Source organism: Serratia aquatilis (assembly GCF_044865145.1).
GTDB classification, from domain to species: domain Bacteria; phylum Pseudomonadota; class Gammaproteobacteria; order Enterobacterales; family Enterobacteriaceae; genus Chania; species Chania aquatilis.
Genome location: NZ_CP173186.1, coordinates 2190552 through 2300861, shown reverse-complemented (window position 1 = coordinate 2300861; position 110310 = coordinate 2190552). Strand labels below are relative to the sequence as shown.

Genomic DNA, 110310 nt, shown 5'->3' with positions numbered 1-110310 from the left:
GCCGGGAAAACCACCAAAATCCAGTTCGCTGTTTTCCCCAAACCGCTTTTTACAGTCAGTCAGCAACCCTGAGCACTGATCTTTGCTCGGATCGTCCACTTGCTTACCTTTCTTATCAAACCAGCCATTTTGCCCTGCATAGCCACATCCATCGCCAGTTTTGTACAGGCCACGCATGCACCATGTGCAGAGCGAGGTGATCTGGCGGGTTGGAATACGTAACCCTTGCAGATCCATCGGACTGGATAACGTAAACTCGATAGCCTCGTTGTCCTCGGCGCTTTTGCTATCGACATAGAAAACCTGTTTGAACTCCTGCTGTGGATCTGCCTTGGGATTTCCACCAGCAAAATTGCGCGCATCAAGGTAATGAACAAAGGTGTCGTGAATGGTGACTTTCGCTTGGAGCATGTCGTCAAATCGCAAACACAGCGCAGTGATCACGCCATCGAGGTTTGCAACGGATAATTTTGGCGTGGCGCTGGCACCGTCGCTGGATGACGCCAGCCCACTTATCTCGTAGGGATAAGCGCCGTATTCTTTCCCTTGCCACCATATGCTTCTGGGCTTGAGTTTGGACTCATCGCCACCCGATGTAACAATCTCAGTTGGCGTATGAGGAATAGTTTCATTGTGAAAGCGCAGAACATCGGCACCAAATTTAGTGCCATCAACTTCGATCAATCGGATTGTGTCACCGGGTTCAAGTTTTTGAACGTCGTTCGTGATTGCCATTCTGACTCCTTAGGGCACAAATGCCTGCTCAAAGATGGCTGATATGGCCACGACAGTGCCGCCAACCGGCATCGCTCGGATAGAATCAGCGACAACCCGATATAGTCCCTTCTCGCCATATGGCGGCGTCCAGATGAATGATTTCGTGGTGTGACGACGGACGAACGCCAGTATCGGGAGGATTTCAGCTCTCTGGCCGGAGAACGACAGCGGCCAGCTCTGGGTTTCAATATTGAGTCCGTTGCCTGAAACCTGCTTGTAGCCGTCGCCGAACTGCGCGGAACGCACGCGCTGCGCATAGCTACCCTCTGGCTGCCCCTGAGTGCGCCAGGTGAAAGTTTCTATTGCCATGTTTTCTCCAGACGTAAAAAAACCGGCGCGGTGGCCGGTTGGTGTTTTGGAATAAATGCCGCCTATTGGCGAACGAAAGCTATGCAACTTGATCATGTGTAGCCCTTAGGCTACATTATCCATATGAAAGAAATCATCCGAAGTGAGACATTCTCTAATTGGCTGACAGCATTGAAAGATGCCCGAGCGCGGGCGCGTATATTAATGCGTATTGACCGTATGAAGGAAGGTAACTTTGGTGATTCAGAGCCAATTGGTGACGGACTAAGCGAGGCCAGAATACACTACGGACCCGGTTATCGAGTCTACTTCATGCATCAAGGAAACCAGATTGTAGTATTGCTGTGTGGTGGTGATAAAACTACTCAGTCCAAAGACATCAAGCAGGCTAAGCGCATCGCTCAGGCCTGGAAAGAGGCGAGCAAATGACAGAGCAATTCTCACAATGGGATCCTGCCGAATACCTTAAAACTGAGGAAGATATGGCAGAGTATCTCAACGCATGTATCGACGAGGCTGGTGATGATCCAGCGTTTATCGCAAAAGCGCTTGGTAACATTGCCAAGGCTCGCGGGATGACTCAGGTTGCAAAAGATGCTGGGGTATCACGCGAAAGCCTTTACCGCGCCTTATCAGGTAATGGCAACCCTGAGTTCGGTACAATTCTTAAAGTGGTGAGAGCGCTTGGCTTACGCCTTCATTCCACCACAGCGTGAGTCACTATTGCGCGATACTGTATGATACTAACTACTTGACCCCAATCATGCTCATTGCTCAAACGAGCCGCCAAATCTTGGTGGCTTACATCTTTTTATGGACTTACAATTACCCTTTATCCTCCATTTCCTTCAACGCTGCGGCCTCCTTCAAGAGATCTTCGCAGTCATTTTTCACTACATTCATTTTACAACCAAGGCTTAAATTTCCTGTTGTGAACGCTGCATTAATCGCTATCTTGACTACTTTCTCACACCTTTCCCTTGCATTATTTTCAATAGGTACGTCCACACATGCGGCTCGCGGAGCTTCTTTGAATGGGAATGGCTCTGCATTAGATGCGCTTATTGGGGTAATAATTAAAAAAAAACTGCAGCAGGTGTTATAAGTCTCTTCATTATGCGACTCCATTAGTATTGCTTAAATCACTGGCGCAATGCTTACATTTAATCGCCTCTTTTCTTACAGACTCTGCACAAAATGGGCATTTCTTGTATTCGCCAGACTCACCATGAAGAACGGCGCGCTTTTCTGAAGTTGCCGTGGAGAATGCAACTATAATACCAATAACTGGTGACAGAAAAGCAGCCAATCCCGCCATCATTCCATTTCCATGCGTGATATTTGATGTTAGTACCACAAGCCCGAATGCTACCGCGCAGATAATAATTAAGTATAAAAAACCAATACCAACGCCATTACGCTTACCAGCAACAATGCTCGCCAAAATTGCGGTTACACCAAACAACAAAAACCCAAAAATTGGTTCCATTCCCTTACTCCGCAAGAAACAAGTGGCAATATCCTATCACCACTTGCCTTGCAATAAATAAGCGAAAAGTGGCTTACTTTCCTCGCCCTATCTTGTAATCAATAAAATTATTGATACTCCCTGATTGCCCCATCGCCTTTTCCAGCCGCTCTGAAACTATCCCAATAACTTCATTCCTGATCGCCTTGCTTACCAACTCACTATTTCCGGTGTTTTGCGGTTGTTGTTGACCGCCACCCTGTGTAACGATTGTCATACCGCTCATATCAACGGTAACGCCACCTCCCCGAAGCCCATACATCGGAGCGGCACCAGTAATCGTACTTCCAACTAATCCTCCATTGGCGTAGCCTTGTGCGCTATGCATCAGGGCATACAGGTTTCCAACACCTAGCTGCCGCGTAGCCTCCTTTGTGAAAACAAACTCATCCTTATGTACGATCCCCGCAGGTTCATACTTTCCACCCGGACCGGTATAACCTCCGCCGTCAAACTTTAGACCACTGTATGCCCCGCCACTAAATGCATTATTTGCCGTTCCACTGCTGGCGCCAGCACTAGCGCCTGCACTAATCCAACCCATCGCCGTTTGTACCATATAGGCCACCAGCAACTTATTGATGACATCAACGATCATCTTGAGGATTGAGGTCGTAAAATTACGGAAGGAAGCGGTACCCGTGGTTGTGAGGCTGGTAAGCATATCTGACATGCCAGAAAGCGTTGTGCTAGCGATATTCGACATCGAGGAATACACGTTGGTAGCAGAATCCAGGTATTCCGACCATCCTTTCTCAGCACCTAAAAGCCATTCACCTCGCAAACGATCTTCTTCTGCATAGAAATCCTTCAACGCCTTGAGTTGGTCTTGATAACCCTTGTCGTTTAAGTCTCCACCTTGGTTTTGCCAGCCTTGGCGTAACTGAGCTTCCTCTAACCTGCGTTGTGCTTCTCTGCTACTCAATCCGGCACTTTCGCGAATTGCATCCCGTTTCTCGCGCATTTGGATAGCGTATTTAGTCGACGCATCTTGCAGTTTGTTTAGGCGTTCCTGTTGTACAACCTGATCGCCAATAACAGCCAAGCGCTCTTTACTGGCGAGTACAGCATCCTTGCTGGCCAGTAGCGATTTTTCCTGCGCTGATAGTTGGCGGGTAGCTGCGGACTGCTCCAGTACCGTAAACTGCGCTTGGGCATTTTGCAGATCTCTACGCTGTTGGCTGATTTTATCGTTCAGCCCGGTATGTTGGCGCAGGACCTCAAGTTGAGCCTGAAGCGCTAGGAGATCGGCCTGGGCAGCGTCTTCCGCCTTATCACCTGCAGGAGTTTGGTATTTGGCCCCTTTTGCTTTTTTAGGATCTTTATAGTGTTCGTCAATGCGAGCATTCAACTTATTCGCTCGTTCTTGGGTGATATATCCTTTTTGTAATTGCTCATTGACCTCTTTATGAAGCTTCAAACGCTTCTCAGCATTTGTCTCCATGGTTTTTTCAAGAGCACCTATCTTCTCAAGGCCTTCTATTCTCGCCTCGGCCGCTTGCTGCAGTGCACCAGATAGATCAGCCTGCAAATCCCCTGTAATACTTTTCAGTACGTCGCCCAACGCCCCCTCTTTCGCGTATTGATTGGGGATTGATGAATTCAGAACAGCACGAGCCTTTGCTAATCTTGCGACTGGGTCATCACGCCCAATACCGAGCATTTTATCCCAGGCCCATGATGCAGCATGCCCAAGTCCATACCATGCTGATTCTAATAACCCAAGATTATCCTTAATCTCTTTAGCTCTGGCGTTAGTGACCTCCGCGAGTGCTTTTTCTGCAATCTCCTGCGCTTTCAATGTATTGCCAGCCTCGACCTGGGCGGCGATTTGATCGTAAACGCTCGACGTTAAGAAATGATATTGATTATTTAGAGCCACAACAGCTTTGAGCGGATCCCCCTGAAGAGATTTGAACTGTTGTACTGTTTTATCAATAGATTGACCGGTTGCACGCTCCATATTGATTGCAGCGGTTGAAATCAACGTTAATTGTGCGGCAGTGTACTCACCGGATGAATTAAGCGCAGCAAGCACTTGGGCTGATTTACTGACGATGCCGTTTGTCGCCTCAGCGGTACGCCCAGCCATAATCGCCATTCGGTCAGCAGTTAAGCCGGCATAGTTCCCGGTCATAATGATAGATCTGGTGAACTCTCGGCCTTCCGCTGCCCCTTTTTCATAAGCAACCGCAAGTCCCACAATAGATGCGGTGATACCACCAACAACCCCAGCGATTCCCAATCCGCGCAGAGTCATCATTTGTTCAAGTAACCCAGAGCGATTCGCTAACGTAATCCCGGAACTACGCAGCGCCCCAAGATTACCTCGAGCCAGTTCACCGAGCATTACGCCCAATTCACGGCGGGCCGCAGCCGATTGAAGACTGAAGGCATGGGTTTCGTTTTTCGCTGCGGCTATTTTCCTGATGTAAACGTCAGCGGAGGAACTGACGCCAAGCTGCGCAGCTCGATAACGGAGTAACTCTTCGCGGGAAAGACGCTGTGTTGCAACCTGGTCTTTAAGTTTTTGGATAAAAATACTTTTAGCTGCAGCAGACACCTCCTCAGCCTTTGTCAGTTCGCGCATTTTTTCTGATGCGTGACTGACCAGCGTCAGATAATCGTTCTGAGTGATATTGCCTGCAGCTCGCGCGGTTCTTATTTGTGCCTGAATAGCGTTAAGCTCTTGGGTACCTGTACCCAACTTTTTTACCCGATCAATCTGGCGGAAATATGACTCTGTAAGCTGATCCTGCACGCGGTTCGATGCTGAAACCGTCGTCTGCGTCTCGCGCAGTCTGCGGTTGTACTCTTCTACCCGCTTATGCGTCTCCGCGACTTCCTGAGCAATCTCTTTTGATACTTTTGCAGTTTCCTTTCCAGATGCGTTAAAACCATCTGCTGCACCCGCTGCGCCAGTGGCTCTTTGCTGGAACTTATCCAGCTCATTACTTCCTCGCTGCAGTTCATTGGTATCAACACGCAGGGAAATAGATGCAATGTCTGTCATGCCTTGCTCCATGCAAAAGCCGGAAGGTTCCGGCTGACAGTTATTTTTTGTGGATAAGGGAAAGCGCGGCGGCTTCCATTACCCTGATATCACTTAACGCGGTTGCCTCGCCCTCGACACCGTAAAGCTTCATTACCCAAGGTAAACAGTTGTAATCCAACCCGGTAACGCCACTCATGCCAGTTCGCCACTGTGTGGCCATAGCGCGGAAAACTTCAAACACCGGCCACACATCTGGCCAAACCTCTACCGGGTCTGGTTCAACATCCTCAGGGGTTAGCCCAAATGCGGCCAGTTCCTCTGGCTCGGGTTCAGGCGTATAGAATGCCGAGGCAACCGCTGTCAGTTTTTTTCGCGCAGTGCCATCAGTTCACGGGTATAGGCCATCGCGATCGCATCAAACGCGCGCGGATAGTTCTCCAGCAGAACCAAGACGTTCTCTTTGGTGAATTTGTCCGGCAGCGCCCAGGCCTTAGCAATTTCAAGCACGAAATCCACCAGCGGTGCATTACTGCGTTCGCCACCTTCGGCCTGTTTTTCCGTTGCCTCACGCAGGGTATTTTCCAGCACTTCAAGTTCGGTGCGAGTTTTATGCTTAAACGTAAACGTCAATACACCATCCTCAGCACCGGCACGTGGGATCGCCACATCAACTTTAAAAGTCGGGTTCGGGATCAAAGTAAATTTCGCAGTCATAGAGATACCTGTTATTGAAGTCAGCTCGAGCAACATCACCGAGCTTATTTATCTTTGTAAAACGTCATGGTCCGAGATTGCACGGCAAGTGAAACTTGCACCGTTTCAACCGCATTTACGGCAGTGGTCGGCTGTGGGTCGAAGGACAAAATGGCCGACCAATAGCGCGTTTCCTGGGCTTTCGGAACGTACATGTAAAATGGCAACGTGTTCCCGGACCGATCCCCGGACAGCAGAACGCTATAAACAGGTAGCGTGGATTCATGCGCAAAGGTAAACGTCTGTGTTTTGGCTGCGCGGAATGTCGCAAGATTTCGTTGACGATCATCCTCCAAGAACTGGATTTGCACGTATTGCTGATCACCACCAGAGGCGGCTACCTCAGTAATTTGCGGGATCTGCGTCCATTCAGTGATTTTTATCAGTGATCCAGTACCACTGCCCGTTGGAAAATAATGGGTATCTGAGGTATCGAGTGCCCCGATGGTGACCGAGGTTGTCGTGGCAGTAGTAACCTTGGCAACCAGGTTGTCCAACAGACTCCAACCGGATTTGATTAAAACAATATCGTTAGCTGATAACGTTCCCCCGCTTACAGTGAATACAGCCCCTTTGGCGTTGCTGACAGCGGTAGTCGTCAACGCGGCGGCCATTTTGGAGCCAACAAATACTGTGGCGCCATTGGGTAATGCAAAGCCCATAGGGATCTCCAATTTTGGACGTAAAAAAACCGCCGCAGCGGTCAGTTTGTGGTGATGTCAGCGCGGTAACTCATGCTGACGGGTATCACGTAGCGGGTATCTGATGGGATACCCCGGTAAACAGTGGGAGGCGTGTGGATATAACAGGTTAGGTTTCCTTCGGTCAGTGCCAGCCCAACGGGAAACAGTGCAGCGATTTGATCGGCTAATTCCCTGGCTGGGTCAGTGCCATTACCGGCAGGTGCAACAACATTAACTTGCCAAACACCTGGTAAAACATGCAGTGATTCGGCCAGATCGATTGTCGTTGTCGTCGCAGGCATAGCATAGGCTTGCAGATACATACCTTCCGGGGGATCCATTGCGAGGTTTTCCCAGGCGACAGGGATATTGTGCGAATCTGCCCATTCCCCCAAACGGGCCTCAAGCAGTGCGGCTATGTGGGTATGACTCAAGGTTCAATCTCCGATAAAGCGGCGTTAAAATGCCGTTGGAAATCCGCAGCAGTAATACGCACCATGCCGCCCGGCGCTTGTTTAGAATGTCCAAACTCCAGCCGGTATGCATAGGGAACGTTATTCACGAAGTAAATGGCCTGCATCCCAACGCGGAACTGCTCAATAACGATATTTCCGGCGGCTATGGTTGCATTACCGGATTTATCGATCCGCCCCGATTCACCCTCTGCAGGTGAATCGAAGGACACTTGCCAGTTACCTTTAAACCGCCCTCCGGTATAGCCTGGCGGGGCTTTGATATCCATGCTGTCGGAAACCCGAGCACGTTTTTTCAGCCTACCGGTAGGAGTGAGGTTGTCAGGATCCTGCCGTTGTGCCTCGTTGTGGTCAAAAACAGCCTGGTTATAGGCAACTGCTGTGCTATTTACCGCCCAGAGTTCTGGATTACCGACGGGGGACATATGTACTAATTGAGCCAGAATGCGGATGCTGGCCCCGCGCACGACTTTTGCTTGGTTAGCCTTGGCTTTGCTGACAAACGCGGTTATCGCCTGGACAAAAGCATCATTTTCAGGCGGCATATCACGCCCTCAATTGTGCTCGGTAGCAGATCAGGATAGGGCCGGGTTTGACGGGGTGAGGATGCACAACGCGGTATTTTTTGCCGTCTACCTCGATCCGGTCATCAATGCGGATTTCGGTTTCACAGGTGGCCACCAGCAACACATCACCGCTTTGGATCAGTGAACCGTCAATTTCACCCGGTTTGAATTCGGCTCTTACGCCGATAACAATGCCGCGCTCCTCAGGCTCACGAACCTCTTTACCGGCAACCCGGCTTACAGTGCCGCCACGGGTAAACGGGTATTCCGCACCGTTAGCCTTCAACGTGCGGGTTGTCCTTTCCTGTGTGGCTTGATAGTCAATAGCCATTTGCTCGTCCTCAGGTTCTCGTTGCTATAGCATTAATGGCGAAACCACCGCTTACAACCAGTCCATTCAGCAAAGCCATTACTGCTGGGTATGTCTGTTTGAATGCCTCCCCGTCTGCTATAGCAAATACAGTGGTTACCGCCCCTTCGACACGTTCTGATTTAATCGGGGCTGATCTGCTGGCCTCCTGTAAATCGCCTTTCTGAGCCTCAATCGCAAGCATGCATTGCGCTGTAATAAGCTGCGGAGGGATAACATCGTTTGGATAGCTGAAACCGTCGAAATAGATCCCAGAGCGAGGCCAGGCTAGCGGTTGTCCGGCTTTGGCTCGTCGCCCTTTCCAAGTGATACCACTCAAAAAATCCATCGCTTTGATCAGTAAAGCCTCAGCGTTGTCTGGATGGCTAATGCCTCGTTTCGTCACGAAAGTTTCAAGATCTTTCACCGATGCATAACTGTTGAATTCTGGCGATGTTGGATTGGTGACTAACATTCCCCCTCCAAAAGAAAAGGGGCAAAAGCCCCACTTGATTATTTGGTCTTGGCGTCAGGTGCCGAAGATGAAAGTTTAATCATCACACCGGCTGTCACTTTGTTGCTGGTTGCGTGTTTTTTCCAGTTTGCAGGCGTTCCAATTTTGGTTAAATCAGGGTTTGCACCGCCTTTAGATTCAACCCAGCTATATCCCAGCATATCAATGTTTACGGTGCCCTCGGCACGATACCCAATCGCCAAGTTTTCCTCGTCATTGACCTCAAAGGAGCGGAAACCGGGCGCTTGTGATTCAGTTATGGCAATCGCATTTGGCAGCAATCCCAGGATCACATCAATCGGCGCAGTGTCGGTTACCAATACAGGCTTACCTAATGTGCCGGGTAAACCGCCGTACACCACCACCCCCGCTTCTTCATAAATTTTGTTGGTAATAGCTTCATCTACAATGTCGAAGTAGCTGGCAGAGTGCATCACAAACAGACTAATGCGACCAAACTTATCACCGTATTTGCGCATGCCCTTGGTCAGCGTCTTTTTACCATCTGTAGCAATGCTGGCTGTGACAACCATATCGGTATTGGCACCAATGGCTGCAGTCAATGCCTGGATGGCGTATTTGATGAAACCTTCCAAGGTAGCGTCAGCAACATCGGCACCGACCACCTCCGAGAACTCTGAAACATCACGACCACGACGCTTGAATGCTTCCTCAGTAGTCTGATAGGGCCCATACTTCCACGGTGCTTTAACGCCAACGGATTCTCCGGCACCGATCTTCTTACTGGAGACTTTCTCTGTGGAATTCACATCGCGATGTTCGATGCTGCCTGCCAATTGATAAAAAGCGCGCTTTCTGAAATCACCTTCAATCAGTTCGTTATCAAGTACGATCGCACCGTTAGACGATGCGTTGAATATCTCTAAATTGTCCTGGCGACGTTCCAGGTAGGCGGTTTGAGCCAGATCGTTGTAGATGATCAGGTCGTTATTAACTGTAGAGCCCATAGTTAAGGATCCTTATTCTTTTGGAAGTCTGAGATATGCCTGTTGGCCATGCGCACGGATGTATTCCGCTTTCTGTTTGGCCGACATTTGCGAGCGTTTAGGTAAACCGCCACTTGGGGGTTTATGTCCACCAGCCCCGGAACCTTCAGCTCCAGGCCAGAGGTGTGGTGCGGTATCTTTGAGAGATTCGGCCCACTCAACGGGAGAAAGCGGCGTTTTTCCGTCTTTTCCCATAATCGGGTTGCCGTCTTTGTCGATTGCAACGGCTTCGCCGTCATCGTTAAGTGTAAAAACACCTTTGGCACGTAAAATGATGTCGTCCGTTGCTCCCACCAGAGCGCCTGTCTCAAGCGCTGCGGAGCGGATGGCATCACCTAACACGCGTTCAGTGAACTTCTTCGCCAACATTTCCGCTTTTTCAGCGCGTTCGACAGCGGCTTTGATTTGCTTGTCCGCATCGCTACGCATACGTTCAGTGCGCTTGTTCAGTACCTCATCAATTTTCCCATTCGCGATCAGCTTTGCTTCCTCATCATCGGAAAAACGTTTCAGAATGCCACGCACCGCATCAGGATCGATGCCATCGTATCGCTTCAAGTTTTCGGACTGCTCTTTGAGCTTTCCGAGCAACTCACTGTTTTTGGTTTTTAGCCCCGATACGGACTCACTGATTCGAGCATCGATAATGGCCTGAATTTCCGGGGTGATAGTGACCTCGCCACCACCGCCGCCCTCACCTCCTTCGCCAACCGGTGAGTAATATTTACGTGCCACATTGCGAAATAGCATACTTTTCCCCTTGGGATTGATTGCTGGGCCTGACCCAGAAAAAAACCCGCTCAATGGCGGGTTCGTTGAAAATGTTCGTTTTAAAGCCTGGCATGGCTAAATGCCTGCTCATCGATTTCTCTTAGCTGTTCGAGCGACAGGTATTCCCCTTTATCAGTAAAAAACTCTGAGGGGTGCATGCCTCCGTCACGAATCAAGCGTGCACGTATTTCCCCTACAACCTGCACTTGCCGGCGATAGGGCTGTCGCAAGAGCCAATCCCGGTAATTCGTATTCGCGGGTACTTGCCCATCCATACTGGCACGTGTGCCTTCTGGCATTTCATCAGCATCAATGCCCAAATCGCGCCACGATTTCACCACCAGCGTTTCGGTAGAACGACAGCAAAAATGAATGCGACCGGGCCCCGCACCGTATGGCACCTTGTGCTCAATCGGTTTGTTATCCAGCGAATACTTCAGACGGTCGCGAACGATACAGGCGGGTGTTGTGTGATTATCCAACGTACTTAACCACTGCTTGCACTCAACAATATCTGCGTTGGCCAGGGCGAACTCAGTCCGGGCAACGGCGGCCATATGACCTATCGCCGTCTTTATCACACTGGTTGTGTTTGCCCGGCCAAATTGCAAAACACCATCCTGATAATTTCGGGCTTTAGTGCCTCGTACTCGCCGGTAGATTTGATCTGCTGTTTCCCCCTGTAGATACCCTTGGCTAACTGCATTACTGATCCGCTGCATACGGTCAGTTTCAAGCTTCCCCGCCCATTCACTCAGCAGCCGCCCCTGAAAGGGTCGAGCCATGGCAGCGGCATAAACTTGCTGTGGCGTTACCGCCATGAGCGGCCAACGTTGTTTGACGAGTTCAGGTAGCAAAGTGTCAAAAAGACTCAACTGATACCCAACTTCGTGGCCCGTAAAGTCGCCGAGTTCCTCACCCAAGGACTGATAGAGGCGTTGAAAAATCTGTTGGTTGATACTGCGCACACCGCCAAGCAGCGATTCCAGACGACGGAAACTGAAACTGGTGGGATCCAGGTCTTCCAGAGCGACCATCAACCGGGCTGATAATTCGGCGTCAGCCTGGTTTAACACTGTCACCATTCTTTTAGCTGTACCAGTCGAGTACCTGCTCACAAAAATCGCGTGTGCTACTGCCTCGTCGCTAAGCCGCTCGTTCATCGTTTTCATTCGAATCACCTAAGAAGTTTGGCCCTTGCGTGTTCAAAATGTCCAAGATAGCGGCTGGATCGGCAGCAGGATCAATGATGTCCATTTTTTGCAACGAGCGGATCATGTCGAGTGTCGGTACTGCGCCACTCTGCCACGCAGCGACAATCGCATTGATAACGTTCGCATCAGCACCTTTCGGCAGGAATTCTTTGGTGATTGCATAATTGATAGCATCAAGCTCTTTGATGCCCAGGTAACGAGCACACCACATGACAGCAACGGTATAGGCTTCAGAAACGTTGCTGCAGCAGATACCGAGGATAGATGTTCCCGACGCCTGTTCACCGCTGGCTTGTGTCGCCGTTTTGACGGCACCATTTTGCTCAATGAGACGTGCACCGAGTGCAATCATGTAGGCTTTTTTATCGTCCATCGCCTCTTTGGCGATCATATTGGGTTGCCCTTGAGCCATCCCCATCGCGCCCTTGGGCGGTAACAGCATCGGGTTGCGCGAGCCAAATTTGACGCCCTTTTCCTCCAACCAATCGCGCCACTCTTCGCTTAATCCACTTATCCAGGGCTGGATCTGCCCGCAGAAGTGAACACTGTCTTCATAATCTGCACTGTTGCGATAATGCCCCAGATTAATTGAGATCAACGCTTCGAGCGGTGCCCGGTCTATATCAGGGTTGTTATCTTGGGCACCAATGAAAATAAACGGTATTTCGTCCCAATGTTCCGCGCCAAATGGTTTCGGGTAATAAGGTTCCCCTGCTACATATTTCTGCGCTTTACCTTCGCCCGTTGGTCGCCATACCCTTACCATGAACCTGTGATCCTCCATCCTGAGTTCACGATATTGGATCACATCTTTGAAGCCATAACCGTCTTCTTCCTCAACACACTCACGCAAGACCACTAAAATTAATTTATTGCGTCCATTGATACGCTTCGTTCTCCAGTTGATTATATTTTCAGCCAGATACCGTAATATGATCGCCTGATTGCCCTCCTTGGCGTAATCAACATAAAGCCCGTCGCGCCCAACCTCGAGAACAGATTCGAGGCTTTGCTGTGATTGCTGATAAATACTGGTCCCGGCACCATCAGCATTGGTTTTTAGATACTCCATCTTGTTATTTTCAGGCAGTTCAAGAGTCGGATCCCTGCGGAAAGCCATCCCTTGCAAGCCTTGCTTGGTATTCGCTGCAATTGCATAGAAAACCGCACGTGCGAGATAGCTTTCGTTGCGCTGATTATTTGCCTCTGAAGTGTCTGATGGGTTCAACCTGGGCAGATGTAAATGGCCTGCAGCTTTTACAGCATCAGGCCCACTGCACACATCACGGTTTTTTCCCCACGTGGACAAAGCCGCGTCGAACTCCGGCCGAGTAAAGGTAATGTCGTTATTTTTACTCATCAGAATGTAGGTTCCATTTTGATACTGAAAGCATCTTTAATTTTCAGAGCGAAGAGATAATAAATCGGATAACCACCAGCATCATTACCGTGGTCAAAACCACCTTTTTTATCCGGTTCCCCGTTGTCTGCATAAATTTGTCGTTCCAGGCATTGGGTAAATTTCGGGCATTTCTTCGTGTTAACCTTCATTCGCCGTTCGCCGTATGTGTTGCAGAGCATGGCATTCATTGAATTAACACGGTCTTTCACCGCAGGGTTCGAGTCCTTGGATTTAACCGTAAATCCAGCCGCTTTTAACAGTGATATATCTGATTCGCTGGCATTGCTCGATCCTCGATTTTTCCCTGAGGCATCGGGATAAATGAAAATTTTATGCCCGAGGAAATGTTTCTTTATTTCCTCAATCATTGCTCTTGTATCGAATTTATTCATTAGCTCATCCACAGCATGCGGTAATCCTTCCCGCAACACGTAGACAACTGCAGCCATTTTCCCGACGTTGAAGTCCATCCCGATATGTAACTCATCACCCGGTTGTATGGTGTCATCAGTGTGGTTTTCTCGTCGGTCAAAACAGTAATAAACAACGCCCTGGTAATTTTCAAACGAGGCCAGATATTCCTGGCGAAACGTTCGGGGATCCATTGTGCGCCGCGCTGTCTCGATCTCTTCTGGCGGCACATTGCCACCGTCAACAGACGTATACAGCCAACTGCGGTGATCAGGTTCTCTACCCTCTTGCCCAGCAAGATAGGTGTCGTAGCAGTGGTTAAATCCCTTCGGTGTGCCAATGCGTAATACGTGACCACCCACGTATTGCACACCGTCAACCGTGTATTTGCAGGTCGATAGCATCGGGCGAATGACTTCTTCCCATGCTTCATATGGACAGTCGGCCCATTCATCTATTAGAACGAAAAACAGGCCCGAGCCGCGCAAGTCATCATAGTTATTCAGGCCGACACAACGAATTATGTGACCACTGTTCAGGTTGATCGATAATTCCGTTTCATTGGGCTTACTGTCCCGCCAGTGTCGAGGAATGGCCTGTTTCAACCGCCGCCAAAACACACGCTTGGCTTGCTTCAGCGTTGGCGCGCAATACCAGATCTCATCCTCAATGCTGACGTTCCAACGGTCTGCCAATCGAGCAGCACGACGTATCTCAGCCTTACCCAAATAGGTTTTACCGAAACGACGGCCACATACAGCATCACGAAAACGGGCTTTGGGTTGCCAGCCCCAGACATAAATATTTGCCTGCTTTGGTGTTAACTGTACGGGACCATCAAAGGATTGGATCGTCCGGCGTAGGTTCATCAGGAGTTAATGCCTGTAGTTGATAGTCTTCCTCCAATCCTTTGTTGTTGTCTGCTGGATCTTTTGCTGCCTGGGCAGTCAACAACTGGATCAGCATTTGCCGTGCGGCTTTTTTATCTTCGGTCAGGATTTCAATGCCGAACTTGTTCTCTTTCACCCCCAAGAAATAGTGGGATTCAGGACCATGCAGATCACGCGTATCGGCAAAGAATGCTTCCCCTACCCCTTCACCATGGCAGCGGGGGCAATCCGGGTTGGGATCCGCATTATCAACAAATCCCAAGCCACCATATTCAGGTTCCGCTTTCCCATCCTTCATGTTTTTTTCTGCAGCGATGTCGAATTCCCGAATATCTCGCCACTGATAAAGATGGTTCTCACCCCAGCAATGACGGCAATTAAGCCGACGATATTGAGAAAGCACATTTGGATCTGCGCGGGTTATTGCCACCAGTTGATCGACAATCTCATCCATGTCGGCGGTGTAGCGCTGTCGAAGACGTTTTTGCATTTCCCGGATAGCTTTTGAAACCTGTATATTTCTGTATATCTGCGATGCACCAAAATAAGCGTTTTTACCCTCACACTGGTATCCGGCGCGGCGATAGGCTTCGACCCTGCTATTCGTTCTTATATACCAGTAAACAAAAAGCGCCTGCTGGTCAGAAAGCCCGAACTGAGCGGGTTCGAAGCCTAAACCTGTCTCCACCAGTGTCAGTTTTTCCGCCTCGCCGACTGATTTGCTCGCTTGGCTAACTGGTCTGGTTTCCACCTTCCGGGTTTCCACTTTTTTGTTTCCACCTTTGGAGGATTTGGAAACTTTTTCGGTGGCAACTTTTGCCGGCTTTTTCCAACCTTTGGCCTTTGCCTTCTGATTGATGGCGGTATGACTGATGCCGTATTTTTCCGCTAACTTCCGGGCTGACAATCCATCAGTTTCATACTCACGCCTGATAGCCTCCCAGTCCGGTTTTTTCATCAGTCGTTACCCTGTTGTTTCTCCCGCCTCAGCAATTCGCTGTAAGCCTGTATGTCCCCGGTTCTGGCACGCTTGTATAACGCACCTCTTAATTCAGCCTCACCTTTTGCCCGCCCCTTTCTGATCGCCTCTCTAAATCGGGAGATTTGGTTTCGGTCCTTTTTCAATTGGTCTAACGAGATATTCATCACATCGGCAATTTGCTGTTCAGTTAAGCGGCGTGCGGCAAGCGCTTCGACTTTTTCATAGGTTTCCTTTTCCATAGTCATACCCTCTTTGGATAGGGTTTATGACGAGGAGTCAGGATCCTTTTCATCTGCTTATCAAGCGGCATCAGGTATTTGTGTTTTCCTGATGTTTTGAATTCCTGTGCAGACGGATCCAGATGTTGCCTTACCGATTCAATGCTTTGTTTCACCCCTTTGGCTGCAACACTTCGAGGGTGAACCTTTTTCCCATTGATGATGAATGCCCCCAGCGTTCCTGCACCCACCAGCCCTTCATAAATCCAATTCGTCGCCTGGTAGATACCGCCGTGGTGGTTCTGATCTTTGTCCGCGTAGGAAACGATCAAACGCAGGCCTGGGCAAACCGTTGTAAGGAATTTAATCGCTTTTGCTAAAATCTGACTTACCGGGGATATGTGGGCTCTTAATGCTACCCGTGTCAGCTCACAGACTTGATCTTGCTGCAGGTTATAAGGCTGGCCGATGTGATTATTGGCTCCGCGACTAAATATCACCACGCCAATAAACTGGCCATCTTCCCAGGCTCCGACCTTTACCAACTTTCCAACCGGTACCGCTTTTGCGTAGTGCCAATTCAGACAGGCATAGGCCGCTGCTTTGTGTGTTGCCCAATCGACGGTGAGAGTGGTCATAGAACACCCCCGCAGTGTGGACATAACTTTGCTTCCAGTTGGTCAAGCTTGCCTTGGTCGCCTTCGTCACCCGGTGCGAAATCGATATTCAGCATTTGGTCGATTTCTTCGACACTGAATCCCGTTAACGATAAGTCGAATTTTTCTGACAGCAGATCATCCAGTTCCATTGTAAGCAGGTCTAAATCCCATCCGGCATGAAGCGGTAATTTGTTGTCCGCCAAGCGGTAGGCTTTTTTCTCTGCCTCCGTCAGACCGGACAAGGTGATGGTGGGAACCGGATCAAAACCGATTTTTTCCGCCGCCAGAATACGGCCATGCCCGGCGATCACCTCTCCGGCTTCATCGAGCAAGATCGGGTTAGTCCACCCAAACTTTTTAATGCTCGATACGATTTTTTCTATCTGCTCCTCTGAGTGTGTCCTAGCATTTTTCGCGTAAATCACCAACGATTTGAGTGATCTATAAACGATTGAAAGGTTTTTTTGATATTTTCCTGTGGTCATTTCTGAGGATCCAATAATATGGCACTGCTCTCGAGAGCAAGTGGGCCTTGGTTCGTACTCATCATGACGATCTGTGGGTATGAATGGCTGCCGATAGTTACCGCTACCGGCTGTCGCCCACCTTCCAAATAGAATTTTCTGCTGGCCTCTTCAATACTGACCCCGAGAAATTTTTAACCACCACATTCAAAAACAGATCGTTTGTGCTGAATTCCTGCATGGCCAACTCAAAAAGGCAGAAGAAAATAAAAAAGCTACTGACAACCAGTGCCCTAGGTGGGCGATGGGGATTACCGGTGGCTTTGCCTGCGCATTACGCAGCAGCCTCGTAAAGCTGCTCTGTGATACTTGATTGAGTGCTCGAAAAAGAAGATATTGATGATAGTATCTTTCAAGGATAGTTGTGTGAACAAGTACGGAATTATTTCTGTTACGACTTTCATTATAGATTTTATCTTGTCCTAGAACAGACGACATTAAAAAATCTAATATAATTTTAATGCCCCACATAAAATTAAAGGATAGAAATGAAAATAGTTGACACGGAAAAATGGGCGCCTGTAGTTGGAAGATTCGTTCTGGGCTTTGGAAGCCTAGAGCATCAAACTTATATTTTGCTAAAGAGACTTGTTGAACCAGTCACTCTAAAATACACATCAAACCTACCATTCAAGACAAGGGTTAAGTTTTTACGTGAAATAATTCTAAGCGACCAAACTAACAACAAATACTCACAACGGTATATAAAATGCATAGACTCTATCATTGAACTTATTGACATGAGAAACCTTATTGCTCACAACCCCTTATTCCTTGTTTATTATGAAGACCCTGAAGACAGTATTTATGATGAAGCTATTGGTAGTTATAAAAAAATAAACGAATTGATACTCTATGAAGATCTAGTTAAAGCTGTTGAAAAAATAGAAAATATTGAAAATGAATTCATTAAAATCTCAGCGGAAATCACCTTAGATAAAATGAATTATGTCATTAATTACGACGAAAACAAAGCATTATTAGACCCCGAAAACCTTAAATCAACTAATTGATGGCACTTGATAATTTAAATTATGCACTCGAATAATGCATTGACATTTAGCATGGAAAATAAAAAACTCCTGAAAAAATGTCAATATCATTATTTATGAAAGTTTTTTTCCAATCCATTTTTCCAGATATTCAGCGTATTAACCTGCCCTGCACAAATCATAAGTGCGGCCTTTAGCTGCAAGGTGTAGCTAACGGCATCCCCCCATGTCGTTCCCTGCAGCACGGGACGCTTACAGGGAGTAAATACTGTTTCAGGGGGTAGCAGGATTAACGGTTTCGGTACTCGCGGCAGGGGGGAGTGGCTGCAGGAGCTCAACAACAGCGCCAGGCATATCGCGCTTGGCGCAATCATCATTTTTAATCGCTTCACGGAATTTCCTTTCGTTGGCAGTGGCCCGCTGGCGCAGTTGCTGTTCTTGTTGCAGTTGGGCAGCCATCAGCGAGCGGTTCTGCGCATCCTGAATTTGCATGGTGCCAATCAACGCAGATTGTTGCTCCAGTGATTTACTCTGTTCTCTTATTAACTGCTGCGACGTTTCCAGCCGACCAGTCAGCACAGAGCTATACCAGCCGAGGCAGATGGCAACCAACAAAGCACCAATCAGACCGTATTTCATACCAGCACCTTTTTAGCCTGATCAAAGCGCGCCTTGCGGTCATCAAGCCCGTTGGTGCCACCGTTGATCAGCAGTGTCACACGCTCAATATCGGCAGCATATTTGCCGCAGTTTCGTGATTGCCAGAACCAGCCAGCGGAGCGCATGGCGTGAATATCTTGCTCCAGTAGTTCAGGCTGTCCGACTAAATCCAGTTTCAGACCAGTGCTACATGCCCGATAGTTATCCAATCCGGTAAGTTGCATCGGGCCACGACCACGATATTTCCAGCCGTCGCCGGGAGCCTTATTACCCATGCGACTGCCGTATACCAAGTTAGCTATCGCCATCTGGCGATTGAGTGGTACCGATGTTTCGCCTCGTTGCCGTCCTAACATGGAAATCTGATCGGGCGATAGTCGATGGGCGAACACTTTTTTTAATGACTGCTGACTGTAATTAAATGACTCAACAGACACTGTAAACCCGGCTGACTCATGCCCTACCTGGGCAATAAACATTGCCTGCGCTGTCGAGGTGGAAATATCAAACTCACAGAACGTGGCTTCTAGATGCGGATACCAGCGCGTAGCTAACTCAGCGCTGATATTAGCCGCCCTTTGAAATTGGTCTTTTGTCATTTTGCTGCCCCTGTTTTCCTATCAGCAATGTCTTTAATGCGCTTGCCAAAATATTTAGTTCCAAGGAACCCAATCACGACGCTGGAGAGATAGGCCCAATCAGCATTCAGTCCTATCAGCGTCAATCCATCCTTAACGAACCATCCAAAAATTGAGCACATAAAGGCATCGAGCAGAGATTTCAAATTACCCTCGCCCTCATACCTACCGCGCAACCACGCCATTACACCGGCCAACGTTGCGGCGATGCCCTGTTCTTTTACAGATAGCAGCCACGCGAAAATGATTGCCCAGACGTCTGGGTTCTTTGCAGGCATTTGCATATATCCTTAACCCGTTGGGCGCTAGAAATGAAAAAGCCACGCAATAGCGCAGCTACAATTGATAATCGTACTTTGAACGCAATTTGCATTGACGCAATACGATGCGAACCTTATTATCTAATTATCCGAAGCGGATTTGCTCTTTAGCAAATGAGGAAATGATGGATAACATCCGTCAAACGGAGAACATCGACAACTTACTAGGCGGGAAACCCCGGATATTAAAAAATGGCCACACAAATTATTCGTAATGATAAAGGCGAACCGCAGTACGCTGTGGTGCCTTACGATGAATACGAGAGGCTCATTAAGGCAAAAGATGAGTGGGAGGATGTGCCCTACACACCGTCAAAATATGATGATGTGACAGTGCCCAATGCCGTCATCAATATTATGGTAAATCAGGATGTTTCTATCTTGGCTGCCTGGCGAATTTATCGCGACCTGTCTCAGTATGATGTCGCAGAAAAACTAGGCACAACACAGTCAACCGTTTCTCAGTGGGAGGCATCTGAGCGCCCCCAAAAACGCACACGCGAAAAACTGGCAACACTATATAACTGTACTGCTGAACAGCTTATCCCTTAATTATTCAATCAGCCCCGGTATCACGCCGGGGTTTTCTGTTAGTACCCCAAATGCCCTCCTTTCATGCCTACCATACAACTACGCAGAAATATTCCCCTGGCGACCAGGCTTCTAAAAATACCCTTAGCGCTTAGTATTGGGATCAAAAAGGCCCACCGAAGTGAGCCCATAATAAAAAGCCCCAGGCTATGCCGAGGCGAGTTATTTTGACTTGATACGACTTGTTTTCTAGCGAAACTTTCTGGTTTTCATCAACATTTCTAACAGAAATTTCCCTGATTGCGAATCCATTTTATAAACACGGAACGCGCTTCTTCGGAAGATTCCTCGATACATTTTTGCCATACGAGGAAAAAGTATAAAAGGAATTACACCAGCCCCAAACGCCGCTAGCCCATATATCCAGTTCGCTAGGGTAAGAATGAGCAGCACAAAGCAATAGTGAATTAAAATAGCGAAGCCACCGCATTTACCTGCCCATTTAGGTATAAGTCCCCGCGAATAGGTTTTGTCATAACCGAACTCTTCCGCGATACTCTGAGCTGTAACACCCATACCCAAAAACCAGAAAGCAGGTATGTAAGTGATGACTAATGAAGATACTACGATGATATCAAACTCACTCATTACCAGTTCCATTCCGCTAGAAAAACCCAGTTTAAATAATACGTTAATAACTTCCAGTGTGGAACTGGCTCTCTTCACGATTTGATTACTTAGTGATCTTCGATTCCATTACCTGTCACAAACTGCATCTGTAGCTGCTTAACCTTTTCCTTGCCTGCCATGCCATCCATCACGCAGAGTTTCAGGGTTGCTTCAGCCAGGGCATCCGCTTGTTCTTCGATGTCTTATCTTTATCAATATTCCATCCTTGACGTTTATTTTTTTCTTTTAGGCACCCGACTGTGAAAAGACCACCAAATGGTGGTCTTACATGATTGCTGATGTTATCTTTTAAGAATCGTTATTGGCACAACGTTCATCTCGCTTGGCTCTAACTCCTCTCTTGTTAGGTGAGTTATAGTCAAAAAATCATTTTCAGGGATCCCAATCATTTCAATGAGATCATACTTTTTAATAACGTTATGCTCATCAAGTAGCTTAGCAAGCTTATTAATCAGCTTTGGTTCTTCTCTGGGAATCACATCGTCTAAGGGTTCACGCTTTCGGTATGGTGCAAGTTGCCTAAAAACATACTCTTTCTGATTGTCGCTCATCAACCTAAGACTAGACGCCCTATGAGTTATGGCAGCAATCGACGCGATCCAGCGCTCTTTCATTTTTATTAAAGATGGTAAGCTCGGTGAAAAGTATTCATTGCTGAAACTATTTGCAGGCATTAAGAAGCATGCAGCAAAGTAATCTGCTTGCCTTTCGACCTTGTTAAATAGCTCTTTGTCTTCAAGATAATCATCGTCAACCGCCTTGTGCATAACCAAATGCCCTAACTCATGGGCAATACTAAATCGCATGCGAACCGCAGTCTTAGATTTATCAATAACTACAATCGGAGTGCTTTCCGACCAGAATGAAAAAGCATCAACTTTTTCGCCAGAGTGGATGTTTGCTACAACAATCCCGTTATTCTCAAGTAGCTGAGTTAAACTACGAATTGGGCCGTCACCTAACCCCCAAAATCTTCTAACCTGTGTAGCTAATTCCTCAATGTCAGCCTTTGTAAGAAACTCGAAATCAGGTATTTCAAAATCTGGCAGATTGGTTTCGGGCAAGGTTGCATACCTCGTCATCTCATTCAAAATGAGAGATACCCATCTCCCCTTGGTTCGTCCCATGAGGCGTTCTTTTTTAGATGTTGTGCTTCGACTTCTAAAGTGAACAGCACCATCAATAGTTGGCGACGAATTCATTGATAAGAAGAAACGTTCAGGGAAGCCCAAGACACGAGAAATTTGAGATAAAGTATCAAAAGAAGGACTCTTAAGGCCCTTTTCAAACGCTGAAATTGCCTGTCGAGAAACGTCAAGTAACCTGGCAAGATCAGCCATAGTCAATCCTTTTGCCTCTCTTGCTTCAGTTAGGCGTTCGGGATTTATTGATTTTTCACGGTTAAGCGTTGAAATTGGGCTCATGTTCATTTTTGTTTTCTTAGTAGCTCTTCGACCTTAAGGACGATTTTAGTATCAAGCTCATCCTCTACTTTTTCCTCCTCGACATCGAACGGAGATACAATATCTAGGGATTCAGTAAAGAGAACAGACTTCATATCAGTTGATGGTACAGTCAGATTAATAGCATCTACATTGGCACCTATACCGTCATGCATCAGGTAAACATGGCCTCCCATGATCAGAACCTCTGATCCCTGATCATAATCGTCGAATAAATCACCCATCCTACCTTTCACATACATCGCGCGGTAAACCGCATGCCGAGGTAAAGGTCCATTACTCGAATGATGCGCTGTTAAAGACCAGTTTTTTGATGTGACTGTCAAGTGATTACAGTTTTTAGCGTAGTTAGATGCTGCTTTATAACTCAACCCTGACTGCCTCGCTGCTTTTTCAAGCAACGCCTCACACCAAAACCATCTTAAGTATGGTTGAGCCTCACGGGCAAAGCTCCCAAATTCTTTACTTCCATTAACAGACTGCACATAAGCCTTAACTATTGAGCTTGAGAAGGCTTTTCTCGCTGCGTCAGAGAAGGCGTCTTGTAGGGCTAGTTGATATTTTTTCATTGCTCATCTCAGTTGACTAATTAACGTCAACCATATTTACGTAAACACTGAATTTTGTCAACCAAGGCATTCTAGGCCTGCACTCTAAAACACAAAACCCGCACAATGGCGGGTTTCTTTCGACTTTGTCGCTGCGGGCAAAACTTCGCGAAGCTTATACGAATTTATCCGATTTTCGCGCAAAGTCAACGGTAAATCGGCCAATGTTTGAATTGAACGCGTCACTCATCGGCAGGTAAAGCATAAATTCTGCCGTCTTAAGCCAAACATCGATGCGGGTTTCACACGTTCGCAAGCACCAATCAGGACGCTTGTCATGCAGGTCAGCGGCCATAGCCTTTTTACTTTTACCTTTGCCAAGGTATCGCTCATGAATAATGGATTTTAGCCCTGGGTGTGCCAGTAACACCGAACCTATCACCCCGTCGATTATTGCTGCTTCTTTATCGCTGCAGAACGCCAAGCCACTTTTTTGCCGACCTTCGAGAATATCGAGCAAATACGCGTGCAACTCCCCTTTTTCACAGCCTGCATTTTTGAGCTGGCGCAGTGCCTGGGTGATCGCCGTCTTTGTCACCTTGCGACTGGATAACAGCCGGTTGAACATGCTACCCGCCTTGCCGAACTTCTCTATCCCTGACCAACGCCCCCACATTTTGAGCTTACCTTGGATCCACACGCGCTCAAGCGCACGCAGCTGCAATTCTTTACCGTCACCACGGCCTTTGTAATCAGGGTAAATCATAACTTTCCTTCACTTCTCAAAATTGCTTGCGTGCGGAATACACCCTCGGCGTGGTAAAGACGCAGGGTTTCACGGTCATATTCGGTTTTTAATCGGCCATCGATGGCATCATGGCAACAGCTACATGCCCATGCAGCTTGCGAATCATCAGGTTTAATTCCAGTACCACATGTACCGGCCATGCGGTAATGTGCAGAAACAGTGGTTTCAGGATTGAAGTTGCATACACCAGGTAAACGGATCTGGCAGTCACGGCCTTTGGCTTCTTTGCGTAAATTAGCCATGGGGAACCTCCACATGCTTCCATGACCGGCCTTCAATTACAGCAGCGATACAACCATAGGAAACATTGAATTTTTCCATCCAATACTTATGGGGCTTATTTGATGCTCTGATTGCAATAACCTGCGCAGCGTTTAACTTGTGCCACGTGTTATTTTCTCCGCCCTGCCATGTGCCATGCTTTTTCTTGTCGGCAAGGTTGTTTTTTCTGGTATCCCAGCGCAGATTTTTAAGCCGGGGATCGCACCTATCACCATTTTCATGACAACACTCCATCCCTTCTGGAGCGTCACCCTTAAAACTGGATAAAACCAGTCTATGCAGCAATACTTGTCTGGCTTTATTATCTTTGCTGAGACTTACGACTAAATAACCACTGCTCTTATGGAAGGTTTGCTTAATAATTTTTCCACCATAAGTACGACCGGAGCCCTTCCTACCTTTTCTGGCGATTGACCGAACGCGACCCATATTTGAAACTTCATAACTTCCTTCCCAGCCGCGCGCCTGGGTCCAGATTTCATCTGTCATAGGGAATACTCCAACAACTGCAGAGCCACATTCTCGGCTTCCTGCCGGGAGCGGAAACTATGGGATAGAATGAAATGCCACAGGACGTTGAACACAGCCTTATAAAGCCCCTGGAACGTGTCCTCATCCATTTTCGAGAACGAGATTGATTTTGGTACCCGCTGGCGTAATCCATTGGGCAGGATCACTTCGTCGTAATAGCCAGCCTCGACCGTGGCCCAAGCGCGATAGGGTTCAAATGATTTGAGTACAGCAATTTCTTTAGCCCGTAACTTGCCTACCTTGAATAGATAGTCATCTGCTACAGCGCTAATGACTGCCCCATGCTGACCGGACATCTCAATGAGGTAATCGACAAAGCCGTCAATAAGCTGGCGTTCTGGTAGCGTCAGTGTGCCGCCTGTCGGCGTCCAGTAGTCGAAACCGAATTGCAGGAGCTTAAAGAATCGTTTGTGAAACCGGTAATTGCGGACTCGCCTGAATTCGGCTTGTATCCACTCGCCGAGTTTCACACGTTGCAAGAATTCGCTGGCCTCGATTGTTGCCGGGGTCAGTATTGTTGGTGCGGATTTTACTAATTGTAGTAACTGCGCCATTGGTTGCTCTCCAGTAGCGCAGCAGGTGCTCAGTTGTTCAGGCTGAGGTGGATATTATACATCACTTTCTTTTGACGATGTAACCAGCATCCCGAAGCATAGATACCATCGTATCCATGTTGACTACCACTTGGTCGGGGCGCAATGTCATTACCGCTTTAACCTTACCTTCCTCAGTATAAGTAACTGCCCTACCGCTAAACGGTAATTTGACCGGGAATTCGTATAAATGACGACCTTCCATATTCATTGCGCACCTCTGTTGTTTAATTTAACAACAACGGTAGAACACACATTATAACAATAAATTACAATAATTATTCCATCGTACATAATGATCATCCGAGTTCATTTCCATCAATGAATTACTTTTAAATTCACGGACCAAAATATACGTTTTCGTCTTAGCCCATTAAGTGATTAATATCACATTAATTTACCACGTCCTATTATCAGCCATTAGTGTAAAAAGACCTGCACTTTTAGGTGCAACTGGCCAATAATAGGACACTTAAATTAAACGTTATGACATCTGTAAAAAAATCCAGCATAGAAATATTGATAGCAAATGAAATTAAACTGAAACTATTAAAGCATAAACGCAGCAAAAAATGGCTTGCTAATTCTTTAGGCATGGATTATGGAAAGGTAAAGCGCGTACTCAGCGAGACAAGCAACCAACAATTGTCATTGAGTGTAGCAGACAATATGCTTTTTTTACTCGGTAGTAATTTACGTGAAGTAATGTCAAGCCAAGTTATCAAGCTATTACGGAAAGATATAGAGAGTGATATAGATAAGTACGACACTATTCGTGATTAATATATTTCTTGATTTAATTAGCCCCGCTAAACGGGGCTATCATTACTTAATCTGAAAGTCCGCTAAGAGCGAAGAACTGAAGTTAAACTTACGTTCCATCGTCACTTCGGTGTTATCTAGAGTGGCCAGTCCCACATCAATAGACATTTCCTGTCTTCACAACGAGACCAACTCAAATGCTCCCTGACTGATGTCTATATTTTTATTTACGCTTGGGCCAAGTCAGTTACCAGATCCTGTGCTAGTAAGGTAAGGTGCAGAGCCAGCAACGCTTTTCCGCCAGGAGTGAGTTGTCCATGCAACACAGCTACCTCCCCTTCAGCTATATCCATTCGTCCAGCCATACACTCTTCATTTAATTGTCGGATCAACATCTGAACCGGTGTGTTTTCTGCTATCTGTTCAAATTCCTCCAAGGCGGAAACCAGCGCACTTTCATCTTCCACACGCACAGACTGCTCCAGATGAGGGCGACTCACTGTTCCAAGATTGAAATGACGTAATCCGTCAAGCTCGCTGATAAGCGCCAATGCAGGTTGCGCAGCCTGAGTCAGCGTATCGTGAAGTCGATGCAAATTTAACTCATCAAGCCAGTCATCAACGGCATACGGTGATGCAAAAAAATTAAATACCGTTCTGACGGTAAGACGAGATACCACCACTCCTGCAATCCTAGGAATAATCCATATACGGCGATTCTCGCCAATTGCAGTCTTAACATGTGTGCCATGTTCGCTAAGCCAGTTGTACCAGTCCTCAAGATACTCAAGATCAACGATCGTCAGAATCTCTGCTGTTGGCCATGGTAAAAGTTCTTCCCAGTCCGGGCGGGCATGGAGTTCAGCCTCAATCCCTCGATTTTTCAGTCTGCTCTCTATTTCCAGCAGCTTACCAGACGCTAACTTATTGAACTGACGAAGTACCACTCTGACAGCGTTGCTCAATGCCCCTCCACGCACAGCCGCTTTAGCTTCCGCGAGCCATAGCCGTGTCGGATTTTTTCCCTGAGAGCCCGCTTCTGCTGACAGAAGACGCAGTGATGTGATCAGCTCTTTTAATCGCGTGAAGGATTTTTCCGGATACCCTCCAACGAGCTCCCAAGGGTAATCCTTTCCTTTCTCTATGTCTTTCAACAGATCTTTCAGCCAAGCAATATATGCGCCATATCCTTCAGGCAAAGATATAAATCGCCTGATCATATCTGCGGAGCAAGCAAATAATATGTTTTGAACAGGAGTGGCATGCAGTTCTGTATTTTTACCAATAAACTCCCCTCCTTTTGGTGGGGTAAGCTCGCGGGAAGCCTCATGCACGGCTCCAAGTTGTTCCAGAACCTTAGATGAAGGAGCCTTGCACCGTAAGGTTCCATCCAGAATCTTTTCAACTAGCGGGACGAGTTTATCTAACAGTTTGATCGCTCTCTGTAAGTAATCCGTATAACTTTCTGTTCCTACTAGCCCGGCGGTGGTCGCTATCCACCGTTTATTCCATTCTGGTAATGCTGATGGCGGCAGGTTTTCTCTTGGAATTCGCTTAGACGCAAGGGGATAATCCGGAGTACCTGAAAGAAAACTACCCGGAGCAACAGCATCTACGGCAACTATAGCGGCAGTTGGATCCAATCCAAGCAAAAGTGTGCAAAGCTTTACAACATCTGCATGAACGTCTGTCTGGACCGAATGTGCGACATGGAAGATAGAGCAACGAAGTTGCCGACCTTCTAGCGTAGTTTCAACACTAACTGGTCCAGCCCAAGGGATCTCAAGTGGAATACGAGAAATTAAATGATTTGGGGAATTACTATTTGTCCATGTCATAGGAATATTTGGATCGATAAGTCGGGCAACACCAAAAAGATCGGCAATAGCCATAAGGTCCAGCTCATCAAAACAAGGTCTTAAATCAGCCATAACCTGTCGAATATTTTCCGGAATATCTATACCCAACATTGCTCCCAAGAGTCCCCGAAGATTTGGTACCGTAGACGCAGAAATTATCCGCTTAACTGCAGTTGCTGAAAGTTGGCTGAATAAAGCCAATCGGGGATCAGCAGTGGAGTGAGTTTGTAGTAGCCTAATTGAATTTTTTATACGTTCAGGAAAAATATCAGAGGAAAGATCTGTATCTGCTACGGCAAACATGACAACGCCAGTAACTTGAGTTGGTTCCAGCCCCAGAGCTCGCGCTTCTGGAATCCAGCCTCGCAGCGTCATCTCGATATGTGCTTGTCCTAGCCCTGAAAGAGCAGCAACTAACGTAGCTGGTTCGCACTCACGTTCGATTCGGGTCGCAATCGCCTTAATCAAAGCGTCTTTAGCTTCTGGATAATGAATGATGACATAAGCCGCTAGGGTATCCAGATTCGTATGGTGAACGATAAGCGCTGTTTCTGTGATGGTGTGCAAAAGTGTTGGAGGGGGATATTTATGGCAGAGGCTTAGAATAGTCGCAGAACGTAGCTGATGTAGCCCTCCCAAGTGCCCATTCCGGGGTTCGGATATTAGATGTTCATCAATGAGTCGCCGTAGTGCTCTGGAAAGATTACTCTGAGAGATGCCTAAAACTTCAGATAACCGGCCAATATCAACCATAGCCCCCACAGCCCCAGCCAGTGCAGTGATGCGAAGAATAGCCAGTTCGGCATCCCTTGCTTCCCGAAGGCGACAATCTATCTGTTCTCCAAGAACAAGTTCAAGCCGTTCACCACGAGTAAGGATATGCGTATACTCAAGCAAAAGCTTATTGCTTTGCGCCCAAGGCTCTCTCCAGCCAGCCCATGTGGTTTGCCCCTGATGAGAAAGCTGCTGCCAAATCCGTTCGGCAACAGCTTCCTCAACGGTTGGGCGGATCTCTCCGGCAAGAGACCGGGTAGTCAGCATAAAAACGTCTTCTTCTCTGATTGAACCGAGTAGAAGAATGCCGCTTCCTGCCCTTGCCTCACGCAGCAGGCTATCCCAAAGGCCCGCTTTTCCTTTACCGACATCATCAAAAATAAAACCAACGGGCGCTGTAGATGATGCTCTCAATGAGCGAGCGAGACGGATAAGTAAGTGCGCGTCAAAGCTGTCACCACGCGTAATTTCAAACCAACGTACAGTATGTCGGTTGACGCGGGCTGTTTCCCACATGAGTGCTGATTTCCCGGTGCCCGACTGTCCAACGATCAGAGCGGCTCTTTGGGCTGTCAGCATAGCTAAAACCGCACTACGCGCTTCAGGTCTTTCCACAACAAGGCCAGCGGCAAGATGGGCTGGTCGGGTATCAACCCCTTGATAAAATGCGGGCTCGTTTAAAGCAGTCAGAAAATCAATGGCATCGCAGTAACCCTCACGAAGGGCAATTTCCATACCTGCAACATCAAGGACAGGCTCCATTCGACGAATAATCATTTCAACATCAGAGACAGCCAGCCCTGTGTATCGTCCGTCCTTAACCATCCCATTCGCGTCAGCCAACCCACCAATGTGGTTTAACAATTCGCCATAGTAAACTTGCGATGACATTGGCGCGCAAGAGAGTGTATAGCTGATAGTTTCAATTGCTTTTTCCGCAGGTCCAGCAGTAATCCAGATGCGAGTGTGGTGCGAAAGTAATTTCCAGCGCGGGTCTTCCCACAGAGCTTCAACTAAACCGGCATGCTCGGTAAGGACATAATCTGTTTTTGGCCCCTGTATCACAGGGCATTCAAGGATCAGAATCAGATCTTTGTCAGGATCTGGAGATGCTTCATACCGGCTCCAGAGCGCTCTTACAAAACCAACAACTTCACCAATAGGAAACAACCCCATGTGGTCACGACGAGACTTAACTTGCACAAGTGCAGAACAAGTGGTGCCCTGTAATTCGTAATCATCTCGCCCCTCAGGAATAACAAGACCATAGGGAAGCTCCCGACCCCAACATCGGAGTGCCAACCATACACCAACCGCATCCTGATACCGAAACCCACGTCCCGCATGTGACCCAGCACCTGATTGATTTCTTTTCTTATATTCCATGGTGTTTCGTCTTCTTGATTCAGACATTCCTATCAGGAGGTATGCCGCTAGGGGCTTTTCAATAAGAAATTCATTTTACTCGTAAAATTTCACTTCAGCTTGATTTACCTCCCAAAAATTAACACTGTGTGATATCTGTAATTCCGCTTTGGCACTTAGCTGACTGCCAGATCTGATTGGCCCCAACATATCAATGGGGCCTCGTAAGCGAACTGTTTAGGCTGCTTGCTCCTCTCTTACAACGCACATTTCCGGCAAATTAGCGCGAACTAGCGCCTCTGCGAACGGTGGTGGCACCGCATTACCACACCGTGCCACCTGTGCCGCTTTTGAGTATTTTTTCCCGCGATAATCTTGGTCGATGATGTACCAATCAGGGAAACCTTGTGCGCGGTACAATTCACGTGGCTCAAGCATGCGCATGCAGATGTCCACGATGATGTATTCACCGACTCGGATATAACTGGGGCGTTTTGCGGGGAACAGATGAATAACATCCGGTTCGTCGCTGAATTTCTCCAGCAACCGAGCACACCACCATGCCCCATAACGTTGTTCCTCTGAAAGCGGTTCCTGACCACACTGGGTCTCTGTTAGCGCCATCCTGTCTTTTGTGGTAACCGCGTGCACCGGTTCTGCCACGTCAACAGCCGTTGCTGTGCCGTAGTATTTGGTGAGGAATGCTTGGACGTGGCCGTTATGCTGCCCACCGGCCATAATCGTCGGTACGGGTTCGGTAATCAGTCTGCCGTCTTTGCAAGTTCCACGCAGATGGACAAGATGTGAAGTGCAGAGCCCGTGGTGGTCAACCTTGGTAACTGTGTGCAAGGGTTCATCCAAGCCCAGGCCTGCGCCGGTATAGTTGCCGCCGTAGTGTTTTACCAGATTTGCAGCTACGACAGCGTGCTTAATACCTCCGGCTACAACGGTGCCTAGTGGCTTATCAAGATCGAGCACTCTCGGGTTTTGCCCTTTCCTCTCGCCATACCCCATCTGGATCAGAGTGGCTGACGCCAACGCCGTATGTGACGTAGTAGGCAAAGTTATCATCGGCGAATCAGCTGCACGTGGTTTACCGGAGTATTTCGGACCACCAGCACCAACTAACACCGCGCTCACAGCATTAACTCGCGAAACGCTGGTGATCGTCTGGTACGGCTTTGTCACTGACTTGGCACGCATCTGCCCTTCATTGCCACCGGTACCGACAAGAACAGCCGCAGCTATTTGGGTCTTGCCACCACCGCCAGGCATCACAGTGCCAACGGGTGCATCTACCGACTGGCTGGTGCTGTTTCCGAACTGCCTCACCACCACCGGGGCTGCAATCCCGAATCCATGGGTTTGGGTGATCGTTTGAAGTGGCAGCCTGCCAGATTGCCCCCGGAAACAGTCATACTTGGTTTTGTTCGAGGTGTGGTTGCTTTTCACGACATACGGTTCGATCAAAAGGTGTTCTGCTTTGCTGGTGATCGTTGTCAACGGCTGCTCTACTGCGTACTGCCGCCCATCACCACCAAAACCCGTTTGCCCAATCTGTACGATGTAGGGATCCGGGTTGTTGATAACGAACCGCTGCAAACCTTTGACGATGCGCCGTAGCGTGTTATCGGCCAGATCTTTTTTCCGGCCAAAAATACTCTTGGTTGGGATTGACCAGTCGATGATCTCGGCCGCCGTTCGCCATGGTTTCAGCCTGCCGCTTTTAACTTCCTGAGATTTCGGATCCCCATGTGTCGGTTCGGGCCAGACAATAGGGGAACCATCGCACCGCGCCAACATGAAGAAACGTTTTCGGATAGTGGGCGCACCATAGTCGCAGGCACGCAGTTCTCGATATTCGACAACATAGCCCAGACCTGCGATCAATTTGCGGTGGTCCTCACTGCCCTTCTCGATGCCCAATACCTCGCAGCACTCCACCAGCGCAGGGTGATCTGCAGCAATACCGGTAGTCAGCATGGCAACAAAACCAGCAAAGGTTTCCCCGATGCGTTTCGGGCAGGGGTAATCATTGCCATGCGCATCAGTAATGAGCGGCCCCCACGTTTTAAATTCCTCCACGTTCTCCATCGCCGTCATCCGTGGTCTAACCTTCAGAATCCAGCCAATTTTTACCCAGGCAAGCCCACGAATTTCTTTTTTAACCGGTGCGCCGCCTTTCGCCTTGGAAAAATGCCTGCAATCAGGGCTAAACCACGCCAGCCCAACGGGTTTGCCAGCCGTGGCGACAACCGGATCGATATCGAACACAGATTCACAGTAATGCAGCGTGTCCGGGTGATTGGTTTCGTGCATGGCGATCGCATGTGGGTCGTGATTGATAGCAATATCAACGCTGCGGCCGGTGGCCATTTCGATCCCTGTTGAGGCACCGCCGCCGCCAGCAAAGTTATCAACAATAATTTCTCTCATGCGTATTGCCCCAAGGTGGCAGCCAACACAGTGGCAACGGAAATGATCGAGGGCATCTGCATCTTTTCGAGCCACATACGATTGATGTGATGACGCAGGCGTTTTTGGTGGCTTTCCGGTAAATTTTCCGCACCGTCTATCTGCGAGATCACCAGCTCAACCTCTTGAGGCCATACCGCATTTTCAACCGGGATCAGCAGCATGGTTTCCAGTTCAATGATCCGCTTGATGGCGTTTTTCAAAATCATGTCTTCCATAGTAGCGCCACAAGCGCCATTACAAAATTCTGCCATAGGTTATCCCTCCCGCGTCGCAGTCAAAATCACTACCGATATGCTGGTGCCGGCAAACTCATTGCTGATGGGTTCTGACCAGTCCACTTGCCAGCCGGGCAAAATATCCTTGTCCTTGTTTCCTGATGGCATGATTGCTACCAACCGCCCTCCGGGTTTGAGGCATTCGGCTGCGGCTTGAACATGCGCGACGGCACGACCTTCGGAAAATGGCGGATTCATCACTATGCGGTCAAACTTGGCGTTTTGGCTCTCAGCCCATTTGATAAAATCGGCCTGCACCACCGAAAAACCCTTGGCCTCAAGCACTCTGCAGTGAACGGGGGAAATTTCGACGCATGTAGTTCGGTCTTGCGGCATAAACTCGGCAAGGCCACCCATTCCAGCGCTAGGCTCCAGACAAACGTCATTCAGGCCAATATCCGCAAGCTCAATACAGCGCTCGGCCAGCGATGCCGGTGTGGGATAGAACTGGTGGGATTTTTGGTCAGGGATACAGCCAGAGGCGATGATTTCATCCAAGACGCTGGCAGGTTCGTAATCGAACTCCCAGAGCGATATATTTTTGCGCGGCCCGGCCATGACCTTCACGCCGCCGATGGTTTCAAGCACTTTCTCAGCCTGCTCTCGGACTGCTTTGTCATAGTCGCCATAATCGAATGCGCGGTTAAACGGGTTGGTCGTCAATGGCTCAAGTGGTTCCTCCCAGCGTTCTCGTCTCCACGGCGTATAGCGCTCCGTTTTCATCCTTGCCAATTCCCCGAGCACTGCAAACGGCAAGGGTTTACCCATCATCACGAAATCTTTGAGCTTACGCTTCGGCTTCTGCCGGAACTGCGGCGGGATGGCCATTGGATAGAGCTGTGCCAGAATACAATTTAGACGCCACGCCATTTCCGGGTGAACTTCCAGATGTGCGGTCCCTTTCAAGTAACCACGAACACGTAAGGCACCGCCATCTAACGCTAGCCATTCACCAGGGCGACGGCGTGCGGCCAGTAAAGCGCTGTCTGTTGCGTTCCAACGTGGCTCGTCACGCCCCATAAACTTGGCGATGACAATCCGCAAGTCCTGAATGTACCCCGCCATGCGGTATTCCGTGCTACCCCAGTCGTTGTAGACTCTCGCGAGGATCATCCGTTTGCCGAAGCCCTCCGGGCGGTTTGTCACATGTTCGCCAGATAGCGCCCGAAAAATCCCGTCAACACGTTCTGAAAAGAACTGCTGGCGTGCATTGAGCAGTGCCGTAATCGTTGGCCGCACGGCCTCTTCCTCGAAGTCAGGCAAAGGTTCGACTTCCCACTCCTTCTTTTGCCCCCCTTGACGTGCGTCGTACTGGCTGATGCCTTTGGCTTTCACGCCCTGAGGATTTTGAATCTGCTCGCGCCATTCTTCTCGGCGGTTATTGGGCATATATTCGTAAACATCAGTGAGATTAAGGGCCTTCTGCCAAAAATCAGCATTCAGGCTGGCTATTGCCCCATTGAGTTCGAAGATTTCATCGACACTACGAATATAACGATCATGGTTGCCGCGGTTCCCATTAAGAAAATGGTATACAGATACACCATGCGTTTTAATCAACTCGGCCATCATTTCAATGTCGCTACGCAGCTGCTTGTACTGACCAAGTAGGCCGTCAATCAGGTCTGTCGATGCAGGGGCAAAGAAGTCTTCCTGTAAAACAAGCTCGCTCATGACCGTGCCCCCTTTTTAGCTTTTGCCAATGCTTCATCGAACATTTTGTGTAACTGACAAAATCGCTTTTCAATGGGATGGGAATGCTTCACAGCTTTCTCGGTTCTTGTTTCATTAGAACCTTGCCGATAATTTGCATCGCCCAACTCAATAAAACGGTCTGCGACACAGTTCAACCGATAACGGGCCTGATTACCCTGCCCGGTTTTCTCAATATCGACATTCGGTGACTTAACCATTGCTCGTAGCCGAGTACAGACCTGTGACCGGGTCATATCGCTTTTCGGGTAGGTTCTTTTAATCAATTTGGCTATTTGCTCTGTCGTGAGATTTTTTCCTTGAATAAGTTTTACGAACTGTTTGGTTGTTATTCTGCTCATTGGTTTATGCTCCGGTTACTTGGTCAATCTGCTGTGAGTTACATTTTTTCGATAGCTCCCCCACGTGAAACTCACCCAAATTCCACTATCCATTGTTAATCTATCCATAACCCTGGCGCCCAAAACGTTGGTTAATTCCTCCGCATTCAAGTTGGTAAGAACCCCCACTGGTTTCAGTGAGGACAATCTACGGTCAATTATTTGATTCAAAATCACCCACTCAGCGCGCGTTTCTCGCTGAACGCCGACTTCGTCAATCACCAGCAAGTCGACCTTGCATAGGTCATCAAGCAACGAAGACTCAGACTCGCCACCGTCATAGCAGCGGCGTACGCGCAGCATCAGGTCAGGAACGGTAACCACCAGCACGGTATGCCCCAGTTTCAATAAGTGGTTACCGATAGCCGCCGCCAGATGGTTTTTACCGGTTCCACAACCACCACTGAATACAAAACTGCCGAACCCCATCCCGAAATTTTGTGCGTAACTCTTCGCTCTGCTCAGGGCCTGTCGCTGCCCATCGTTCACTACCCGGTAGTTGGCAAACGAGCAGTTACGATGCAGACCACAAATCCCTGAGCGCCCCAATATTCGCTCAGCGCGGGTGCGCTGATTCTCTTTTACCAACTCAGCGCTTCGCTTTTCCCCTTCCGAACGATTCCACGCAAGCAATTCATCGGCGGTCCGAAACTTGGGCTCAATGCCTGGAGGCATAATGCGCTGCAGCCTGCTGAGCAGTGTCTCTGGTGTTTTCATGGTTCACCTCATGGTTAGTTAAATTCCGGCGGTTTATCGCCGTAGTTGCCCGAAGGCTCAAAAGCCCCCTGCCGTTGGCGCTTGGGTCTGGCTCCTGGCGGAGATCCGTTGTGCTGGCTTGCCAGATGCCGGGAAAATTTTTGCTCCCACTGCACTTGGTGAAACGCCTTGCCCTCGGCTTCCCAGTACGTCGTAAAACTCGCCAACTCCTGCGGGGTGTATCCAGGATCTGGGCCATCAAGAATATTTCCCCATACGGCAGCACGTCGTTTGAAATCCGGTGATGGCTGCCAGGTGGTAGCCATCATGAATTTAACGGTGGGATCATCCGTCCAAAAATCGTCATTGAGTTCTTGGGGGGAGGATTCACCTGGTGATGGCCCGTTTTCGCACGCGCCCGCGATATGTGGGGTTTGATCTTTTAAGATCTGTTTACTGTTTACTGCTATCTGGAAAGGTCTTGCCAAAACCTTAGGCTTATCCTTTGGCAAAGGCGTAGCCAAAGCGAAAGCCTTATCGAATGCCAAGCCTAAAGCCTTGGAAGCGTTATGTGTTGCGGCTTTCAAGGCTTCGAACGCCTGATATTTGAGGTCGCAATCAGGCAATAATTCGAATGCTCGTACCCATGATTTAATGACATTCACCGACGTTGGCGGGTTATGTTTTATTGCATTTGGGATCCAAAAAACTCTGGCTTGAGTGTCGACTTGGACCATGCCTAAGGATATGGCTTCGCCTAAGGCAAGGTCGAAGGCATCCAATTCCCATCCTAATTCCTCGGCCATTGCCGCTCGGCCAGCTTTAAAAAGCCCAGGAATAATGTTGGTGAACGGGCTTGTAAGCAGGTAAATAAACAAAGCCTGACCACTGGGTTGTAGCGGGGATAGCGCTCTAAATTTTTGGTCATCCCACATCGTGATTTTTACCTTACGGTAAGGTTCATTACTTGCCTTGCTCTTAGCCAAAGCCTTTGGCATATCTTTTGGCATAACTTTTTCCTGACAATGAGTGCTCTACTGCGAGATACAGAGCACCGTTTCTTTCAAATTCGTTCACACTAAATGTTCAAACTCGTCTGTGTGTTCGCCTGCCAGGAACGTGAGGACGGTCCGGTTTGTCCTTAACCCGCTTCATCGTTTTTGCATGCGTTTTTGCCCATGTAATACTCGATGTAAGCGTTGCATTCGGTGAATCAACATAGTGTTGTGCCCCTTTCAGTGCGGCAGATTTAGCCACTGCTTCGCTGTATCCTTCGCGTTCTAAATACGTGCAAATCTGCGATTCGATTTGTTCCCTGGAAAATTTAGCCATTGGGTATGCTCCGGTTTTATGCGACGAGTGATTGCGCAATGGGCAATAGTGCTTGAATGCTATCTACGGCCCTGGTGAGTTTTTGAGTCACTTCTGAGCAGCCCAGTAACAGCGCGGTCACTGCTGTCGTAACGTCCTGCAGCGCTTTCGAAGTGAGATAATTAACGGATTTCGGATCTGTCAGCCGTGCACGCCGTTCTGCCGGCATCGCGATCAATATCGCTGGCAACAGCCGCTGTATTTTTTCCCGTGCAGCTTTGGTGTCTGCGTCAACCCAGCGGAAAATACGCTGCTTGTTGTTGTGTACCGCGTTGCTGGTATCTGGCCGCCCGAGAAGCGGTCCACCACCTTGCAGTTGGTAAACCTGCGCTATTTCTGCAGCGACGATTTCCTGATTGGTTTCTGCGGCCCAGCCTCGCAGTTCAATACACACATCCTCGTGAGTGATTTTCATAAATCAGTCCTTAATCATCATCGGTGCTAACTTGCTCTTTTTTTGGAAGGGCATCTGTTGGGTTTGGATAAAGATCGGGGCGTAACTCATGTGGAGTAACAGCAAAATTCAGTAATCGAGATGTTTCTAGCACTAGTTCCGCAGGTACTTTGCCTTTAAACCATCCATTAATGGTTTGCGAACGCTTCCCAATTCTGCGCCCAAGTTCAGCTTGACTGCATACTGCCGAGATCTTTTTTCGTACTTTTAATTTCATGACATCTCCTTTGTTGAAACTTGGTGATAACAACAAATTTTATTTACAGTGTCAAATATTTTCTACTAATACGAGCTGTAGAAAAATTCTGTATAATCAAGTGCAGTAAGGCTTGAGGGGTCAAAATGAACTTTGGTGAACGTTTGCAACGAGCGTTGCAAGAATCAGGTATGTCACAAGCAGAACTGGGCAGACGCGTGGGCACAACTTCGCAATCTGTTAATGGGTGGTGTATCAGCGGGATTATCCCGAGGAAAGAGGTGCTTGAGCGTTTACCAGAGGTATTTGACAGACCACTTTACTGGTTTTTTATGACCGACCAAGAAGAGCGCGCCATTGCTGCCGGGCATCTTACGAATCCTGACCTTAGCGAACGACAAAAACAAATGCTGACAATCTTCGAACAGTTACCTACACCAGAGCAGGACAATATGATTTCTGTTTTTGGAGAGCGGTTGAAGGAGTTAGATGAATTCGTTAAGCAATATATGAGCAGAAGAGTAAAAGACATCGATTAGAGTCGGCTCATAATAGTCACATACTTCCTGAAGCATCCGCCATCAGCCGCCCACTCCGAGGCGGCTTTTTTACATCCTGAGGTTACGCGACACTTCTTTGTGTTGATTTAAATTACACATATTGATGTAAATTAAATTGACTAATGTAATTTTAATTTATACATTAAAGCCATCAAGCAGCCGCCAAGGCAGAAACCCCACGAAGCAATACCCCGAGTTACTCCGTGTTCTGCCGAAGCTAAGTAGCCAGCCCGAGGCGTATGAACATGACGGCATTGTAGAAGTGAAATCAGCAGCAGGTGTAGACGTTCTGACAGCCGGAAAGACGGCGAGCATAACCAATAACCAACCGAAGGATTGCGTGATGAAACCAACCTCATTGAAATCCGGTATGCGTGTACTGATTAAACCGGCCAATGGTGGCAGCGTGACGAATCACGGCGTGTTTATCCGCCGCGTTCCGCGTCAGCCAGGCCGTCCTGCTCACAGCATTATCCGTGTTGATGAATTTGCAGGTCTGGATGGTCCGCAGGATCTGGGTGATACACCCTATTCCGATTACGACGTTTCTCGGCGTGTTTCTTTGCTTGAGGGGAAAACCAAATGACCAGCATCGTTCCATTTTGCGGTAAGGCCATGACCTTTCGTCACAAACGCACCGGAACACCGTGGGTTGTATCGTTTGATTACGTTCGCAGCGTTTATCGGTTTGAACCAATAGGCAATCTACGGGCAATCAAAGCCCCATTTGAATCACCGTCTATTCCACCGGAATTTGAACTGGCAGGAACCCACTGACCTATGCCCAGCCAGCGGTGGCATATAACACTGGCAGTAGGTGATTGGCCATTTACTCCTTTAAAGCCGATGCACTTACGGACCGCCGGGAAAGTCCGGTAATAAAATGCAGCACCAGGGAACGGTCGCTGATACCCACTCGTAGAAGTGAGTAATGCGACGCCAGAAACGTAACCGGCACCTTAATAAACATCCAATGGCTATTAATTTTAGCTATGGAATTCTATTACCCAAATCATGGAGCATGACCAATGAAAAAAGTTATTTTCTTTGAATTAAAAGAACTGCACAAGAATATTGCTGCAATGTCTATTAATGGCGAAGTCGCTGGATTTGTTGTTATTCAAAAGAAAGAGGATGAAAATTTATTCACTATTTCACACCGTGGAAAATCATTAGGTCCGCAGCATTGCCCTTCTTGTGCCTTTGAATCCATAGCTCGCCACTACGAACGTATTCCCGCTGATGTAGAAATTGATTTGATTGGGAGGCAACGGGTTATTAATAGGGTTGAAATTAAAGTGGCCCGCGTGCACTAAAACACAGCCCCGTCAGCACTGGCGGGGCCTTTAACGTTATCAAGCTGCGCCTTGCGTTTCCTCCATCAACAGTGGCGGGCGTCAAGACTCAGGGCGCAGCTTAATAACACAGTGTTTTACCCCGCTGGCCCGGCGTAATGGGCATAACACAATAGTTAGCTGAGGATGATATGGAATCACAGTTATTTTCACCATCGGCCGCAATCGAAGCGCAAAAGAATTATTGCGCTGAGAATCGCCTGCCTTTATTTGCACCTCATGACGGCATTTGTAATCGCTGCACAAATAATATTTATCGGCAAAAAGTTTCACCTGGGCATCAAACGGGTATTTCAGTTGAGGAAGCCAGCACTACGCATGTTCTCGACTGCCCGCATTGTCGCCTCAGTTACTGCAATTAGAAGTAAAAGGCCCGCACAAGGCGGGCCAGTACCGGTTTAACGTCCCGGCGACGGGTTACCGGGGAACCACCCCCAGCAACCGGAGCATAACCAATGACCAACCTAAGCAAGCCACTGATTGGTTGGCATTGTACCTAAATTCAGGAGACCTACACAATGCAAAATACTGCCGCATACCTCTTACGGGCAAAGCAAAAGTCAGGAAAGCCACATCTCTATGTTCATTTTATCGTGGAAGATGGCGACGATGCTGAAACAACCCTCAGCTACCTATTCATGAAGGCAAAGTATGTAAAAAACGACTATTTTGCTGCTGTTCGCATCAACTTCCACGTTGTCGACGGCCTACCACCCGATGGCGAATTCAGTGAAACATTCTGGTTATCTTGGGCCTTGGATGGGGATAGCGGTAAAACCTGTTTACCGCGTGACACGCTCGACCCCTCATTAGCATTCCCCAAACTCTACCCTTACATGCTCAAAACCGACGCAGATAAGCCTTCGAAAACTCCAGAACCACCAGCTAAGGACGAGGCTAAATACTTAGCAACTGACATCAATAAACACACCATGATTGCCGCTGCATGGCTCTATGGCAGTGATTGCCTGAAGCTGAATGATGAACAACTAAATGCAGCCACCAAGCTTCTTATGGATGACGCCCAGCGGTATCCCCAGAACGTCATCATGGCACTCTCGAGCCTCAGGGAGTTTGATCCCCTTTATCCAGAAGTACCCATATCAGTGATTGCAGGCATGAAGGCTATTTGGCCACCATTCGGCAAAGCACCGGAACTGGGCAAACTCAGTCAGTTCGCTACCGAATACCTCCATACAAAATTAGACGATCGCCAATCTGTCATTTCCAAGTGGCAGACAGGCAGCAGTGCAGCTGTTAGCCAAAAGAAAGAAGAATTACCGCGCACGTCGTCTGGCGCTATTGCCGGGACAGGCAAGAAACCCGTTAACGGGACGCCGATGGCATCATTTGGTGAATTAGAATCGGTTATTTACCTCGCTCACTACCCATCAGACTTTGATATTGCAAATCCGCCAAGCGCTATCGTGAATGCCATTAAAGAGATGAAAGCGCGGAAAGAAAAAGCGCCCATCGCGTGGTATGAGCCACTGAAAGAAACTCCCGGCGTTCTGAATTTCTCCCGCGAAGCCGTAGGCGTACTGATCCGCAACGCACCAGAAAATATTCATCTAACCCCTGGGGCATTACGCACTTATATCAATAAAAACCTGATTGAGATCGATGGGAAAACAGGAAAGGAGCCTCCCCATGTTCAAACCGAATCGCTGCAACAAAGCGAGGCAATCTTACTGGCTGATGAGCAATCTTCGAATGAAGCGTTGGCAGATACGGCAACAGGCGCTGGCAGTGCGTCGTTGGCTGGCGAACCGATAAATCAAAACGCCTCATTTGAGAGCGAAAAAGAAGAAGTAGGCGCTGCAGAAGATCTCGAACCAGCAACCCGCTACGCGTGGCTTAGGCGTGAAATCATGACCGCTCTTGACGGAAAAACCTCAGTGATGAGCGCGGTTGATGTTGAAGAGCTTATCGTAAAAACAGGCGATCTTAATCACGCCTACCTCGCCAGATTGTTAGCCAAAGAAATCGAGCCTTGTGATCCGTTCAAACAACTGGCAGCTGATGAAGTTCATCACCTCGCATGTGACGTGTTGGAAGATTGGGCAGACGACAAAGAAGAGCGCTGCAAATTCATCAATGAGCGCGTTGAGTATTACCTGAGTGAAAAACTGCAGGAGAACAGCACAGCACCTGATGAGGGACCGGGCCTCAAGAAAGTCGGCAAAGGCCTCTATGATGTATCCACCCTTTTCGCTGAATCTCCGCTTGCTGGCGTGGTCGTTAACAGCGCTGCCGCAGCTAACGATGTTCGTGAATTCCTTGAAACTCCAGCAACGGAACCTGTCCAGAACGACGAGCCGACGATGGCGGCAGACACACAGCCAGGTGAACCAGAAATCACGGACGAACCACCCTATTTCGAGCCTGGGCGTTATACCAACATTCAGAACGATGTTTACCACGCAGCGAATGGCATCAGCAGCACCATGCTGAAAGATGCCAGAGTTTCATTGATGTATTTTAATGCTCGCCACGTTGCAAAAACCATCAAGAAAGTGCACTCCAAAGTTCTCGATCTTGGCAACTTAGTTCACACCATGGCGCTGGAGCCAGAAAAGCTGGAACAAGAATTCAGCATCGAGCCAATTATCCCTAAAGGGGCATTTACCACAACCGCATCAATGCGTGAATTTATCGACAAGCACAACGCAAGTCTGCCGAAAATGACGGACTCAGACAGACTGCGCTCGATCCTTGAAGCGCATAACGCCACGCTGCCAACACCTTACTCACTGGGTGGCAACGCTGATGAAATCGGGCAGTTTTATACCTTATTGCCCGTTGAGTTTCAGCGGATTGGGGAGGGCCAAAAAGCAACCGCGACAGCGATGAAGGCCTGCATCAAGGAATATAACGCCACGCTGCCGACACAGCTTAAAACAAGCGGCAGCCGTGAAGCCTTGCTCGAGCAATTGGCAATCATCGATCCTGAGTTCGTAAAACTTGAACTGGCTATTCCGTCACCACTACCAGTCAGCGGATCAAAAGAAGATATGGCTTCTCGTATTAAGACTGTTTTGCCTGATGCTGTTTTTGCCGACGAATTGATCGAGCAGTGGCGCAGCACTGAAGACAACCGTGTACTGGTTACTCAGCAGCAAATGCAAGAGGCCAAAGCCATTCAACATGCATTATTCAACCATCCATCATCTGGACCAATGCTACAACACCCACAGCGCACCGTTGAGGCCAGCTATTTCGGCTATGACGAAGACACTGGTATGGAGATCCGTGTGCGTCCTGATCTTGAAATCGATATTGATGGTGTACGCATTGGGTTTGATCTCAAAACTATCAGCATGTGGAACGTTAAACAGAGTGCTGTGAGAGCCAGACTACACAGAGAGATCATCGACCGCGATTACCACCTCAGTGCTGCCATGTACTCCGACGTTGCAGCGTTTGATCAGTTCTTCTGGATTTTCGTTAACAAGGATGAGGGCTACAACTGGGTCGCCATCGTTGAAGCCTCGCCAGATCTGCTGGAACTCGGTCGCCTGGAATACAAAAAAGCGCTGCGCGACATCAAGCAGGCTTACGACACCGATATATGGCCAGCACCGATTACTGAAGAAATCGTGGACGACCTGAATGATTTTGATCAGCGCCGCCTCGAAGCGTTGCGCGTGGCATAAGGGGAAACAGGATCATGAGCAACATTACGTTAGCAGAAGAAAAAGTAAACTCTGTCACCGACTCAAACATCGCCCTGTTCAACCCGCAATACCTCACGGCGATAAGTAACTTTGGTCAGATGATGGCAAGCGGTATCTCGACAGTCCCACTGCACCTACAAGGTAATCCGGCTGATTGTATGGCCATTGCAATGCAGGCCGCCCAGTGGCAGATGAACCCTTTCGCAGTGGCGCAAAAAACCTACACGGTCAATGGCGTTCTCGGCTACGAGGCCCAGCTCGTCAATGCAGTGATTTCTACTCGTGGCCCGTTAGTCGACCGCATCAACTATGACTGGTTTGGGCCGTGGGAAAGAGTGATCGGCAAATTCGACATTAAGAAGAACGACAAAGGCAAAGAATATCGCGTCCCAGGTTGGCGGTTGGCTGATGAGGAAGGAATTGGCGTAAAAGTTTGGGCAACGTTAAGAGGGGAGTCCGTACCCCGCGAGTTAACCCTGCTGCTTGCACAGGCCAGAACCCGCAATTCCACCCTGTGGGCAGATGATCCGCGCCAGCAATTGGCCTATCTGGCCGTTAAACGTTGGGCACGGCTGTACTGCCCGGAAGTTATCCTCGGCGTATATACGATAGATGAACTCGAGCAACGTAATGAAAAGGAAATCAATCCCGAAACAACCGCTACACGGGTCAGTGTCAGTCAGTTGGCAGATACGCCACCAGCTACTCCACAGCAAAGCAGCACGCCTCCTGTAGATAGTGGTGGAATTGCGGCTGAAATCCGGGCAGCCATCGAACAGGCCAAAGATACCGAGAAGACCACGGCGATCCGGGCGCAAGTTGAAGATTTAAAACAGAAGCTGGGAATTACCGATTACACCGAACTTAAAAACAAGGTGGTGAAACGTCACCGGCAGATCCTTGCGGCTTCCACTATCAGCACTCAGTTAGATGATTGCCGTTCCTATGAGGATTTTACTGCAATCGAAGCCCTGGTTCGTCGCTCTGAGCGTGATTTAAGCGCCGATGACCTTGAGCGATTCCAGATTGCCCTGGATGACATGCGCCAAGAGTTTAAGGAGTGAATATGCTGATCGGCTTCATCCTACTGGTCAGCGCTTGCGGTCACAATTACTGCGATGCGCTTCCGGTTTCAGATCGGATTTACCCTACGAAAGCTGAATGCGAAAAGATGATTGACGCACTCCAGCGCCGCCGCCCCACAGCCGTATTGTTTTGTGGCGACATTTACAGACCTGAAAACTGATTTTTGAATATCAAAACGCAACTTAGGCCACGGTTAAGATCGTGGCCGGTTGTGCAAAGGAGCATAACCAAATGGCTAAATTTCTGACATTAGAAGAATGGTGCAATGAAACGTATTCGGTAGAAACACGACCTTCGATTCAGACGCTCCAGCGGTGGGCCAGGAACGGCAACATCTACCCTGCCCCTGAGAAACACGGTAGGCGATACCGAGTTAAACCCGATGCGATCTATATCAATCCTAACGATCTAGCTCTCGGCAAGAAAATCAAAGATGCGCAGAGCGATGAACCCGCACGGAGCGCTTTCCTGAAGAAGGTAATCAATGACACGGCGGCCCACAAAGTATGATCCAAACTTACCCAAAAACCTGACGTACAGGAAAGAACGGAATTCATACTTTTGGCGTAACCCTACTACCGGGAAAGAAATTCCACTTGGGAAAATAGCTCGCAGGGATGCGATTTCCCAAGCGATAGAAGCAAATCACTATATCGAACAAAACTACTCACCGGTGCTGTTGTTGGAGAAGTTAAAAGGAAGCCACGAATACACGATGGAAACCTGGCTTGAACGCTACGACACCATTTTCAAACGTCGTAATTTGGCGGAGAACACCTACAAGGTTCGTAAGGGGCAAATCGCTATCATCAAGGAGAAAATGGGGAAAATGATACTTTCTAAAGTCACCACCCGCCATGTTGCCGACTTTCTTGAGTTCTGGGTTGCCCAAGACAAGAAAACCATGGCAGCAACAATGCGATCGGTGCTGTCCGATGTATTTCGTGAAGCGATCGTTGAGGGGCATTTAGAACATAATCCCGTTACGCCCACGCGATCCGCAAAACCCGTCGTTAAACGGGAACGCTTGGAACTGGAGCAATACATAGCCATTCGTGAAGCTGCTGCCGCTTTTCCGGCTTGGTTTGGCTTGGCGATGGATTTAGCTTTAGTAACAGGTCAACGGCGAGAAGACGTTGCGCTTATCCGTTTTGATCATGTCGTAGATGGACGTTTACGGATAAGCCAGGGGAAAACCGGAGCCATGTTATCCCTTCCCCTTAACCTGGAGCTAAAAGCTGTAAACTTGAAACTAGGAACGGTCATAGATCGATGCAGGCTTGCCAGCACAACGAATTTTATGATCAGCGCAGGATTCAGGAAAAATCGCCCAGATGGATCACTCAATCCTGACAGTTTGACAAAGAAATTTGTTGCCGCGAGAAAAGCCTCAGGAATGACGTTTGAAGAAAGTCCACCAACGTTTCATGAGATCCGGAGTCTTGCCGGACGACTCTATGAGAAGGAGAAAGGGAAGGAATTCGCTATGAAATTGTTAGGTCATAAATCGGAGAAAATGACCAACAAGTATCTAGACTCAAGGGGGAAAGAATACGTAATGCTATAAAAGACCGAATATCAGTTTTCGGACAAATTTCGGACATTTTCGGACATGCGATAATTTTACCTTTAAAATCAATAACATAAAAAAAGACCGAATACGAATCCTATATTCGGTCTAGGGAAATGGCTCTTGGGATAGAGCCGTGCGCTAAAAGTTGGCATTTTTGCAGGGCTTGCTCAGCCATGCACTTTAAGAGTAGCGTAATATGCTAGTTTTGCCAGCCAACGGGCACGGCGACTGATAGTTTCGCAAAAAAATTAATTGCCTATCACACCTCACAAACCATTAACAATAACCCAACTTATTAACAAACAATCGCTTAGTCTGAACATAGCTTTGTAGCCCTTTCAACAAAGGGTTGCACACTCATTTTTTGGCCAGGGTTATTCGCATCATCAAGCAGAATCACCTTCAGGGGTTGAGCACGCTGTTGGCCAGCTTTAACCTGCTCCTCCGCTACTTTATTGAGCGGATATTGCATTAGTGTGCTGTTGTTAAGCACAAACAATGCCTCTCCCTTACGGCATTGCAGTGTGACTTCCTCTCTAGTGAAAGCCCACTGCTTGCCATACTCAAGCTTGGTGACGTTAACCAGCCTATCTGCCGCCAATGCGCCAGTTGCCGTTACCATCAGCGCAATACCAAGAATTACCGATCTCATGTTTTGGCCTTACAGTTTGGATTTATATCGATTTTCCCGCACTCAAGGGAAACCAGCAAGGTGCAATGTCAAACAGGCGCAAAAGTCGCAAATAAACTGACCAGCAAAAGAACCGCTCCCCCTAACACCAACTCAATCCAACAAGCGGCAACTAACCCGCACTGGGCAAATTTTGGTTTTGCACGCATAGCCGGGACGATGAAGTAACGATTTATAACCGCTACCAGAGCCATCAATGCAACCAGAGAAATTTTGATAAGTAGTAGCCGTTGATAAACAGAATCAATATCCAATGGCCAGTGCCCTAAAATAATCAGGTTATTGGTGATCCCGGTTATAATTACTAACGCGACAGCAACATGCCCCCACCACGAGAAACGGATCAATGTTGTGACCGCATCATCCCGCCATTGAGGTTGCGTAAGATAACGCAAACAAACCAGCAATGGCAGCAAGCTGCCAAACCAGTAACCTGCCGACAGCAAATGCAGCGAATGGTTGAAACGGTGCAAAATGCCCATAATGCCTTCGTGTATCGCAGCATGACCAATAAATGCCATATTGATCAACAGCAGTGCTGAGCATAGTGCAAGCAAATTTATTCGCTTTGCAGCAGGAATAAAAAGGGCAAACAGTGTTAGAAAACAAAAACCAAGGTGCCAGCGCCAGGCTTCCCCAAAAGTGGTGCCCAATACTGCCCACCAGATACTCCACCGCCAGGTATCATTCCACCCATCCCCCATCTGACCAGCCTGAATGGCCAACATCAGCAAGGCTGATAACGCGGAGAACCAAACGGACAATAACAACATCCGAGAGGAGTCTCTAGTCAGTAAAGGGAAAAGGCGCTGAGGTGACAATAGGGCAGAGAATACGCTAACGCCAAACACTAGCATCACAGCCGCAAAATGCACAAAGCGACACAAAACAAACAAGCTAGCCAGCGTCATCGGTCAGTTTACGGTAAAACTGTATTGACCTTTGGTTTTATGCCCATCAACCGAAACCACATGCCAACTGACATTGTACTTCCCCGCAGTCAGCTCGGTTTCAATCGGAATGTTGATCTGCGTATTGTTTTTTGGGTCCAAAGTCAGTTTGCCAGTTCTAATCACTTCACTATTTGGGCCCGTTACTTTCACACCGCTAAAGTTGGCTTCAATGCCTTCAGAGAAATTCAGCGTCAGCACTTTAGGCGCAATACTGACCGTAGTATCTGCCGCTGGGGTTTGTATTTTCAGATGAGCATGGGCCAGAACCTGTTGAGAGGACAACCCAACAAACAGCACAAAAATAGTCGAAAGCAGGCGATATGATGAATGAATTTTAGCGATCACAAATGTGTCCTTTTTTATTAATCTGAAGAAACAAGGGACAGGACCATTAATCGGAGCGATGTTTCCGTAGCCTTCCCCGCAACAATGACTACATCACGGTAACTGAGATAGGAGTTTGCTAACCCACTGTTTTAACTTGCTAAGCTACCAGTAACGTAGCGGATCATAACGGCAGTAAATTGACAAGTCGAGCAGTACATCCACCTCCGTAACCAGAAACCACCTTGTGCACATTGCAGCCCACGCCAGAAAAAATGCCGTAATACGTCTGCATAAACCGCGCACCTTGCGGCTACGCGGTTTATGCAGATCTTTCGTCAAAGCTAGCTATTGCTGCTTTCAGCAACAGAACCCATTTTATTCAGGTCTTTATCAATGAAGAACAGCGCTTCGCCGCTGTTGCCTACCAACGCCATCTTGTCGAGCACCGATTTGAACAGTTTCTCTTCTTCGTGCTGTTCGGCAACGTACCATTGTAGGAAATTAAAGGTAGAATAGTCATGAGATGTTATTGCAACATGTGCTAACTCATTAATCTTGCAGGTGATCATTTGTTCATGTTCATAGGTTTTCTGGAAAACCTCCGCAAGAGACGCAAACGCTACCGGCGGCGCATCAATGGTGCCAAGCTGCGGTAATGCGCCAGTATCACTGAGATAGTCAAAAAGACGCTGCATATGTTGCATCTCTTCTTGAGAATGATCCTTAAGGAACTTGGCTGCCCCTTCGAAAGCTTGATCTCTGCACCAGGCGCTCATTTGCAAATACATATTTGCAGAATATAGCTCCAGATTAAGTTGCTCATTCAACTTATTTATCATTTCTTGATTCAACATAATAATTCCTTTTTTCAGGCCAGAACTTAGCTTTTTCATTATACATTGATTAAGCAAAATAAAAACCCCTGAGTGAATGCTGTTAATTTAAATTTGTTTAATTATGTGAATCAGAAAATTATTTATATATCCCACCATAAAAAACCAAAAAAATTAATTATTGCTTTTCAATTGGTTATTGATATTCCGCGTGCGGGCTACACGCTACGTGAAAAGTATAGAAGGATCGGTAACTGAGCCTGGTGAGTAACACTCAACTCATCCATGAATTGAAATTTGATGGCTATATAAATGAGAGCATATTTTGAAATAATAAATATATTATATAGTAATCACAAGTCGAATTACATTATATTCCATGACTGAACTCCCTTTGCCACTGGCAAGATGGAGCTATATCACTTTTCTAAACTTGCCAAACCTGATGAGGTAGATTACCTTTCCCGCTTATTTGGTAATTGTGAAAGAAGGAAAATGCAATGGGCTACAATCTGGCAGAACTCGGCAAAGATGAGATGGATAAGGTGAACGTTGATCTGGCTGCATCGGGTGTAGCGTTCAAGGAGCGCTACAATATGCCGGTGATCCCTGAAATGGTCGAGCGTGAGCAACCTGCGCACTTGCGAGACTACTTCCGTGAGCGTGTCGCCCACTATCGTGCCGAATCGCACAAGTTCTCCCGTCTCCCCTATGAACCTAAAGTGAAATAATAAACCTGCCGTTATGGCAGGCTTTGGATTATTTGCACGCAAAGCGGTCAGTAGCCAGCATCAAGTGATGCAGGATCCCAGGTTCATCTGTTGAGTGCCCTGCCCCTTCAACAATATACAATTCAGCTTCCGGCCAGGCTTTGGCCAGATCCCACGCATTCTGCACCTGGCAAGCCATATCGTAGCGGCCATGAACAATCACGGCGGGAATGTGGCGTATCCGCGGAACATTTCTCAGCAACTGATCGTCACTCTCCAAAAAACCCAGATGAGTAAAGTAGTGGTTTTCAATTCGAGCGAAGGCTAACGCGAAGTCATCCTCACCAAAGGAAGCAGAAGAACCATTTGGTAAAAGCGTTACCGTTTCCCCTTCCCATAGACTCCATAGTTTAGCAGCTTCGAGTTGCACGTTCAGATCAGGTGACGTAAGGCGCCGACGGTAAGCTGCTATAACGTCCTGCCGCTCCTCCGCCGAAAGAATCGATATCACTTTTTCCCATTTATCGGGGAAAAAACGTGATGCCCCATCCTGATAGTACCAACTGAGTTCCTGCTTGCGCAGTGTGAAAATACCCCGCAGCACCATCTCACTAACATACTGGGGATGCGTCTGCGCATAAGCCAAAGCCAGCGTAGATCCCCATGAACCACCAAAGACCAACCACTTATCAACACCAGCCAGCTTACGCAATCTTTCGATGTCTTCTACCAAATGCCACGTAGTATTGTTTTCCAGGCTGGCATGAGGCTTAGAGCGACCACAGCCACGTTGATCAAACAGCAGCACTTTATAGCGTTTGGGGTCAAAAAGTTGGCGGTGATAAGGTGCGATACCACCGCCAGGTCCACCATGAATAAACACCGCAGGTTTACCGCTCGGGTTACCACTCAATTCCCAGTAGATCCGATGACCATCCCCTGTATCCAGCCATCCACTGTCATATGCTGCAAGGGGTGGGTACAAACCTCTTAATTGCTCCATGGCGCTTCCATCTCAGTGAGTGATTCATTCATCAAAGCTGAAGCGGCCCATCAGGTCAACGGTAAAACGATAAAACCTGCACATATGCCAAGATGTTAGCACGCGTTTGCTTAAAATGACGTCGACTTGCTTTTTCGCAAATGGGGTTCCCGCATTTCTTGCGCCGTTTTGGCCTCAATACTCAACTCAGCAGTGGGGCGTAATAACAGACGCGCCAGTCCTATTGGCTCACCAGTTTCAAGGCAGTAGCCGTAGTCACCATTTTCAAGACGGGCCAATGCGGCCGTTACCTTCGGCAACAAGCGACTTTCTCGGTCCAATTGGCGGAACAGCAATCGCAGATCTTCCTCCCGTGCAGCCTTGTCGGCTTCATCACCGCTTATATCGCCGCTATTGATGTCACGTTTCAGTAGCTCGACGTGCTGCCAGAGTTTTTGTTGTTCTTCAAACAAGCGCTGACGAAAAAATGCCCGCTGCTCATCATTCATATAATCAGATTCAGGCATCGCCAGCAGTTGCTGCTCACTTAACAACGTTAATACTGTCATGGGACTCTCCGACATAAAAATTTGTTATACAGTAACATTTATCCCTGTTAAAATGTTAATAATAAACAATCATTGAATTAACAATGCATTAGCACCAATGCCGTTATTGAAGCTTGCATATAGTTGGCTCAGAGGGGTTAATAGACAGGCAATCGACCCAATCATAGATAACTGAGAGGCCATCATGAGTAAGGGAATGGATAGCAAGAAAAATGCGAAGAAGAAGCCGTTGAAAACACCAGCAGAGAAACGCGCAAACAAACGCGCCAAAAAAGGGCAAACGTCTGGTGAGTAGACAGACTTCTAACCTTAGTTGAACCCGCCGAGGCGGGTTTTTTGTTGCCCGCAAAGGCCTATTGGCTTCACCAAAGTGCCTATCTTGACTGCTTGCGCCTGTTAATAGCATGCGAGAGTTACTAGCGGTATATTAACGGCTGTGATCAAAGTAAAGCCGTTGGCAGAGAGCACCATGATATTACGTGTTATAGATACGGAAACCTGCGGATTAGAAGGCGGAGTGGTAGAAGTGGCCTCTGTTGATGTGATCGACGGGCAAATAACCAACCCTATGAGCGACTTGATAAGCCCAGATAGGCCGATCGGCCTGGATGCCATGGCGATACACCATATAACTGAACAAATGGTCGAAGGTAAGCCACGCATCGCTGTGGCCATTGGCCGTTATCAAGGCAGTGAATACTATGTGGCACACAATGCTGCTTTTGACCGCGGTGTACTACCTGAAATGATGGGTGCCTGGATTTGCACCGTTAAGTTGGCACGCACGCTTTACCCGGAAATCAAATATGGCAATCAATACCTGCGCTATGCACTGAATCTGGATGTACAACTGCCTGCGGATACTACGCTTTACCCACACCGTGCACTGTATGATTGTTATGTTACTGCGGCATTGTTGCAGCGCATTATGCATGATTCCGGCTGGACGCCTGAACAGATGGTACAGATAACCGAACAGCCAGTGTTGCTAAAAACATTTAAGTTCGGTAAATACCGTGGGCAAAAAATTGAGCGTATAGCGCAGGAAGATCCGGGCTATTTACGTTGGATGCTGAAATCCATCGACGACCTTAGCCCGGATATGAAACACACGCTAACGTATTATCTGATTGGCTAATGGCACGGGCAGTGGCCTACCCGCGCTCTTAACTACTCGGCCAAGGAAAGAATAAACGCGTACTCCAGCGCAATATCCTCATAGGCTTTGAAACGACCGGACTTGCCGCCGTGTCCCGCATCCATGTCGGTATGCAAAAGCAGTTTATGATCGTCCGTTTTCAGCTCACGCAGTTTCGCCACCCATTTGGCAGGTTCCCAGTATTGAACCTGCGAATCATGTAGCCCGGTAGTCACCAGCATATGTGGATAGTCCTGAGCCTTAACCTGATCATAGGGGCTGTACTGTTTGATATAGTCGTAGTAAACCTTGTCGTTCGGATTACCCCATTCATCGTACTCACCGGTTGTCAGCGGAATAGACTCATCTAGCATGGTGGTCAACACATCAACAAAAGGTACCTGAGCCACAATCCCCTTAAACAATTGTGGTGCCTGATTGATCACCGCCCCCATCAGTAAACCACCTGCACTTCCCCCCATAGCAAATACACGCTGCGCATCACCATAGCCCTGTTCAACCAGTGTTTGGGTCACGTCAATAAAATCATTGAAGGTATTCTGTTTTTTTAATAACTTGCCGTCTTCATACCAAAGCTGGCCCAACTCAGCGCCACCACGGATATGCGCCAATGCGAAGACAACGCCACGATCCAAAAGGCTAAGACGGCTGGCACTGAATGCCGGATCCATACTGCTGCCATAAGAACCATAGGCGTAAACCATCAACGGATTCACCCCTCGAACAAAACTATCGGTTCGATAAACCAATGACACCGGTATCTCTTCACCGTCGCGCGCTTTCACCCAAACACGCTCGCTACGATAGTCTTCCGCCGTGAAATTTTTCACTTCTTGCTGCTTGAGTTGCTCACGCTCACCGCTATCCAGGTTTAATTCATATAGCGTTGTTGGCGTTGTCATCGACGAATAACCGTAACGTAGTAGCGCAGTTTCCGGATCGGGATTATAAGCCAGCCATGTCACATAAGTAGGATCGTCAAAGGCGATACTTTTTTCTTCACCGCTATGCCAATGAATTTGACGTAGCCGTGTCAGTCCAGCAATACGTTCTTCCACCACCAGCCAGTCGCGAAAAAGGCTAAACCCTTCAAGCATGACGTCGGTCCGCGGCGCGATCAGTTCTTTCCATTGCGTCTCATCAGCTAGTTGGCATTGATACAAGCCAAAGTTCTTGCCGTTTTTGTTCGAGCGAATATAGAAATACTGGTGGTAGTGATCGATGGCGTATTCGTGATCTTTACGACGCGGGACAAACATCTGGGGCAAACTATCGGCTCGGTTTGCATCTAATAGAAGAATTTCCGATGTCGTCGTGCTGCTAAGGTGGATCAGGATAAATTGCTCAGATGTGGTCTTTTCAAGGCTGACATAGAAGGTATCATCCTGCTCTTCATAAATGAGCACGTCCTGTTTCGGATCGCTCCCAATGACGTGCCGGTAGACCTGATAGGGAAGCAGTGTCTTGGCATGCTTACGGACATAATAAACGGTAGCTGAGTCATTCGCCCATTCAAAATTGCCAGAAGTATTTTCCAGCACTTCTCCCGCCCAGCTATCATTCACGAGGTCTTTGAAGCGGATTTCGTATTGACGACGCGACAGAAAATCTTCTGCGACAGCGAGAAGTTGGTTATCCGGGCTAACCTCCAGGCCACCAAGCGTATAAAACTCATGCCCTTCGGCGCGCGAATTGCCATCAAGCAAGGTTTCCCATTGCTCACTGGAGGCTTCAGGTTGACGTACATACGCCGCATATTCGTTGCCAGGTTCATAGCGGGTCTGATATCGAAAACCTCGCTTGACGTAAGGCACTGAGTGCTCTTGCTGCGGAATGCGCGCTACCATTTCCTGATACAGGGCTTCACGCAGCGGTTGTTGCTCGCTTAACTGTGCCTCTGTGTAGGCATTCTCGGCCTGAAGATAGTGCAATATTTCGGGATCTGCGCGCTCGTCATCACGCAACCAGTAATAGTCATCCACACGGGTATCACCGTGAATGGTGATCGGATAAGGTCGTTTTTCAGCCTTGGGAGGTGTCATCATTGCTAAATCATCCGCATACATTGATTAAGGCAAGAGTGACACGAACCCCGTTAGGTTAACAAGCTACCTAGCTATAGCAATTGATGTTTTTTCTCATTAACGCCACTTTCAATTCCTTGTCTTACATCCATCGGGATTTTCAACGACAGCGCCAGAGCATCGAGATAGCTACGTTCCATAAAATGGTCAATATCAATGACCAGGCAACTCAGGTAATACACCTCTAGCGCCTCATCTTCATTCTTCACGCTTTGTGCAATCAGTTCAGGGTTCAGCGGCTGTTCTATGGCTTGCTGTACCCACGTTTGAGCCTCGCTCCCCAACTGCAATTGTTCAAGACTATGGTCAATTGCGCGTTTTTCATCAGCATCTATATGACCATCGCTCTTTGCTGCAAACACTAATGCTTGCACCAGACGTTTGGCACGCAAATCAACTGGCGAGCTCTGCTCAACAAATTGCGGTTCTTGCTGCTCTTCTCTGACACGTTGCTTGTACTTATTCCACAGTACGGCGCCTATCGCTGCACTGCCGCCAATGATCAGTGCATTCTTGCCATATTTGCCTACAATCTTGCGAGAGGATTTATTTGCCAACAAAACACCGACCAAGCCTCCTAACGCAGTGGGCGCCAACAACTTCGCTATACCTTCAGTACCGCCCATCGAACCGGCTTTATCACCGAGCACGGATTGGATCTGTTGCAACCAGTTACTTTTCATTGCCACCTCTTAAACAGTTGAGATTGGGGCCAACAAGCTTATGCGGCCAGATTAACGGACGTGATTCAGATTATGAGATTATTTGTAAATCAGTGTATGAAAGATGAAAATTATTGTCGCTGAGATCAAAGGCCGGGCCCCACGGCATCGACCTTGGCAACATTGCGGTGAAACAATTATGAATGCAGGGGCATTTCTGGATTTCAAGTCATGTTCGACAATAAGGCATTAGCGTTTGCTGAAATCAATAACAAACAATTCTTTCAACCCAGGGTAAATTTCTTCTATGACCTGCTTCAACTCGTTGAGGGTCATGTTTTCTTGCCGCGCATGTTCTTCAGTTAACGCATCAAGATGTACCGGCATTACCGACTTGACCTCGATATAACAGAAAAACACACCGTCTTCGTTACGGCTGACGCGTAATACTTCACCCGGCTCGAAATGAGATTCACTGGCGTCACGGATAGTGATGGTTTTACGCCCAGCCAGAATATCTTGCTCAAAGCGGCTGAAAAAAGTGATTTCACGGGACATTACCTCTCCTTATATAACAATCTGCTATACCCTTCATACTTCAAGTTGCATGGGTGTTGGCATCATCCGTTCGCACCAGTCACATAGTGAGCTATGCTCCTGGCGACTCTCAGACTTGCCGCCTACATGCAACTCGAATTATTTTGGGTATATACCCAAGTGACTTCAAGTTGCTGGAGCAAAAATTGCCTGCAACTTGAAACCCATTGAGTATGCAACGGCTCAGGCTGCCTGCTCTCCAGACTCAGCGTCTTCTTCCGGGGTGGGAGCCGTTTTATCAGTTTTGCTTTTAACCGGCTTTTTTACCGTTTCTTGTGGAGCGGCACCGCGCAAGATCTGAGATAGCACGTCTTTATGTTCGGCCAGGAAAAGGCTTAGCCCTTCACGCTGTTCTTCTTCCAACGTAACAGGTGCTTGCTGCAACCACTCGCCCAGGCTATCAGCCAGGTCAAGCATTTTGTCGTAGGCATCGGCTTCTTTCTTATTTGCGAAAGTCATTTTTTCCTCACCGTTTCTGACCACTACATATTTAACTTCAACAGTCATGAACGTTTCCTCAAAGGTGATAATACTGTAGTTTTATACAGTATAAAGTACTTCCAAGCCGAGCTGCAAGCAATCCATAACTTATTATTTCAATAACCTTACCTTGCAGCTCTTACCTTTTATCTTTCCCTGCTGAAGCTGTTGCAATGCCTTGCGCGCACTGGCTTTGCGGATGGCCACATAAGCGTGTACCGGGAACATGTCGATCTTCCCCACTTCTGCCGCAGTCAGCCCAGCATCTCCGGTCAATGCACCAAGAATATCGCCTGGGCGAATTTTTGCCTTCCGGCCACCGTCAATGCACAGCGTGACCATTTCCGCTTCAAGGGGGGTGTTTGGTGCACCGCTCAATTCAGACACCGGTACCCACTTCGCGGTCATCTGCAAATAGTCCTCAAGGGCATGAACACGTACCATTTCCTGTGGCGTACACAGGCTGATGGCCAGCCCATTCAAACCAGCACGCCCCGTGCGACCAATGCGGTGAACATGCACTTCCGGATCAAACGACAGTTCGTAGTTGACCACTAACGCCAACTCTTTGATGTCAAGCCCACGAGCAGCAACATCGGTCGCCACCAGTACACGGCAACTCCGATTGGCAAAACGCACCAATACCTGGTCCCTATCACGCTGTTCCAGATCGCCGTGAAGCGCCAACACGCTGATGTCACGACTTTCGAGCGCTTCAAACACGCTCTGACAGTCACGCTTGGTGTTACAAAATACCACGCAGGAGGAAGGCTGATAGTGACGCAGTGCCGCAACCAGAAGTGCAGGACGTTGATCGCGCGTGGTTTCATAGAAACGCTGCTCGATATTGGTTTGATCATCCCCCTCCTCGACTTCTACATTCAGCGGTTCACGCTGCACCCGGGCACTGATGCGTTCGATCCCAGCCGGATAAGTGGCAGAAAACAGCAAAGTCTGGCGCGTGGGTGGCGTATAGCTGATCACGTCATCGATGTCGTCCGCGAAGCCCATATCCAGCATGCGGTCGGCCTCATCAAGCACCAGCACATTCAGTTCATCCAGTACCAGGGTTTTCTTGCGCAAATGCTCCTGCACGCGGCCTGGCGTCCCCACAACGATATGGGGAGCATGCACCAGGGAGTCGAGCTGTGGCCCAACCGGCTGGCCACCACAAAGGGTCAATATCTTGATGTTCTGCGTAAAGCGGGCAAGGCGGCGCAACTCTTTGCTTACCTGGTCGGCCAGTTCACGCGTCGGGCACAGGATCAGCGCCTGTGTGGCCACTTGGGTAACATTGATTTTATCCAGCAGGCCAATGCCAAACGCCGCTGTCTTACCGCTGCCGGTTTTCGCTTTGGCACGCACGTCTTGCCCTTTCAGTATGGCGGGCAGCGCGGCGGCCTGTACCGGCGTCATTTCGGCGTACCCCAGTTCGTTGAGGTTGGCCAACTGTTCGGCTGGCAGTGGCAGGGAAGAAAAGGAAACTGTGCTCACGGCAATGACTCTTATATGGCAAGTGGAAAGGTGGCGCGGCCATTGGGCAGGCGCCGGATCTGGCGCCGATGATAACAGATTTCTGTTCACACCTCGATTTAAGTACTGCCAGCTGCACACGCAATCGTTTTCGCATATACTGCGCACTCGTTGTCAGACCGAATTAACTCTTTCAGAATCAGGTACGAAACTATGTTAACGATTGGAACCGCCCTGCGCCCTTCCGCCACGCGTGTCATGCTGCTCGGTTCAGGTGAACTGGGTAAAGAAGTTGCTATCGAATGCCAGCGTTTAGGATTGGAAGTAATTGCCGTGGATCGTTATGCCGACGCCCCTGCCATGCATGTTGCACACCGCTGCCATGTTATCAATATGCTGGATGGCGATGCCCTGAAGGCCCTGATCGAACAGGAACGTCCCGACTACATCGTGCCAGAAATTGAAGCCATCGCAACCAACATGCTGGTTGAGCTGGAAAAGCAAGGTCACCGTGTCGTGCCATGCGCCGAGGCTACGCGTCTTACTATGAATCGTGAAGGTATTCGTCGTCTGGCTGCCGAAACCCTGGGGCTGCCTACTTCAAGCTATCGTTTTGCCGATAACGAAGAGAACTTCCGACAAGCTGCGGCAGAAATTGGTTATCCGTGTATCGTCAAACCTGTCATGAGTTCGTCAGGCAAGGGGCAAAGCCTGATCCGTGAAGAACATCAGTTGAGTTCCTCTTGGCATTACGCGCAGCAGGGTGGTCGCGCCGGGGGGGGGCGAGTGATTGTTGAAGGATTGGTGAAATTTGATTTCGAGATCACTCTGCTGACGATCAAAGCCGTTGATGGCATCCATTTCTGCGCCCCCATCGGCCATCGTCAGGAAGACGGTGACTACCGCGAATCCTGGCAGCCGCAACAGATGTCTGAATTAGCGCTTGGCCGCGCACAGGAAATCGCAGAAAAAGTCGTCAATGCCTTAGGCGGGTTGGGTTTGTTCGGTGTAGAGCTGTTTGTCTGCGGCGATGAGGTGATTTTCAGTGAAGTTTCTCCACGCCCGCACGATACCGGGATGGTCACGCTGATTTCACAGGATTTGTCGGAGTTCGCACTGCATGTTCGCGCTTTCCTCGGGTTACCAATCAACGCTATCCGCCAATTTGGGCCTTCCGCTTCTGCGGTGATCCTGCCAGAACTCACCAGCAATAACGTGCGTTTCAGCGCACTAGACGCCGCTCTGCAAGGTTACAATCAGGTACGCTTATTCGGCAAACCAGACATCAGTGGCAAACGCCGCCTAGGCGTTGCACTGGCTACCGCAACAGATGTAGAACAAGCGGTCACGTTAGCAAAGCAGGCCGCCGCTGCCGTCAAAGTGCAGGGATAACATTCTCGAGGGACGGCATGCCGTCCCTCGACAACATCAATAATTTTCGTCGTCTTCCGAATCTTCGTCCAGGTACTCTGTTGGTTCTTCCTGATCTTCCTGTTCATCCTCTTCATCATCGAACAAGGCAGTCACTTGATCGCCTTGATGTTTCTCACGAATTTCCTGCGCGACGAGCGCGATGGCTTCACCACTGCTCATCCCCTGTTCCATAAGATGATGAATACGTTCAGCAGCTTCCTGCTGTTCTTCGTGGCTCAGTGACGGCATACCTGCAAGCATGTGTTTCTCCCCAGTAAAGGTGGACGCGGATTATACGCTCTAAACCCGTGGACCCCAACGTCTGTTGTCTTACCACCTGCAACTCGTCAATATTTTCGTGCCGTATTGAACTTGCTTCTTTCTCTGCGGGCTGCGTCTGCGCACGTAATATGGCAGAATAGCCGCCCAACATCGCTGTTTCAGTCAGGTTTTTTGATAATCATGAGTGCCTCCACGCCAAATATTAAATCTTTACCTTATACTCGTACTGCTGTGTTGGAGCTGTTTGCCCCGTTGGCGCAAAGCCCTTGGGCTATGTTGCTGCATTCAGGATTTGCCGAGCATTCCCATAGCCGCTTCGATATCCTAGTGGCAGAACCACGCATCACGCTGACAACTTGCTGTTCCGATACCGAAATTCAGCGCAATGATCTCCGGCATTGTTCACAGGATGATCCTTTCCTATTGTTGCAACAACAACTCGATGCCATGAACTTATCCCCATTATCGAATAGCGATCTGCCTTTCCAGGGTGGAGCGCTCGGGCTATTCGGTTATGACTTGGGCAGACGAGTAGAAAAACTCCCGCAACGCGCTCAGGCAGATATCAAGCTGCCGGATATGGCCGTGGGGATTTACGATTGGGCATTGATCGCCGATCATCAGCGAGAAACGCTGACACTGCTCAGTTATGACGATGTTGAACAGCGTTGGCAGTGGCTTAACCAGCAACAAGCCCAGCAGGTTAAAGCCTTTAGCTTGACCGGCAACTGGCAGGCGAACATGACGCGCCAGCAATATGGTGAGAAATTCCGCCGTATCCAGGAATATCTTCTCAGCGGCGACTGCTATCAGATCAATTTGGCCCAACGCTTTTCCGCCCCATATCAAGGGAACGAGTGGCAGGCATTCCTTCAACTCAGTGCCAGCAACCGCGCACCGTTCTCGGCTTTCCTGCGCTTTGCACAAAACTGTGTGCTGAGCGTATCGCCGGAACGGTTCCTGTGGTTGGAAAACCAGCAGATCCAAACCCGGCCGATAAAAGGCACTCTGCCGCGCCTTGCCGATGCCAACCTGGATGCTGAGCAGGCAGAGAAACTTGCCAACTCGGCGAAAGATCGGGCCGAGAACCTAATGATCGTTGATTTGTTGCGTAATGATATAGGCCGAGTCGCGCAACCTGGCAGCGTGCGTGTTCCCGACCTGTTTAAGGTCGAACCATTTCCGGCAGTGCATCACCTGGTAAGTACCATTACGGCGACGCTTCCCAGTGCTACACCCGCTACTGAACTTTTGCGCGCCTGCTTCCCAGGGGGTTCAATCACAGGGGCACCCAAAGTACGTGCCATGGAGATTATTGAGGAGCTTGAACCGCAACGACGCAACGCCTATTGCGGCAGCATTGGCTATATCAGTTTCTGCGGTACCATGGATACCAATATCACCATACGAACCCTAACCACCGAAGATGGACACATTTTCTGTTCAGCTGGCGGCGGGATCGTAGCCGACAGTCAGGAACAGGCCGAATATCAGGAAACATTTGATAAGTTGGGCCGTATCTTGCCGCAATTGGGGGAGTTTACCGTTTCGTGAGCCATCAGTCTTACCCACCTTCGCTGGCTGATTTTATCAGCCGTTTTCAGTTACAGTTGCCACAGGCTGCGCAGCTCTCTTATAACGTCCGCCCGGCGGCGGTACTGATCCCGATTATCTGCAGGCCGGAACCTACCTTGCTGCTTACTCGTCGGGCCGATTCATTGCGTAAGCATGCAGGGCAGGTCGCCTTCCCTGGAGGAAAAACCGATCATGACGACCTTTCGCCAATCGCGACGGCCCTACGGGAAGCGCAGGAGGAGGTAGCCATTCCTGCGCATGCGGTAAAAATACTCGGTCAACTGGCACCACTAGACAGTAATACCGGTTTCAAGGTCACGCCTGTCGTGGGTTTGATCCCGGCAGATATCGAATTTCACGCCAATGAAGATGAAGTTGCTGAAGTATTTGAAATGCCGCTGTATGAAGCGCTTTCGCTCTCACGTTATTACCCATTGGATATACACCGCAGTGGTCACACGCATCGACTTTATCTTTCCTGGTATCAGAGCCAGTTTGTTTGGGGGCTTACCGCAGCAATTATCCGGCGGCTCGCACAACAGGTGAGTATTTAATTGTGACATTCATCACATTACTCCCCGGAGCAATGGCCTATTTATGTGTTAAGCGATCGTTATCACTTAACAGAAATGCTTTTTCACCTACCTTTCTTGCAATCAGTCTTTTAAAAAACTGAAATCTCTCTCTTCAACATTACTAAATACCTGTAAAATACCTTGACCCGGAATAAACCGCTAACGCTATAGGGTTAAATCCAGCGCTGCTTACCGGTATGGTGACAGATTGCCACCATAGGAACTGGGTCGATTTAAAGCACCTTGGATTGCCTCTTTTTGGCACTATCCAGAGCATAAGTTGTACCACGAATTTTTTCATGCGAAAAAAGCCACAGGGCTCTTTTACGCCATTGCAGTACCCTGCGCATCTTCAACGCGCAGTCATAACAATATGTCTCTTTTAAGGAGTTTAGCGTGATTAGCATTTTCGACATGTTTAAGATCGGCATCGGCCCATCGAGTTCTCATACGGTAGGACCAATGAAAGCCGGTAAACAGTTTGTCGACGATCTGGTACATGAAGGCCTACTGTCTTCTGTCACGCGTGTTGCCGTTGACGTATATGGCTCACTTTCATTGACCGGTAAAGGCCACCACACTGACATTGCCATCATTCTCGGCTTGGCTGGCAACATGCCGGATACTGTCGATATCGACGGTATTCCTGCGTTCATTCGCGATGTTGAGCAACGCCAGCGCCTAATGCTGGCCAGTGGGCGACATGAAGTCGACTTCCCTCGCGACGGCGGCATGGTTTTCCGTAGCGACAATCTGCCACTGCACGAAAACGGCATGCAAATCCACGCTTTTGCCGGGGATAAGCAAATTTACACTAAGACCTATTACTCAATAGGTGGCGGATTTATCGTTGATGAGGAACACTTCGGCAAAGCAGATAGTAGTGAGGTCATTGTCCCCTATCCCTTCCATTCTGCGAGCGAGATGTTGGCAAACTGCCGTACTACCGGTCTTTCCTTGTCCGGGATGGTGATGCAAAACGAACTGGCACTGCACAGCAAGCAGGAAATCGAAACTTATTTCAGTGACATTTGGCAAACCATGCGTGCCTGTATCGATCGTGGCCTGAATACCGAAGGCGTCCTGCCGGGGCCACTGCGAGTACCGCGCCGCGCTTCGGCATTGCGTCGCCTGTTGGTCTCCTCTGATAAATTGTCTAATGACCCAATGAATGTGATCGACTGGGTCAATATGTTCGCACTCGCAGTAAATGAAGAAAACGCCGCGGGTGGCCGCGTGGTTACCGCACCAACAAACGGTGCCTGCGGGATCGTTCCTGCTGTATTGGCGTATTACGATCACTTTATCGAATCCGTCAGCCCAGACATTTACATTCGCTACTTTATGGCATGCGGTGCTATCGGGGCATTATATAAGATGAATGCCTCTATCTCTGGCGCTGAAGTTGGCTGCCAGGGCGAAGTGGGCGTTGCTTGCTCGATGGCCGCAGCGGGTCTGGCAGAACTGTTAGGCGGTAGTCCTGAGCAGGTTTGCATAGCCGCTGAGATCGGTATGGAACATAATCTGGGCCTGACCTGCGACCCGGTAGCTGGCCAGGTGCAAGTTCCCTGTATCGAACGCAATGCAATCGCATCCGTGAAAGCGATCAATTCAGCGCGTATGGCATTGCGACGTACCAGTGAACCACGTGTGTCTTTGGATAAAGTGATCGAAACCATGTACGAAACCGGCAAAGATATGAACGCTAAATACCGTGAAACATCACGCGGTGGTCTGGCGATTAAAGTCCAATGTGACTGATCAGCGTATAACCCTGACGAAGCCCGGCCTTCCTGGCAGGGCTCAGACTGCTGACAAACCCCGTTATTAGGGAGAGCGTGCCGATGGGGTCGTAACGGCGTAAGCCGTCGGAGCGCCCCTCGGTGCGCTAGGCCCGGGTATCTCGGGTCAGAAGGCGACTTTGTCATCAACCTCAGCCCTGCCTTCCTGGCAGGGCTTTCTTTTTGTGATCCAGCGTTTGCAGAATGGCCTTATAGGTGTCTGTTTTTTGTTCAGTCAGTCAACGATTTTCTTCCTGAAATAGGCCGATTGAAATAGTTTATTGAATTACGGTAATTTTCTGAATGGATAGTCTAGAATTAGACTGCAATCGTATAGCAGGATTTTATACTCTAAATAATTCGAGTTGCAGGAAGGCGGCAACGCAACGAACCCCCAGGAGCTTGCTCAAGTAAGTAACTGGGGTAAGTGAGGAAAGCCAACGCACATGCAACTTGAAGTATGACGAGTATAGCCTGAAACTCGATTTTGGCTATTTGGCTGAACAAGGACTTATTTGATGGTGATGACCCAACTTGCCGCTTCGAATTATCGTTTTTACCGTTGGCTTATTGCCGGTGCAGTTGGGATAGCTATTTTATTGACTTCACTGTATACCCGTTATTATCAGGAGGTCAGCAAAACTGAGCAGAACCAGCGAGTCTTGGCGGCTCGCATCACTAACAAGCTTAATGAGCTACTTTTACCTGCGGAGCAACAAACCGCTGACACTTTGCCGCTGGTCGGGCAACCTTGCGAATCCGTAATGCCCACGCTGCGTTATCGTGCCGCACAAAATCAGGCTTTGCGCGCTATTCTGCTGGTGAAAAATGGGACAATCTATTGTTCCAGTCTGTTTGGCCAGCGTAATTTTGTTTTTTCCAACTTTTTCCCGACGCTGGTCAATGACAAAGTACAAATGGAGCTTCATCCTTCACTGGTAGTAGCAAAAGGGACTCCTACACTGGTGCTGTGGACTCCGTTGGACAAGCAAGAGAGCAGCAGTGGCGTACTGAATGTTTTCAATATCGGGCTGTTAGCCAACTTCCTGCTTGAACCTCAGGAACCTTTCGCCCACAGGGTAGTTTTAAACATCGGTGAACGCAGCCTGGAATACGGCCAAAAGGAAATTACCCCCACCTCTGCTCAATCGGAAAACCTGCAATACACCGCCCAGTCGGCCAAGTATCCCTTTTCTATATCGCTTTATGGCCCGAATGCCACTGATTTGGCACTTGCAGCTTTACCACACCATATTCCCCTGGCCCTGATGCTGAGCCTACTGGCGGCTTATGTGGTGTATCTGAGTACAGCCAACCGGATGAGCATGACTTACTCTATCAGCCACGCCATCGCCCATCACGAGTTTCGCGTTTACTGCCAGCCGATTATTAATAGTGAGAATGGCCGCTGTGCGGGTGTCGAGACTTTACTGCGGTGGAAGAACAAGCGCCAAGGCTGGATTTCCCCCGACGTGTTTATTCCCTTAGCTGAGCAGCATGATCTCATCATTCCGTTGACGCGTTATCTGATGACGACAGTAGTAGAAAACCTTAACTTGTTCCCGCAACGCCCTTCGTTTTATATCAGCATTAACGTTGCTGCAGAGCATTTCAACACCGTCAGCATTATTGATGATATTCGCCACATCTGGTTGCCAGCAGAACCAATGGCGTCATTGATGTTAGAACTGACTGAGCGTACTGCGTTATCGGAAGTTCAGCATGAACAGCTTAAAACGCTGAAAGAGATGGGCATCATGCTGGCGATTGATGACTTTGGTACCGGGCACAGTTCGCTGAGTTACTTGAAAAAGCTCAGCCCTGACGTATTGAAAATAGACCATGGCTTTACCGCGGCAATTGGTACCGACGCAATCAACGCTACCGTGACCGATACCATTATCACGCTGGCACAGCGCCTGAAACTCAAGCTGGTTGCAGAAGGGGTTGAAACAGAAGAACAGGCAGAGTATCTGCGTTTACGCAAGGTCAATGCGCTGCAAGGTTACTACTTCGCCAAACCGATGCCTATTGATGTGTTTCCATCTTGGCTACAACAATATGAGAGCCGCCTACGGGCTACCGGTCAGCAAACCAAACCGGAAGCGGGAAGGCCGAAGGCGAATCCTTCGGCCTAAGCTAGTTACTCGTCCTGATCGTAGGGCGATATCACTTTGCTGATGCTGACCAACTCGATGCGATAATCAGAGACGGCAAGGATCTCAAAGCGTAGTGAGTTAAGCTCGATCACATCCCCCACCGTTGGCATGTGGCCTGAATGAGAGAGCAGGAAACCCGCAAGGGAAGCGTAATCCTCTGTCGGGCTGACCAGATCGTCACAGTTCAACGCCTGTTCCAACGAGTGCAGATCTGCGCCGCCTTGGACCAGCCAGCGGCCATCTTCTGCGACAATATCGGGCGTTTCATCCTCATCAGGGAATTCTCCTGCGATAGCCTCCAATACATCTAGCGGTGTTACCAACCCCTGTACTACACCAAACTCGTTGGTCACCACCACCAAACGGCCCTTAGCTCGGCGTAATACCGCCAGCAGTTTGATCACATCCATGGTTTCCGGCACCACCAGTGGCGGAGTCAGGGCGGCAAACTCAGCAATGTTCACTCCCCGATCCAACGCGACCAAGAGATCCTTGGCGCGCACTACACCAATGATTTCATCCAGCTCATCGCGGCACACCGGGAACAGGCTGTGAGGCGTATCCAGCAGTTGCTCGCGCACTTCGTCACGGGAGCGTTCGCAGTCAACCCAGGAAATCTCTGTTCGCGGAGTCATTACGCTACGCAACGTTCGGGAAGCCAGTGTCAGCACACCACTGATCATATAGCGTTCCTCTTCAGCAAAGGTTTCCTTCACTTTACGCGGAGTATTATCGTCAACCTGCGGTTGCGCATGCGGTTGCCCCATCAGACGCATGATAGCTTCAGCCGTTCGCTCACGCATTGGACGGCGTGCTTCATGCTTGATGTAGTTGCGCCGCGCGATCTGGTTAAAAGATTCGATAAGGATCGAGAAACCAATGGCCGCGTATAGATAACCTTTAGGTATGTGTATACCAAAGCCTTCAGCAATCAAGCTCAGGCCGATCATCAACAGGAAGCTCAGGCAGAGTACGACAATGGTCGGATGTGCGTTTACGAAGTTGGTCAGCGGCTTGGAAGCCAGCAACATCACGGCCATAGCAATCACTACCGCAGCCATCATGACCGGTAAATCATTCACCATACCCACGGCGGTGATTACCGCGTCGAGCGAGAAGACCGCATCAAGAATAACAATCTGTACTACCACCGCCCAGAATTTGGCATAGCCTCTGTTGGCACCCTCCTGATGGGTATTCCCTTCCAGCCGTTCGTGTAATTCCATTGTGGCTTTGAACAGCAGGAATATTCCCCCCAACAGCAGGATCAGATCGCGGCCAGAGAAGCTGAAATCAGCAACGCTAAACAGAGGTTTGGTCAGCGTGACCATCCACGAAATCACCGAAAGCAAGCCAAGGCGCATAAACAAAGCCAACGACAAACCGATGACACGCGCTTTATCACGCTGTTTCGGGGGCAACTTGTCGGCCAGAATAGCGATAAACACCAGGTTATCGATGCCCAGTACGATCTCCAAAACCACCAGAGTCATTAACCCAGCCCAAATCGTGGGGTCCATTAAGATTTCCATGTCAGACTCCGGAAAAAAGAGAGGTTTGTTGAGCGATGCTCAAGCATAGAGGGATAAACGCAAAGGTTGTGCAAGCAAGAACAAGATGCAAACGGGATCGTAGTACCGGGAAACGGGCGGCAGCCCTGAAGATGTTTACCGCACCATGTGGTGGCGGGTGGAACGTTGGAAAACAGTAACTTCGGTGACAGTCCATAGGGAGGGCTGAGGCCCTTCACTCCTTACAAATAAAATAGGAGCGCACTTTAGCAGGAAATTATTCGGTGGTGAAGTAGCAATTTTTACCTTACGTATTATTTCGTAACATCGTTGTTGTTTAATTCCTCAAACAAACCTTCCGGGTAAATCGATCCGCTAATAGCTGAGCAAGGTCACAAAATTTATTCTTTCACTCAATAAAATAAATGCAGTCAATGCGCATGGACCCTTACCGGTTTTAAATCTACCAGATAAATGCTAGTTGTAATTTTCTTCTATCATAATTCACACAAACCGAGGAAATGACTACCAGGACGGTAACGAGAAAGACACAAATTGTGTCTTAAGTTTAACGAGGAGGTAGCGAGTGGCAATAGCTATTATCATCAGCACACACGGAACTGCGGCTGAACAATTGCTGAAAACAGCTGAGATGCTATTAGGTGAGCAAAGTAACGTCGCCTATATAGACTTTGTTCCCGGTGAAAATGCTGAAACATTAATCGAGAAATACAATGGGAAAATCGACCAACTTGATACCAGCAATGGTGTCCTGTTTCTGGTAGATACCTGGGGCGGCAGCCCGTTCAACGCGGCCAGCAGGATTGCCGTCGAAAAAGAGGGTTATGAGGTTATCACCGGGGTTAACGTTCCAATGCTGGTTGAAACCTTCATGGGCCGTGATGACAACCCCAGCCTCGACGAACTTGTCGCTATGGCGCTGGAAGCCGGGCGTGAAGGCGTGAAGGCGCTTAAAAAACCGGCGGAAAAGAGTATGACTCCGGTTACGCCACAAACTGCTCCAACACCGAGTGTTGCCGAGCCACAAGCGCCGCTCGGTGCCAATGATCGTATGAAGATTGGCCTGGCACGTATTGACGATCGCCTGATCCACGGCCAGGTAGCCACACGTTGGACCAAGGAGACCAACGTCAGCCGCATCATTGTTATCAGCGATGAAGTCGCTGCCGATCATGTCCGTAAAACCCTGCTGACCCAAGTTGCGCCACCGGGCGTTACCGCCCATGTTGTTGACGTGGCGAAAGCTATACGCGTCTGGAATAACCCAAAATATGCCGGTGAGCGCGTTATGTTGCTGTTCACCAACCCAACCGATGTCTGGCGGGTGGTTGAAGGTGGTATAGAGATTAAATCGGTGAATATCGGTGGTATGGCGTTCCGTCAGGGTAAAACGCAGGTTAACAACGCAGTATCTGTTGATGCAAAAGACATCGAAGCGTTTAAGAAATTAAACGACCGGGGTATTGAACTGGAAGTTCGCAAAGTCTCTTCCGATAGCCGGTTAAAAATGATGGATCTGATCAACAAGCTCAATTAATGGCCAACACCGTTAATTTCTCACTCACGTCTCTTTAGTTATAGGAGAAGTACAATGGAGATCTCCACTCTTCAGATTGTGCTGATATTTATCGTCGCATGCATTTCCGGTATGGGTTCCGTTCTGGATGAGTTCCAATTCCATCGTCCATTGGTCGCCTGTACGTTAATTGGCTTGATCCTCGGTGATATGAAAACCGGTATCATCATCGGTGGTACGTTGGAAATGATCGCGCTGGGCTGGATGAATATTGGGGCCGCAATGGCACCTGATGCCGCTCTGGCCTCTATTATCTCAACGATCCTGGTTATCGCAGGTGGGCAAAACATTGGGGCCGGTATTGCCTTGGCGATCCCACTGGCGGCGGCCGGTCAGGTGTTGACCATCATCGTCCGTACGGTGACCGTTGCCTTCCAGCATGCGGCTGACAGCGCTGCTGAACGCGGCAGCCTGACCGGCATTACCTGGATCCATATCCTGGCTTTGCTGCTGCAAGCCATGCGTATCGCGATCCCAGCCGTTATTGTTGCAATATCCGTTGGCACCGCAGGTGTTCACGCGCTGCTTAACTCTATTCCGGAAGTTGTCACCAGCGGTCTGAATATTGCCGGTGGCATGATTGTTGTGGTCGGTTACGCGATGGTCATCAACATGATGCGAGCCGGTTATCTGATGCCATTCTTCTACCTCGGCTTCGTTACCGCAGCCTTCACCAACTTTAACCTGGTTGCACTCGGCGTGATTGGTGCTGTGATGGCGGTGCTCTATATCCAACTGAGCCCAAAATACAACAAGTCTCAGGTTGTTCAGGCTGGCCCTGCCAATGCCAACGGCCTTGATAACGAACTGGACTAGGAATAGGTGAAAGAAATGGTTGATACTACAGCTCAAAAAAAATTGACAGCTGCCGACATTCGCGGCGTGTTTGTGCGTTCTAACCTGTTTCAGGGTTCGTGGAACTTCGAGCGTATGCAGGCATTGGGTTTCTGTTTCGCTATGGTTCCGGTGATCCGCCGTCTGTATCCGGAGAATAACGACGACCGTAAGCAAGCCATTAAACGTCATCTGGAGTTCTTCAATACCCACCCTTATGTCGCAGCCCCTGTACTTGGCGTTACCGCGGCCATGGAAGAACAGCGTGCCAATGGTGCCGCTATCGATGATGCCGCTATCAACGGTATCAAGGTTGGCCTGATGGGGCCGCTGGCTGGCGTCGGTGACCCGATTTTCTGGGGAACCGTGCGCCCGGTATTTGCCGCACTTGGGGCAGGTATTGCCATGAGCGGCAGTCTGCTCGGCCCAATTCTGTTCTTTGTTCTGTTTAACCTGGTTCGCCTGCTGGTACGTTACTACGGCGTAGCCTACGGTTATCGCAAAGGAGTTGATATCGTTGGTGATATGGGCGGTGGCTTCCTGCAGAAACTGACGGAAGGGGCGTCCATTCTCGGCCTGTTTGTCATGGGGGCCCTGGTTAACAAGTGGACGCACGTGAACATCCCGCTAGTGGTATCGAAAATTACCGACCAAACCGGCCACACTACGGTGACGACCGTCCAAACCATCCTTGACCAACTGATGCCAGGTTTGGTACCGCTGTTACTCACCTTTGGCTGTATGTGGCTACTGCGCAAAAAAGTCAATGCGCTATGGATCATCATCGGCTTCTTCGTTATCGGTATCGTGGGTTACTGGAGTGGTCTACTTGGCCTGTAATTTTCTCTGACAGCCGGGGGGGATACCCCCGGTTTTATTGATGGAGTGGTGAAATGTCGTTGACCGATGGCGTACTACTGATTTTTATTGTGCTGCTGCTGTTGTACGCGCTCTATGATGAATTTGGCATGGACCTGTTGAAAGGCAGAACGCTGTTGAAAATAAAGTTAAAGCGCAGCAATCGGCTTGACTGCCTGATCTTCGTCGGTTTGATCGTCATTCTGATCTACCAGAATGTTACCAGCCAAGGTGCCGCATTAACCACCTACCTTTTAATTTCCTTGGCATTGATTGCCATTTATATATCCTATATTCGCTGGCCAAAAATGCTGTTTAAATCTCGGGGTTTTTTCTATGCAAATACCTTTATAGAATATTCCCGCATTAGAACAATGAATTTATCTGAAGATGGTATCCTGGTTATAGATTTAGAACGGCGTAGATTATTCATCCAGGTTACACAGTTAGATAACCTGGAAGTAATTTATAAATTTTTCGTTGAAAATCAATAAAATAAGCAAAATTGAGAGTATCTTTATTTATAAAAATAATAGTTTTGGATAATATTTAAGCAATACTCTTTATTTCCTTGGTTATTATTTCCGCAGTCATGCTGCTATTATCACCGTATTATCCTTAAGAATAGCATTGAATAAAAATAATTCTCAATTTCATAAAGAAGACTAGAATAAATAATGGTTGTACCCGGTTAAAATAGTATGTTACTGTTTCGCCGTTATTGGGGAGTAGCCGGTTTCTGGTGAATGAAAATCAGAAACGTCCGTATCAACATACTCGTTTCTAATCTGAAACGTGGTGCGGATAGCCATAGAGGTTGGCGAGACCATAGACACGTAACGCCGTCGTAAGGTTGGGGGGTGGGTTACGTGTATATGGAGCCGCCCGGCCGAGACTATTCAACATGAACCTTTCTGCAACACTCATCCTGGCTTTTGGCATGTCCCTAGACGCATTTGCTGCATCTGTGGGTAAAGGTGCCGCGCTGCATAAACCTCGTTTTCGTGAAGCTATTCGTACCGGCCTGATCTTTGGCATCATCGAAGCCATTACTCCGCTTATCGGCTGGAGCATCGGGTTGTTTGCCAGCCAATACATCATGGAATGGGATCACTGGGTTGCCTTCAGCCTGTTATTTATACTTGGCATGCGCATGATCGTTGAAGGTACGAAAAACAACCCGGAAGAAAGCCGGCAAGTTAAGCGTCACGGCTTCTGGGTACTGGTAGCAACTGCAATCGCAACCAGTCTTGATGCCATGGCTATCGGTGTCGGGTTAGCCTTCCTGCAGGTTAATATTGTTCATACTGCGATGGCGATCGGTTGTGCCACCATGATTATGGCCACGCTCGGCATGATGATTGGCCGTTTTATCGGCCCTATCTTGGGTAAACGCGCAGAAATCCTTGGCGGCGTAGTGTTAATCGGCATAGGCGCTAATATTCTGCTTGAGCACTTAGGCTATATTGCCTGATCTTTCCCGCTGAGAAAGCCAGCCAATGGCAGGCTTTCCTACTTGTATCGGCGGTGCAAACGAATCACAAAATCTGTCTCACAGGCAAAAGCTGTCTCGGTCGCCAAACTGTTGTGCACCTCCAAAGAGGCGCGCCAAGCAAATGGTGTCATCTGTAATAAATTGGCCGCCTGTTCTCCCGGCAACGACATAGGGTAAGCCAGTTGTTCGGTCATTTCGCTGGTAAATCCCTCCAGTTGTTCGGTGTCTTCCGCGTGTAACTTAACCTCCTGGTAAACAATTTCTTTTAACTGGTAAAGATGCCTTGGCCCTGGCGATACCGTTAATACTAAACCGCCAGGCTTGACCACCCGCGCCAGCTCTTCAGCTTTACAAGGTGCATAAATACGTAACACAGCATCGAGAGAAGCGTCGGCAAACGGCAGCCGATGGCTGGATGCCACACAGAATGAGACTTTGGGGTAACGTTTTGCCGCCAGGCGAATGGCCCCTTTAGCAACATCCAGGCCGTATACGGCTACCCTCCTTGATCGAAAAAGCTGTTCCGCCACCGCTGCAGTGTAATAACCTTCTCCGCAACCAATATCCAGCAAAGCTTGTGCCTCAGCAGGGACCACTTCGGTCAATAAGTTAGCTACCCGCTGTTGCAGCGGCTGATAATACCCACCATCAAGAAATGCACGGCGTGCGAGCATCATCTCTGCACTATCTCCCGGCTGTTTGGAACGCTTGTACTGCACGGGCATTAAATTGACATAACCCTCTTTGGCTTGGTCGAATTGATGGTTATTTTCACAACGCCATTGCAGGCTGACGAAATTAAGCGGTTGATGGCACAGTGGGCACTGATAAGACATGGCTTTGATCCCAGAGAGTTACGGCGTTGGGTAGTCTAAAGAAGGCACCTGTTCGATGCAAGGCAACGGTTTAGCCTCCAATACGTAAAAGTGCCGAGGAGCATTTAATCTGCGACAGCACCACAGATAATTAAGCAGTACAAACTAGGCTGTGTCCCTTAATTGCCCGTGGTGCCGTCGCAGACCCAAAAGCCCGTTATCAAGGCGGAGGGTGAAGGGCAGAGTGGCCCTCTGTTCAAGCCCGACAACACAGAGAACGGGCTTTTGGGGCGCGACCCTTCGGGCTGGGGCCATTTGCGCGCATTGCGGCGTTGTTCGCCGCTTATTTGGTCCACCAAACCTCGCGGCTCACGCCTTGCCCTGTGCGCAAATGACCGCCAGCGGCGCTCGCGTGCAATTAAGGGACACAGCCTAGCTAATAGGTTAAAATTCTGGCTAAACTAGCAACCACTCTAAGATGCTGGCAAAAGACGTTTTATGACCGACTACTCTCCGCTGTTAAGCTCCATCCCAGGGATCATTCATGGTTTTGGTGATAAAAACGCCCTGTTACCGTTACCCTTGCAGCCTTATCGAGCCACTCTCGCCAACAAGAAGCAGGTACATGGAACACGTATTGTCGACATTGACCAACCTGTACAGTATTGCGGAGAAGCCGATGGTTTCTTTACCCGCCAACCGGGGATACTGATCGCAGTGCTAACTGCGGATTGTCTGCCAGTGATTTTCAGCCGTAAAGATGGTAGTGCGGTCGGCGCGGTACATGCCGGTTGGCGAGGCCTGCTGGATGGTATTCTTGAGGAAATGGCGCAGAGGATAAATCAGGAGGACAGTACCGAAAACTGGGTCGTTTCTATCGGGGCTGCAGCGGGCGCGTGCTGTTATGAGGTTAACGAAGAACTGGTCACGCACTTTAAGCAGTTGCTGCCCTACCCTGCAGAAACCATTAGCCCAACCCATCGCCATCTGGATCTAGCTGCTATCGCACAACACAAGCTCAACGGCCTGGGGTTCGCCGCAGTTGATCAGGCAGGAACCTGTACCATCTGTACCCCAAATAGCAACCCTGAGCTACCCCAGCGTTTTAAATACACCAGTTATCGTCGCAACAGCCATCGTCGTAAACAAGACCCCAGCCATCCGAGTATTAAAGGCCGCAATCAGCATTCAGGGATCGTGATAACTGGCTAAATCCCGCCAATCGCAAAAACGAAAAACCCGCCTGAAGGCGGGTTTTTTGTACAGCCGATACTGATTAGATCGCTGTAACGTTTACTGCAGATGGACCTTTCTGGCCATCTTGGATTTCGAATTCTACGTTCTGGCCTTCAGCCAGGGTTTTGAAGCCGTTACCCTGGATTGCAGAGAAGTGTACGAACACGTCTTTGCTGCCATCAGCTGGGGTGATGAAACCGAAACCTTTAGACTCATTGAACCACTTAACTTGACCTTTGATCTTTGCCATCTTGAGTATTTCCTTTGGATTGTTTAAACCGCCCGGAGGCGTTACATAGACAAACTAGAGTCGTTACTGCTTGAGGCACTAAGATAAGGATCGGCAGAGAAGCGGTATTCAACGCTAACGTCTTTACTCAGAACTTCTTTACTGAAAATGCCACACATATACAGAACTGTACCTCGTTTTACCCAAGTGCGTTATCACATACTCTGTAAAGTATGGCAAGCCATTTTTAATCACTGATGGACGTGTCGCACATATTTGAAACGGTCGACAGCAATAAATGGTTAAATAGGGTAAAAGTGGTTGAAGGCTTAGCTATTTTCTGCTTTGTAAAGAAGTTGCTCTGTACTCCGCATGGGTGCTGAATTTTAACAATTCTTTCAAACCCACAGACAATGTTTTTGACAACATATAACCACTCCACAGGGGAGTAATCTTAAAAAAATTTGAATTTTTATGGAATTTTATATGCAACAATTGAATATCGGTGAACGGGCGGCAGAAGCGACTACTGATCCGACCTTTGAACCGCAAACCCTGTCATAACAGGATAGTTACCTACCAACTTACTCGTCTACCGAATCAGGCTTTTGTACTGCTGTAACGCTCATATATGCATAAACATGCCATGATGGAGGATCCGTGTATGAAAAATTCATAAAAATTAAATATTCACGTCATTGAATATGATTATATCTTCATGGCAAACCGCAGAGGAAAAAATAAACAACTTGAGTATTAACCTATATAGAAAAAACTATTTTAACTAGGGGATAATTGGATGAATTTATGAATTTCTTGACCGTTTCGGTGTTTATTTCTATCTATTCCCGTATTACCAAAGGCAATTATCTCTCCCCTCTTTAACCGCGCCAAGCCTTGCCAGACGCGGGATACGCAGCCACCCGGCTACAACTGAAATGCACCTATTAAGAGGTAGGTCCAATGTCCATGCGTTCACCAATTTTTAGTGGGTGGAACCGATGTTCTTCAATCCCCGCGCTGCTCAGTGCGTGAATCAATTGCTCAGGAGGCTCATCCAAAGATTCATCAGCCAACTCAAAAACCCCCCAATGAATAGGGATCACCCGTGGCTGATTTAATTGTTGATATAGCATAACCGACTGTTGCGGATCCATATGTTGCTCTTGCATAAACCATCTTGGCGCATAGGCACCGATAGGCAACGCAGCGATATCGAATGGCCCAAGACGAGAACCAATCTCTACCAACTGCTCGCTGTAGCCACTGTCTCCAGAGAAATAAAAACGCAGCGCGGGGTGGTGGATCACAAAACCGCACCATAGCGACCGATTTCGGTCCCACGGTGTACGCATGCTCCAATGACGTGCTGGCGTGGCATAAAATGACATATCGTCCAGTGTCAAACTTTCCCACCAATCCAGCTCCACGACCCTTTTTGCCGGATAGCGGCTGAACCAGGATTTAAGGCCTAGGGGCACGATGAAAGTGGCACTACGAAAACGTTTGGACAGTTCCCGAATCGTCTTACGGTCTAGATGATCATAGTGATTATGAGAAATCAGCACCACATCTACTGCGGGTAACTGTTGTACCGTTAACGGTGGTGGCGTTTTACGTTTCGGCCCATAGAAATTGACTGGGGATGCCCGATGTGACAAAACCGGGTCGATAAGTACATAACGCCCGCCCAACCGCAACAATACAGAAGCATGCCCTAGCCACCAGACACTGTCTTGGCAACCACTCAGATCGGCTTGTTGCCACCAGCGCTGGGTAAATTGCGCATATCCAGCCTGCGGCGGCCTGGGTAAGCCCAATTTTTTTCGTTCATCCTGCCAGCGTTTCAAATCCCCTTTTTCATGTAGCGTCGGTTCCGGGTTGCGAAATCCCTGCGGAGTATGATGCGCCTTGTTGGCGTCATAATATTTATTGGTTATCTTCATCCAAACCTCTCCCGACAGTAGCCAAGTGTGACAAGACAGCCCGCTGATGGATCATCAACTCGCAGAGCTTTACCACTTTTAGAGCAACTCGAATTATTTTCAGTATAAGAGCCAGCAAGTAAACAACTGACTTTTTTACTACTGCAATTTTTCTACTCCGCGTAAAATCAGCAAAAACGGCACCGCACAGAGACTACGTGATTGATTGGCCGGGGATATGTAAGAGCTACGGATATTTGCGCGTACTGTAACGCGCCAAGGTGATGTCTGCAAAGCGCTTTGGGAGGCGCAGAAAGCGCCTCCACGGGCGTTTATTTGATACGCTGTCCGATGTTGCCCGCTCCTTTTTTCCTGCGGCTCAAGATAAAGCCAATCCACAGTAACATTATCCATACTGGCATCAGCAAGACAGATATGCGGCTCCCTTCACTGAAATACATGATCACCAGGATGATGGCCAGGAATACCAGGCACAGATAGTTGCCAAACGGGTACCATAGTGCACGGAAACTGGTGAGCACGCCCTGGCGATTTTTTGCCGCACGGAACTTCAGGTGCGCCAGACATATCATGACCCAGTTAATAACCAACGTAGAGACCACCATCGCCATCAATAATTCAAACGCCTGACCGGGCATAATGTAGTTAATAAAAACGCCAACTGAGGTTGCCAGAGCCGATAAGGCAATTGATAACACGGGTACCCCCCGCTTGTTGACCTTGGTCAATACTTTTGGTGCGTTGCCCTGCGTGGCCAAACCGAACAGCATTCGGCTGTTACAGTATACGCCGCTATTGTAGACCGAGAGTGCAGCAGTAAGCACCACGACATTGAGGATCGTCGCAACCAGATTGCTGTCAAGCGCGTGGAAAATCATGACAAACGGGCTCTCCCCCTCCACTACTTTGTCCCAAGGGTAAAGTGACAGTAGCACCGTCAATGAGCCAATATAGAAAATCAGGATCCGGTAAACTACCTGGTTAGTCGCTTTAGGAATGCTGCTACGCGGCTCAGCCGCTTCAGCGGCAGTGATGCCAACCATTTCCAACCCGCCGAACGAAAACATGATCACAGCCATTGCCATCACCAGTCCACCCAGACCATGGGGCATAAAGCCACCCTGATCCCAAAGATTGCTGATACTGGCTTCCGGGCCTCCGTTGCCACTGGCCAATAAATAGGCGCCAAACAAAATCATGCCCAGGATCGCAGCTACCTTGATGATGGCAAACCAGAACTCGGTTTCACCATAGAGACGTACATTCACCAGATTGATCAGGTTTATCACCACAAAGAACACGGCGGCAGATGCCCAGGTAGGGATTTCCGGCCACCAGTATTGGATGTATAGACCAACGGCGGTTAATTCGGCCATGCCCACCAGAATAAACATCGCCCAGTAATTCCAACCGGAAAGGAAACCGGCAAAGTCACCCCAGTACTTGTAGGCAAAATGGCTGAAAGAACCCGCAACCGGCTCTTCAACCACCATTTCCCCCAATTGGCGCATGATCAAAAAGGCAATAAAACCGCCGATGGCATAACCCAATAACACGGAAGGCCCAGCCATTTTGATTGTTTTCGCAATGCCAAGAAACAGGCCAGTACCAATGGCACCACCAAGCGCAATGAGTTGTATATGTCTATTTTTTAATCCGCGTTTTAGCGGGGTATCCTGAAGCTGACCGCCCATCTTATCCTCATCTGGCTGATGATCCCGGCATCATTGCGCAAGATATAGCCAATCTATAAATGTCTGTTCGGGCGGCTTTTTAACACTTAAGCCCACAGGCATCAAGAACTAGGTTGTGTCCCAATTGCCCGTGGTGCCGTCGCAGACCCAAAAGCCCATTATCAAGGCGGAGGGCGAAGGGCAGAGTGGCCCTCTGTTCAAGCCCGACAACACCGAGGACGGGCTTTTGGCGCGCGACCCTAAGGGCTGGGGCCATTTGCGTGCAATTGAAGGACACAGCCTAGCACCCGGCAATCATCTGCCGGGCCAGAAATTAAAGGAACGATTAGCGGGCAGACTGCCAAGTGTCAGCTTGGCATACCACACAATTTGCTAAGAGAACGCGCTCCGATCATCAGCGTAGCGACATAGGATTGGCGCCGGGTGATGACCTCTACCGCCACGCGATCGTTTTGATATTTTATCAGGTAGGTGGATGGCCAACCTTGACGGTGAAGGCCATAGCTTTTGGCGTGGTGGTCAATTGCCGCATGGGCAATAACTAAATGCGAGAGATTGGTGTCACCCTTAATAATGCGTTTCATAAACAGTCTCCGTCAGCGGCAGTCTATTATCAGAATCGGGGAAGCATTAACAGGCTAGCAAAATTGTGGAGCGAACAAAAAGAGTGATGACCCAATACGTTACTGTGCTTGCTGACTGAGCAAAAAACAGATCATCGCGGCCCGCAACGGGCTATGACTTCCAGCTTGCCAGTCACCTTGCTGAGTCGTGATGCGTGCTTGCCAATGGGCATCTTCAGTTTGAGTCACGGCATTCAGGCTGATTTTATTGGCGCAAATAATTGGCCAGGCATCGGAGGGATTCTTGCAATAGTCTTTACCCTTTACGCCGCCGTAGGGATACCATTTATCTGGATCCTCTCCGGTGATTAACGCAATACTACGGTTTACTTCGGCGTCACTTTCTTCATACCATTTAATCATTGAATGTATCCATGGTTCGTTAACTTACAGCTACATTACGGCACCAATGCGACGGATTTATGACAATCCAAAGAGGGATTACCAAACCATGCTAATTGGGTTTAACCACCTGACACTCGCAGTAAGCGATGTGGAGCGCAGTTTTAGTTTCTATGTGAATATTCTGGGGTTTATCCCCAAGGCTCGTTGGCAGCAAGGTGCCTATCTGATGCTGGGAGACCTGTGGCTGTGTTTATCGTTGGATCCTGCACGGCAAAAGCAACCGCAGACCGACTACACCCACTATGCCTTTAGCGTGGCACAGGAGGATTTTGCCAACACTACAATGCGGTTGCGCGAATACGGCGTAACAGAGTGGAAGAGCAATAGTAGCGAGGGAGAATCTGTCTATTTTCTCGATCCCGACCGGCATGCTCTTGAAATCCACTGCGGCGATCTGGCAAGCCGCCTTGCGGCATGCAGGGAAAACCCTTATCAGGGCATGATATTTTACTGAGTGGGGGAATGGTGAGAAGGCGATTCGATTAAAACTGAAACTGAGATAACCGAAATTCCTTAACCTTCTCACCAAATGTGGTTAGCTGATTAACGCTCAGGGATAAACCCTTTATAGCTTAATGCCGGACTAAGATCGTCATCATCATCAAGTGCTGCCTTATCCCCCCGCGCCGTTTGCACCAACGTTTTCAACAGCGCTGTTTGCTGGCGCTGCTGCTCAGCGATCTCTTGCAACAAGTGAATCTGCTCATTGGCACGCACGCTGGCCCGGTTCACCAGGAACCAAACCCACAGGCAAAGCATTGCTACCAAAACAGCCGCGGCGATAGAAATCAGGCCGGAAGGCCCATAAGCTAAATCGTACATGAACAACCCTATCTACTGCATAGACCAAGACGGCATAACCGTCGTCCTTCAAGCCGCAGCAGTGTTGGCCGCATTCGCTGCCCCACCCCTTTGTTTTCTAAACTCCAGGTTTTTTGCTCAGTTGCTGTATACCTGCAACTTGAAGTAACTCGTTTATAGTAGCATTGTCATTAAGGTCAAGGGCAGGTTTACAAAAAATTGTTATTTCCCCCCTTTACCAGGGAATAAACCGGGTAATCGAACAAATTCCCAATGCAAATTTGCCCCCCTGATCACAATAACTTTCCAAAGCAAGCAGATAGAAGATCAGGCAAGCAACTACCGTCGCCGCTATCGCCATGATTTTATTTCGCCCCAAAAGATTAGCAACCTCATCATTACCTTGTTAACTTAAAAATACTAGCATGCCAAACTTAAACGGTGTTTAACCCACAGCCGTTTTTGCCAATACCATTGCGGTCAGGGAGAACACGAAAATTTTAAGTGATAATTGATATCGATTGTCAATGGCCCGCAGCATCCTGGCAGCTCTCGTTATTAAAGCAGAAGCCTACAGACATGGAAGGTATTACAGCAAAAAATTAAACCGCCGGGCTACGGCGGTTTAAGGGCTTAATCACGGTTAAACTTCATCTCAATCAGTGCAATCGCCTTCTCAATCGCTCTTTTGGTTATCGGGTCTGCGCCCGCAGGATGACTTGAGAAATCGATGCTCTTGAGTTGACTGGCCATCTTATCCCGTACTTCAGTCGGCGCGATAATGTCGATCACATCCAGGATCTGCTTGATGACAAGTTGGCAGGCAACCAGATCGGAAACCAATTCCTGATCGTTGCTCAGCATTTCAGACATAGTAACTTCCTTCTTGATTCAAACGCGGCACAGAATAGCACGCGTTTGCGCACTTTTCCGCAAGCAGAGCCTTTGCTCGGACACTCCATTGCCCACCAGACTTACTTGGCGATAAATCGTTCAAGACGGTGACGCAACTGATTATTTTCCTTGCGCAACTGCTCTATCTCGTCAAGTAGAGTCAACGTCACAGCCACACCAGGCCAGTCGAGGGCCAATTCGCGTTGCAAGCGTTGGGCACGATTAAACGCCTGCAACGCCCCATCGTCAAATAGCCAATGATCTGCTTGAGGATCGCGAGGTTGGATAACGCCAAGACCGACAACCTCGGTCAGTTCCGCTTCGGTCACTCCCGTATGCAAGCAAAATTCAGTAATGGTGAGTGTTATCTGTAGCTGAGCCATTATGATTTACTCCAAACTGTGCGGGGATCAAAAGCCTTATTCGCTTCAGCCAACTGCTGCCAAAGTGCGGCACTCTTGTCATCTGTTTTTGGTGGGATAACAATCTTTATCACCGCATACAAGTTGCCGGTTTCTTTCTTACCAATTAGCCCCTTACCTTTGATACGTAACCGCTGCCCCGCCTGACTTCCTGCAGGAATAGTCAGCAGAATATTTTCTGTTAGCGTTGGCAAGGAAACTTTTGCCCCTAATGCCGCCTCCCATGGCGCCAGTGGAAGGACTATTTCAAGGTCGTGCCCTACCACATCAAACAGTGGATGTGGTGCGAGCTTAATATTCAGGTAAAGGTCACCATTAGTGCCACCTGCTATACCTGGCACGCCCTGCCCTTTAACGCGTATACGTTCACCATCAACCACTCCAGGCGGAATTTTTACATTGAGCGTTTTGGGGATTTCTTTTTCTACCAGGCCAAAAGCGTTGAAAACCGGTACTTTGTAACTCAAGGTTCTGGTTTGTTCGCTGAGAGTTTCTTCTAGGAACATCGCCACACCGATCTCAACATCTTGCCCACGGGCAGCACGTTGCTGACGACTACGCGCACCATTGCCAAACATTGAGGAAAAGATATCTGAGAAATCCTCAGCTTCGCCACTTCTTTGGCGCTGCGCTTGGCGACCAAAATTGGGATCGTTGTGATGTTGCAACAATTCATCATATTGAGCACGGCGTTCGCTGTCCTTGAGCACTTCATAAGCTTCTGCCACTTCTTTAAAACGCGCCTCAGCATTGGCTTCGGTACTGACATCGGGATGAAACTTGCGCGCAAGCCGACGGTAGGCCGTTTTGATAGCTTTGATATCGTCGGACGGTTTAAGCCCCAAAATCGCGTAATAATCCTTAAATTCCATAATGTTATATTCTCTTTACCTATAGTCGGAATAATGAATCAACAACTAGCGTATGGATTTGAGCAGATTAACCACCCGGAGCAAACTCAACGTACTGTGACGCATCCTAGGCTGTGTCCCTTAATTGCCCGTGGTGCCGTCGCAGACCCAAAAGCCCGTTATCAAGGCGGAGGGTGAAGGGCAGAGTGGCCCTCTGTTCAAGCCCGACAACACAGATAACGGGCTTTTGGGGCGCGACCCTTCGGGCTGGGGCCATTTGCGCGCATTGCGGCGTTGTTCGCCGCTTATTTGGTCCACCAAACCTCGCGGCTCTCGCCTTGCCCTGTGCGCAAATGACCGCCAGCGGCGCTCGCGTGCAATTAAGGGACACAGCCTAATCCTCTAACAGGAGTAACGCAGCAGTAAACACACAGGAGTCCGTTATTTCTTGAGAGAATGATCTTGCATAGACAGCTAAGGATTCTGGCCGATATTCAGCTTAACAGGGATCCTCAAGCTAATTTTAACTCCAGCGGTCATTTAGCTTAGTATGCCGCATCCTTTGTTGCGCTGATTGATCGTTTCTGGCGGATTTGTGGTTATAGCCTAGGAATAAGTGAAGTTATGATGACGTGACTCGGTTTCCAAGAGTCCGTCACCATGCAGTGATTGTCAGTTCAAGTTATCTTCGGTGATTAAACTTACATGTGCATTCACGGTTCTTCACCCCCTACGCCTTCAGCTTTATTCACCATCATCACTGGCATTGCCATAAAAATAGCGACACCTACGATTACAAAAAGAGTAATAATCACTGTGATTAACATGCGATCACCCCATCAACATGAAGTTGTTACGGTTGACTCTCTGCTTAGGCTGGCTAAATTTCTGGCCACAACCACTCAGGATCGGCGGTAGTGGACAACTTCAGATTAGCTGGTTTTTCCGAATGCAGGCAAGAAATCAGGTGAAGCTTTTTCTCTTATCATGCTCCTACCACCACAGCCTTTTTGTTCGGGGCGGCAATTTGTGTATACTCCACGACTATGTAGACCTCACACAGACGCGATGATGATACAAGAACACCACCTCTCATTAGTCTGCGCCCTCAGCCGATGGGTTGAAACTCACCTTGGACGAGTGATTCATCTTGAAGAATTAGCCGATTACTCAGGCTACTCGTTGTGGCACATGCAGAAACTGTTTAAAGAAGCGACAGGGATTTCGTTAGGTAAATATATTCGTGAACGTCGACTCGCAGGAGCCGTTTACCAACTGCGGAGCAGCGACTCTTCTATTTTCGATATCGCACTTGATTTTGGTTTCGGCTCCCAGTCACACTTTACGTACATGTTCAGGAAGCGTTTCGACATCACGCCTTTTGATTTTCGCCAAGATCTGAGTGTCGATCTTCATATCGCTCCCCCGTTGCACATCATTCATCAGAAAATGGCCTGATCTGCCTCTTCTTCATTGAGTTCGCCAACAGAATGCGCTGCGCCAATCCTCCGAGTGAGTGCAGCGGGAGTGAGCTGCCTTGCATCAGGCGCATAGGAATGCACGCTTTTACCACGTTGATTCACGATTAGGCTGTGTCCCTGGTGCCGTCGCAGACCCAAAAGCCCGTTATCAAGCCCGACAACACAGAGAACGGGCTTTTGGGGCGCGACCCTACGGGCTGGGGCCATTTGCGCTCACGTGCAGTTAAGGAGCACAGCCTAGGTGCGAGGATATTTTACACTGGGGATAAATCTAAATATAAACGCCCAAACAAGCAGTAAAATAAAAAAACCCGCCAACTATGACGGGTTCTTGTCTATTGTTTAGTGGTAACTAATAGCGATAGCAACAAAAGTTGCAATCGACACCCAAAACACCGCTGTTGCAATCACAACATGGGATAATCTTGCCCGAGAGAGTAATTGGTTCATCGTCACCTCACAACTTTTACTGATTAGAAGACGAACGTCCGTGTTGGGATTACTCTTATTTTAGCATGAGAATTTATATTTATGACAAGGATTTTTCTTGGAATGTAAACTGTTTGTCACAAAAATTATCTTACAGGTTTATATTATAAATATATTAGATGTTTTTATAAAATTAATTCACCCTGTGAATTACAAGCGTATTTTATTAACCCTGACTCATATCATAAAACAGCGTTAAAGCCCGATATCTTCATTTATTCTAACCATTCACTGACAATTTACAGGCTTGTCTTGCCAATGGGCAAATTATTCTCCGCATCTTAACATGTTGTGTATTGGCAACATTAGTCTGCAGTATCTAAGAATCTCTCCAATTTTCTGGCTACAGCGGGCTAACCATTAAGCAACAAGACTTAAGGTGTATCCCATTTTCGATCAATAACGCTGCAAGCATTAGGCTGTGTCCCTTAATTGCCCGTGGTGCCGTCGCAGACCCAAAAGCCCGTTATCAAGGCGGAGGGTGAAGAGCAGAGTGGCCCTCTGTTCAAGCCCGACTTTACTTCGAACGGGCTTTTGGGGCGATAGTCATAATGACGCCCAAACCGGCTCTCACCAAATCAAACGTCTTTCATATGACAGGTTTTAACATCGACCTCTTGCTCAATATGGGCAGGAACAGAAAAATACGCAATGCCAAACAAAACTGACACGACAAGCAATACCGATACCAGCAAACCAATAATCGCAATGAGCTTGGTTTCGGCACTTAGATTGTCTTCCATTAATTCTCCTGGTAAAGCAGAGGCGGATCACCCGCAGGGTGAGCATCAGCGTAAAAGTGAACCATTTGGCAAAATGCGATCACTCCAAAAGCATACTGGGCACCACCGGGGTTTCCGGTATTTTTTTGTCTGACTGGCTGTTATCACTCGGTTTATTCACAAAATACTCTTTATCATTGCGCACGAATGTTATGCGTTGAAAAGAGGCTGCGACCTTGCAAAGGAGGGCAGATCTGCGCCCAGCATCAATCAGATTTTTCTATGGGCAAGACGCTAGCAATTTTAGGATATAGGGTCAATACTCTCGCAATAAGCAGTAAGACTAATAGCAATAAAACCGAGTAGAATCACATTATTATCTTATTTTCTCATTTTTATTCAGTATAAAAAATAGCCTGAGAGGTGCGGTTCTGGTCACTCTGCAATTTCATTCCGATAAACTGGGGCCTGGTACTGTAAAGATTTTCTTAGCCCAAGCCAAATCTCTTGGTTATCTAACATACTGATCTCTGATAGTTGCATAATAACCGTCAAAAACCTTTACTGATAGTATCAGGTTCTGTGAGCTAGGCTGTGTCCCTTAACTGTCCGTGGTGCCGCCGCAGACCCAAAAGCCTGTTATCAAGGCGGAGGGCGCAGGGCAGAGTGGCCCTCTGTTCAGGCCCGACAACGCAGAGGATGGGCTTTTGGGGCGCGACCCGCAGGGCTGGGGCCATTTGTACGCATTGCTGCGTTGTTCGCGTCCAGTTAAGGGACACAGCCTAATAGTTCATGGGCGGAGAAGTGGTCAATCGAGCAAAGTTGAGTTCAGCCAACACAGGGGATTTTATGAAAATCATTGTCTGCAGCATTTTGGTTATTCTATTGGTTGGATGTACTTCAATTGGTATTTCTGGTGGTGGTGGGAGTTCAAGTGCAACGATTGGATTAGGAACTGGCGTTAGGTTTTGACGGTTTCAGTGTTCGAACGCTCAACAGCGATCCCGTCAAGGCCAGTATTTAACATTAATATGTTAAGTATTATTGATTGATAGTAAATCAGAGATAATCGGCTTATAAATGAGTCTACATTTTAAAGCAACAGCGTTATATCCATCGCATATTTGTCGTGCTTTCTATTAAACAGCGCCAACGCCAGCACCGAGTGATACATGCCAAGACAGACTGCACCGAGCAATTTATACTTTTACCACGCAATATATATTAGAGACATTCACCACTGCGCGGCGTTGAAACAAGACGCTACAATATTGCAGTTACTTGGTGAATACTTCTCTCCACTATTGCCACAATTAACTCAGAGAGTTCAAATTTTGCCTGCTCCGCAGTGATCTCACCGCTCGCTGCTGAATAAGATAAGCCCTCTGCAGCTCCCAATAGTGCCCACAAGCTGGCATCAGAGATCACTCCTCCTTTAGCATAAGGAGCCAGTATATTCCTGCACTTTTGAATATACGTCTTGGAGTAATTACGTTTCATCTCGTCAAGCTCCGGGGTGCCTTTCAAAGCAGCAATTACCCCTGGTATCTCCTGCCCCTGATGCAACACGCAGTCGATATATGATGAGGCAGTTACCGTAGCAATGGCAGGAAGCGTCGGTTCGCTGTGCGCAATAGCAGCATCCATCAGAGCCGTCTGACGGCGATCAAATTCCTTGTAAAGCTCGGAAAAAAGCCCTGCTCTGGTACCAAAATGATCATAAACAACCGGTTTGGTCACGCCTGCGCACTCGGCAAGTCTGGTAAGGGTCAGAGCTTCTGTTCCTTCCTCTCCGATAAGTTGCCACGCCGTGCTCATAAGCTGCTGGTAACGCTCTTCGCGGGAGAGACGAAGCCGAGTTGATGAGGGCTGATTATTTTTGTTGATTGACATGTTTATATACCAAAGGTAACTTACCAAAAGAAACTTACTAGTAGTATATAGACTACAACAACAGCCTAGTTGTGACAATCAGGAGCCTACCTATGCATGCACTTATCACTATTTCTCATCCACTTCAGGAATCGCTCACTCATAGCGTTGCGCGGCAAGTAGCCAGTGGATTGATTACATCGGATCCTACGCATACTTATGAAATTGCAGACATTGCTGCGGAGGGCTTTGACCCAAGATTTAACGCATCCGACATTTCAGCCTTTAATAAACAGTCCTCACCGCCGGATGATGTGCTAGCTGAACAGCAAAGAATTGAGCGTGCCGATGCTCTGATATTGGTGTTCCCTATTTACTGGTGGTCAATGCCTGCTCTGCTGAAAGGATGGATTGATCGGGTTTTTTGTAATGGCTGGGCGTACGACGAAACAACAGACGGTGAACTTGTCAAAAAACTCACTCACTTGCCGGTACATATAGTTGGTATCGGTGCAGCGCAAGATCGTACTTATATCCAGCACGGTTTTGCCGAGGCAATGAAAGCGCAAATTGACCACGGTATTTTCGATTTCTGCGGTGCGCCTGTGATGAGTTCGACGCGACTGCTGATTTCAGACTTAAATGACACCAAGATTGCTCTTCAGTCCGCCCATAAAATTGGCAATGATATTTTTGCCTGTAGGACTGTAATGGCATAATAGTGCGCGGCAGTTGGTTTTTAAGGCATATCCGCCACTGAGCTACCGTATTCGAACGCCATTTTCAAATACGGTACCTGGATCAGTTTTACTGCCTACCAGTAATTATTCACCCTGTGGTTGCAACGGTGGCATCTTCGGAAAAGCGGGTATTCCATCGTGCATCAAATGCCAAGGCGCTGCGGATTCGACATACAAATGCAGGTTTGGCACAAGATCTGAATTATCATCCAACGCACCGAGTTTAACCGTTACTAGTGGTACCATAGCAGGCATCCCCCACAGCGGAGTACCACACTCTGGGCAGAAGGTACGCCGAACCTCATTACCGCTATCGCTGTTACTTATGTAAACTTTAGGTTCTCCCTGAGTGACTTCAAAGGCGTCTTTGGGGGCCAGCGCAACATAGTTCGGCGCACCACCTGAAGCCTTTTGGCAATCGGTACAATGGCATACCCCAACTCCCCTGAGTGGTGCAGTGATCCTGAATCGGATTGCACCGCAAGCACATCTTCCAGTCCGTTCTGTCATGATCGTCCTCCATTGTGATTTGTGAATAGGGTAAGCATTCAATATGTTCCTGTGAATGAATCTCCACATGCAATATTACCTGGCGGCAGTGTCAGATTCTGACAGTAGTCATGAGGTTCCTGTCACTGTTTTAGACTGTTGCAATCACAACGACGATTTTTTCGATCAGACTGGCTTTATGCTCAGAAATAATGACAGTTACTCAGCACCAATGTGCCGTTAGCAAGATTTACGGGAAAATAGGCGTACTCAGCCGTTAAATACAGGCACTGACTGCTGATACAGAAGTTTATTAGATGTGGTGGAGTTGGATGCTTTGTACTTGGGGACTTTCCCGTGCTGGGAAATAGAGGCGACTGAACAGCTTAGCGTTTTATTGTAATGCTGCGTGTAAAGTACAAATATCCATTGAAAGGAGATTGGAGCGGGAAACGAGACTCGAACTCGCGACCCCGACCTTGGCAAGGTCGTGCTCTACCAACTGAGCTATTCCCGCTTTAATCAGAACTTGCTGATATTTTTCAATCTATTGGCAACGCTATAAGGCTGCCTGATGCGATGCATTCTACTGTCCTGACGGTACGAGTCAATAAAATTGTTGGCTCACACCGTCTATTTGCCGATTTTTCCAGCGCAATCAGGGTTCCAGCAGATCTCTACGTGCCGCATTCAGATACTGGAACATCGACCAGAAAGTCAGTACGGCGGCGATGTAGAGCAACACAAACGCTACGTATTCAACAGTCCGCTCTGGGCGCCATAACAAACCAACCAATGAAACCATTTGCGCCGTCGTTTTTACTTTTCCAATCCATGAAACTGCGACGCTGCTGCGTTTGCCGATCTCGGCCATCCACTCACGCAGCGAGGAGATAATGATCTCACGGGCAATCATGGTTGCAGCGGGTAAGGTTATCCACCAGGTATGGTAGTGTTCTGCTACCAGCACCAGCGCTACCGCAACCATCACTTTATCAGCGACAGGGTCGAGGAAAGCACCAAAACGGGTTGTCTGCTTCCAGCGACGAGCTAAAAAGCCATCAAACCAATCGGTTACAGCAGCAAACACAAAAATGACAGCGCAAAGCATCGGTGCCCAAACGAACGGCAGGTAAAATGCCAGAACAAAGAATGGGATCAAAACTACGCGAAACAGGGTAATCCACGTCGGTATATTCAATTGCATAATGCTACGGTAACTATCTGGCTGGAGTGGAAATTAAGAGTATGTTGCTACATTGCCCTCAGTGTTTCAATGCATTGTAGATCTTTTCTGCTAATGCTTGTGAAATACCCGGCACTTTTGCAATTTCCTCAACGCTGGCATTCAATAGTGGTTGAAGTCCGCCCATATACTTCAATAACACCTGACGCCGTTTAGGCCCAACGCCTTCGATCAACTCGAGGGCACTGGTATTTCTGACTTTGGCTCGTTTCTGACGATGCCCCGTGATTGCATGATTATGCGAGTCGTCACGAATATGTTGTATCAGATGTAACGCAGGTGAGTCTGATGGCAATGATATCCCCTCACCTTCCGGTACAAAGAACAAGGTCTCCAACCCGGCCTTGCGATCGCTACCTTTAGCAATGCCGATCAGCAACGGTTTGTTTTTGTCCCAGGTAACATTCAACGTGTTGAATACCTCTATTGCCATGCCCAACTGCCCTTTGCCACCATCAATAAATATGACATCGGGGATTTTTTTCTCTTCCAGCGCTTTGCCGTAACGGCGTTTCAATACCTGTGTCATCGCCGCATAATCATCGCCTGGAGTAATGCCGGTGATATTATAACGGCGATATTCTGAGCGCAGCGGGCCATTATGGTCAAAAACCACGCAGGAAGCGACAGTTTGTTCCCCCATGGTATGGCTGATGTCAAAACACTCCATCCGGTTGATTTCGGCAAGATTCAGCGTTTTCGCCAATTCAGCCAAGCGCTGGTGGATCGTTGATTGCTGAGAAAGTTTGGTAACAAGTGCCGTAGTGGCATTGGTACAGGCCAGTTTTAAGTAACGCGCACGATCGCCACGTGGTTTACTTTGGATATGAATTTTGCGGCCAGCAACTTCACTTAATGAATTCGCCAGCAGATCTTTTTCCGGCAGGTTGAAATCCAGCAAGATCTCAGCGGGTAAGGTTCTGGCCTGACTACCTTGTAAATAAAACTGCCCGACAAACGTTTGAACGACTTCGCTCAATTCTGTTCCACCCGGAACTTTCGGGAAGTAACTGCGGCTGCCAAGCACTTTACCCTGACGAATGAACAGCACATGAACACAGGCCATACCCGCGTCAAAGGCGACCCCAATAACATCAAGATCGTCACTATCCCCAGAGACAAACTGTTTTTCAGTTACCCGCCGCACGGCCTGGATCTGATCGCGTATTCGTGCCGCTTCTTCAAAATTGAGCAACTTGCTGGCACTCTCCATACTTTCAATCAACTGGTGCAGAACTTGCTGGTCTTTTCCAGACAAAAACAGGCGCACGTAATCCACCTGCTGCTGGTATTCATCTTCGCTCACCAAGCCGGTAACGCATGGCCCAAGGCAACGGCCAATCTGGTACTGCAGGCAAGGGCGAGAACGATTGCGGTAGACGCTGTTTTCGCATTGGCGAATAGGAAACAGTTTTTGCAGCAACATCAGCGTTTCACGCACGGCATAAGAATTGGGGAATGGGCCAAAATATTCCCCCTTGGCGTGTTTGCTACCGCGGTGTACAGCAAGCCGCGGATGTGAATCCGCACTAAGAAAGATTAAAGGATAAGACTTATCGTCACGCAACAGAACATTATATCGAGGCTGATAGAGCTTAATATAATTATGCTCTAATATTAGCGCCTCAGTCTCGGTATGCGTAACGGTAACATCTATCTGCGCGATATTTTTGACTAGCGTCTCAGTTTTTCGGCTATTAACCTGGGTGCGGAAATAGCTAGCGAGACGTTTTTTCAGGTCTTTAGCTTTACCGACATAAATCACCGTACCAGTCATATCATACATACGATAGACACCAGGCTGACTGGTTACGGTTTTAAGAAATGCCTGAGCATCGAAACAATCAGTCACTGCTGGACAATGTCTCCGCATTAAATAGCCCATGCCGTATAGCCAAATGAGTCAGTTCAACATCACCACTGATATTAAGCTTAGTGAACATACGATAACGATAACTATTCACCGTTTTAGGGCTGAGATTTAATTGCTCAGAAATCTCATTTACCTTTTTCCCTTTGGTGATCATCAACATTATCTGCAGTTCACGTTCAGACAAGGTACTGAACGGATTCTCGGCCTGCGGTTCCAATTGGCTTAATGCCATTTGTTGCGCAATGTCTGAAGCAATATAACGCTGGCCTGAATGCACAGAGCGAATAGCATTAACCACTTCTTGTGGTGCTGCACCTTTGCTCAGATAACCTGCAGCGCCAGCCTGCATCACTTTGGCAGGCAACGGATTCTCGGTATGAATGGTTAACATGATAACCTTGATGTCGGGCGCATATCGAACAATCTTACGGGTAGCTTCAAGCCCACCCATACCCGGCATATTCATATCCATCAATACGATATCAGCGGAGTTGCTACGGCACCATTTAACGGCATCCTCACCGCATTGCGCCTCACCAACAACTTTTATGCCTTTGATATCTTCAAGAATGCGTCGTATCCCTGCGCGCACCAGTTCGTGGTCATCAACAAGAAGAACGCTAATCAAGGAAAAATCTCCAAAATAAGGGAGTAACGCAATCAATCAGCCTCTGTCATCTAAACAGATATTACTTGGTTTTCAGCAAAGAATGAATACAGATCAATACATACTCACGTTTAACCTTACGGAACAGGCAGAATTTCTGAACCGTGCTCCACGGTGGCGCGATTAATCATCCACTAACGGGTGAAATTACGCCAAGCCAATTTAGGTGTTGCTCAATACTATCGGCTCTATGATACGCTATTTTACACATTCTGGCGGCAAAATTAATGTCAGGTATCAAAATCCGCGATAATAATTTCAAAGGTAATTATTGCTTATAACTATCTGAATTACAAAAAAATAACAAATTTCAACCATTTTTAGTCACGCAGAAAGCGCTGTAGAAAGGCAATATTCAGAATACCTATCCAATCTACACATCAAAAAAGAGTCATTCTCAATTAATCTATCCAACCAAGATATCAATAGGTTGCAAACTAAGTACTTATTCACGCAGCTGAAACATATCTGCAATATTTTATAATAAATCATCACTTAGAAAGGCATATCTATTCACTAATTACCCGCTGCACATTTTTTAGTTACTCTGTGGCTCAAGCAGAATAGTCACTTAACGCATCACATTTTAGCCTACCAAACGATGCGAGCAATTCGCACAGCGTGCCGTTTAGCCAGTCAGTGCGGCCTTTGTTCAAGCATTGCACCACTCTCCAACCGTCACTCAGTTGCCATTCACCAGCAATTCAACGTAACTCAGGTATATACTAACACTCAAAATAAATGCGATATAGGTTGTCATAGTGAATCGACAACCGGTAAATTTGCATTTAATTGCAATCAGCAACAGATTTACACTTTAAAATCAGGAGAGAAAATGAGCACCATTGATTTCACTACGTCTGCAAACCCAGAAGCATTGGCTACAGAAGTTGCCTGCCTCAAAGCCACACTAACGCTGCTCTTGAAAGCTATTGGCCAAGCAGACGCGGGAAAAGTAATCATCAAGCTCGAACACTTCGCCGCTCAGATTGAAGATCCTGCGCAGGCTGAAATCTTCAAAAACAGTATCCAGCAGATCAAGCACGCCTACCGCCAATAATTCCAGCCTTTGTCAGGCTGCCGTTACGTGGGCCTGACTGTCTTATCTTGAGACCGTTATGTTTTTTAATAACTTAGCACTTAAATTTTATTTTAATCAGAATAATCTCATGGACTCATTAATTAAATACTGATCGGTTCTCAAATGGGCTTGGGGGCGCGAGCCGCAGGGCTGGGGCCATTTGTACGCTTTGCTGCGTTGTTCGCCGCTTATTGGGTCCACCAAACCTCACGGCTCACGCCTTGCTCTGCGTACAAATGACCGCCAGCGGCGCTCGCGTCCAGTTAAGGGATACAGCCTAGGTATGATGAAGCCAAGCATCTAGATAGATAACCTCAACCAATCGCAAACAATAATGACTTTATTTTATTAATTTGGCTTTGTTTCATTAAAATTCATGGCCCAGCATAAAGAATATGCCTTGTTAATAGTTAATAAATGCGGATTTATAGACAGATGAGCAAGACATTTAACTTAATCGTTATTTTCACGCTGTTCACTTTGACTGGCTGTACCCAGTGGGAGCGCGCCGGAGCCAGCAATAATACTCGAGATGCGGAATTAGCTGAGTGCACCAGCCTCGGGTACGATCGTTTTCCACCTAACGATATCCAGAGCTTTGAACTTGGATATGAGAGTGAATATGTCAGCTGCGATAAAGATGAGAAAACCTGCCCTGATGGCCATCGTTACGAGAAAACCCCATCACTAAAGACGGTACAAAAGGATCTCAACGAAGCTGCTCGCAACGCGGTTATACAAGCCTGCATGTATGACAAAGGCTGGCATCAAAGAACCCGTTTCTGGCCATCATAAATCGTCAATACAACACAAAAACCCGAAGTGTTTTTCGCTTAATGCACCGGAATGTTGCTGGCGTTCAACACATTAAAGCTGTGTTAAACAGGCCCGCCAGGGTTAAGCGGGCGTAGTCTTTAGCGATTATCTGATCACCATCACCGAGATTTTGGCATGGCGTACAATCGCAGCGGCGTTGGAACCAAGAAGATAGGTTTTTACACTTGGCCGACGCGAACCAATCACAATGAGATCGGCTTCTATCTCTTCAGCCAGTTGCAGCACTTCGTCGCGAGGCGAGCCGAAACTGATGGTATAAGACAAGCGCTCCACAGGCAGATCAATTTCAGCCATAATTTTCTTCAGCCCTTCGATCGCTTTAACCTCTGCCTGATTTTCAAATTCCTTGATACCAAATGAATAGGCAGTAACAAACGCCGAAGCATCTGGCAATGCATGGAAAAAATGCACCTTGGCACCTGACATTTTCGCCAGATATTCAACATGCTCTAAAGCGTGCTCAGTTAACACATCTTCCGCAATATCTACCGGTACTAAAATGGTCTTGTACATGTTCAATCCCTTCACTATTTCCCGTGATGAGCATAGCTTACTGTTTGCATACAGGGGTCGAGAACCTATTTCTTTCGCTTTTGTGATCGGTACATCCAGCAAACATCTCGATAACAACCTACGGGACCAATGATTTTTATTTTTGTGACTGAAAACGCAAAACCATCGAAAAAAGTATTATACAGCGCGCCAATGCCCTACCCGAAGCGCCTGCGGCCGCCATAAACTGATTAAAACTCAATTGCTCGCCTTGCTGAATAGGCATTGTCATCTTCACGGCTCTCACTGTTCATCTTGGCTAAACTAACCGTTTCCACACATTACTTTTTCTCATGTGAAATTAACAAGATCTTTCGAATCAATAAGATAAGCAAAGCCAGATCTGTTCATTTGTTATAACAAAGAGTACTCTCTCGCTCCTTGAACGTCCGATTCGCCTCCCTGAGTAAAGAATAATCGGCTTTTATCCCACGCTTAAATGTTGTAAAGATGTTGCACGAAGGTGACGCTATTGCGTTACCTTACTAAAACCGGAATATCCGGATAAACCAATATAAAAGAGCCACTTCAGAGCTCGCTATTTCACTCATGACAGGTAAAACAGGACATCTTAAGATGGTAGATCATTCCAAATTAGCCGCAGACACTGCGCCAGACTCAGAAGATCATCTACGAAGAAACCTTACAAATCGACATATTCAACTGATTGCTATTGGTGGTGCAATAGGCACAGGTTTGTTTATGGGGTCAGGTAAAACCATAAGCCTGGCAGGGCCTTCCATCATCTTTGTCTACATGATCATCGGCTTCATGCTGTTCTTCGTGATGCGTGCGATGGGGGAACTGCTGCTTTCCAATCTGCAATACAAATCCTTTAGTGATTTTGCTGCCGATCTGCTCGGCCCCTGGGCCGGATTTTTTACCGGCTGGACTTACTGGTTCTGCTGGGTGGTGACGGGCATCGCCGATGTGGTTGCCATTACCGCTTATGCCCAGTTTTGGTTCCCCGATCTGTCACAATGGATCGCCTCTTTGCTGTGCGTTCTACTGTTGCTGAGCTTGAATCTGGCAACGGTGAAAATGTTTGGCGAGATGGAATTCTGGTTTGCGATGATCAAGATCGTGGCCATCGTTGGCCTGATTATCGCTGGGTTGGTGATGGTTGCCATGCATTTCGAATCTCCTAATGGCAGCGTGGCTTCTTTCTCACACCTTTGGAATGACGGCGGCATGTTCCCGAAAGGTATTAGCGGCTTTTTTGCTGGCTTCCAGATTGCGGTCTTCGCCTTTGTGGGGATTGAACTGGTCGGCACCACCGCGGCAGAGACCAAAGATCCGGAAAAAGTGCTGCCACGTGCGATTAACTCGATTCCTATCCGCATCATTATGTTTTACGTGTTCGCGCTAATCGTGATTATGTCAGTGACGCCATGGAGTTCCGTAGTTGCCGACAAGAGTCCTTTTGTGGAGCTGTTTGTACTCATTGGTCTGCCTGCTGCCGCTAGTGTGATTAACTTTGTAGTACTGACTTCCGCAGCCTCTTCCGCCAACAGTGGCGTGTTTTCTACCAGCCGTATGCTATTCGGCCTGGCTCAGGAGGGAGATGCACCCAAATCTTTTGCCAACCTTTCCAAACGCGCGGTGCCAGCCAACGGCCTGACCTTCTCCTGTATCTGTCTGCTGGGCGGTGTGGTACTGATTTACCTGATCCCGAACGTGATGACAGTTTTCACACTGGTCACTACCGTTTCAGCCATTCTGTTCATGTTTGTCTGGACCATCATTTTGTGTTCATACCTGGTCTACCGCAAACAGCGCCCGGCCTTGCATCAGAAATCCATTTACAAGATGCCGGCGGGTAAACTGATGTGCTGGGTCTGTATGGCGTTCTTCGTGTTTGTGCTGGTGCTGTTGTCGCTACGCGATGATACTCGTCAAGCGCTGGTGGTTACGCCACTGTGGTTTGTCATTCTGGGGATTGGCTATCAGTTTGTGCGCCGCAATAAGGCTAAAGCTGCCTGATGTAATTACGACCACGCCGCGTCTAAACGCGGCGTTGGTTATTCAAGCTATTGCCCTACTCTACTCTGCCACGGCTTCCGGTTTGGGCTGGCGCCGGATACGTAATTCGCTTACCACCACCCCGAGCACAATCAACCCAGCACCGAGCAGTGCCAGACCCGGTAGACGTTCACCGGCAATACGCCCAACAATCCCTGCCCATACCGGTTCACCCGCATAAATGACCGTTGCGCGTGTCGGTGAAACACTGCGCTGCGCCCAGTTCATAGCCAGTTGAATCAACGCGCTGGCAATTCCCAGCCCTACCGCGCTGTAAAGCAGATAGTTGGAAAATGCGGGTATCGACTCCCCAGTCGGTGCCATCATCAGAAATGACAGCAGTGACGCCGTTGCCAACTGGACAATGGTCACTCTCCGAACGTTTACCTTGCCAGCAAAAGCGCCGATCAAGATCACTTCCGCAGCAATGGCGAATGCGCCGACAAGCGTCAGGATATCCCCCATGCTGAACGCAACCGAGGTACTGTTCGGCCCAGCCAGCAGCAGCAGCCCGACAAAAGCCAGCAGTATGCCGATCCAGGACATTATCCCCGGCAACCGGCCAAGCACCAGCCACTGCAATAGCGGAACAATGGGAACATACATGGCGGTGATAAACGCCGACTGGCTACTGGTGATAGTTTGCAGCCCAACCGTTTGCAGGCCATAGCCAAACATAATCGAGGTACCAATAAATACCCCTGCTTTAACTTCATACCACGTCATGCCCTGCAATGAACGCCAGGAAAAAAGCACCAGCGCCAGCGTCGCCGTTGCGAAACGCAAACCAACAAAAAAGAATGGCCCGCTGACCAGCATAGCCTGATGCACCGCCAAAAAGGTTCCCCCCCAAAGCATGGTAATCAGAATAAGCACGGCCTCCTGCGGTTTAATTTTCAGGATCACCGATGAAATAACGTTTTTTTTGATTGTCGACACTGACTTGCCCTACCTGCTAAGTGCAATATAATGCACAGTTGCTGATAGTATGAGGCAAAGTCTAAAGATGAGCAATATAGTGCACAACACCAAAGAGGATCACCCGCGTGTGCTGCAGAACCTCAGCAGCAATGTACGCGGTTTCCGCCAACTGGCAGGCCTGAGCCAGATGGCGCTGGCAGAAAAGGCGGGCGTTAGTCGCCGCATGTTGGCGGGTATCGAGGCTGGTGACCGTAATGTGAGTCTAGCCATATTGGATAAGCTTGCTGCCGGGTTGAATGTTTCTTTCACGGATTTGATTCAGGCACCAGAAGCCCATGGCGAGCCACTGGTGCATGAGTTAGCGTGGCAAGGTACCCAAGCAGGAAGCCAGGCACTGTTCGTTGCCAGTGTCCCCGCACGCCAACGGATAGAACTGTGGGAATGGGTGCTGATGCCAGGTGAGCAGTATGACTCGCAGCCTGATGCAGAGGGCTGGCACGAGATACTTTACGTGACCGAAGGACGTTTGACGCTGCTTTTGGAGCAACAGACGCTTACGTTGAACCAGGGCGAGACGCACGTTTTTAACAGCAATCAACATTATGCCTATGCTAACCGCACCGAGCTGGCGTTGCGTTTTATTCGCAATGTTACTTTTTGACTTTTTGTGTTTACACAGCGGCCTGCTCTGGAGCTTCCCTGAACCACCAAACAGGGGGCAACATCGCTGATAAATCAATCATTCAGGCTTAACAATTATCATCCAGAAGCAACACCTTGTTTGCTATAGCGCAGCGAGGTTAAAATGCCGTTCAACCTACCACTTACAGCCACAACATCACGGTCGATTCAAGTTATGTGCTGCCTGCAAACAAAGCCAGGCGTGCTTTTTTGCGTATTGCAAAGGGAAATAAGTCAGTGTCTAAAGATTTTGATGAACTAATAAGAGACATGGATCTTATTATTGAAAATGTAGACAGTTTCAAGGCTATGGCCCCACGTGCGTCAAAACCAGTTGTGGAGCCGCAGGCAGCCCATTACTACGACTCATTTTGCGAAAATATCGCACTGAAAGTCGTTTTAAAGGTCTTGCTTTCGTCGGTGGATAAAATCGTTAAAGTGCAGATAGCCAACAAGGTGGAACAGGAAATCGCCCAGATCGAACAGCAAGTTATTCGCGCTGGCGGCGGCCCGGTGGCTCCAGACGATCTAGCGCAGATGACGCATTACGTTCGTCGCACAGTTAAAGACCTGCTCGACTGACCCTCACTATTTGGCTATTAGGCGACATCAAGAGAGCAATAGGGCTTAAGAGGAAGAAGAGTCTTCGGTTGGCAAGCCCTTCTTTTGGGCTTTACCGACTCTGACGGCTTTAGCCGGATCCCCTGCAACAAACTCCAACGTTGGCGAGTAGTAAAATGGTAGCCAAGTCTCAAAATTACTCTCCCACTCCCATTTTACTGGGCATGGCCAAAGGATATCTTCATGCAGGATGTAATAGATCCACCGCCCATGTGGACGGCGCTGCTTGCGTGTTTTCATAGAGCCATCAATAACTTTCTCACTCGCCACATAGCTGACCGAACATTCTAACAGTTATCTTACTCCAGTGTAGACACTTGAGGCGAGGAGCACCCTATGCTTGCAACGCAGAGAAGTCAGACCGTCTGTCGATTGCAGTGTGGTAGCGGTCTCAGCTTGGGACATTTGGGGGGTGTAAACTTGAGGAACAGCAACTAACGTTTACTGGTTAATACCAGTAAGGTAACGATTGAAGTATTCTAGCAAAGAAGTGAAACATCATTCTTACAAATACTATGAACTCGATTTTGACGATAACTCCTAAAATGTCGGGTTAATCAAAATTTGACGAACCATTTTAGTAGTGGCAAGTCCATTTGCTCTGTAAAATGAACTTGGATTTTAAAAAATGTTTCCCTGGTGAAGCACAATTGGTCTAGTCAAAATGATTATTGCGATGACACTTATCCGTTCTTTGGTTACCAAAATAGACGCTCTCAATAGTGATAGGAACAGGTGAAAGTCACCCTTGTAATAATATCTAAAAAGTGTTATGAGAATTTCAAAATACTCCATGTTATACAAAAAACCATTAGCACAGTAAGGGATCATCTTCTATGAAAATTAACTTAACGGATACGCCTGCTCCGCAAGATGAAGAGTTTGTGATTGACAGTCTTTGGGCCCATAACCACAAGTATGATGCCGTGGATATCCATCCTTTATTTCTGACGATAACTGATGACAGTAATAAAATTGTTGCGGGATTAGTGGCTAGAACATGGTGGGGTGGATTGGAAGTACAATACTTATGGGTCAGTGATTATTATCGCAAAAAAGGCTATGGTAGAGAACTCATGCTTAGAGCTGAGCAAGAGGCATTAGAAAGGGGATGCCATATGGCCTACGTTGATACTTTTAGTTTTCAGGCTCAAGGATTCTACGAAAAACTAGGGTATAGACCATATGGGAATTTAGATGGGTATGCACATAAACATACTCGTATCTACTTAGCAAAAAAAATCTGATATTACTGAGGGGCTCAATGGATTCATTCTGGAGCAAAAATGAATTATATTTAAAAGGTCTGATAACAATGATGGAGCATTTAAGTGAGCCTTGGGGCATAAAAGATTTAGCATCACGTCATATCTATATGAACAAGGCAGCGTATCTTTACACAAACACCCCTTTCAGTTTTGATATTAAAGGAAAACTTGATGATGAGTTTCCAACCGACTGGGTGGAATTTTCTTCTTATTTTCAACAACATGACCGTAAAACAGAAGGAACGCGTGATCGAGTTGCAGTTATTGAAACACATTATTGGTATGGGAAAGACTTCTTAACCCCATTCGTTAGTGAAAAACTCCCTATTTATAATGAAGAAGAAGAGCTTGTTGGAACGATGTGGAACGCTCGTCAATTGGATACGTTATCACCTATTAAGTACATAAATCAACAGAAGCCAAGCGTATTAACCACCGAGACCAACTCTGAAACATTCACACAATCTGAGCTTGATATAATATTCTTCATGTTGCAAAGGTATACAATCAAGGAAATTGCGAGATTATATAATGTAAGCCGAAAAACCATAGAAAATCGAATCTACATTATTTACCAGAAAGCTGATGTGCATACACTCCAACAATTTGAAGAGTATTGCAAACTAATAGGTTTAGATAATTACATTCCAGTCCGCCTGATAGAAAAAGGCATCCAATTTATCTAAAGAGTGATTATTGTGATAAAAATTGAAGATTACCCTTTAAGCAGGGTACCACAAGACAAAAGAGTGTCCTTTCTGAGCGTAGCCATCGTACATATGGGGATGTTAACGGCTCTAGACCAGTTTATGCTTGGTGCGGTGCTTGGCAACTCAATGACACTATCGGAAGCCTTCATAGCGATCACCATTGGTAGCCTGATCTTTGGTATTGTGACATTTGGGCTTGGTTTGGCTGGCATGAGGGAAGGTATTTCCGGCAGCCTACTGGCTCGATGGTGCGGATTTGGACGAATGGGTTCCGTGCTGATCGGCATTGTTGTTGCTGTCAGTTTATTGGGGTGGTTTGGTATTCAGAATGCTATCTTTGCCAAATCACTCAACTTTGCTCTCGGCGATCGCCTGGGCTTCGCTTTATCAGCATCATTGTCTGGCCTATTTCTGACTGTACTCGTTGCTTTCGGGTTTAAGGCATTACGTATCACGGCTCGTATTGCAGTGCCACTATTTATACTACTGGTGTTCTTCATTTCTTATCATGTGCTCTCCGGGCAAAAACTGCATGACTCCTTTTTATTGGCACCAAAAGGTGAAGCCCTGACCATCAGCGTCGGTATTACTATCGTGGTCGGCGGAGCCATCGTCGCCAGCCTGATGACCCCGGACCTGACACGTTACTCCAAAAACAAGCGCCATGTATTTGGTATTACGCTGCTGACCATCCTTGCTGGTGAGTTCGTAGTGAACGGCCTGGCTATTTTCATTGCCAAGACGATTGGTACTGCAGATGTAGTGACGATTATGGCGCAGAGTGCGGGCGGTATTGGGCTACTGGTGGTGGTATTTTCCACCTTGCGTGTCAACGACCTTAACCTTTATTCATCATCATTAGGAATGGTGAATGCGATAGAGGGTATAACCGGTAAAAAACTCAAATACACCTCCACCACAATCATTATCGGTCTATTAGGAACGTTGTTTTCCGTTTTAGGCATATTAGACCGGTTTGTAGATTTCCTGACCGTGCTCGGCGTCGTTTTCCCGCCGATTATTGGTGTCATGTTAGTTGATTACTACATACTGCGTACACATCGAGACGCTCTAGACGCTAGCCGTTCTCGAGGGGAACTGCCACAAAAAACGCCGCTAATTGGTTGGACAGCGATTATAGCGAGCATCATCGGCAGCACTATCGGGCTAATGACTGAATGGGGAGTACCAACAATTAACTCACTGATCGCGGCAAGTCTGACATATTGGTTGTTCAACCTATTACTCAGACGTTCTCCTCGTCTGCAAACGACTGAGTAGCAAATACCGGATAGCGTTTGCCATCAAAGAGCAATTCTGACTGCACCTTGCTGTACATTTTGCCAGCTATGCAAACCGATTTGGCATTGCTGGCACCATTGCCAGCAATGCCATTATTTGGCTGTGTCTGTCAAATAACACCGCTGAGTAAGCCGATCCCCAGCAGGGATGAACCGCAACCAATCAATCGTGTCCACCAGATCGGCGTACGGGATGAAGCCAACAGATATCCGATCCCCAGTCCCACCAGGTGAAGCCCGGCGGTTGCAATAACCATACCGGAGAGTGCCACTGCTGAATGAGAGAGCTCAGCGCCGTGGGCCAAACCGTGGAAAATGGCGAAGGCACCAATCACCAAACCGCCGATTAGCGCTGATAGATTAAGCCGCAAAGCGACCATCGCACCTATAGCCAACAGCGAAGCCGCAACCAGATATTCGGTAGCAGCAACGGTAACACCGGTCATACTGACCAGCGCTCCTAACAGCAACAGGCTGGTAAACACCAGCGGAGCCAACCACCACTGCCGCGTATTCATAGCGCTCCAAATCCCCACCAGGATCATGGCGACCAGATGATCCATTCCGGTAAACGGGTGAGTAAAACCTTCAGTAAAACCTAATACGTGATGAGTACCGCCATCGTGGCCCACATGGGCAAATGCCAGCATCGGGAATAGCGCCAGAATGGATACTGCGACTGCTTTGATATAGATACGCATAGTTATCACCAATATAGTTTTGCCCTTGCAACCTAAGGTTGGCCGGGCTGACAAAGTTATTAAAAGAGTATTGACGCGTTGAAACAGTGATTTTTATAAATTGCCCTCATGAAAACCCAACAAACGTTTATCCCCTACGGGCCGCGGCAATCAGTGCCTGCCCCAGTGCCAAACCGCCATCACCGGCAGGCAGACTTGACGGCAGCAAAACCTGAAAACCGGCCAGTTCCTGTTGTAACAGTTGCCTTAGTAGCGCGTTGTGTAACACCCCACCAGACAGTGCGATGGTACTGATACCGTATTGCTGTGCCGCACGGCGGGCGAGCAAAGCAAATCCACGGGCCAGCGCAAAATGGAAAGCATAAGCACGTTGTGCAGCCGGGGCCTGATAGCCGAGCCACTGTTGCCAAAAGATTTTTAAATCCAGCATGTTGCCGCGTAGTGGCATACAAACCGGCGGCAAATGAGGCGGGCTTTGTTGTGCCAATGCCCCCAAGCGACAGGCAGCCTCCCCCTCCCAGGAAATCTGTTGCGGGACGATTTGCAGGGCTGCGGCCACCGCATCAAACAGTCGCCCAGCGGAAGATGCCAGCGGCGCGTTGATCTGCCGTTGTATCGCCCGCGCCAGCGTAGCGCTTTCCGGCTGAGGAATAGCCGCAGCTTCGGGAAGCTGCAACCAATCAGGAACAAAGCGTAACAACTGTGCCAACAAGTTGCGCCATGGCTGCTGTGCAGCAAGATCGCCCCCCGGCAGAGCCACCGCAGGCAATCCGCCAAGATGTTCACAATGCAGATAATCCACCAGCAGGCATTCGCCGCCCCACAGTTGCCCAGCGGGGCCATACCCCAGCCCGTCCAGCGCCAGCCCGATCACCTTGCCACCCTGTCGCGGCCAACCATGTTCCGCCAGGCAGGAAACCAGATGTGCATGATGATGGAGTATTTCCACACAGGGAATGCCGCGCTCGCGGGCCAGCACTTTCCCCTGTTGATGACTGAAATACCCTGGGTGGGCATCGACGGCGATAGCCTGCGGTGTCACTCCATAGATCTCACTGTACAAAGCATGAAGTTGCTGCTGTTGTTGTCGGGTAGCTTCATCACCCAGTGACCCCAAATGTTGGCCGATCACCGCCTGGTTGCCCCAAAGCAGGCAGAAGGTATTCTTGCTGTCCGCACCTAGCGCCAGAATAGCGGGTTGGCTAGCGAAACCCGCTGGCAACTCCATGGCGTCGGGCACATAGCCGCGCGCGCGACGCAGCATCTCTGTTCCCTGCGGGCTAAGCCGCAGCAAAGAGTCATCGGCGCGCTGAATAATCTCGCGGTCGTGCAGCAACCAAACATCGGCGATACCGGCAAGCTCCTCCAGCGCCTGCTGGTTGGACAAGGCTGGCGGTTTTCCGCAAGGGTTGCCGGAGGTCATGACCAATGGGCGCGCCACCTGTTCGAGCAACAGATGCTGCAACGGATTAGCCGGTAACATCACCCCCACCTCACCCAGCCCCGGCGCAATCCCGCTGCATAACGGGCTTTCGGGATGCGCGGGAACCAAAACTATCGGTGCAGGCGGGCTACGCAGCAATTCTAGTAGTCTGGCGGGCTCGGCAAGCTGAATACAGGCCATCAACCATTCGGCATCTGGCATCATCACTGCCAAAGGCTTGCTTGGGCGACGTTTACGCAACCGCAAATGCTGTACCGCTGCCTGATTAGTGGCATCGCAGGCTAAATGGAAACCACCGATCCCTTTCACCGCCACGATCTGCCCGGCTTTCAACGCCTGTACGGCCAGCTGTAGGGCCTGTTCAGCACGGGCCTGCAACTGGCCGTCAACATCGCTCAGCCAAAGCTGCGGACCACAGTTCGGGCAAGCATTAGGCTGAGCATGAAAACGGCGGTCTGCCGGATCCTGATATTCTGCTTGGCATTGCGGGCATAGCGGAAAAGGTTGCATCGAGGTATTCGGGCGATCGTAAGGCATACGCCGGATGATGCTAAAACGCGGGCCACAGTGGGTACAGTTGATAAATGGGTACCCATAACGCCGATTCTGCGGCGAAAAGAGTTCATCCAGGCAAGCATCACAGGTGGCTGCGTCTGCGACAACCTGGGTATCTGGCTTTCCAGCCCCACTGTGATTAATGATGAAATCTAACGGCTCCTGCAACCAGTCGAAAGGGTATGAAGTTACGCTGTCGACCCGCGCCAGAGGTGGACATTCAAGCGGTAACTCCCGCAAGAAATCCGCAACGCTGGCCGAATACCACAGTAAGATGCTGACACCGGCGCTATCATTACTGACCTCACCGCGCAGCCCAAAACGCTGAGCAAGCAGCCAGACGTAGGGGCGAAAACCGACGCCCTGCACTTTTCCCTTCACCCGCAGGTAGAGGCCACTGCCACCGGGCTTGGCCGTTTGTTCCTGGGATTCTGAACGGGTCATTTCGCCGATTACTCCTTTGGGTCTGGCGTTATCCACGGTTGTTTCAACTTTGCCACTAACAGATACGCGGTAAAGGTTCGTCCAACGGCAGATCCAACCGGCGGGAAACGCCGAACAACCCGGTGAGGCTCACCTGTTGTTGTGCTGTGGTCTGGCCGATGACGGCGGCATCCCGGCCCAGCGGATGTTGGCGCAAGGCTGATAGCACCTGCGCCTCGGCTTCAGGGGCAACCACCAGTACCAGTTTGCCTTCGTTGGCGAAATTGAGCGCATCCAAACCCAATAGCTCGCAGATGCCTCTTACGGCAGGCTTCAGCGGTAATGCCGCCTCAGTGATGGCCATACCGCAACCGCTGGCCGCAGCAAACTCGTGCAGTACTGCGGTCACCCCGCCACGGGTTGCGTCACGCAAGGCGCGGACCCCGGCAATCGGCAATAACTGCGCAATCAATGGTGCCAACAGGGCGCAATCGCTGCTCAGTTCGCTCTCCAACCCAAGTCCTTCGCGCAGATTAAGAATGGTTGCACCATGGTCTCCCAGGGTTCCGTTGACGATAATACGGTCCCCCTGACGGATATTTTCCGTTCCCCAATGGATACTGGCCGGGATCACCCCGAAACCGGTAGTATTGATAAAAATTTTGTCTGCCGCACCACGGGGAACCACTTTAGTATCGCCGGTAACAATCTGCATCCCGGCCTGCTGTGCCGTGTTGGCCATCGACTGGACAATGCGTTCCAGCGTGGTAAACGGCAAACCTTCTTCAAGGATCAAACCGCAACTCAGATAGCGCGGCTGCGCGCCACTGACCGCCACGTCGTTAGCGGTGCCACAAACTGCCAATTTACCGATATCGCCACCGGGAAAAAAAATAGGGTCGATCACATAGCTATCTGTCGACACGGCAAGCCTATCGCCTGCGGTGGCGAGTTCACTCAGCGCAATACGTGCCTGATCCTCACGCGCATTCAGCGCCGGATTGGCAAAGGCGGTTAGGAACAGTTCTTCAATCAGTGCTTGCATGGCGCGCCCGCCGCTGCCGTGCGCCAGTGTAATTTCCCGAACTCGGTTCTCAATGCGCATTATGCCGTCTCCCTGCGGTACTGATAGTAAGCCGAACAGGCCCCTTCTGATGAAACCATCAGGGCGCCAAAAGCGTTTTGCGGTGTACATTGCTGGCCAAACAGTGGGCAGGCATCCGGCTTGCAACGCCCGGTCAACACCTCGCCACAGCGCGCACGCGGATCGTCCGCCACACGTTGTACCTGCGGCTTAAAACGTAATTCGGCATCAAAATCCGCATACTCCGCGGTAAGCTGCACGCCTGAATGGGCTATCTCCCCTAGCCCGCGCCATTCGCTACTCTCCTTCAGACAAAACACCTCAGCCAGCGCCCGCTGAGCCAAGAGGTTGCCCTGTTCAGGAACAATGCGTCGGTATTGGTTTTCAACCGCGCTGCGGCCTTCCCGTAACTGTTCCAGCAACATCGCCAGCCCTTGCAGAATATCCAGTGGCTCAAACCCGGTCACCACCAGCGGTTTATGGAAATCGGTGGCGATAAATTGGTAAGGCGCATTGCCGATTATCATGCTGACGTGGCCCGGAGCCAGAAAACCATCGATACGCACATCGGGCAGCTGTAACAGGCTGCGCAAGGTAGGGATCAGCGTAATATGCTGGCAAAATAGGCTGAAATTACGCAGTTGGCGCAGCCTGGCCTGTTGCAGCGTCAGGGCGCTGGCGGGCATGGTGGTTTCAAAGCCCAGGCCAAAAAACACCACTTCACGCTCCGGGTGATCGGCTGCCAGTTGCAGCGCATCCAAGGGGGAATACACTACCCGGATATCGGCCCCCTGGCGGCGGGCATCGAGCATAGAGCCATTGCGGCCTCGAACGCGCATCGCATCGCCATAGGTACAGAAAATCACCTCTGGGTGGGCAGCGATCTCCAGGCAGCTATCAATGCGCCCCATCGGTAACACACAGACCGGGCAGCCTGGCCCGTGGACAAACTCCAGGTTGTCCGGCAGCAAGCGGTCAAGCCCGAACCGAAAGATCGCATGAGTATGACCGCCGCACACCTCCATAATTTGCAGCGGTAAACGTTGCGCCTGTGGCAGCGATAACATCGTTTGTGCAATGCGCTGTAATAGCGCTCGGCACAATAGCGGATCGCGAAACTCATCGACGTAACGCATCGGCATCCTCCTGTTGAGGAGAAAGCCCAACGGCACGCATATGTTGCAACGCGTCCAGCGTTGCCAGTGCTTCCTGTTCATCCAGCAGGCTCATGGCGAACCCCACATGTACCAATACCCACTGGCCGATGAGCGCCTGCGGCGAACCTTCGCAAACCAGCGCAATGTTAATTCTGACTGAGACACCGCAGACATCGGCCCAAGCCAATTGATGGATATCTTCCCCTACTGCAGTCACTTTGCCGGGTACACCGAGGCACATTATTGTTCCTCCAGCCAGTTCAGCCAGGCATCCATTCCTTCACCGCTAGTGGCGGAAAGCGTAATTACCTGGATGGTCGGATTAACCTGGCGGGCAAAGGTGATGCAGCTTTCAACGCAGAAATCCACATAGGGCAGCAGGTCGATCTTGTTGATGATCATCAGCGTCGATGCGGCAAACATATGGGGATACTTCAGCGGTTTGTCTTCCCCTTCAGTAACGGAGAGCACCGCAATTTTGTGCCGTTCGCCCAGATCGAAACTGGCCGGGCACACCAGATTACCCACATTCTCGATAAACAGCAGGCTGTTGTTCTGCAATTCCAGACGATGCGCGGCATCGTGGACCATCTGCGCATCAAGATGGCAGCCTTTGCCGGTGTTTACCTGGATCGCTGGCACCCCGGTGGCACGAATGCGCTCCGCATCATGGCTGGTTTGCTGATCGCCTTCGATCACCGCGCAGGGCACCTTGTCCGCCAGTTGTTGTAACGTGGCGGTCAGCAAGGTGGTTTTACCGGATCCTGGGCTGGAGACCAGGTTCAGCACCAAGATATTCTGCGCGGTAAAATGCTCACGGTTGTGCTCCGCCAAATGGTTATTGCTGCTCAATACGTCCTGCTCAATCTGCAACAGACGGCGTTGCCCCATTCCCGGCGCATGGCTCCCGGCGATCCCCTGGCCATAATGCAAATCCCGCGAGTGCCGAACCTCAGGCGTAAACGGCACTGTCTCCGCCGCTCCGGCGTAATGATGGTGAACATCTCCCTGATGATAATAATGGTGATGATGGATCACCGCCGCTTGGGGTTCCCGATGTTGATGTGCGTCATGGTGGTGATCTTGATGATGATCGTGATGGTGCTGCGCATCCCCTTCAAGAGTGGTTTCTCCGCTGGCGCAACCGCAAGTCGTACACATAGCCATCTACTCCTTAAAATTATTCTACTTCCAGCTGTTTTAGCCGCAGGCTATCACCGCTCTCGACACGCAGCGTATGGCCACCACACTCGGGGCAGCCCGCATCATGCTTTTCGATAAATACGCTGACGCTACAATCCCAGCACCACGCGCGAGCCGGTTGATAACTCAACAACAGTTGGCAACCCTCGGCCACCGTATTGCGGCTGGCACTGGCGAAACTGAAACGTAAAGCATGTTCTTCAATACAGGAAAGTGCCCCGATCTCGAGCCACACTGCGGTCACCCGCCGGGCACCATGCTGACGCACCTGCTGCTCAATCAACTCCAGAGTACTCAGGCACAGGCTGATTTCATGCATCGGCTCAGTTCCCCGGCGACAAACGAAACAGTGCCCTGCGCCCAGGGTTACTGGGCGCACTGCTGTCCACCACGGGCAACGAAAGTGCCATCCGGGCGGTATGCTCCGCCAACGCCAGCGCCTGTTCTGCACTCAGGTGGTTATCCAGCGGCGACATCAGTGAAGAGGCCAAATATTGGCCGCAGCCATTGATCTCGCCAACGGTAAAGCGTACGTTGCCACAAGGCAGGATCAGCGCCAGTTTTTCCCCTACCGCTCGCCGCTGCCAGATTTGTTCCGGGCCAGGCAACACCAGTAGGCTGAGCATCCATGGCGTGAGCAGGCTGCCAATCCATTGGTGTTCGAATAGTTGAAACCCACAGGCCCGTACCGGGATCTGCGGCTGGAAAAATGGCAATCCCTGCATATCACTCGCAGCGATGGCCTGAAAGGCGGCTTCTAGTTGCGTGGCGGGGTTAAGCTGAAAACCGTTAATCACATTCTGCATCGGCAACCTCTCTTGGCACGGCTTCCACGCCGCTATACCGCAGCGCTGCCACAACCTGTGCCAAAGCAGGCTCAATTGCCTGGCTGACCACCGCAGTCAGGCCGATACCGGGTTCCAGCGACTCAGGAACCACCCCCACCAGCGTTAGCCGACGGGGGAACTCCTCGGTCAGCCGCAATGCCATCAGTACATCGGAGAGCCCTAGTTGGTGCGGAGAAACCTTGCGGGTAAATAACGCCGGTATCTCTTCATCATGCAGCACCGCAACGCTGCCCGGTGCACTGCCGGTCAAGATCGCGTCCGCTACGATCAGATGATCGCGGTCTGCCATTACCTCCATCAGTTCCATCCCTGACGTGCCACCATCCAGCACCTCGACGTGCGCAGGTAGCACATAGCGCCGTTCGAGGGCTTCGATGATGCGGATCCCGACCGCTTCATCCCCCAGTAACAGATTGCCGATACCTAACACCAGAATACGCATTACAACACCTTAACTCGGGTGACTTCATTTCCCGTGGTATCGACGATATGCACGGCACAGGACATACAGGGGTCGAATGAGTGGATGGTACGCACCACCTCCAGCGGTTTGGCGGGGTCGGCTACCGGAGTACCCACCAACGAACGCTCATAAGGGCCTGGTTCATCGTTAAAGTTACGCGGCCCGGCATTCCAGGTAGAGGGCACCACCGCCTGATAGTTGGCAATCTTGCCGTCCTTGATCACCACCCAGTGTGACAATGCACCGCGTGGCGCTTCAATAAAGCCCACTCCACGGATCTCGCCGCTTGACGGAATATTGGGGGGGATAAAGGTTTCATGGTCGCCGTTGCCGATATTGGTCACCAGCGCCTGCCACTGCTGACCTAACGTTTCATGCAGCACGCAGGTATGCACGGTACGCCCGACAATCCGGCCCAGCGTAGAAGGCAGTTGCTCCGCACTCAACGGGTTGCCGGTCAGGGTTTGATAAGTGCTGTTGACGCGGGCAAAGTACTTCTCGGTCGGCTGATGCCCGGCCTGCAGGCTACACATCAACCAGGCCAGCGGCCCCATTTCTACCGCTTTACCGTAGAAAGTCGGTGCCTTGACCCAAGAATACTTGCCGTCTTCCTGCCAGCCGGTGTAATGCGGACGGGTCAACCCTTCCCACGGGGCCAGTGGTTGATCGTCCTGATACCAGGCATGCTTGCCGCTTTCCTGAATGCCCTTGAGCAGATACTCATCGCGCTGGTTGGCTATTGAGCGGAACTTGCCGTTTTCCAGGTAGCCCCCCGGCAGCAGAAAATGGTCCCCCTTGCGATCGGTGGGCAGTTCCGGCACGCACAAATAACAGTCGGCCCCCTTACCAATGGTTAACCAGCCAGGATAGTGGGCGGCAATAACTGCGCTATCCACCAGGTACACCTGTTCGATAAAGTCACCGAGACGATCGATAAAGGTTTTCAGATACATCAGGCGTTCAAGATTCAGTACGCTCGGCGCATCCAGATTGATCGGGTTTGCCACGCCCCCCACCGCCAGATTCTGGATGTGCGGCGTTTTCCCTCCCAGTATCGCCACTACCCGGTTGGCATCACGTTGGCACTCCAGTGCCTGCAAATAGTGGGCAACCGCGATCAGATTGACCTCTGGCGGCAGCGCCATCGCCGGATGCCCCCAATAGCCGTTGGCAAAGATGCCAAGTTGGCCGCTGGCCACCAGATCCTTGATTTTCTGCTGTACGCGGCTGAACTCTGCCGCACTGTTCAACGGCCAGTTTGACAGGCCATTCAACAACGCTGCGGCTTTCTGCGGATCGGCCTGTAAGGCAGAGGTGACATCAACCCAATCCAACGCCGAGAGTTGGTAAAAGTGCACAATATGGTCGTGAATACTGTGGGCTGCCGCGATGATATTGCGGATGTACTGGGCATTGACCGGCACTTCCATCCCCAGCGCATTCTCCACCGCCCGCACAGACGCCAGCGCATGGATGGTGGTACACACGCCGCAAATCCGCTGGACAATCATCCATGCGTCGCGGGGATCGTTACCCTTGACGATCTCTTCCATACCGCGCCACATGGTGCCGGAAGACCAGGCTTTAACCACCTTGCCGTCTTCAATCTCGCAGTCAATGCGCAGGTGCCCCTCAATACGGGTGACGGGATCAATGGTGATGCGTTGGCTCATGCTCTACCTCTAACT

At 48.9% G+C, this 110310-nt stretch carries 124 protein-coding genes, 1 tRNA gene and 1 riboswitch (2 of these 126 running past the window's edge); of the genes, 39 read left to right on the top strand and 86 right to left on the bottom strand.

The window, feature by feature from the left end; all coding sequences use genetic code 11:
• Positions 1-735 carry the 5' portion of a phage minor tail protein L gene (locus tag SAQUA_RS10295; RefSeq protein WP_380673218.1) on the bottom strand. It extends 21 nt beyond the left edge of the window, so the window shows 735 of its 756 coding nt (coding positions 1-735); its start codon is at positions 733-735; the stop codon falls past the left edge of the window.
• 9 nt (positions 736-744) lie between these two features.
• The gene (locus SAQUA_RS10290; RefSeq protein ID WP_380673632.1) at positions 745-1086 is read right to left on the bottom strand and encodes a phage tail protein; all 342 of its coding nucleotides are present in this window, start codon (positions 1084-1086) and stop codon (positions 745-747) included.
• A gap of 123 nt (positions 1087-1209) precedes the next feature.
• Here SAQUA_RS10290 and SAQUA_RS10285 point away from each other — a divergent pair, with 123 nt between their 5' ends.
• On the top strand, positions 1210-1515 hold the full coding sequence (locus tag SAQUA_RS10285) for a type II toxin-antitoxin system RelE/ParE family toxin (RefSeq protein WP_380673216.1): 306 nt from the start codon (positions 1210-1212) through the stop codon (positions 1513-1515).
• A complete protein-coding gene (locus tag SAQUA_RS10280) occupies positions 1512-1802 on the top strand; it encodes an addiction module antidote protein (protein WP_380673214.1) in 291 nt (96 codons plus the stop codon). Before SAQUA_RS10285 ends, SAQUA_RS10280 begins: the two co-directional genes overlap by 4 nt.
• 109 nt (positions 1803-1911) lie before the next feature.
• Here the strand turns inward: SAQUA_RS10280 and SAQUA_RS10275 are convergent, their stop codons facing one another.
• From SAQUA_RS10275 to SAQUA_RS10185, 19 genes are all read right to left on the bottom strand, one after another.
• Positions 1912-2214 (bottom strand): hypothetical protein, encoded by a 303-nt coding sequence (locus tag SAQUA_RS10275; RefSeq protein ID WP_380673213.1) that lies wholly within the window; start codon positions 2212-2214, stop codon positions 1912-1914.
• Positions 2201-2575: a DUF2545 family protein gene (locus SAQUA_RS10270; protein WP_380673211.1), complete on the bottom strand. Its 375-nt coding sequence runs from the start codon at positions 2573-2575 to the stop codon at positions 2201-2203. The genes SAQUA_RS10275 and SAQUA_RS10270 overlap by 14 nt, the downstream gene beginning before the upstream one ends.
• A gap of 73 nt (positions 2576-2648) precedes the next feature.
• Positions 2649-5627 carry a phage tail tape measure protein gene (locus tag SAQUA_RS10265; protein ID WP_380673209.1) on the bottom strand — a complete coding sequence of 993 codons (2979 nt, stop codon included), beginning with the start codon at positions 5625-5627 and terminating at the stop codon, positions 2649-2651.
• A 40-nt stretch (positions 5628-5667) separates the two neighbouring features.
• Entirely contained in the window at positions 5668-5859 is a 192-nt protein-coding gene (locus SAQUA_RS10260; protein ID WP_404413183.1) for a DUF1799 domain-containing protein, read from the bottom strand.
• A 110-nt stretch (positions 5860-5969) separates the two neighbouring features.
• Entirely contained in the window at positions 5970-6323 is a 354-nt protein-coding gene (locus SAQUA_RS10255; protein WP_380673207.1) for a phage tail assembly chaperone, read from the bottom strand.
• A gap of 44 nt (positions 6324-6367) precedes the next feature.
• On the bottom strand, positions 6368-7024 hold the full coding sequence (locus SAQUA_RS10250) for a phage tail protein (RefSeq protein ID WP_380673205.1): 657 nt from the start codon (positions 7022-7024) through the stop codon (positions 6368-6370).
• A 41-nt stretch (positions 7025-7065) separates the two neighbouring features.
• Complete coding sequence (locus SAQUA_RS10245) at positions 7066-7479, bottom strand: DUF4128 domain-containing protein (RefSeq protein ID WP_380673203.1); 414 nt, start codon at positions 7477-7479, stop codon at positions 7066-7068.
• Positions 7476-8063 carry a hypothetical protein gene (locus tag SAQUA_RS10240; protein WP_380673201.1) on the bottom strand — a complete coding sequence of 196 codons (588 nt, stop codon included), beginning with the start codon at positions 8061-8063 and terminating at the stop codon, positions 7476-7478. The genes SAQUA_RS10245 and SAQUA_RS10240 overlap by 4 nt, the downstream gene beginning before the upstream one ends.
• 1 nt (position 8064) lies before the next feature.
• A complete protein-coding gene (locus SAQUA_RS10235) occupies positions 8065-8415 on the bottom strand; it encodes a hypothetical protein (RefSeq protein WP_380673199.1) in 351 nt (116 codons plus the stop codon).
• 10 nt (positions 8416-8425) lie between these two features.
• Positions 8426-8908: a DnaT-like ssDNA-binding protein gene (locus SAQUA_RS10230; protein ID WP_380673197.1), complete on the bottom strand. Its 483-nt coding sequence runs from the start codon at positions 8906-8908 to the stop codon at positions 8426-8428.
• A gap of 38 nt (positions 8909-8946) precedes the next feature.
• Positions 8947-9915 carry a major capsid protein gene (locus SAQUA_RS10225; protein ID WP_380673195.1) on the bottom strand — a complete coding sequence of 323 codons (969 nt, stop codon included), beginning with the start codon at positions 9913-9915 and terminating at the stop codon, positions 8947-8949.
• Between the two features lie 12 nt (positions 9916-9927).
• Complete coding sequence (locus SAQUA_RS10220; RefSeq protein WP_380673193.1) at positions 9928-10704, bottom strand: hypothetical protein; 777 nt, start codon at positions 10702-10704, stop codon at positions 9928-9930.
• 80 nt (positions 10705-10784) lie between these two features.
• Complete coding sequence (locus tag SAQUA_RS10215) at positions 10785-11897, bottom strand: hypothetical protein (protein ID WP_380673191.1); 1113 nt, start codon at positions 11895-11897, stop codon at positions 10785-10787.
• Positions 11872-13299, bottom strand: coding sequence for a DUF4055 domain-containing protein (locus SAQUA_RS10210; RefSeq protein WP_380673189.1), 1428 nt, complete (start codon positions 13297-13299; stop codon positions 11872-11874). Before SAQUA_RS10210 ends, SAQUA_RS10215 begins: the two co-directional genes overlap by 26 nt.
• Positions 13299-14621: a terminase large subunit domain-containing protein gene (locus SAQUA_RS10205; protein WP_380673187.1), complete on the bottom strand. Its 1323-nt coding sequence runs from the start codon at positions 14619-14621 to the stop codon at positions 13299-13301. The genes SAQUA_RS10210 and SAQUA_RS10205 overlap by 1 nt, the downstream gene beginning before the upstream one ends.
• On the bottom strand, positions 14590-15600 hold the full coding sequence (locus tag SAQUA_RS10200; RefSeq protein WP_380673185.1) for a terminase small subunit: 1011 nt from the start codon (positions 15598-15600) through the stop codon (positions 14590-14592). The genes SAQUA_RS10205 and SAQUA_RS10200 overlap by 32 nt, the downstream gene beginning before the upstream one ends.
• A complete protein-coding gene (locus SAQUA_RS10195; protein WP_380673183.1) occupies positions 15600-15863 on the bottom strand; it encodes a hypothetical protein in 264 nt (87 codons plus the stop codon). The genes SAQUA_RS10200 and SAQUA_RS10195 overlap by 1 nt, the downstream gene beginning before the upstream one ends.
• A gap of 2 nt (positions 15864-15865) precedes the next feature.
• Entirely contained in the window at positions 15866-16480 is a 615-nt protein-coding gene (locus SAQUA_RS10190; protein ID WP_380673181.1) for a protein Mom, read from the bottom strand.
• A complete protein-coding gene (locus tag SAQUA_RS10185; protein WP_380673179.1) occupies positions 16477-16986 on the bottom strand; it encodes a ParB/Srx family N-terminal domain-containing protein in 510 nt (169 codons plus the stop codon). Before SAQUA_RS10185 ends, SAQUA_RS10190 begins: the two co-directional genes overlap by 4 nt.
• Positions 16987-17069: 83 nt before the next feature.
• On the opposite strand from SAQUA_RS10185, the gene SAQUA_RS10180 reads away from it, so the two are divergent.
• Entirely contained in the window at positions 17070-17318 is a 249-nt protein-coding gene (locus tag SAQUA_RS10180; RefSeq protein ID WP_404413182.1) for a hypothetical protein, read from the top strand.
• A gap of 195 nt (positions 17319-17513) precedes the next feature.
• Positions 17514-18038 (top strand): hypothetical protein, encoded by a 525-nt coding sequence (locus SAQUA_RS10175; protein ID WP_380673177.1) that lies wholly within the window; start codon positions 17514-17516, stop codon positions 18036-18038.
• A gap of 252 nt (positions 18039-18290) precedes the next feature.
• Here SAQUA_RS10175 and SAQUA_RS10170 read toward each other — a convergent pair whose 3' ends face one another.
• The 3 genes from SAQUA_RS10170 to SAQUA_RS10160 are packed head-to-tail and all read right to left on the bottom strand — an operon-like array spanning position 18291 to position 19593.
• Positions 18291-18656 (bottom strand): DUF2570 family protein, encoded by a 366-nt coding sequence (locus tag SAQUA_RS10170; RefSeq protein WP_380673175.1) that lies wholly within the window; start codon positions 18654-18656, stop codon positions 18291-18293.
• A complete protein-coding gene (locus tag SAQUA_RS10165) occupies positions 18653-19276 on the bottom strand; it encodes a glycoside hydrolase family 19 protein (protein WP_380673173.1) in 624 nt (207 codons plus the stop codon). The genes SAQUA_RS10170 and SAQUA_RS10165 overlap by 4 nt, the downstream gene beginning before the upstream one ends.
• A complete protein-coding gene (locus SAQUA_RS10160; protein ID WP_380673171.1) occupies positions 19273-19593 on the bottom strand; it encodes a phage holin, lambda family in 321 nt (106 codons plus the stop codon). Before SAQUA_RS10160 ends, SAQUA_RS10165 begins: the two co-directional genes overlap by 4 nt.
• A 234-nt stretch (positions 19594-19827) precedes the next feature.
• Here SAQUA_RS10160 and SAQUA_RS10155 point away from each other — a divergent pair, with 234 nt between their 5' ends.
• Positions 19828-20187 (top strand): helix-turn-helix domain-containing protein, encoded by a 360-nt coding sequence (locus tag SAQUA_RS10155; RefSeq protein WP_380673168.1) that lies wholly within the window; start codon positions 19828-19830, stop codon positions 20185-20187.
• A 228-nt stretch (positions 20188-20415) separates the two neighbouring features.
• Here SAQUA_RS10155 and SAQUA_RS10150 read toward each other — a convergent pair whose 3' ends face one another.
• From SAQUA_RS10150 to SAQUA_RS10120, 7 genes are all read right to left on the bottom strand, one after another.
• Positions 20416-20814, bottom strand: coding sequence for a hypothetical protein (locus SAQUA_RS10150; RefSeq protein WP_380673166.1), 399 nt, complete (start codon positions 20812-20814; stop codon positions 20416-20418).
• Positions 20815-21137: 323 nt separating this feature from the next.
• Complete coding sequence (locus SAQUA_RS10145; RefSeq protein WP_380673164.1) at positions 21138-22286, bottom strand: helix-turn-helix domain-containing protein; 1149 nt, start codon at positions 22284-22286, stop codon at positions 21138-21140.
• Positions 22283-22888 (bottom strand): hypothetical protein, encoded by a 606-nt coding sequence (locus SAQUA_RS10140; RefSeq protein WP_380673162.1) that lies wholly within the window; start codon positions 22886-22888, stop codon positions 22283-22285. Before SAQUA_RS10140 ends, SAQUA_RS10145 begins: the two co-directional genes overlap by 4 nt.
• Before the next feature lie 154 nt (positions 22889-23042).
• Entirely contained in the window at positions 23043-23633 is a 591-nt protein-coding gene (locus SAQUA_RS10135) for a DUF1133 family protein (protein ID WP_380673160.1), read from the bottom strand.
• Positions 23630-23917 carry a DUF1364 domain-containing protein gene (locus SAQUA_RS10130; RefSeq protein WP_380673158.1) on the bottom strand — a complete coding sequence of 96 codons (288 nt, stop codon included), beginning with the start codon at positions 23915-23917 and terminating at the stop codon, positions 23630-23632. The genes SAQUA_RS10135 and SAQUA_RS10130 overlap by 4 nt, the downstream gene beginning before the upstream one ends.
• The gene (locus tag SAQUA_RS10125) at positions 23910-24446 is read right to left on the bottom strand and encodes an NUMOD4 motif-containing HNH endonuclease (RefSeq protein ID WP_380673156.1); all 537 of its coding nucleotides are present in this window, start codon (positions 24444-24446) and stop codon (positions 23910-23912) included. Before SAQUA_RS10125 ends, SAQUA_RS10130 begins: the two co-directional genes overlap by 8 nt.
• Positions 24443-25042 (bottom strand): DUF1367 family protein, encoded by a 600-nt coding sequence (locus SAQUA_RS10120; protein ID WP_380673154.1) that lies wholly within the window; start codon positions 25040-25042, stop codon positions 24443-24445. The genes SAQUA_RS10125 and SAQUA_RS10120 overlap by 4 nt, the downstream gene beginning before the upstream one ends.
• A 486-nt stretch (positions 25043-25528) precedes the next feature.
• On the opposite strand from SAQUA_RS10120, the gene SAQUA_RS10115 reads away from it, so the two are divergent.
• On the top strand, positions 25529-25864 hold the full coding sequence (locus SAQUA_RS10115) for a hypothetical protein (RefSeq protein ID WP_380673152.1): 336 nt from the start codon (positions 25529-25531) through the stop codon (positions 25862-25864).
• 206 nt (positions 25865-26070) lie between these two features.
• On the opposite strand, the gene SAQUA_RS10110 is transcribed toward SAQUA_RS10115, so the two are convergent.
• The 9 genes from SAQUA_RS10110 to SAQUA_RS10070 all read right to left on the bottom strand — a co-directional run bounded on the left by SAQUA_RS10110 (position 26071) and on the right by SAQUA_RS10070 (position 37425).
• A complete protein-coding gene (locus tag SAQUA_RS10110; RefSeq protein WP_380673150.1) occupies positions 26071-29862 on the bottom strand; it encodes a hypothetical protein in 3792 nt (1263 codons plus the stop codon).
• 216 nt (positions 29863-30078) lie between these two features.
• Positions 30079-32277 (bottom strand): DNA cytosine methyltransferase, encoded by a 2199-nt coding sequence (locus SAQUA_RS10105; RefSeq protein ID WP_380673148.1) that lies wholly within the window; start codon positions 32275-32277, stop codon positions 30079-30081.
• On the bottom strand, positions 32274-32570 hold the full coding sequence (locus SAQUA_RS10100; RefSeq protein ID WP_380673146.1) for a hypothetical protein: 297 nt from the start codon (positions 32568-32570) through the stop codon (positions 32274-32276). Before SAQUA_RS10100 ends, SAQUA_RS10105 begins: the two co-directional genes overlap by 4 nt.
• 3 nt (positions 32571-32573) lie before the next feature.
• Positions 32574-34268, bottom strand: a complete 1695-nt coding sequence (locus SAQUA_RS10095; RefSeq protein ID WP_380673144.1) for a DUF4942 domain-containing protein — start codon at positions 34266-34268, stop codon at positions 32574-32576.
• Positions 34265-34648, bottom strand: coding sequence for a hypothetical protein (locus SAQUA_RS10090; protein WP_380673142.1), 384 nt, complete (start codon positions 34646-34648; stop codon positions 34265-34267). The genes SAQUA_RS10095 and SAQUA_RS10090 overlap by 4 nt, the downstream gene beginning before the upstream one ends.
• A 15-nt stretch (positions 34649-34663) precedes the next feature.
• Entirely contained in the window at positions 34664-35404 is a 741-nt protein-coding gene (locus SAQUA_RS10085; protein ID WP_380673140.1) for an ATP-binding protein, read from the bottom strand.
• Positions 35405-35418: 14 nt separating this feature from the next.
• On the bottom strand, positions 35419-36393 hold the full coding sequence (locus SAQUA_RS10080; RefSeq protein WP_380673138.1) for a DnaT-like ssDNA-binding domain-containing protein: 975 nt from the start codon (positions 36391-36393) through the stop codon (positions 35419-35421).
• A 338-nt stretch (positions 36394-36731) separates the two neighbouring features.
• Positions 36732-37169: a toxin YdaT family protein gene (locus tag SAQUA_RS10075; RefSeq protein ID WP_380673135.1), complete on the bottom strand. Its 438-nt coding sequence runs from the start codon at positions 37167-37169 to the stop codon at positions 36732-36734.
• Positions 37170-37179: 10 nt separating this feature from the next.
• Complete coding sequence (locus SAQUA_RS10070; RefSeq protein ID WP_380673133.1) at positions 37180-37425, bottom strand: transcriptional regulator; 246 nt, start codon at positions 37423-37425, stop codon at positions 37180-37182.
• Between the two features lie 125 nt (positions 37426-37550).
• Between SAQUA_RS10070 and SAQUA_RS10065 the strand changes: the two genes are divergently transcribed.
• From SAQUA_RS10065 to SAQUA_RS10025, 9 genes are all read left to right on the top strand, one after another.
• Entirely contained in the window at positions 37551-37943 is a 393-nt protein-coding gene (locus tag SAQUA_RS10065; protein ID WP_380673131.1) for a helix-turn-helix domain-containing protein, read from the top strand.
• A 364-nt stretch (positions 37944-38307) separates the two neighbouring features.
• Positions 38308-38550, top strand: a complete 243-nt coding sequence (locus SAQUA_RS10060; RefSeq protein WP_380673129.1) for a hypothetical protein — start codon at positions 38308-38310, stop codon at positions 38548-38550.
• Complete coding sequence (locus SAQUA_RS10055; protein ID WP_380673127.1) at positions 38547-38741, top strand: hypothetical protein; 195 nt, start codon at positions 38547-38549, stop codon at positions 38739-38741. Before SAQUA_RS10060 ends, SAQUA_RS10055 begins: the two co-directional genes overlap by 4 nt.
• 251 nt (positions 38742-38992) lie before the next feature.
• On the top strand, positions 38993-39280 hold the full coding sequence (locus tag SAQUA_RS10050) for a hypothetical protein (RefSeq protein WP_380673125.1): 288 nt from the start codon (positions 38993-38995) through the stop codon (positions 39278-39280).
• 557 nt (positions 39281-39837) lie between these two features.
• Positions 39838-42975: a PD-(D/E)XK nuclease-like domain-containing protein gene (locus SAQUA_RS10045; RefSeq protein ID WP_380673123.1), complete on the top strand. Its 3138-nt coding sequence runs from the start codon at positions 39838-39840 to the stop codon at positions 42973-42975.
• A 14-nt stretch (positions 42976-42989) separates the two neighbouring features.
• A complete protein-coding gene (locus SAQUA_RS10040; protein WP_380673121.1) occupies positions 42990-44060 on the top strand; it encodes a recombinase RecT in 1071 nt (356 codons plus the stop codon).
• Positions 44061-44062: 2 nt separating this feature from the next.
• The gene (locus SAQUA_RS10035; protein WP_380673119.1) at positions 44063-44242 is read left to right on the top strand and encodes a hypothetical protein; all 180 of its coding nucleotides are present in this window, start codon (positions 44063-44065) and stop codon (positions 44240-44242) included.
• 71 nt (positions 44243-44313) lie between these two features.
• Positions 44314-44592 carry an excisionase gene (locus tag SAQUA_RS10030; RefSeq protein WP_380673117.1) on the top strand — a complete coding sequence of 93 codons (279 nt, stop codon included), beginning with the start codon at positions 44314-44316 and terminating at the stop codon, positions 44590-44592.
• Positions 44567-45649 (top strand): tyrosine-type recombinase/integrase, encoded by a 1083-nt coding sequence (locus SAQUA_RS10025; protein ID WP_380673115.1) that lies wholly within the window; start codon positions 44567-44569, stop codon positions 45647-45649. The genes SAQUA_RS10030 and SAQUA_RS10025 overlap by 26 nt, the downstream gene beginning before the upstream one ends.
• A 316-nt stretch (positions 45650-45965) precedes the next feature.
• Here SAQUA_RS10025 and SAQUA_RS10020 read toward each other — a convergent pair whose 3' ends face one another.
• The 4 genes from SAQUA_RS10020 to ftnA all read right to left on the bottom strand — a co-directional run bounded on the left by SAQUA_RS10020 (position 45966) and on the right by ftnA (position 48480).
• Positions 45966-46307 carry a YebY family protein gene (locus tag SAQUA_RS10020; RefSeq protein WP_380673113.1) on the bottom strand — a complete coding sequence of 114 codons (342 nt, stop codon included), beginning with the start codon at positions 46305-46307 and terminating at the stop codon, positions 45966-45968.
• 68 nt (positions 46308-46375) lie between these two features.
• Complete coding sequence (gene copD / locus SAQUA_RS10015; protein ID WP_380673111.1) at positions 46376-47257, bottom strand: copper homeostasis membrane protein CopD; 882 nt, start codon at positions 47255-47257, stop codon at positions 46376-46378.
• Positions 47258-47260: 3 nt separating this feature from the next.
• On the bottom strand, positions 47261-47644 hold the full coding sequence (yobA, locus tag SAQUA_RS10010) for a CopC domain-containing protein YobA (protein WP_380673109.1): 384 nt from the start codon (positions 47642-47644) through the stop codon (positions 47261-47263).
• A 323-nt stretch (positions 47645-47967) separates the two neighbouring features.
• Positions 47968-48480 (bottom strand): non-heme ferritin, encoded by a 513-nt coding sequence (gene ftnA / locus SAQUA_RS10005; protein ID WP_380673107.1) that lies wholly within the window; start codon positions 48478-48480, stop codon positions 47968-47970.
• Positions 48481-48959: 479 nt separating this feature from the next.
• Between ftnA and SAQUA_RS10000 the strand changes: the two genes are divergently transcribed.
• Positions 48960-49190 carry a DNA polymerase III subunit theta gene (locus SAQUA_RS10000; RefSeq protein WP_380673105.1) on the top strand — a complete coding sequence of 77 codons (231 nt, stop codon included), beginning with the start codon at positions 48960-48962 and terminating at the stop codon, positions 49188-49190.
• 28 nt (positions 49191-49218) lie between these two features.
• On the opposite strand, the gene pip is transcribed toward SAQUA_RS10000, so the two are convergent.
• Together pip and SAQUA_RS09990 are read right to left on the bottom strand one after the other, a co-directional pair.
• A complete protein-coding gene (gene pip / locus SAQUA_RS09995) occupies positions 49219-50172 on the bottom strand; it encodes a prolyl aminopeptidase (protein WP_380673103.1) in 954 nt (317 codons plus the stop codon).
• Positions 50173-50282: 110 nt separating this feature from the next.
• Positions 50283-50720, bottom strand: a complete 438-nt coding sequence (locus tag SAQUA_RS09990; RefSeq protein ID WP_380673101.1) for a TraR/DksA C4-type zinc finger protein — start codon at positions 50718-50720, stop codon at positions 50283-50285.
• A 469-nt stretch (positions 50721-51189) separates the two neighbouring features.
• Here SAQUA_RS09990 and exoX point away from each other — a divergent pair, with 469 nt between their 5' ends.
• Positions 51190-51858: an exodeoxyribonuclease X gene (gene exoX / locus SAQUA_RS09985; RefSeq protein WP_380673099.1), complete on the top strand. Its 669-nt coding sequence runs from the start codon at positions 51190-51192 to the stop codon at positions 51856-51858.
• Between the two features lie 32 nt (positions 51859-51890).
• On the opposite strand, the gene SAQUA_RS09980 is transcribed toward exoX, so the two are convergent.
• The 5 genes from SAQUA_RS09980 to dbpA all read right to left on the bottom strand — a co-directional run bounded on the left by SAQUA_RS09980 (position 51891) and on the right by dbpA (position 57196).
• On the bottom strand, positions 51891-53924 hold the full coding sequence (locus SAQUA_RS09980) for a S9 family peptidase (protein WP_380673097.1): 2034 nt from the start codon (positions 53922-53924) through the stop codon (positions 51891-51893).
• 71 nt (positions 53925-53995) lie between these two features.
• On the bottom strand, positions 53996-54646 hold the full coding sequence (locus SAQUA_RS09975; RefSeq protein ID WP_380673095.1) for a tellurite resistance TerB family protein: 651 nt from the start codon (positions 54644-54646) through the stop codon (positions 53996-53998).
• Positions 54647-54874: 228 nt separating this feature from the next.
• Positions 54875-55183 carry a N(4)-acetylcytidine aminohydrolase gene (gene yqfB, locus SAQUA_RS09970; RefSeq protein WP_380673093.1) on the bottom strand — a complete coding sequence of 103 codons (309 nt, stop codon included), beginning with the start codon at positions 55181-55183 and terminating at the stop codon, positions 54875-54877.
• Between the two features lie 222 nt (positions 55184-55405).
• Entirely contained in the window at positions 55406-55729 is a 324-nt protein-coding gene (locus SAQUA_RS09965; protein ID WP_380673091.1) for a YebG family protein, read from the bottom strand.
• 84 nt (positions 55730-55813) lie between these two features.
• A complete protein-coding gene (dbpA, locus tag SAQUA_RS09960; protein WP_380673089.1) occupies positions 55814-57196 on the bottom strand; it encodes an ATP-dependent RNA helicase DbpA in 1383 nt (460 codons plus the stop codon).
• 192 nt (positions 57197-57388) lie between these two features.
• Between dbpA and purT the strand changes: the two genes are divergently transcribed.
• Positions 57389-58567, top strand: coding sequence for a formate-dependent phosphoribosylglycinamide formyltransferase (gene purT, locus SAQUA_RS09955; protein ID WP_380673087.1), 1179 nt, complete (start codon positions 57389-57391; stop codon positions 58565-58567).
• A 36-nt stretch (positions 58568-58603) separates the two neighbouring features.
• On the opposite strand, the gene SAQUA_RS09950 is transcribed toward purT, so the two are convergent.
• Positions 58604-58849, bottom strand: a complete 246-nt coding sequence (locus SAQUA_RS09950; RefSeq protein WP_380673085.1) for a YoaH family protein — start codon at positions 58847-58849, stop codon at positions 58604-58606.
• Positions 58850-59050: 201 nt separating this feature from the next.
• Between SAQUA_RS09950 and pabB the strand changes: the two genes are divergently transcribed.
• The 4 genes from pabB to SAQUA_RS09930 all read left to right on the top strand — a co-directional run bounded on the left by pabB (position 59051) and on the right by SAQUA_RS09930 (position 64939).
• Complete coding sequence (gene pabB, locus SAQUA_RS09945) at positions 59051-60424, top strand: aminodeoxychorismate synthase component 1 (RefSeq protein WP_380673083.1); 1374 nt, start codon at positions 59051-59053, stop codon at positions 60422-60424.
• Positions 60421-60999, top strand: a complete 579-nt coding sequence (locus SAQUA_RS09940; protein WP_380673081.1) for a CoA pyrophosphatase — start codon at positions 60421-60423, stop codon at positions 60997-60999. Before pabB ends, SAQUA_RS09940 begins: the two co-directional genes overlap by 4 nt.
• 417 nt (positions 61000-61416) lie before the next feature.
• The gene (gene sdaA, locus SAQUA_RS09935) at positions 61417-62781 is read left to right on the top strand and encodes an L-serine ammonia-lyase (RefSeq protein ID WP_380673079.1); all 1365 of its coding nucleotides are present in this window, start codon (positions 61417-61419) and stop codon (positions 62779-62781) included.
• Positions 62782-63319: 538 nt separating this feature from the next.
• Positions 63320-64939, top strand: coding sequence for an EAL domain-containing protein (locus SAQUA_RS09930; protein WP_380673077.1), 1620 nt, complete (start codon positions 63320-63322; stop codon positions 64937-64939).
• A 5-nt stretch (positions 64940-64944) separates the two neighbouring features.
• Here SAQUA_RS09930 and SAQUA_RS09925 read toward each other — a convergent pair whose 3' ends face one another.
• Positions 64945-66492, bottom strand: a complete 1548-nt coding sequence (locus SAQUA_RS09925) for a TerC family protein (RefSeq protein WP_380673075.1) — start codon at positions 66490-66492, stop codon at positions 64945-64947.
• 565 nt (positions 66493-67057) lie between these two features.
• Here SAQUA_RS09925 and manX point away from each other — a divergent pair.
• The 5 genes from manX (at position 67058) to mntP (ending at position 71234) form a co-directional block, all read left to right on the top strand.
• Positions 67058-68029, top strand: coding sequence for a PTS mannose transporter subunit IIAB (gene manX / locus SAQUA_RS09920; RefSeq protein ID WP_380673073.1), 972 nt, complete (start codon positions 67058-67060; stop codon positions 68027-68029).
• A 54-nt stretch (positions 68030-68083) separates the two neighbouring features.
• Positions 68084-68884: a PTS mannose/fructose/sorbose transporter subunit IIC gene (locus SAQUA_RS09915; RefSeq protein ID WP_380673071.1), complete on the top strand. Its 801-nt coding sequence runs from the start codon at positions 68084-68086 to the stop codon at positions 68882-68884.
• A 15-nt stretch (positions 68885-68899) separates the two neighbouring features.
• The gene (locus tag SAQUA_RS09910; protein ID WP_380673069.1) at positions 68900-69742 is read left to right on the top strand and encodes a PTS mannose transporter subunit IID; all 843 of its coding nucleotides are present in this window, start codon (positions 68900-68902) and stop codon (positions 69740-69742) included.
• Between the two features lie 53 nt (positions 69743-69795).
• Positions 69796-70254, top strand: coding sequence for a DUF986 family protein (locus SAQUA_RS09905; protein ID WP_380673067.1), 459 nt, complete (start codon positions 69796-69798; stop codon positions 70252-70254).
• Between the two features lie 217 nt (positions 70255-70471).
• Positions 70472-70652: riboswitch (yybP-ykoY riboswitch) on the top strand.
• A gap of 12 nt (positions 70653-70664) precedes the next feature.
• Positions 70665-71234, top strand: a complete 570-nt coding sequence (mntP, locus tag SAQUA_RS09900; protein ID WP_380673065.1) for a manganese efflux pump MntP — start codon at positions 70665-70667, stop codon at positions 71232-71234.
• 38 nt (positions 71235-71272) lie between these two features.
• Here the strand turns inward: mntP and rlmA are convergent, their stop codons facing one another.
• Entirely contained in the window at positions 71273-72091 is an 819-nt protein-coding gene (gene rlmA / locus SAQUA_RS09895; protein WP_380673063.1) for a 23S rRNA (guanine(745)-N(1))-methyltransferase, read from the bottom strand.
• Positions 72092-72568: 477 nt separating this feature from the next.
• Here rlmA and SAQUA_RS09890 point away from each other — a divergent pair, with 477 nt between their 5' ends.
• Entirely contained in the window at positions 72569-73282 is a 714-nt protein-coding gene (locus SAQUA_RS09890) for a polyphenol oxidase family protein (RefSeq protein WP_380673061.1), read from the top strand.
• Positions 73283-73346: 64 nt separating this feature from the next.
• Here the strand turns inward: SAQUA_RS09890 and cspE are convergent, their stop codons facing one another.
• The 6 genes from cspE to SAQUA_RS09860 form a co-directional block, all read right to left on the bottom strand.
• Positions 73347-73556: a transcription antiterminator/RNA stability regulator CspE gene (cspE, locus tag SAQUA_RS09885; RefSeq protein WP_002221949.1), complete on the bottom strand. Its 210-nt coding sequence runs from the start codon at positions 73554-73556 to the stop codon at positions 73347-73349.
• Between the two features lie 41 nt (positions 73557-73597).
• A complete protein-coding gene (locus SAQUA_RS09880) occupies positions 73598-73714 on the bottom strand; it encodes a DUF2627 domain-containing protein (RefSeq protein ID WP_002211058.1) in 117 nt (38 codons plus the stop codon).
• A 768-nt stretch (positions 73715-74482) separates the two neighbouring features.
• The gene (locus SAQUA_RS09875) at positions 74483-75481 is read right to left on the bottom strand and encodes an MBL fold metallo-hydrolase (RefSeq protein ID WP_380673056.1); all 999 of its coding nucleotides are present in this window, start codon (positions 75479-75481) and stop codon (positions 74483-74485) included.
• Between the two features lie 311 nt (positions 75482-75792).
• Complete coding sequence (locus SAQUA_RS09870) at positions 75793-77175, bottom strand: amino acid permease (RefSeq protein WP_380673055.1); 1383 nt, start codon at positions 77173-77175, stop codon at positions 75793-75795.
• Positions 77176-77522: 347 nt separating this feature from the next.
• The gene (locus SAQUA_RS09865) at positions 77523-77759 is read right to left on the bottom strand and encodes a DUF4060 family protein (protein ID WP_380673052.1); all 237 of its coding nucleotides are present in this window, start codon (positions 77757-77759) and stop codon (positions 77523-77525) included.
• Positions 77760-77858: 99 nt separating this feature from the next.
• Positions 77859-78161 carry a phage protein NinX family protein gene (locus SAQUA_RS09860; protein ID WP_380673050.1) on the bottom strand — a complete coding sequence of 101 codons (303 nt, stop codon included), beginning with the start codon at positions 78159-78161 and terminating at the stop codon, positions 77859-77861.
• Between the two features lie 88 nt (positions 78162-78249).
• Between SAQUA_RS09860 and fos the strand changes: the two genes are divergently transcribed.
• Positions 78250-78657: a fosfomycin resistance glutathione transferase gene (fos, locus tag SAQUA_RS09855; protein ID WP_380673048.1), complete on the top strand. Its 408-nt coding sequence runs from the start codon at positions 78250-78252 to the stop codon at positions 78655-78657.
• Positions 78658-78746: 89 nt separating this feature from the next.
• Here the strand turns inward: fos and SAQUA_RS09850 are convergent, their stop codons facing one another.
• From SAQUA_RS09850 to cbpA, 5 genes are all read right to left on the bottom strand, one after another.
• Positions 78747-79025 carry a YebO family protein gene (locus tag SAQUA_RS09850; RefSeq protein WP_380673046.1) on the bottom strand — a complete coding sequence of 93 codons (279 nt, stop codon included), beginning with the start codon at positions 79023-79025 and terminating at the stop codon, positions 78747-78749.
• A 214-nt stretch (positions 79026-79239) separates the two neighbouring features.
• A complete protein-coding gene (locus SAQUA_RS09845; protein WP_380673044.1) occupies positions 79240-79365 on the bottom strand; it encodes a PhoP/PhoQ regulator MgrB in 126 nt (41 codons plus the stop codon).
• Positions 79366-79637: 272 nt separating this feature from the next.
• Positions 79638-79877 carry a DUF2766 family protein gene (locus tag SAQUA_RS09840; protein WP_380673042.1) on the bottom strand — a complete coding sequence of 80 codons (240 nt, stop codon included), beginning with the start codon at positions 79875-79877 and terminating at the stop codon, positions 79638-79640.
• A 101-nt stretch (positions 79878-79978) separates the two neighbouring features.
• A complete protein-coding gene (gene cbpM / locus SAQUA_RS09835; protein ID WP_380673040.1) occupies positions 79979-80281 on the bottom strand; it encodes a chaperone modulator CbpM in 303 nt (100 codons plus the stop codon).
• Positions 80281-81192, bottom strand: a complete 912-nt coding sequence (cbpA, locus tag SAQUA_RS09830; RefSeq protein WP_380673038.1) for a curved DNA-binding protein — start codon at positions 81190-81192, stop codon at positions 80281-80283. The genes cbpM and cbpA overlap by 1 nt, the downstream gene beginning before the upstream one ends.
• Before the next feature lie 1050 nt (positions 81193-82242).
• Between cbpA and SAQUA_RS09825 the strand changes: the two genes are divergently transcribed.
• Positions 82243-82629 (top strand): helix-turn-helix domain-containing protein, encoded by a 387-nt coding sequence (locus SAQUA_RS09825; RefSeq protein ID WP_380673630.1) that lies wholly within the window; start codon positions 82243-82245, stop codon positions 82627-82629.
• A gap of 1090 nt (positions 82630-83719) precedes the next feature.
• On the opposite strand, the gene SAQUA_RS09820 is transcribed toward SAQUA_RS09825, so the two are convergent.
• Complete coding sequence (locus SAQUA_RS09820; RefSeq protein ID WP_380673036.1) at positions 83720-83884, bottom strand: hypothetical protein; 165 nt, start codon at positions 83882-83884, stop codon at positions 83720-83722.
• A 1242-nt stretch (positions 83885-85126) separates the two neighbouring features.
• Positions 85127-85681 carry a TetR/AcrR family transcriptional regulator gene (locus SAQUA_RS09815; RefSeq protein ID WP_380673629.1) on the bottom strand — a complete coding sequence of 185 codons (555 nt, stop codon included), beginning with the start codon at positions 85679-85681 and terminating at the stop codon, positions 85127-85129.
• Positions 85682-85848: 167 nt separating this feature from the next.
• Here SAQUA_RS09815 and SAQUA_RS09810 point away from each other — a divergent pair, with 167 nt between their 5' ends.
• Positions 85849-86454 (top strand): NAD(P)H-dependent oxidoreductase, encoded by a 606-nt coding sequence (locus SAQUA_RS09810; protein ID WP_380673032.1) that lies wholly within the window; start codon positions 85849-85851, stop codon positions 86452-86454.
• A gap of 105 nt (positions 86455-86559) precedes the next feature.
• On the opposite strand, the gene SAQUA_RS09805 is transcribed toward SAQUA_RS09810, so the two are convergent.
• The 5 genes from SAQUA_RS09805 to uvrY form a co-directional block, all read right to left on the bottom strand.
• The gene (locus SAQUA_RS09805) at positions 86560-86985 is read right to left on the bottom strand and encodes a GFA family protein (protein WP_380673030.1); all 426 of its coding nucleotides are present in this window, start codon (positions 86983-86985) and stop codon (positions 86560-86562) included.
• Between the two features lie 420 nt (positions 86986-87405).
• A tRNA-Gly gene (locus tag SAQUA_RS09800) sits at positions 87406-87481 on the bottom strand.
• Between the two features lie 141 nt (positions 87482-87622).
• Positions 87623-88171, bottom strand: a complete 549-nt coding sequence (gene pgsA / locus SAQUA_RS09795; protein WP_380673028.1) for a CDP-diacylglycerol--glycerol-3-phosphate 3-phosphatidyltransferase — start codon at positions 88169-88171, stop codon at positions 87623-87625.
• A gap of 58 nt (positions 88172-88229) precedes the next feature.
• Positions 88230-90062: an excinuclease ABC subunit UvrC gene (gene uvrC, locus SAQUA_RS09790; protein ID WP_380673026.1), complete on the bottom strand. Its 1833-nt coding sequence runs from the start codon at positions 90060-90062 to the stop codon at positions 88230-88232.
• A complete protein-coding gene (gene uvrY, locus SAQUA_RS09785; protein ID WP_380673024.1) occupies positions 90055-90711 on the bottom strand; it encodes a UvrY/SirA/GacA family response regulator transcription factor in 657 nt (218 codons plus the stop codon). The genes uvrC and uvrY overlap by 8 nt, the downstream gene beginning before the upstream one ends.
• 874 nt (positions 90712-91585) lie before the next feature.
• Between uvrY and SAQUA_RS09780 the strand changes: the two genes are divergently transcribed.
• Together SAQUA_RS09780 and SAQUA_RS09775 are read left to right on the top strand one after the other, a co-directional pair.
• A complete protein-coding gene (locus tag SAQUA_RS09780) occupies positions 91586-91810 on the top strand; it encodes a DUF2594 family protein (RefSeq protein WP_380673022.1) in 225 nt (74 codons plus the stop codon).
• Between the two features lie 456 nt (positions 91811-92266).
• On the top strand, positions 92267-92626 hold the full coding sequence (locus SAQUA_RS09775; RefSeq protein ID WP_380673020.1) for a hypothetical protein: 360 nt from the start codon (positions 92267-92269) through the stop codon (positions 92624-92626).
• A 126-nt stretch (positions 92627-92752) separates the two neighbouring features.
• Here SAQUA_RS09775 and SAQUA_RS09770 read toward each other — a convergent pair whose 3' ends face one another.
• Positions 92753-93181 carry a universal stress protein gene (locus SAQUA_RS09770; RefSeq protein WP_380673018.1) on the bottom strand — a complete coding sequence of 143 codons (429 nt, stop codon included), beginning with the start codon at positions 93179-93181 and terminating at the stop codon, positions 92753-92755.
• A gap of 615 nt (positions 93182-93796) precedes the next feature.
• Here SAQUA_RS09770 and cycA point away from each other — a divergent pair.
• Entirely contained in the window at positions 93797-95203 is a 1407-nt protein-coding gene (cycA, locus tag SAQUA_RS09765; RefSeq protein WP_380673016.1) for a D-serine/D-alanine/glycine transporter, read from the top strand.
• A 60-nt stretch (positions 95204-95263) separates the two neighbouring features.
• Here the strand turns inward: cycA and SAQUA_RS09760 are convergent, their stop codons facing one another.
• A complete protein-coding gene (locus SAQUA_RS09760) occupies positions 95264-96181 on the bottom strand; it encodes a DMT family transporter (RefSeq protein WP_380673014.1) in 918 nt (305 codons plus the stop codon).
• A gap of 67 nt (positions 96182-96248) precedes the next feature.
• Here SAQUA_RS09760 and SAQUA_RS09755 point away from each other — a divergent pair, with 67 nt between their 5' ends.
• Both SAQUA_RS09755 and SAQUA_RS09750 read left to right on the top strand, forming a co-directional pair.
• Entirely contained in the window at positions 96249-96824 is a 576-nt protein-coding gene (locus SAQUA_RS09755) for a helix-turn-helix domain-containing protein (protein ID WP_380673012.1), read from the top strand.
• Between the two features lie 290 nt (positions 96825-97114).
• Positions 97115-97426, top strand: a complete 312-nt coding sequence (locus SAQUA_RS09750) for a hypothetical protein (RefSeq protein WP_380673628.1) — start codon at positions 97115-97117, stop codon at positions 97424-97426.
• A 45-nt stretch (positions 97427-97471) separates the two neighbouring features.
• On the opposite strand, the gene SAQUA_RS09745 is transcribed toward SAQUA_RS09750, so the two are convergent.
• Positions 97472-97705: a hypothetical protein gene (locus SAQUA_RS09745; protein WP_380673010.1), complete on the bottom strand. Its 234-nt coding sequence runs from the start codon at positions 97703-97705 to the stop codon at positions 97472-97474.
• A 596-nt stretch (positions 97706-98301) separates the two neighbouring features.
• On the opposite strand from SAQUA_RS09745, the gene SAQUA_RS09740 reads away from it, so the two are divergent.
• From SAQUA_RS09740 to SAQUA_RS09730, 3 genes are read left to right on the top strand one after another with little or no spacing between them, the layout of a single operon-like run.
• A complete protein-coding gene (locus SAQUA_RS09740) occupies positions 98302-98712 on the top strand; it encodes a GNAT family N-acetyltransferase (protein ID WP_380673009.1) in 411 nt (136 codons plus the stop codon).
• Positions 98713-98729: 17 nt separating this feature from the next.
• A complete protein-coding gene (locus SAQUA_RS09735; protein ID WP_380673008.1) occupies positions 98730-99419 on the top strand; it encodes a helix-turn-helix transcriptional regulator in 690 nt (229 codons plus the stop codon).
• A 12-nt stretch (positions 99420-99431) separates the two neighbouring features.
• Positions 99432-100724 carry a cytosine permease gene (locus SAQUA_RS09730; protein ID WP_380673006.1) on the top strand — a complete coding sequence of 431 codons (1293 nt, stop codon included), beginning with the start codon at positions 99432-99434 and terminating at the stop codon, positions 100722-100724.
• A gap of 130 nt (positions 100725-100854) precedes the next feature.
• Here the strand turns inward: SAQUA_RS09730 and SAQUA_RS09725 are convergent, their stop codons facing one another.
• The 11 genes from SAQUA_RS09725 to hybB form a co-directional block, all read right to left on the bottom strand.
• Positions 100855-101445, bottom strand: coding sequence for a HupE/UreJ family protein (locus tag SAQUA_RS09725; protein WP_380673004.1), 591 nt, complete (start codon positions 101443-101445; stop codon positions 100855-100857).
• Positions 101446-101572: 127 nt separating this feature from the next.
• Positions 101573-103888 carry a carbamoyltransferase HypF gene (gene hypF, locus SAQUA_RS09720; protein ID WP_380673002.1) on the bottom strand — a complete coding sequence of 772 codons (2316 nt, stop codon included), beginning with the start codon at positions 103886-103888 and terminating at the stop codon, positions 101573-101575.
• A gap of 55 nt (positions 103889-103943) precedes the next feature.
• Positions 103944-104912 (bottom strand): hydrogenase expression/formation protein HypE, encoded by a 969-nt coding sequence (hypE, locus tag SAQUA_RS09715; RefSeq protein WP_404413203.1) that lies wholly within the window; start codon positions 104910-104912, stop codon positions 103944-103946.
• Between the two features lie 59 nt (positions 104913-104971).
• Entirely contained in the window at positions 104972-106087 is a 1116-nt protein-coding gene (gene hypD / locus SAQUA_RS09710; protein WP_380672998.1) for a hydrogenase formation protein HypD, read from the bottom strand.
• A complete protein-coding gene (gene hybG, locus SAQUA_RS09705) occupies positions 106071-106349 on the bottom strand; it encodes a hydrogenase maturation factor HybG (protein ID WP_380672996.1) in 279 nt (92 codons plus the stop codon). Before hybG ends, hypD begins: the two co-directional genes overlap by 17 nt.
• A complete protein-coding gene (gene hypB, locus SAQUA_RS09700; protein ID WP_380672994.1) occupies positions 106349-107269 on the bottom strand; it encodes a hydrogenase nickel incorporation protein HypB in 921 nt (306 codons plus the stop codon). The genes hybG and hypB overlap by 1 nt, the downstream gene beginning before the upstream one ends.
• Before the next feature lie 19 nt (positions 107270-107288).
• Entirely contained in the window at positions 107289-107630 is a 342-nt protein-coding gene (gene hypA, locus SAQUA_RS09695; RefSeq protein WP_380672992.1) for a hydrogenase maturation nickel metallochaperone HypA, read from the bottom strand.
• A 4-nt stretch (positions 107631-107634) separates the two neighbouring features.
• Positions 107635-108117 (bottom strand): hydrogenase-2 assembly chaperone, encoded by a 483-nt coding sequence (hybE, locus tag SAQUA_RS09690; RefSeq protein ID WP_380672990.1) that lies wholly within the window; start codon positions 108115-108117, stop codon positions 107635-107637.
• Positions 108101-108601, bottom strand: a complete 501-nt coding sequence (locus tag SAQUA_RS09685) for a HyaD/HybD family hydrogenase maturation endopeptidase (RefSeq protein ID WP_380672988.1) — start codon at positions 108599-108601, stop codon at positions 108101-108103. Before SAQUA_RS09685 ends, hybE begins: the two co-directional genes overlap by 17 nt.
• The gene (gene hybC, locus SAQUA_RS09680; RefSeq protein ID WP_380672986.1) at positions 108601-110295 is read right to left on the bottom strand and encodes a hydrogenase 2 large subunit; all 1695 of its coding nucleotides are present in this window, start codon (positions 110293-110295) and stop codon (positions 108601-108603) included. The genes SAQUA_RS09685 and hybC overlap by 1 nt, the downstream gene beginning before the upstream one ends.
• Positions 110273-110310 carry the final stretch of a Ni/Fe-hydrogenase cytochrome b subunit gene (gene hybB / locus SAQUA_RS09675; RefSeq protein WP_380672984.1) on the bottom strand. The gene runs 1162 nt beyond the window's last position, so only the last 38 of its 1200 coding nucleotides appear in the window; its start codon lies beyond the right edge, outside the window; it ends in the stop codon at positions 110273-110275. The genes hybC and hybB overlap by 23 nt, the downstream gene beginning before the upstream one ends.

What these genes read in the sequence shown, in the direction of transcription:
- SAQUA_RS09910 (WP_380673069.1), top strand. Translation starts at nt 68,900, where the DNA reads ATGGTTGATACTACAGCTCAAAAAAAATTGACAGCTGCCGACATTCGC.
- SAQUA_RS09745 (WP_380673010.1), bottom strand. Translation starts at nt 97,705, where the DNA reads ATGAAAACACGCAAGCAGCGCCGTCCACATGGGCGGTGGATCTATTAC.
- SAQUA_RS10250 (WP_380673205.1), bottom strand. Translation starts at nt 7,024, where the DNA reads ATGGGCTTTGCATTACCCAATGGCGCCACAGTATTTGTTGGCTCCAAA.
- SAQUA_RS10085 (WP_380673140.1), bottom strand. Translation starts at nt 35,404, where the DNA reads ATGAAAACACCAGAGACACTGCTCAGCAGGCTGCAGCGCATTATGCCT.
- SAQUA_RS10235 (WP_380673199.1), bottom strand. Translation starts at nt 8,415, where the DNA reads ATGGCTATTGACTATCAAGCCACACAGGAAAGGACAACCCGCACGTTG.
- SAQUA_RS10170 (WP_380673175.1), bottom strand. Translation starts at nt 18,656, where the DNA reads ATGAAATACGGTCTGATTGGTGCTTTGTTGGTTGCCATCTGCCTCGGC.
- SAQUA_RS09865 (WP_380673052.1), bottom strand. Translation starts at nt 77,759, where the DNA reads ATGAAACGCATTATTAAGGGTGACACCAATCTCTCGCATTTAGTTATT.
- mntP (WP_380673065.1), top strand. Translation starts at nt 70,665, where the DNA reads ATGAACCTTTCTGCAACACTCATCCTGGCTTTTGGCATGTCCCTAGAC.
- SAQUA_RS10100 (WP_380673146.1), bottom strand. Translation starts at nt 32,570, where the DNA reads ATGGCAGAATTTTGTAATGGCGCTTGTGGCGCTACTATGGAAGACATG.
- SAQUA_RS10110 (WP_380673150.1), bottom strand. Translation starts at nt 29,862, where the DNA reads ATGGAATATAAGAAAAGAAATCAATCAGGTGCTGGGTCACATGCGGGA.
- SAQUA_RS09780 (WP_380673022.1), top strand. Translation starts at nt 91,586, where the DNA reads ATGAGCACCATTGATTTCACTACGTCTGCAAACCCAGAAGCATTGGCT.
- SAQUA_RS10120 (WP_380673154.1), bottom strand. Translation starts at nt 25,042, where the DNA reads ATGGCGCAGTTACTACAATTAGTAAAATCCGCACCAACAATACTGACC.
- SAQUA_RS10065 (WP_380673131.1), top strand. Translation starts at nt 37,551, where the DNA reads ATGAACTTTGGTGAACGTTTGCAACGAGCGTTGCAAGAATCAGGTATG.
- SAQUA_RS10050 (WP_380673125.1), top strand. Translation starts at nt 38,993, where the DNA reads ATGAAAAAAGTTATTTTCTTTGAATTAAAAGAACTGCACAAGAATATT.
- SAQUA_RS09965 (WP_380673091.1), bottom strand. Translation starts at nt 55,729, where the DNA reads ATGACTGTTGAAGTTAAATATGTAGTGGTCAGAAACGGTGAGGAAAAA.
- SAQUA_RS09980 (WP_380673097.1), bottom strand. Translation starts at nt 53,924, where the DNA reads ATGATGACACCTCCCAAGGCTGAAAAACGACCTTATCCGATCACCATT.
- SAQUA_RS10230 (WP_380673197.1), bottom strand. Translation starts at nt 8,908, where the DNA reads ATGTTAGTCACCAATCCAACATCGCCAGAATTCAACAGTTATGCATCG.
- SAQUA_RS09805 (WP_380673030.1), bottom strand. Translation starts at nt 86,985, where the DNA reads ATGACAGAACGGACTGGAAGATGTGCTTGCGGTGCAATCCGATTCAGG.
- SAQUA_RS09845 (WP_380673044.1), bottom strand. Translation starts at nt 79,365, where the DNA reads ATGGCGATAGCGGCGACGGTAGTTGCTTGCCTGATCTTCTATCTGCTT.
- pip (WP_380673103.1), bottom strand. Translation starts at nt 50,172, where the DNA reads ATGGAGCAATTAAGAGGTTTGTACCCACCCCTTGCAGCATATGACAGT.
- hybE (WP_380672990.1), bottom strand. Translation starts at nt 108,117, where the DNA reads ATGCAGAATGTGATTAACGGTTTTCAGCTTAACCCCGCCACGCAACTA.
- SAQUA_RS10185 (WP_380673179.1), bottom strand. Translation starts at nt 16,986, where the DNA reads ATGACCACAGGAAAATATCAAAAAAACCTTTCAATCGTTTATAGATCA.
- rlmA (WP_380673063.1), bottom strand. Translation starts at nt 72,091, where the DNA reads ATGTCTTATCAGTGCCCACTGTGCCATCAACCGCTTAATTTCGTCAGC.
- hypD (WP_380672998.1), bottom strand. Translation starts at nt 106,087, where the DNA reads ATGCGTTACGTCGATGAGTTTCGCGATCCGCTATTGTGCCGAGCGCTA.
- SAQUA_RS10215 (WP_380673191.1), bottom strand. Translation starts at nt 11,897, where the DNA reads ATGAAAACGATGAACGAGCGGCTTAGCGACGAGGCAGTAGCACACGCG.
- exoX (WP_380673099.1), top strand. Translation starts at nt 51,190, where the DNA reads ATGATATTACGTGTTATAGATACGGAAACCTGCGGATTAGAAGGCGGA.
- SAQUA_RS10200 (WP_380673185.1), bottom strand. Translation starts at nt 15,600, where the DNA reads ATGAAAAAACCGGACTGGGAGGCTATCAGGCGTGAGTATGAAACTGAT.
- SAQUA_RS09880 (WP_002211058.1), bottom strand. Translation starts at nt 73,714, where the DNA reads ATGTGTGGCATTTTCAGTAAAGAAGTTCTGAGTAAAGACGTTAGCGTT.
- SAQUA_RS10165 (WP_380673173.1), bottom strand. Translation starts at nt 19,276, where the DNA reads ATGACAAAAGACCAATTTCAAAGGGCGGCTAATATCAGCGCTGAGTTA.
- SAQUA_RS10285 (WP_380673216.1), top strand. Translation starts at nt 1,210, where the DNA reads ATGAAAGAAATCATCCGAAGTGAGACATTCTCTAATTGGCTGACAGCA.
- SAQUA_RS10095 (WP_380673144.1), bottom strand. Translation starts at nt 34,268, where the DNA reads ATGAGCGAGCTTGTTTTACAGGAAGACTTCTTTGCCCCTGCATCGACA.
- SAQUA_RS09685 (WP_380672988.1), bottom strand. Translation starts at nt 108,601, where the DNA reads ATGCGTATTCTGGTGTTAGGTATCGGCAATCTGTTACTGGGGGATGAA.
- SAQUA_RS10240 (WP_380673201.1), bottom strand. Translation starts at nt 8,063, where the DNA reads ATGCCGCCTGAAAATGATGCTTTTGTCCAGGCGATAACCGCGTTTGTC.
- SAQUA_RS10040 (WP_380673121.1), top strand. Translation starts at nt 42,990, where the DNA reads ATGAGCAACATTACGTTAGCAGAAGAAAAAGTAAACTCTGTCACCGAC.
- SAQUA_RS10060 (WP_380673129.1), top strand. Translation starts at nt 38,308, where the DNA reads ATGAAACCAACCTCATTGAAATCCGGTATGCGTGTACTGATTAAACCG.
- SAQUA_RS10275 (WP_380673213.1), bottom strand. Translation starts at nt 2,214, where the DNA reads ATGGAGTCGCATAATGAAGAGACTTATAACACCTGCTGCAGTTTTTTT.
- SAQUA_RS09725 (WP_380673004.1), bottom strand. Translation starts at nt 101,445, where the DNA reads ATGCGTATCTATATCAAAGCAGTCGCAGTATCCATTCTGGCGCTATTC.
- SAQUA_RS09815 (WP_380673629.1), bottom strand. Translation starts at nt 85,681, where the DNA reads ATGAGCACGGCGTGGCAACTTATCGGAGAGGAAGGAACAGAAGCTCTG.
- SAQUA_RS10290 (WP_380673632.1), bottom strand. Translation starts at nt 1,086, where the DNA reads ATGGCAATAGAAACTTTCACCTGGCGCACTCAGGGGCAGCCAGAGGGT.
- yqfB (WP_380673093.1), bottom strand. Translation starts at nt 55,183, where the DNA reads ATGTCCCGTGAAATCACTTTTTTCAGCCGCTTTGAGCAAGATATTCTG.
- hypF (WP_380673002.1), bottom strand. Translation starts at nt 103,888, where the DNA reads ATGACCCGTTCAGAATCCCAGGAACAAACGGCCAAGCCCGGTGGCAGT.
- SAQUA_RS10020 (WP_380673113.1), bottom strand. Translation starts at nt 46,307, where the DNA reads ATGAGATCGGTAATTCTTGGTATTGCGCTGATGGTAACGGCAACTGGC.
- SAQUA_RS09930 (WP_380673077.1), top strand. Translation starts at nt 63,320, where the DNA reads ATGGTGATGACCCAACTTGCCGCTTCGAATTATCGTTTTTACCGTTGG.
- SAQUA_RS10145 (WP_380673164.1), bottom strand. Translation starts at nt 22,286, where the DNA reads ATGAACATGAGCCCAATTTCAACGCTTAACCGTGAAAAATCAATAAAT.
- SAQUA_RS09750 (WP_380673628.1), top strand. Translation starts at nt 97,115, where the DNA reads ATGGATCTTATTATTGAAAATGTAGACAGTTTCAAGGCTATGGCCCCA.
- SAQUA_RS10270 (WP_380673211.1), bottom strand. Translation starts at nt 2,575, where the DNA reads ATGGAACCAATTTTTGGGTTTTTGTTGTTTGGTGTAACCGCAATTTTG.
- SAQUA_RS10265 (WP_380673209.1), bottom strand. Translation starts at nt 5,627, where the DNA reads ATGACAGACATTGCATCTATTTCCCTGCGTGTTGATACCAATGAACTG.
- SAQUA_RS10140 (WP_380673162.1), bottom strand. Translation starts at nt 22,888, where the DNA reads ATGAAAAAATATCAACTAGCCCTACAAGACGCCTTCTCTGACGCAGCG.
- SAQUA_RS09810 (WP_380673032.1), top strand. Translation starts at nt 85,849, where the DNA reads ATGCATGCACTTATCACTATTTCTCATCCACTTCAGGAATCGCTCACT.
- SAQUA_RS09925 (WP_380673075.1), bottom strand. Translation starts at nt 66,492, where the DNA reads ATGGAAATCTTAATGGACCCCACGATTTGGGCTGGGTTAATGACTCTG.
- hybC (WP_380672986.1), bottom strand. Translation starts at nt 110,295, where the DNA reads ATGAGCCAACGCATCACCATTGATCCCGTCACCCGTATTGAGGGGCAC.
- SAQUA_RS10155 (WP_380673168.1), top strand. Translation starts at nt 19,828, where the DNA reads ATGGCCACACAAATTATTCGTAATGATAAAGGCGAACCGCAGTACGCT.
- SAQUA_RS10160 (WP_380673171.1), bottom strand. Translation starts at nt 19,593, where the DNA reads ATGCCTGCAAAGAACCCAGACGTCTGGGCAATCATTTTCGCGTGGCTG.
- SAQUA_RS10150 (WP_380673166.1), bottom strand. Translation starts at nt 20,814, where the DNA reads ATGAGTGAGTTTGATATCATCGTAGTATCTTCATTAGTCATCACTTAC.
- fos (WP_380673048.1), top strand. Translation starts at nt 78,250, where the DNA reads ATGCTAATTGGGTTTAACCACCTGACACTCGCAGTAAGCGATGTGGAG.
- SAQUA_RS10105 (WP_380673148.1), bottom strand. Translation starts at nt 32,277, where the DNA reads ATGAGAGAAATTATTGTTGATAACTTTGCTGGCGGCGGCGGTGCCTCA.
- SAQUA_RS10255 (WP_380673207.1), bottom strand. Translation starts at nt 6,323, where the DNA reads ATGACTGCGAAATTTACTTTGATCCCGAACCCGACTTTTAAAGTTGAT.
- SAQUA_RS10220 (WP_380673193.1), bottom strand. Translation starts at nt 10,704, where the DNA reads ATGCTATTTCGCAATGTGGCACGTAAATATTACTCACCGGTTGGCGAA.
- SAQUA_RS10135 (WP_380673160.1), bottom strand. Translation starts at nt 23,633, where the DNA reads ATGATTTACCCTGATTACAAAGGCCGTGGTGACGGTAAAGAATTGCAG.
- SAQUA_RS09820 (WP_380673036.1), bottom strand. Translation starts at nt 83,884, where the DNA reads ATGGAAGACAATCTAAGTGCCGAAACCAAGCTCATTGCGATTATTGGT.
- SAQUA_RS09990 (WP_380673101.1), bottom strand. Translation starts at nt 50,720, where the DNA reads ATGACAGTATTAACGTTGTTAAGTGAGCAGCAACTGCTGGCGATGCCT.
- SAQUA_RS10130 (WP_380673158.1), bottom strand. Translation starts at nt 23,917, where the DNA reads ATGGCTAATTTACGCAAAGAAGCCAAAGGCCGTGACTGCCAGATCCGT.
- hypA (WP_380672992.1), bottom strand. Translation starts at nt 107,630, where the DNA reads ATGCATGAAATCAGCCTGTGCCTGAGTACTCTGGAGTTGATTGAGCAG.
- cycA (WP_380673016.1), top strand. Translation starts at nt 93,797, where the DNA reads ATGGTAGATCATTCCAAATTAGCCGCAGACACTGCGCCAGACTCAGAA.
- SAQUA_RS09850 (WP_380673046.1), bottom strand. Translation starts at nt 79,025, where the DNA reads ATGTACGATTTAGCTTATGGGCCTTCCGGCCTGATTTCTATCGCCGCG.
- SAQUA_RS09875 (WP_380673056.1), bottom strand. Translation starts at nt 75,481, where the DNA reads ATGAAGATAACCAATAAATATTATGACGCCAACAAGGCGCATCATACT.
- SAQUA_RS09975 (WP_380673095.1), bottom strand. Translation starts at nt 54,646, where the DNA reads ATGAAAAGTAACTGGTTGCAACAGATCCAATCCGTGCTCGGTGATAAA.
- SAQUA_RS09755 (WP_380673012.1), top strand. Translation starts at nt 96,249, where the DNA reads ATGAGCAATATAGTGCACAACACCAAAGAGGATCACCCGCGTGTGCTG.
- cbpA (WP_380673038.1), bottom strand. Translation starts at nt 81,192, where the DNA reads ATGGAATTTAAGGATTATTACGCGATTTTGGGGCTTAAACCGTCCGAC.
- pabB (WP_380673083.1), top strand. Translation starts at nt 59,051, where the DNA reads ATGAGTGCCTCCACGCCAAATATTAAATCTTTACCTTATACTCGTACT.
- ftnA (WP_380673107.1), bottom strand. Translation starts at nt 48,480, where the DNA reads ATGTTGAATCAAGAAATGATAAATAAGTTGAATGAGCAACTTAATCTG.
- SAQUA_RS10090 (WP_380673142.1), bottom strand. Translation starts at nt 34,648, where the DNA reads ATGAGCAGAATAACAACCAAACAGTTCGTAAAACTTATTCAAGGAAAA.
- SAQUA_RS09915 (WP_380673071.1), top strand. Translation starts at nt 68,084, where the DNA reads ATGGAGATCTCCACTCTTCAGATTGTGCTGATATTTATCGTCGCATGC.
- SAQUA_RS10205 (WP_380673187.1), bottom strand. Translation starts at nt 14,621, where the DNA reads ATGAACCTACGCCGGACGATCCAATCCTTTGATGGTCCCGTACAGTTA.
- pgsA (WP_380673028.1), bottom strand. Translation starts at nt 88,171, where the DNA reads ATGCAATTGAATATACCGACGTGGATTACCCTGTTTCGCGTAGTTTTG.
- SAQUA_RS09735 (WP_380673008.1), top strand. Translation starts at nt 98,730, where the DNA reads ATGGATTCATTCTGGAGCAAAAATGAATTATATTTAAAAGGTCTGATA.
- SAQUA_RS09860 (WP_380673050.1), bottom strand. Translation starts at nt 78,161, where the DNA reads ATGATTAAATGGTATGAAGAAAGTGACGCCGAAGTAAACCGTAGTATT.
- SAQUA_RS10025 (WP_380673115.1), top strand. Translation starts at nt 44,567, where the DNA reads ATGACACGGCGGCCCACAAAGTATGATCCAAACTTACCCAAAAACCTG.
- SAQUA_RS09840 (WP_380673042.1), bottom strand. Translation starts at nt 79,877, where the DNA reads ATGTCTGAAATGCTGAGCAACGATCAGGAATTGGTTTCCGATCTGGTT.
- copD (WP_380673111.1), bottom strand. Translation starts at nt 47,257, where the DNA reads ATGACGCTGGCTAGCTTGTTTGTTTTGTGTCGCTTTGTGCATTTTGCG.
- hypB (WP_380672994.1), bottom strand. Translation starts at nt 107,269, where the DNA reads ATGTGTACGACTTGCGGTTGCGCCAGCGGAGAAACCACTCTTGAAGGG.
- SAQUA_RS09870 (WP_380673055.1), bottom strand. Translation starts at nt 77,175, where the DNA reads ATGGGCGGTCAGCTTCAGGATACCCCGCTAAAACGCGGATTAAAAAAT.
- SAQUA_RS10125 (WP_380673156.1), bottom strand. Translation starts at nt 24,446, where the DNA reads ATGACAGATGAAATCTGGACCCAGGCGCGCGGCTGGGAAGGAAGTTAT.
- SAQUA_RS10180 (WP_404413182.1), top strand. Translation starts at nt 17,070, where the DNA reads ATGGCTGCCGATAGTTACCGCTACCGGCTGTCGCCCACCTTCCAAATA.
- SAQUA_RS10055 (WP_380673127.1), top strand. Translation starts at nt 38,547, where the DNA reads ATGACCAGCATCGTTCCATTTTGCGGTAAGGCCATGACCTTTCGTCAC.
- SAQUA_RS10190 (WP_380673181.1), bottom strand. Translation starts at nt 16,480, where the DNA reads ATGACCACTCTCACCGTCGATTGGGCAACACACAAAGCAGCGGCCTAT.
- SAQUA_RS10225 (WP_380673195.1), bottom strand. Translation starts at nt 9,915, where the DNA reads ATGGGCTCTACAGTTAATAACGACCTGATCATCTACAACGATCTGGCT.
- SAQUA_RS10080 (WP_380673138.1), bottom strand. Translation starts at nt 36,393, where the DNA reads ATGCCAAAAGATATGCCAAAGGCTTTGGCTAAGAGCAAGGCAAGTAAT.
- SAQUA_RS10070 (WP_380673133.1), bottom strand. Translation starts at nt 37,425, where the DNA reads ATGAAATTAAAAGTACGAAAAAAGATCTCGGCAGTATGCAGTCAAGCT.
- SAQUA_RS10175 (WP_380673177.1), top strand. Translation starts at nt 17,514, where the DNA reads ATGAAAATAGTTGACACGGAAAAATGGGCGCCTGTAGTTGGAAGATTC.
- SAQUA_RS09825 (WP_380673630.1), top strand. Translation starts at nt 82,243, where the DNA reads ATGATACAAGAACACCACCTCTCATTAGTCTGCGCCCTCAGCCGATGG.
- SAQUA_RS10030 (WP_380673117.1), top strand. Translation starts at nt 44,314, where the DNA reads ATGGCTAAATTTCTGACATTAGAAGAATGGTGCAATGAAACGTATTCG.
- hypE (WP_404413203.1), bottom strand. Translation starts at nt 104,912, where the DNA reads ATGCAAGCACTGATTGAAGAACTGTTCCTAACCGCCTTTGCCAATCCG.
- SAQUA_RS10195 (WP_380673183.1), bottom strand. Translation starts at nt 15,863, where the DNA reads ATGGAAAAGGAAACCTATGAAAAAGTCGAAGCGCTTGCCGCACGCCGC.
- SAQUA_RS09950 (WP_380673085.1), bottom strand. Translation starts at nt 58,849, where the DNA reads ATGCTTGCAGGTATGCCGTCACTGAGCCACGAAGAACAGCAGGAAGCT.
- cbpM (WP_380673040.1), bottom strand. Translation starts at nt 80,281, where the DNA reads ATGGCTCAGCTACAGATAACACTCACCATTACTGAATTTTGCTTGCAT.
- SAQUA_RS10210 (WP_380673189.1), bottom strand. Translation starts at nt 13,299, where the DNA reads ATGAGTAAAAATAACGACATTACCTTTACTCGGCCGGAGTTCGACGCG.
- hybG (WP_380672996.1), bottom strand. Translation starts at nt 106,349, where the DNA reads ATGTGCCTCGGTGTACCCGGCAAAGTGACTGCAGTAGGGGAAGATATC.
- SAQUA_RS10280 (WP_380673214.1), top strand. Translation starts at nt 1,512, where the DNA reads ATGACAGAGCAATTCTCACAATGGGATCCTGCCGAATACCTTAAAACT.
- SAQUA_RS09890 (WP_380673061.1), top strand. Translation starts at nt 72,569, where the DNA reads ATGACCGACTACTCTCCGCTGTTAAGCTCCATCCCAGGGATCATTCAT.
- SAQUA_RS10045 (WP_380673123.1), top strand. Translation starts at nt 39,838, where the DNA reads ATGCAAAATACTGCCGCATACCTCTTACGGGCAAAGCAAAAGTCAGGA.
- SAQUA_RS10000 (WP_380673105.1), top strand. Translation starts at nt 48,960, where the DNA reads ATGGGCTACAATCTGGCAGAACTCGGCAAAGATGAGATGGATAAGGTG.
- SAQUA_RS10075 (WP_380673135.1), bottom strand. Translation starts at nt 37,169, where the DNA reads ATGAAAATCACTCACGAGGATGTGTGTATTGAACTGCGAGGCTGGGCC.
- SAQUA_RS10035 (WP_380673119.1), top strand. Translation starts at nt 44,063, where the DNA reads ATGCTGATCGGCTTCATCCTACTGGTCAGCGCTTGCGGTCACAATTAC.
- purT (WP_380673087.1), top strand. Translation starts at nt 57,389, where the DNA reads ATGTTAACGATTGGAACCGCCCTGCGCCCTTCCGCCACGCGTGTCATG.
- cspE (WP_002221949.1), bottom strand. Translation starts at nt 73,556, where the DNA reads ATGGCAAAGATCAAAGGTCAAGTTAAGTGGTTCAATGAGTCTAAAGGT.
- SAQUA_RS09740 (WP_380673009.1), top strand. Translation starts at nt 98,302, where the DNA reads ATGAAAATTAACTTAACGGATACGCCTGCTCCGCAAGATGAAGAGTTT.
- SAQUA_RS09770 (WP_380673018.1), bottom strand. Translation starts at nt 93,181, where the DNA reads ATGTACAAGACCATTTTAGTACCGGTAGATATTGCGGAAGATGTGTTA.
- SAQUA_RS09905 (WP_380673067.1), top strand. Translation starts at nt 69,796, where the DNA reads ATGTCGTTGACCGATGGCGTACTACTGATTTTTATTGTGCTGCTGCTG.
- SAQUA_RS09775 (WP_380673020.1), top strand. Translation starts at nt 92,267, where the DNA reads ATGAGCAAGACATTTAACTTAATCGTTATTTTCACGCTGTTCACTTTG.